152 protein-coding genes (2 of these 152 running past the window's edge) are annotated in these 104005 nt (G+C 70.4%); 134 read left to right on the top strand and 18 right to left on the bottom strand.

What is annotated here, in order from left to right:
• On the bottom strand, nucleotides 1-288 hold the start of the coding sequence (locus ACFP1K_RS08010) for a carboxylate-amine ligase (RefSeq protein WP_380748569.1). 867 nt of this gene lie to the left of the window's left edge; 288 of the gene's 1155 nt are visible here — the first part of the coding sequence; its start codon is at nucleotides 286-288; its stop codon lies beyond the left edge, outside the window.
• Between the two features lie 562 nt (nucleotides 289-850).
• Between ACFP1K_RS08010 and ACFP1K_RS08005 the strand changes: the two genes are divergently transcribed.
• Nucleotides 851-1555 carry a GAF and ANTAR domain-containing protein gene (locus ACFP1K_RS08005; protein WP_380748567.1) on the top strand — a complete coding sequence of 235 codons (705 nt, stop codon included), beginning with the start codon at nucleotides 851-853 and terminating at the stop codon, nucleotides 1553-1555.
• 28 nt (nucleotides 1556-1583) lie between these two features.
• Nucleotides 1584-2705 (top strand): quinone-dependent dihydroorotate dehydrogenase, encoded by a 1122-nt coding sequence (locus ACFP1K_RS08000; protein WP_380748565.1) that lies wholly within the window; start codon nucleotides 1584-1586, stop codon nucleotides 2703-2705.
• Here the strand turns inward: ACFP1K_RS08000 and ACFP1K_RS07995 are convergent.
• The 3 genes from ACFP1K_RS07995 to ACFP1K_RS07985 form a co-directional block, all read right to left on the bottom strand.
• The gene (locus ACFP1K_RS07995) at nucleotides 2690-3544 is read right to left on the bottom strand and encodes an N-acetylmuramoyl-L-alanine amidase (RefSeq protein ID WP_380748563.1); all 855 of its coding nucleotides are present in this window, start codon (nucleotides 3542-3544) and stop codon (nucleotides 2690-2692) included. The two genes, ACFP1K_RS08000 and ACFP1K_RS07995, sit on opposite strands and share 16 nt — an antisense overlap.
• A gap of 85 nt (nucleotides 3545-3629) precedes the next feature.
• Nucleotides 3630-3878, bottom strand: coding sequence for a hypothetical protein (locus ACFP1K_RS07990; RefSeq protein ID WP_380748561.1), 249 nt, complete (start codon nucleotides 3876-3878; stop codon nucleotides 3630-3632).
• A 66-nt stretch (nucleotides 3879-3944) separates the two neighbouring features.
• Nucleotides 3945-5033: a LacI family DNA-binding transcriptional regulator gene (locus tag ACFP1K_RS07985; RefSeq protein ID WP_380748559.1), complete on the bottom strand. Its 1089-nt coding sequence runs from the start codon at nucleotides 5031-5033 to the stop codon at nucleotides 3945-3947.
• A gap of 153 nt (nucleotides 5034-5186) precedes the next feature.
• Between ACFP1K_RS07985 and ACFP1K_RS07980 the strand changes: the two genes are divergently transcribed.
• Nucleotides 5187-5876 (top strand): TetR/AcrR family transcriptional regulator, encoded by a 690-nt coding sequence (locus ACFP1K_RS07980; protein WP_380748557.1) that lies wholly within the window; start codon nucleotides 5187-5189, stop codon nucleotides 5874-5876.
• A gap of 205 nt (nucleotides 5877-6081) precedes the next feature.
• Here the strand turns inward: ACFP1K_RS07980 and bldC are convergent, their stop codons facing one another.
• Both bldC and ACFP1K_RS07970 read right to left on the bottom strand, forming a co-directional pair.
• A complete protein-coding gene (gene bldC, locus ACFP1K_RS07975) occupies nucleotides 6082-6285 on the bottom strand; it encodes a developmental transcriptional regulator BldC (RefSeq protein ID WP_013133571.1) in 204 nt (67 codons plus the stop codon).
• A gap of 322 nt (nucleotides 6286-6607) precedes the next feature.
• Complete coding sequence (locus ACFP1K_RS07970) at nucleotides 6608-7486, bottom strand: hypothetical protein (protein WP_380748555.1); 879 nt, start codon at nucleotides 7484-7486, stop codon at nucleotides 6608-6610.
• 231 nt (nucleotides 7487-7717) lie between these two features.
• Here ACFP1K_RS07970 and ACFP1K_RS07965 point away from each other — a divergent pair, with 231 nt between their 5' ends.
• Nucleotides 7718-8824, top strand: a complete 1107-nt coding sequence (locus ACFP1K_RS07965) for a Leu/Phe/Val dehydrogenase (protein WP_380748553.1) — start codon at nucleotides 7718-7720, stop codon at nucleotides 8822-8824.
• Nucleotides 8825-8974: 150 nt separating this feature from the next.
• Nucleotides 8975-9202, top strand: coding sequence for a DUF3073 domain-containing protein (locus tag ACFP1K_RS07960; RefSeq protein WP_380748551.1), 228 nt, complete (start codon nucleotides 8975-8977; stop codon nucleotides 9200-9202).
• A gap of 184 nt (nucleotides 9203-9386) precedes the next feature.
• Here ACFP1K_RS07960 and purM read toward each other — a convergent pair whose 3' ends face one another.
• Both purM and purF read right to left on the bottom strand, forming a co-directional pair.
• Nucleotides 9387-10430: a phosphoribosylformylglycinamidine cyclo-ligase gene (gene purM / locus ACFP1K_RS07955; protein WP_380748549.1), complete on the bottom strand. Its 1044-nt coding sequence runs from the start codon at nucleotides 10428-10430 to the stop codon at nucleotides 9387-9389.
• Nucleotides 10427-11872 carry an amidophosphoribosyltransferase gene (purF, locus tag ACFP1K_RS07950; protein ID WP_380748547.1) on the bottom strand — a complete coding sequence of 482 codons (1446 nt, stop codon included), beginning with the start codon at nucleotides 11870-11872 and terminating at the stop codon, nucleotides 10427-10429. The genes purM and purF overlap by 4 nt, the downstream gene beginning before the upstream one ends.
• 181 nt (nucleotides 11873-12053) lie before the next feature.
• Between purF and ACFP1K_RS07945 the strand changes: the two genes are divergently transcribed.
• Nucleotides 12054-12587, top strand: coding sequence for a hypothetical protein (locus tag ACFP1K_RS07945; protein ID WP_380748545.1), 534 nt, complete (start codon nucleotides 12054-12056; stop codon nucleotides 12585-12587).
• Between the two features lie 46 nt (nucleotides 12588-12633).
• Here ACFP1K_RS07945 and ACFP1K_RS07940 read toward each other — a convergent pair whose 3' ends face one another.
• Nucleotides 12634-13086 (bottom strand): sterol carrier family protein, encoded by a 453-nt coding sequence (locus ACFP1K_RS07940; RefSeq protein WP_380748543.1) that lies wholly within the window; start codon nucleotides 13084-13086, stop codon nucleotides 12634-12636.
• Between the two features lie 197 nt (nucleotides 13087-13283).
• On the opposite strand from ACFP1K_RS07940, the gene ACFP1K_RS07935 reads away from it, so the two are divergent.
• Complete coding sequence (locus ACFP1K_RS07935) at nucleotides 13284-15290, top strand: PhoX family protein (protein WP_380748541.1); 2007 nt, start codon at nucleotides 13284-13286, stop codon at nucleotides 15288-15290.
• Nucleotides 15291-15702: 412 nt separating this feature from the next.
• On the opposite strand, the gene ACFP1K_RS07930 is transcribed toward ACFP1K_RS07935, so the two are convergent.
• Entirely contained in the window at nucleotides 15703-16176 is a 474-nt protein-coding gene (locus tag ACFP1K_RS07930) for a carboxymuconolactone decarboxylase family protein (protein ID WP_380748539.1), read from the bottom strand.
• Nucleotides 16177-16266: 90 nt separating this feature from the next.
• Nucleotides 16267-16680, bottom strand: coding sequence for an SRPBCC family protein (locus ACFP1K_RS07925; protein WP_380748537.1), 414 nt, complete (start codon nucleotides 16678-16680; stop codon nucleotides 16267-16269).
• 191 nt (nucleotides 16681-16871) lie between these two features.
• Between ACFP1K_RS07925 and ACFP1K_RS07920 the strand changes: the two genes are divergently transcribed.
• From ACFP1K_RS07920 to ACFP1K_RS07910, 3 genes are all read left to right on the top strand, one after another.
• Nucleotides 16872-17810, top strand: coding sequence for a sulfite exporter TauE/SafE family protein (locus ACFP1K_RS07920; protein WP_380748535.1), 939 nt, complete (start codon nucleotides 16872-16874; stop codon nucleotides 17808-17810).
• Between the two features lie 242 nt (nucleotides 17811-18052).
• A complete protein-coding gene (locus tag ACFP1K_RS07915; protein WP_380748533.1) occupies nucleotides 18053-18475 on the top strand; it encodes an RrF2 family transcriptional regulator in 423 nt (140 codons plus the stop codon).
• A gap of 262 nt (nucleotides 18476-18737) precedes the next feature.
• Complete coding sequence (locus ACFP1K_RS07910; RefSeq protein ID WP_380748531.1) at nucleotides 18738-19280, top strand: hypothetical protein; 543 nt, start codon at nucleotides 18738-18740, stop codon at nucleotides 19278-19280.
• Between the two features lie 57 nt (nucleotides 19281-19337).
• Here ACFP1K_RS07910 and ACFP1K_RS07905 read toward each other — a convergent pair whose 3' ends face one another.
• The 3 genes from ACFP1K_RS07905 to ACFP1K_RS07895 form a co-directional block, all read right to left on the bottom strand.
• Nucleotides 19338-20720: an MFS transporter gene (locus ACFP1K_RS07905; RefSeq protein WP_380748698.1), complete on the bottom strand. Its 1383-nt coding sequence runs from the start codon at nucleotides 20718-20720 to the stop codon at nucleotides 19338-19340.
• Between the two features lie 40 nt (nucleotides 20721-20760).
• A complete protein-coding gene (locus ACFP1K_RS07900) occupies nucleotides 20761-22299 on the bottom strand; it encodes a recombinase family protein (protein WP_380748529.1) in 1539 nt (512 codons plus the stop codon).
• Nucleotides 22300-22376: 77 nt separating this feature from the next.
• Nucleotides 22377-22772, bottom strand: a complete 396-nt coding sequence (locus ACFP1K_RS07895) for a hypothetical protein (protein WP_380748527.1) — start codon at nucleotides 22770-22772, stop codon at nucleotides 22377-22379.
• A 763-nt stretch (nucleotides 22773-23535) separates the two neighbouring features.
• Between ACFP1K_RS07895 and ACFP1K_RS07890 the strand changes: the two genes are divergently transcribed.
• The 50 genes from ACFP1K_RS07890 (at nucleotide 23536) to ACFP1K_RS07645 (ending at nucleotide 51622) form a co-directional block, all read left to right on the top strand.
• Nucleotides 23536-23820 (top strand): helix-turn-helix domain-containing protein, encoded by a 285-nt coding sequence (locus ACFP1K_RS07890; RefSeq protein ID WP_380748525.1) that lies wholly within the window; start codon nucleotides 23536-23538, stop codon nucleotides 23818-23820.
• A complete protein-coding gene (locus ACFP1K_RS07885) occupies nucleotides 23820-24062 on the top strand; it encodes a hypothetical protein (RefSeq protein ID WP_380748523.1) in 243 nt (80 codons plus the stop codon). Before ACFP1K_RS07890 ends, ACFP1K_RS07885 begins: the two co-directional genes overlap by 1 nt.
• A gap of 31 nt (nucleotides 24063-24093) precedes the next feature.
• Nucleotides 24094-24321 (top strand): hypothetical protein, encoded by a 228-nt coding sequence (locus ACFP1K_RS07880; RefSeq protein ID WP_380748521.1) that lies wholly within the window; start codon nucleotides 24094-24096, stop codon nucleotides 24319-24321.
• 89 nt (nucleotides 24322-24410) lie between these two features.
• The gene (locus ACFP1K_RS07875; RefSeq protein ID WP_380748519.1) at nucleotides 24411-24947 is read left to right on the top strand and encodes a hypothetical protein; all 537 of its coding nucleotides are present in this window, start codon (nucleotides 24411-24413) and stop codon (nucleotides 24945-24947) included.
• On the top strand, nucleotides 24944-25186 hold the full coding sequence (locus ACFP1K_RS07870) for a hypothetical protein (RefSeq protein ID WP_380748517.1): 243 nt from the start codon (nucleotides 24944-24946) through the stop codon (nucleotides 25184-25186). The genes ACFP1K_RS07875 and ACFP1K_RS07870 overlap by 4 nt, the downstream gene beginning before the upstream one ends.
• The gene (locus tag ACFP1K_RS07865; protein WP_380748515.1) at nucleotides 25186-25398 is read left to right on the top strand and encodes a hypothetical protein; all 213 of its coding nucleotides are present in this window, start codon (nucleotides 25186-25188) and stop codon (nucleotides 25396-25398) included. Before ACFP1K_RS07870 ends, ACFP1K_RS07865 begins: the two co-directional genes overlap by 1 nt.
• Nucleotides 25399-25412: 14 nt before the next feature.
• The gene (locus ACFP1K_RS07860; RefSeq protein WP_380748513.1) at nucleotides 25413-25676 is read left to right on the top strand and encodes a hypothetical protein; all 264 of its coding nucleotides are present in this window, start codon (nucleotides 25413-25415) and stop codon (nucleotides 25674-25676) included.
• Nucleotides 25673-26149: a hypothetical protein gene (locus ACFP1K_RS07855; RefSeq protein ID WP_380748511.1), complete on the top strand. Its 477-nt coding sequence runs from the start codon at nucleotides 25673-25675 to the stop codon at nucleotides 26147-26149. The genes ACFP1K_RS07860 and ACFP1K_RS07855 overlap by 4 nt, the downstream gene beginning before the upstream one ends.
• Complete coding sequence (locus tag ACFP1K_RS07850; RefSeq protein ID WP_380748509.1) at nucleotides 26146-26349, top strand: hypothetical protein; 204 nt, start codon at nucleotides 26146-26148, stop codon at nucleotides 26347-26349. The genes ACFP1K_RS07855 and ACFP1K_RS07850 overlap by 4 nt, the downstream gene beginning before the upstream one ends.
• A complete protein-coding gene (locus tag ACFP1K_RS07845; RefSeq protein WP_380748507.1) occupies nucleotides 26349-26768 on the top strand; it encodes a hypothetical protein in 420 nt (139 codons plus the stop codon). The genes ACFP1K_RS07850 and ACFP1K_RS07845 overlap by 1 nt, the downstream gene beginning before the upstream one ends.
• Entirely contained in the window at nucleotides 26765-27028 is a 264-nt protein-coding gene (locus ACFP1K_RS07840; protein ID WP_380748505.1) for a hypothetical protein, read from the top strand. Before ACFP1K_RS07845 ends, ACFP1K_RS07840 begins: the two co-directional genes overlap by 4 nt.
• Complete coding sequence (locus ACFP1K_RS07835; RefSeq protein WP_380748503.1) at nucleotides 27025-28026, top strand: hypothetical protein; 1002 nt, start codon at nucleotides 27025-27027, stop codon at nucleotides 28024-28026. The genes ACFP1K_RS07840 and ACFP1K_RS07835 overlap by 4 nt, the downstream gene beginning before the upstream one ends.
• Complete coding sequence (locus ACFP1K_RS07830) at nucleotides 28023-29225, top strand: recombination directionality factor (RefSeq protein ID WP_380748501.1); 1203 nt, start codon at nucleotides 28023-28025, stop codon at nucleotides 29223-29225. Before ACFP1K_RS07835 ends, ACFP1K_RS07830 begins: the two co-directional genes overlap by 4 nt.
• A gap of 9 nt (nucleotides 29226-29234) precedes the next feature.
• Nucleotides 29235-29663: a hypothetical protein gene (locus ACFP1K_RS07825; RefSeq protein ID WP_380748499.1), complete on the top strand. Its 429-nt coding sequence runs from the start codon at nucleotides 29235-29237 to the stop codon at nucleotides 29661-29663.
• Nucleotides 29663-30253, top strand: a complete 591-nt coding sequence (locus ACFP1K_RS07820) for a hypothetical protein (protein ID WP_380748497.1) — start codon at nucleotides 29663-29665, stop codon at nucleotides 30251-30253. The genes ACFP1K_RS07825 and ACFP1K_RS07820 overlap by 1 nt, the downstream gene beginning before the upstream one ends.
• On the top strand, nucleotides 30253-30996 hold the full coding sequence (locus ACFP1K_RS07815) for an exonuclease domain-containing protein (RefSeq protein ID WP_380748495.1): 744 nt from the start codon (nucleotides 30253-30255) through the stop codon (nucleotides 30994-30996). Before ACFP1K_RS07820 ends, ACFP1K_RS07815 begins: the two co-directional genes overlap by 1 nt.
• A 65-nt stretch (nucleotides 30997-31061) precedes the next feature.
• A complete protein-coding gene (locus ACFP1K_RS07810) occupies nucleotides 31062-31697 on the top strand; it encodes a hypothetical protein (RefSeq protein ID WP_380748493.1) in 636 nt (211 codons plus the stop codon).
• The gene (locus ACFP1K_RS07805) at nucleotides 31694-31900 is read left to right on the top strand and encodes a hypothetical protein (protein ID WP_380748491.1); all 207 of its coding nucleotides are present in this window, start codon (nucleotides 31694-31696) and stop codon (nucleotides 31898-31900) included. Before ACFP1K_RS07810 ends, ACFP1K_RS07805 begins: the two co-directional genes overlap by 4 nt.
• Nucleotides 31897-32217 carry a hypothetical protein gene (locus tag ACFP1K_RS07800; RefSeq protein WP_380748489.1) on the top strand — a complete coding sequence of 107 codons (321 nt, stop codon included), beginning with the start codon at nucleotides 31897-31899 and terminating at the stop codon, nucleotides 32215-32217. The genes ACFP1K_RS07805 and ACFP1K_RS07800 overlap by 4 nt, the downstream gene beginning before the upstream one ends.
• A complete protein-coding gene (locus ACFP1K_RS07795; protein WP_380748487.1) occupies nucleotides 32217-32384 on the top strand; it encodes a hypothetical protein in 168 nt (55 codons plus the stop codon). Before ACFP1K_RS07800 ends, ACFP1K_RS07795 begins: the two co-directional genes overlap by 1 nt.
• A complete protein-coding gene (locus ACFP1K_RS07790; RefSeq protein WP_380748485.1) occupies nucleotides 32384-33037 on the top strand; it encodes a hypothetical protein in 654 nt (217 codons plus the stop codon). Before ACFP1K_RS07795 ends, ACFP1K_RS07790 begins: the two co-directional genes overlap by 1 nt.
• Entirely contained in the window at nucleotides 33034-33531 is a 498-nt protein-coding gene (locus ACFP1K_RS07785) for a hypothetical protein (RefSeq protein WP_380748483.1), read from the top strand. Before ACFP1K_RS07790 ends, ACFP1K_RS07785 begins: the two co-directional genes overlap by 4 nt.
• Nucleotides 33528-34094 carry an HAD domain-containing protein gene (locus ACFP1K_RS07780; protein WP_380748481.1) on the top strand — a complete coding sequence of 189 codons (567 nt, stop codon included), beginning with the start codon at nucleotides 33528-33530 and terminating at the stop codon, nucleotides 34092-34094. The genes ACFP1K_RS07785 and ACFP1K_RS07780 overlap by 4 nt, the downstream gene beginning before the upstream one ends.
• Complete coding sequence (locus tag ACFP1K_RS07775; RefSeq protein ID WP_380748479.1) at nucleotides 34091-34375, top strand: hypothetical protein; 285 nt, start codon at nucleotides 34091-34093, stop codon at nucleotides 34373-34375. Before ACFP1K_RS07780 ends, ACFP1K_RS07775 begins: the two co-directional genes overlap by 4 nt.
• Entirely contained in the window at nucleotides 34372-34566 is a 195-nt protein-coding gene (locus ACFP1K_RS07770; RefSeq protein ID WP_380748477.1) for a hypothetical protein, read from the top strand. The genes ACFP1K_RS07775 and ACFP1K_RS07770 overlap by 4 nt, the downstream gene beginning before the upstream one ends.
• On the top strand, nucleotides 34566-34730 hold the full coding sequence (locus tag ACFP1K_RS07765) for a hypothetical protein (RefSeq protein ID WP_380748475.1): 165 nt from the start codon (nucleotides 34566-34568) through the stop codon (nucleotides 34728-34730). The genes ACFP1K_RS07770 and ACFP1K_RS07765 overlap by 1 nt, the downstream gene beginning before the upstream one ends.
• Nucleotides 34727-34906, top strand: a complete 180-nt coding sequence (locus tag ACFP1K_RS07760; RefSeq protein WP_380748473.1) for a hypothetical protein — start codon at nucleotides 34727-34729, stop codon at nucleotides 34904-34906. Before ACFP1K_RS07765 ends, ACFP1K_RS07760 begins: the two co-directional genes overlap by 4 nt.
• Nucleotides 34903-35439 carry a hypothetical protein gene (locus ACFP1K_RS07755; protein ID WP_380748471.1) on the top strand — a complete coding sequence of 179 codons (537 nt, stop codon included), beginning with the start codon at nucleotides 34903-34905 and terminating at the stop codon, nucleotides 35437-35439. Before ACFP1K_RS07760 ends, ACFP1K_RS07755 begins: the two co-directional genes overlap by 4 nt.
• A complete protein-coding gene (locus ACFP1K_RS07750; protein WP_380748469.1) occupies nucleotides 35439-35714 on the top strand; it encodes a hypothetical protein in 276 nt (91 codons plus the stop codon). Before ACFP1K_RS07755 ends, ACFP1K_RS07750 begins: the two co-directional genes overlap by 1 nt.
• Complete coding sequence (locus tag ACFP1K_RS07745; protein ID WP_380748467.1) at nucleotides 35711-36589, top strand: WhiB family transcriptional regulator; 879 nt, start codon at nucleotides 35711-35713, stop codon at nucleotides 36587-36589. Before ACFP1K_RS07750 ends, ACFP1K_RS07745 begins: the two co-directional genes overlap by 4 nt.
• Nucleotides 36586-37575, top strand: coding sequence for a DNA translocase FtsK (locus ACFP1K_RS07740; RefSeq protein WP_380748465.1), 990 nt, complete (start codon nucleotides 36586-36588; stop codon nucleotides 37573-37575). Before ACFP1K_RS07745 ends, ACFP1K_RS07740 begins: the two co-directional genes overlap by 4 nt.
• A complete protein-coding gene (locus ACFP1K_RS07735) occupies nucleotides 37572-38171 on the top strand; it encodes a hypothetical protein (protein WP_380748463.1) in 600 nt (199 codons plus the stop codon). Before ACFP1K_RS07740 ends, ACFP1K_RS07735 begins: the two co-directional genes overlap by 4 nt.
• A complete protein-coding gene (locus tag ACFP1K_RS07730) occupies nucleotides 38171-38389 on the top strand; it encodes a hypothetical protein (RefSeq protein WP_380748461.1) in 219 nt (72 codons plus the stop codon). The genes ACFP1K_RS07735 and ACFP1K_RS07730 overlap by 1 nt, the downstream gene beginning before the upstream one ends.
• A gap of 81 nt (nucleotides 38390-38470) precedes the next feature.
• Entirely contained in the window at nucleotides 38471-38710 is a 240-nt protein-coding gene (locus ACFP1K_RS07725) for a hypothetical protein (protein ID WP_380748459.1), read from the top strand.
• Complete coding sequence (locus ACFP1K_RS07720; protein WP_380748457.1) at nucleotides 38710-39684, top strand: hypothetical protein; 975 nt, start codon at nucleotides 38710-38712, stop codon at nucleotides 39682-39684. The genes ACFP1K_RS07725 and ACFP1K_RS07720 overlap by 1 nt, the downstream gene beginning before the upstream one ends.
• A gap of 75 nt (nucleotides 39685-39759) precedes the next feature.
• Nucleotides 39760-40038, top strand: coding sequence for a hypothetical protein (locus tag ACFP1K_RS07715; protein ID WP_380748455.1), 279 nt, complete (start codon nucleotides 39760-39762; stop codon nucleotides 40036-40038).
• Between the two features lie 40 nt (nucleotides 40039-40078).
• Nucleotides 40079-42385: a hypothetical protein gene (locus ACFP1K_RS07710; protein WP_380748453.1), complete on the top strand. Its 2307-nt coding sequence runs from the start codon at nucleotides 40079-40081 to the stop codon at nucleotides 42383-42385.
• The gene (locus ACFP1K_RS07705; protein WP_380748452.1) at nucleotides 42382-43284 is read left to right on the top strand and encodes a phosphatase domain-containing protein; all 903 of its coding nucleotides are present in this window, start codon (nucleotides 42382-42384) and stop codon (nucleotides 43282-43284) included. The genes ACFP1K_RS07710 and ACFP1K_RS07705 overlap by 4 nt, the downstream gene beginning before the upstream one ends.
• Complete coding sequence (locus tag ACFP1K_RS07700; RefSeq protein ID WP_380748450.1) at nucleotides 43284-43820, top strand: hypothetical protein; 537 nt, start codon at nucleotides 43284-43286, stop codon at nucleotides 43818-43820. Before ACFP1K_RS07705 ends, ACFP1K_RS07700 begins: the two co-directional genes overlap by 1 nt.
• Nucleotides 43817-44347, top strand: coding sequence for an RNA polymerase sigma factor (locus ACFP1K_RS07695; RefSeq protein ID WP_380748448.1), 531 nt, complete (start codon nucleotides 43817-43819; stop codon nucleotides 44345-44347). The genes ACFP1K_RS07700 and ACFP1K_RS07695 overlap by 4 nt, the downstream gene beginning before the upstream one ends.
• The gene (locus ACFP1K_RS07690) at nucleotides 44337-44768 is read left to right on the top strand and encodes a hypothetical protein (RefSeq protein WP_380748446.1); all 432 of its coding nucleotides are present in this window, start codon (nucleotides 44337-44339) and stop codon (nucleotides 44766-44768) included. The genes ACFP1K_RS07695 and ACFP1K_RS07690 overlap by 11 nt, the downstream gene beginning before the upstream one ends.
• Nucleotides 44765-45223: a hypothetical protein gene (locus tag ACFP1K_RS07685; RefSeq protein ID WP_380748444.1), complete on the top strand. Its 459-nt coding sequence runs from the start codon at nucleotides 44765-44767 to the stop codon at nucleotides 45221-45223. Before ACFP1K_RS07690 ends, ACFP1K_RS07685 begins: the two co-directional genes overlap by 4 nt.
• A complete protein-coding gene (locus ACFP1K_RS07680) occupies nucleotides 45220-45411 on the top strand; it encodes a BldC family transcriptional regulator (protein WP_380748443.1) in 192 nt (63 codons plus the stop codon). Before ACFP1K_RS07685 ends, ACFP1K_RS07680 begins: the two co-directional genes overlap by 4 nt.
• A gap of 258 nt (nucleotides 45412-45669) precedes the next feature.
• On the top strand, nucleotides 45670-46017 hold the full coding sequence (locus ACFP1K_RS07675; protein ID WP_380748442.1) for a hypothetical protein: 348 nt from the start codon (nucleotides 45670-45672) through the stop codon (nucleotides 46015-46017).
• Nucleotides 46014-46592, top strand: coding sequence for a hypothetical protein (locus ACFP1K_RS07670; RefSeq protein WP_380748441.1), 579 nt, complete (start codon nucleotides 46014-46016; stop codon nucleotides 46590-46592). The genes ACFP1K_RS07675 and ACFP1K_RS07670 overlap by 4 nt, the downstream gene beginning before the upstream one ends.
• Nucleotides 46589-47686, top strand: coding sequence for a hypothetical protein (locus ACFP1K_RS07665; protein WP_380748440.1), 1098 nt, complete (start codon nucleotides 46589-46591; stop codon nucleotides 47684-47686). The genes ACFP1K_RS07670 and ACFP1K_RS07665 overlap by 4 nt, the downstream gene beginning before the upstream one ends.
• Nucleotides 47683-47832 (top strand): hypothetical protein, encoded by a 150-nt coding sequence (locus ACFP1K_RS07660; RefSeq protein WP_380748439.1) that lies wholly within the window; start codon nucleotides 47683-47685, stop codon nucleotides 47830-47832. Before ACFP1K_RS07665 ends, ACFP1K_RS07660 begins: the two co-directional genes overlap by 4 nt.
• Nucleotides 47832-50756, top strand: coding sequence for a Helicase associated domain protein (locus ACFP1K_RS07655; RefSeq protein ID WP_380748438.1), 2925 nt, complete (start codon nucleotides 47832-47834; stop codon nucleotides 50754-50756). The genes ACFP1K_RS07660 and ACFP1K_RS07655 overlap by 1 nt, the downstream gene beginning before the upstream one ends.
• Nucleotides 50753-51022 (top strand): hypothetical protein, encoded by a 270-nt coding sequence (locus ACFP1K_RS07650; RefSeq protein ID WP_380748437.1) that lies wholly within the window; start codon nucleotides 50753-50755, stop codon nucleotides 51020-51022. Before ACFP1K_RS07655 ends, ACFP1K_RS07650 begins: the two co-directional genes overlap by 4 nt.
• Nucleotides 51023-51427: 405 nt before the next feature.
• The gene (locus tag ACFP1K_RS07645; RefSeq protein ID WP_380748436.1) at nucleotides 51428-51622 is read left to right on the top strand and encodes a hypothetical protein; all 195 of its coding nucleotides are present in this window, start codon (nucleotides 51428-51430) and stop codon (nucleotides 51620-51622) included.
• A gap of 11 nt (nucleotides 51623-51633) precedes the next feature.
• On the opposite strand, the gene ACFP1K_RS07640 is transcribed toward ACFP1K_RS07645, so the two are convergent.
• Nucleotides 51634-51897: a hypothetical protein gene (locus ACFP1K_RS07640; protein WP_380748435.1), complete on the bottom strand. Its 264-nt coding sequence runs from the start codon at nucleotides 51895-51897 to the stop codon at nucleotides 51634-51636.
• 171 nt (nucleotides 51898-52068) lie between these two features.
• Here ACFP1K_RS07640 and ACFP1K_RS07635 point away from each other — a divergent pair, with 171 nt between their 5' ends.
• The 57 genes from ACFP1K_RS07635 (at nucleotide 52069) to ACFP1K_RS07355 (ending at nucleotide 87810) form a co-directional block, all read left to right on the top strand.
• A complete protein-coding gene (locus ACFP1K_RS07635; protein ID WP_380748433.1) occupies nucleotides 52069-52704 on the top strand; it encodes a GIY-YIG nuclease family protein in 636 nt (211 codons plus the stop codon).
• Nucleotides 52705-52798: 94 nt separating this feature from the next.
• Complete coding sequence (locus ACFP1K_RS07630; RefSeq protein ID WP_380748431.1) at nucleotides 52799-53980, top strand: hypothetical protein; 1182 nt, start codon at nucleotides 52799-52801, stop codon at nucleotides 53978-53980.
• Entirely contained in the window at nucleotides 53977-54258 is a 282-nt protein-coding gene (locus ACFP1K_RS07625) for a hypothetical protein (RefSeq protein WP_380748429.1), read from the top strand. The genes ACFP1K_RS07630 and ACFP1K_RS07625 overlap by 4 nt, the downstream gene beginning before the upstream one ends.
• Complete coding sequence (locus tag ACFP1K_RS07620) at nucleotides 54255-54596, top strand: hypothetical protein (protein WP_380748427.1); 342 nt, start codon at nucleotides 54255-54257, stop codon at nucleotides 54594-54596. Before ACFP1K_RS07625 ends, ACFP1K_RS07620 begins: the two co-directional genes overlap by 4 nt.
• Nucleotides 54593-54835, top strand: coding sequence for a hypothetical protein (locus ACFP1K_RS07615; RefSeq protein WP_380748425.1), 243 nt, complete (start codon nucleotides 54593-54595; stop codon nucleotides 54833-54835). Before ACFP1K_RS07620 ends, ACFP1K_RS07615 begins: the two co-directional genes overlap by 4 nt.
• Nucleotides 54832-55416 (top strand): hypothetical protein, encoded by a 585-nt coding sequence (locus tag ACFP1K_RS07610; RefSeq protein ID WP_380748423.1) that lies wholly within the window; start codon nucleotides 54832-54834, stop codon nucleotides 55414-55416. The genes ACFP1K_RS07615 and ACFP1K_RS07610 overlap by 4 nt, the downstream gene beginning before the upstream one ends.
• Nucleotides 55413-55955: a hypothetical protein gene (locus tag ACFP1K_RS07605; protein WP_380748421.1), complete on the top strand. Its 543-nt coding sequence runs from the start codon at nucleotides 55413-55415 to the stop codon at nucleotides 55953-55955. Before ACFP1K_RS07610 ends, ACFP1K_RS07605 begins: the two co-directional genes overlap by 4 nt.
• Entirely contained in the window at nucleotides 55948-56388 is a 441-nt protein-coding gene (locus ACFP1K_RS07600) for a hypothetical protein (RefSeq protein ID WP_380748419.1), read from the top strand. The genes ACFP1K_RS07605 and ACFP1K_RS07600 overlap by 8 nt, the downstream gene beginning before the upstream one ends.
• Nucleotides 56385-56783 carry a hypothetical protein gene (locus ACFP1K_RS07595; protein ID WP_380748417.1) on the top strand — a complete coding sequence of 133 codons (399 nt, stop codon included), beginning with the start codon at nucleotides 56385-56387 and terminating at the stop codon, nucleotides 56781-56783. Before ACFP1K_RS07600 ends, ACFP1K_RS07595 begins: the two co-directional genes overlap by 4 nt.
• On the top strand, nucleotides 56783-56983 hold the full coding sequence (locus tag ACFP1K_RS07590; protein WP_380748415.1) for a hypothetical protein: 201 nt from the start codon (nucleotides 56783-56785) through the stop codon (nucleotides 56981-56983). Before ACFP1K_RS07595 ends, ACFP1K_RS07590 begins: the two co-directional genes overlap by 1 nt.
• Complete coding sequence (locus tag ACFP1K_RS07585; RefSeq protein ID WP_380748413.1) at nucleotides 56980-57375, top strand: hypothetical protein; 396 nt, start codon at nucleotides 56980-56982, stop codon at nucleotides 57373-57375. Before ACFP1K_RS07590 ends, ACFP1K_RS07585 begins: the two co-directional genes overlap by 4 nt.
• The gene (locus ACFP1K_RS07580) at nucleotides 57372-57776 is read left to right on the top strand and encodes a hypothetical protein (RefSeq protein WP_380748411.1); all 405 of its coding nucleotides are present in this window, start codon (nucleotides 57372-57374) and stop codon (nucleotides 57774-57776) included. The genes ACFP1K_RS07585 and ACFP1K_RS07580 overlap by 4 nt, the downstream gene beginning before the upstream one ends.
• Nucleotides 57773-61144: a hypothetical protein gene (locus ACFP1K_RS07575; RefSeq protein WP_380748409.1), complete on the top strand. Its 3372-nt coding sequence runs from the start codon at nucleotides 57773-57775 to the stop codon at nucleotides 61142-61144. Before ACFP1K_RS07580 ends, ACFP1K_RS07575 begins: the two co-directional genes overlap by 4 nt.
• Nucleotides 61141-61566 carry a hypothetical protein gene (locus ACFP1K_RS07570; protein WP_380748407.1) on the top strand — a complete coding sequence of 142 codons (426 nt, stop codon included), beginning with the start codon at nucleotides 61141-61143 and terminating at the stop codon, nucleotides 61564-61566. Before ACFP1K_RS07575 ends, ACFP1K_RS07570 begins: the two co-directional genes overlap by 4 nt.
• A gap of 70 nt (nucleotides 61567-61636) precedes the next feature.
• A complete protein-coding gene (locus tag ACFP1K_RS07565) occupies nucleotides 61637-62908 on the top strand; it encodes a DNA modification methylase (protein WP_380748405.1) in 1272 nt (423 codons plus the stop codon).
• A gap of 312 nt (nucleotides 62909-63220) precedes the next feature.
• Nucleotides 63221-63412, top strand: coding sequence for a hypothetical protein (locus ACFP1K_RS07560; protein WP_380748403.1), 192 nt, complete (start codon nucleotides 63221-63223; stop codon nucleotides 63410-63412).
• A gap of 114 nt (nucleotides 63413-63526) precedes the next feature.
• Nucleotides 63527-63850 (top strand): hypothetical protein, encoded by a 324-nt coding sequence (locus ACFP1K_RS07555; protein WP_380748401.1) that lies wholly within the window; start codon nucleotides 63527-63529, stop codon nucleotides 63848-63850.
• An 88-nt stretch (nucleotides 63851-63938) separates the two neighbouring features.
• Nucleotides 63939-64325, top strand: a complete 387-nt coding sequence (locus tag ACFP1K_RS07550) for a hypothetical protein (RefSeq protein ID WP_380748399.1) — start codon at nucleotides 63939-63941, stop codon at nucleotides 64323-64325.
• A gap of 33 nt (nucleotides 64326-64358) precedes the next feature.
• Nucleotides 64359-64685 carry a hypothetical protein gene (locus ACFP1K_RS07545; RefSeq protein WP_380748397.1) on the top strand — a complete coding sequence of 109 codons (327 nt, stop codon included), beginning with the start codon at nucleotides 64359-64361 and terminating at the stop codon, nucleotides 64683-64685.
• Between the two features lie 58 nt (nucleotides 64686-64743).
• Complete coding sequence (locus ACFP1K_RS07540) at nucleotides 64744-65721, top strand: hypothetical protein (RefSeq protein ID WP_380748395.1); 978 nt, start codon at nucleotides 64744-64746, stop codon at nucleotides 65719-65721.
• An 88-nt stretch (nucleotides 65722-65809) separates the two neighbouring features.
• Nucleotides 65810-66448, top strand: a complete 639-nt coding sequence (locus ACFP1K_RS07535) for a hypothetical protein (RefSeq protein ID WP_380748393.1) — start codon at nucleotides 65810-65812, stop codon at nucleotides 66446-66448.
• Between the two features lie 96 nt (nucleotides 66449-66544).
• Nucleotides 66545-68011, top strand: a complete 1467-nt coding sequence (locus tag ACFP1K_RS07530) for a DUF6884 domain-containing protein (protein WP_380748391.1) — start codon at nucleotides 66545-66547, stop codon at nucleotides 68009-68011.
• The gene (locus ACFP1K_RS07525) at nucleotides 68008-68469 is read left to right on the top strand and encodes a hypothetical protein (protein ID WP_380748389.1); all 462 of its coding nucleotides are present in this window, start codon (nucleotides 68008-68010) and stop codon (nucleotides 68467-68469) included. The genes ACFP1K_RS07530 and ACFP1K_RS07525 overlap by 4 nt, the downstream gene beginning before the upstream one ends.
• The gene (locus ACFP1K_RS07520) at nucleotides 68462-69496 is read left to right on the top strand and encodes a hypothetical protein (RefSeq protein ID WP_380748387.1); all 1035 of its coding nucleotides are present in this window, start codon (nucleotides 68462-68464) and stop codon (nucleotides 69494-69496) included. Before ACFP1K_RS07525 ends, ACFP1K_RS07520 begins: the two co-directional genes overlap by 8 nt.
• The gene (locus tag ACFP1K_RS07515; protein ID WP_380748385.1) at nucleotides 69490-69972 is read left to right on the top strand and encodes a hypothetical protein; all 483 of its coding nucleotides are present in this window, start codon (nucleotides 69490-69492) and stop codon (nucleotides 69970-69972) included. The genes ACFP1K_RS07520 and ACFP1K_RS07515 overlap by 7 nt, the downstream gene beginning before the upstream one ends.
• Nucleotides 69969-70616, top strand: a complete 648-nt coding sequence (locus ACFP1K_RS07510; protein ID WP_380748383.1) for a hypothetical protein — start codon at nucleotides 69969-69971, stop codon at nucleotides 70614-70616. Before ACFP1K_RS07515 ends, ACFP1K_RS07510 begins: the two co-directional genes overlap by 4 nt.
• A gap of 57 nt (nucleotides 70617-70673) precedes the next feature.
• Nucleotides 70674-71258, top strand: coding sequence for a hypothetical protein (locus tag ACFP1K_RS07505; protein WP_380748381.1), 585 nt, complete (start codon nucleotides 70674-70676; stop codon nucleotides 71256-71258).
• Between the two features lie 184 nt (nucleotides 71259-71442).
• Entirely contained in the window at nucleotides 71443-71568 is a 126-nt protein-coding gene (locus tag ACFP1K_RS07500) for a hypothetical protein (RefSeq protein WP_380748379.1), read from the top strand.
• Nucleotides 71561-71863 (top strand): hypothetical protein, encoded by a 303-nt coding sequence (locus ACFP1K_RS07495; RefSeq protein ID WP_380748377.1) that lies wholly within the window; start codon nucleotides 71561-71563, stop codon nucleotides 71861-71863. Before ACFP1K_RS07500 ends, ACFP1K_RS07495 begins: the two co-directional genes overlap by 8 nt.
• Nucleotides 71864-71876: 13 nt before the next feature.
• Nucleotides 71877-73688 (top strand): RNB domain-containing ribonuclease, encoded by a 1812-nt coding sequence (locus tag ACFP1K_RS07490; protein ID WP_380748375.1) that lies wholly within the window; start codon nucleotides 71877-71879, stop codon nucleotides 73686-73688.
• Complete coding sequence (locus ACFP1K_RS07485; RefSeq protein WP_380748373.1) at nucleotides 73681-74019, top strand: PadR family transcriptional regulator; 339 nt, start codon at nucleotides 73681-73683, stop codon at nucleotides 74017-74019. The genes ACFP1K_RS07490 and ACFP1K_RS07485 overlap by 8 nt, the downstream gene beginning before the upstream one ends.
• Nucleotides 74016-75425: a hypothetical protein gene (locus ACFP1K_RS07480; RefSeq protein WP_380748371.1), complete on the top strand. Its 1410-nt coding sequence runs from the start codon at nucleotides 74016-74018 to the stop codon at nucleotides 75423-75425. The genes ACFP1K_RS07485 and ACFP1K_RS07480 overlap by 4 nt, the downstream gene beginning before the upstream one ends.
• The gene (locus ACFP1K_RS07475; protein ID WP_380748369.1) at nucleotides 75418-75912 is read left to right on the top strand and encodes a hypothetical protein; all 495 of its coding nucleotides are present in this window, start codon (nucleotides 75418-75420) and stop codon (nucleotides 75910-75912) included. Before ACFP1K_RS07480 ends, ACFP1K_RS07475 begins: the two co-directional genes overlap by 8 nt.
• Nucleotides 75905-76141 (top strand): hypothetical protein, encoded by a 237-nt coding sequence (locus tag ACFP1K_RS07470; RefSeq protein ID WP_380748367.1) that lies wholly within the window; start codon nucleotides 75905-75907, stop codon nucleotides 76139-76141. The genes ACFP1K_RS07475 and ACFP1K_RS07470 overlap by 8 nt, the downstream gene beginning before the upstream one ends.
• Before the next feature lie 31 nt (nucleotides 76142-76172).
• Nucleotides 76173-76361, top strand: a complete 189-nt coding sequence (locus ACFP1K_RS07465) for a hypothetical protein (RefSeq protein ID WP_380748365.1) — start codon at nucleotides 76173-76175, stop codon at nucleotides 76359-76361.
• Nucleotides 76358-76594 carry a hypothetical protein gene (locus ACFP1K_RS07460; protein ID WP_380748363.1) on the top strand — a complete coding sequence of 79 codons (237 nt, stop codon included), beginning with the start codon at nucleotides 76358-76360 and terminating at the stop codon, nucleotides 76592-76594. The genes ACFP1K_RS07465 and ACFP1K_RS07460 overlap by 4 nt, the downstream gene beginning before the upstream one ends.
• Before the next feature lie 23 nt (nucleotides 76595-76617).
• Nucleotides 76618-76803: a hypothetical protein gene (locus tag ACFP1K_RS07455; protein WP_380748361.1), complete on the top strand. Its 186-nt coding sequence runs from the start codon at nucleotides 76618-76620 to the stop codon at nucleotides 76801-76803.
• On the top strand, nucleotides 76800-77315 hold the full coding sequence (locus ACFP1K_RS07450) for a hypothetical protein (protein WP_380748359.1): 516 nt from the start codon (nucleotides 76800-76802) through the stop codon (nucleotides 77313-77315). The genes ACFP1K_RS07455 and ACFP1K_RS07450 overlap by 4 nt, the downstream gene beginning before the upstream one ends.
• A complete protein-coding gene (locus tag ACFP1K_RS07445) occupies nucleotides 77312-78361 on the top strand; it encodes a hypothetical protein (protein ID WP_380748357.1) in 1050 nt (349 codons plus the stop codon). The genes ACFP1K_RS07450 and ACFP1K_RS07445 overlap by 4 nt, the downstream gene beginning before the upstream one ends.
• Complete coding sequence (locus tag ACFP1K_RS07440; protein WP_380748355.1) at nucleotides 78354-78881, top strand: hypothetical protein; 528 nt, start codon at nucleotides 78354-78356, stop codon at nucleotides 78879-78881. The genes ACFP1K_RS07445 and ACFP1K_RS07440 overlap by 8 nt, the downstream gene beginning before the upstream one ends.
• The gene (locus ACFP1K_RS07435; RefSeq protein ID WP_380748353.1) at nucleotides 78874-79452 is read left to right on the top strand and encodes a hypothetical protein; all 579 of its coding nucleotides are present in this window, start codon (nucleotides 78874-78876) and stop codon (nucleotides 79450-79452) included. Before ACFP1K_RS07440 ends, ACFP1K_RS07435 begins: the two co-directional genes overlap by 8 nt.
• Complete coding sequence (locus ACFP1K_RS07430; protein ID WP_380748351.1) at nucleotides 79445-79738, top strand: hypothetical protein; 294 nt, start codon at nucleotides 79445-79447, stop codon at nucleotides 79736-79738. Before ACFP1K_RS07435 ends, ACFP1K_RS07430 begins: the two co-directional genes overlap by 8 nt.
• Complete coding sequence (locus ACFP1K_RS07425; protein ID WP_380748349.1) at nucleotides 79731-80348, top strand: hypothetical protein; 618 nt, start codon at nucleotides 79731-79733, stop codon at nucleotides 80346-80348. Before ACFP1K_RS07430 ends, ACFP1K_RS07425 begins: the two co-directional genes overlap by 8 nt.
• Nucleotides 80345-80971: a hypothetical protein gene (locus ACFP1K_RS07420; RefSeq protein ID WP_380748347.1), complete on the top strand. Its 627-nt coding sequence runs from the start codon at nucleotides 80345-80347 to the stop codon at nucleotides 80969-80971. The genes ACFP1K_RS07425 and ACFP1K_RS07420 overlap by 4 nt, the downstream gene beginning before the upstream one ends.
• A gap of 59 nt (nucleotides 80972-81030) precedes the next feature.
• Nucleotides 81031-81579 carry a hypothetical protein gene (locus ACFP1K_RS07415; RefSeq protein ID WP_380748345.1) on the top strand — a complete coding sequence of 183 codons (549 nt, stop codon included), beginning with the start codon at nucleotides 81031-81033 and terminating at the stop codon, nucleotides 81577-81579.
• Nucleotides 81572-81895: a hypothetical protein gene (locus ACFP1K_RS07410; RefSeq protein WP_380748343.1), complete on the top strand. Its 324-nt coding sequence runs from the start codon at nucleotides 81572-81574 to the stop codon at nucleotides 81893-81895. Before ACFP1K_RS07415 ends, ACFP1K_RS07410 begins: the two co-directional genes overlap by 8 nt.
• Complete coding sequence (locus tag ACFP1K_RS07405) at nucleotides 81892-82338, top strand: hypothetical protein (protein ID WP_380748341.1); 447 nt, start codon at nucleotides 81892-81894, stop codon at nucleotides 82336-82338. The genes ACFP1K_RS07410 and ACFP1K_RS07405 overlap by 4 nt, the downstream gene beginning before the upstream one ends.
• Entirely contained in the window at nucleotides 82335-83108 is a 774-nt protein-coding gene (locus ACFP1K_RS07400; protein WP_380748339.1) for a hypothetical protein, read from the top strand. The genes ACFP1K_RS07405 and ACFP1K_RS07400 overlap by 4 nt, the downstream gene beginning before the upstream one ends.
• On the top strand, nucleotides 83098-83535 hold the full coding sequence (locus ACFP1K_RS07395) for a helix-turn-helix domain-containing protein (protein WP_380748337.1): 438 nt from the start codon (nucleotides 83098-83100) through the stop codon (nucleotides 83533-83535). The genes ACFP1K_RS07400 and ACFP1K_RS07395 overlap by 11 nt, the downstream gene beginning before the upstream one ends.
• The gene (locus ACFP1K_RS07390) at nucleotides 83522-84304 is read left to right on the top strand and encodes a hypothetical protein (RefSeq protein ID WP_380748335.1); all 783 of its coding nucleotides are present in this window, start codon (nucleotides 83522-83524) and stop codon (nucleotides 84302-84304) included. The genes ACFP1K_RS07395 and ACFP1K_RS07390 overlap by 14 nt, the downstream gene beginning before the upstream one ends.
• A 1-nt stretch (nucleotide 84305) precedes the next feature.
• Nucleotides 84306-84485 (top strand): hypothetical protein, encoded by a 180-nt coding sequence (locus tag ACFP1K_RS07385; RefSeq protein WP_380748333.1) that lies wholly within the window; start codon nucleotides 84306-84308, stop codon nucleotides 84483-84485.
• Nucleotides 84486-84555: 70 nt separating this feature from the next.
• Nucleotides 84556-84867, top strand: a complete 312-nt coding sequence (locus ACFP1K_RS07380; RefSeq protein ID WP_380748331.1) for a hypothetical protein — start codon at nucleotides 84556-84558, stop codon at nucleotides 84865-84867.
• Nucleotides 84860-85315 (top strand): hypothetical protein, encoded by a 456-nt coding sequence (locus ACFP1K_RS07375; RefSeq protein ID WP_380748329.1) that lies wholly within the window; start codon nucleotides 84860-84862, stop codon nucleotides 85313-85315. The genes ACFP1K_RS07380 and ACFP1K_RS07375 overlap by 8 nt, the downstream gene beginning before the upstream one ends.
• Nucleotides 85312-85557: a hypothetical protein gene (locus tag ACFP1K_RS07370; protein WP_380748327.1), complete on the top strand. Its 246-nt coding sequence runs from the start codon at nucleotides 85312-85314 to the stop codon at nucleotides 85555-85557. The genes ACFP1K_RS07375 and ACFP1K_RS07370 overlap by 4 nt, the downstream gene beginning before the upstream one ends.
• Nucleotides 85554-86057: a hypothetical protein gene (locus ACFP1K_RS07365; RefSeq protein WP_380748325.1), complete on the top strand. Its 504-nt coding sequence runs from the start codon at nucleotides 85554-85556 to the stop codon at nucleotides 86055-86057. The genes ACFP1K_RS07370 and ACFP1K_RS07365 overlap by 4 nt, the downstream gene beginning before the upstream one ends.
• Nucleotides 86054-86893 (top strand): tRNA(His) guanylyltransferase Thg1 family protein, encoded by an 840-nt coding sequence (locus tag ACFP1K_RS07360; RefSeq protein WP_380748323.1) that lies wholly within the window; start codon nucleotides 86054-86056, stop codon nucleotides 86891-86893. The genes ACFP1K_RS07365 and ACFP1K_RS07360 overlap by 4 nt, the downstream gene beginning before the upstream one ends.
• Nucleotides 86890-87810, top strand: a complete 921-nt coding sequence (locus tag ACFP1K_RS07355; protein ID WP_380748321.1) for a hypothetical protein — start codon at nucleotides 86890-86892, stop codon at nucleotides 87808-87810. Before ACFP1K_RS07360 ends, ACFP1K_RS07355 begins: the two co-directional genes overlap by 4 nt.
• 33 nt (nucleotides 87811-87843) lie before the next feature.
• On the opposite strand, the gene ACFP1K_RS07350 is transcribed toward ACFP1K_RS07355, so the two are convergent.
• The gene (locus ACFP1K_RS07350) at nucleotides 87844-89235 is read right to left on the bottom strand and encodes a hypothetical protein (RefSeq protein ID WP_380748319.1); all 1392 of its coding nucleotides are present in this window, start codon (nucleotides 89233-89235) and stop codon (nucleotides 87844-87846) included.
• Between the two features lie 175 nt (nucleotides 89236-89410).
• Between ACFP1K_RS07350 and ACFP1K_RS07345 the strand changes: the two genes are divergently transcribed.
• From ACFP1K_RS07345 to ACFP1K_RS07305, 9 genes are all read left to right on the top strand, one after another.
• Entirely contained in the window at nucleotides 89411-89887 is a 477-nt protein-coding gene (locus ACFP1K_RS07345) for a glycine-rich domain-containing protein (protein ID WP_380748317.1), read from the top strand.
• Nucleotides 89888-89909: 22 nt separating this feature from the next.
• On the top strand, nucleotides 89910-90824 hold the full coding sequence (locus ACFP1K_RS07340; RefSeq protein ID WP_380748315.1) for a hypothetical protein: 915 nt from the start codon (nucleotides 89910-89912) through the stop codon (nucleotides 90822-90824).
• 101 nt (nucleotides 90825-90925) lie between these two features.
• Complete coding sequence (locus ACFP1K_RS07335) at nucleotides 90926-91333, top strand: hypothetical protein (RefSeq protein WP_380748313.1); 408 nt, start codon at nucleotides 90926-90928, stop codon at nucleotides 91331-91333.
• Nucleotides 91330-91617, top strand: a complete 288-nt coding sequence (locus tag ACFP1K_RS07330) for a hypothetical protein (RefSeq protein ID WP_380748311.1) — start codon at nucleotides 91330-91332, stop codon at nucleotides 91615-91617. The genes ACFP1K_RS07335 and ACFP1K_RS07330 overlap by 4 nt, the downstream gene beginning before the upstream one ends.
• 160 nt (nucleotides 91618-91777) lie before the next feature.
• Entirely contained in the window at nucleotides 91778-92401 is a 624-nt protein-coding gene (locus tag ACFP1K_RS07325) for a DUF4145 domain-containing protein (RefSeq protein ID WP_380748309.1), read from the top strand.
• Nucleotides 92402-92731: 330 nt separating this feature from the next.
• Nucleotides 92732-93034, top strand: coding sequence for a hypothetical protein (locus tag ACFP1K_RS07320; protein WP_380748307.1), 303 nt, complete (start codon nucleotides 92732-92734; stop codon nucleotides 93032-93034).
• A complete protein-coding gene (locus ACFP1K_RS07315; RefSeq protein WP_380748305.1) occupies nucleotides 93024-93275 on the top strand; it encodes a hypothetical protein in 252 nt (83 codons plus the stop codon). The genes ACFP1K_RS07320 and ACFP1K_RS07315 overlap by 11 nt, the downstream gene beginning before the upstream one ends.
• Entirely contained in the window at nucleotides 93272-93577 is a 306-nt protein-coding gene (locus ACFP1K_RS07310; RefSeq protein ID WP_380748303.1) for a hypothetical protein, read from the top strand. The genes ACFP1K_RS07315 and ACFP1K_RS07310 overlap by 4 nt, the downstream gene beginning before the upstream one ends.
• 367 nt (nucleotides 93578-93944) lie before the next feature.
• Complete coding sequence (locus ACFP1K_RS07305) at nucleotides 93945-94640, top strand: DUF6221 family protein (RefSeq protein ID WP_380748301.1); 696 nt, start codon at nucleotides 93945-93947, stop codon at nucleotides 94638-94640.
• A 64-nt stretch (nucleotides 94641-94704) separates the two neighbouring features.
• Here the strand turns inward: ACFP1K_RS07305 and ACFP1K_RS07300 are convergent, their stop codons facing one another.
• A complete protein-coding gene (locus ACFP1K_RS07300) occupies nucleotides 94705-95832 on the bottom strand; it encodes a pentapeptide repeat-containing protein (protein WP_380748299.1) in 1128 nt (375 codons plus the stop codon).
• Nucleotides 95833-96083: 251 nt separating this feature from the next.
• Between ACFP1K_RS07300 and ACFP1K_RS07295 the strand changes: the two genes are divergently transcribed.
• From ACFP1K_RS07295 to ACFP1K_RS07280, 4 genes are all read left to right on the top strand, one after another.
• On the top strand, nucleotides 96084-96485 hold the full coding sequence (locus ACFP1K_RS07295) for a hypothetical protein (RefSeq protein ID WP_380748297.1): 402 nt from the start codon (nucleotides 96084-96086) through the stop codon (nucleotides 96483-96485).
• Between the two features lie 418 nt (nucleotides 96486-96903).
• Nucleotides 96904-98034 carry an AAA family ATPase gene (locus tag ACFP1K_RS07290; protein ID WP_380748295.1) on the top strand — a complete coding sequence of 377 codons (1131 nt, stop codon included), beginning with the start codon at nucleotides 96904-96906 and terminating at the stop codon, nucleotides 98032-98034.
• Between the two features lie 146 nt (nucleotides 98035-98180).
• The gene (locus tag ACFP1K_RS07285; protein WP_380748292.1) at nucleotides 98181-99911 is read left to right on the top strand and encodes a vWA domain-containing protein; all 1731 of its coding nucleotides are present in this window, start codon (nucleotides 98181-98183) and stop codon (nucleotides 99909-99911) included.
• 385 nt (nucleotides 99912-100296) lie between these two features.
• Nucleotides 100297-100908 carry a hypothetical protein gene (locus ACFP1K_RS07280; protein ID WP_380748290.1) on the top strand — a complete coding sequence of 204 codons (612 nt, stop codon included), beginning with the start codon at nucleotides 100297-100299 and terminating at the stop codon, nucleotides 100906-100908.
• A 29-nt stretch (nucleotides 100909-100937) separates the two neighbouring features.
• Here the strand turns inward: ACFP1K_RS07280 and ACFP1K_RS07275 are convergent, their stop codons facing one another.
• Nucleotides 100938-101567 carry a hypothetical protein gene (locus ACFP1K_RS07275; protein WP_380748288.1) on the bottom strand — a complete coding sequence of 210 codons (630 nt, stop codon included), beginning with the start codon at nucleotides 101565-101567 and terminating at the stop codon, nucleotides 100938-100940.
• A gap of 120 nt (nucleotides 101568-101687) precedes the next feature.
• Between ACFP1K_RS07275 and ACFP1K_RS07270 the strand changes: the two genes are divergently transcribed.
• The 4 genes from ACFP1K_RS07270 to ACFP1K_RS07255 form a co-directional block, all read left to right on the top strand.
• Nucleotides 101688-102068, top strand: coding sequence for a hypothetical protein (locus tag ACFP1K_RS07270; protein WP_380748286.1), 381 nt, complete (start codon nucleotides 101688-101690; stop codon nucleotides 102066-102068).
• Nucleotides 102069-102315: 247 nt separating this feature from the next.
• Entirely contained in the window at nucleotides 102316-102495 is a 180-nt protein-coding gene (locus ACFP1K_RS07265) for a hypothetical protein (protein ID WP_380748284.1), read from the top strand.
• A 176-nt stretch (nucleotides 102496-102671) separates the two neighbouring features.
• Nucleotides 102672-103583 carry a hypothetical protein gene (locus ACFP1K_RS07260; protein ID WP_380748282.1) on the top strand — a complete coding sequence of 304 codons (912 nt, stop codon included), beginning with the start codon at nucleotides 102672-102674 and terminating at the stop codon, nucleotides 103581-103583.
• Between the two features lie 78 nt (nucleotides 103584-103661).
• Nucleotides 103662-104005, top strand: partial view of an RtcB family protein gene (locus ACFP1K_RS07255; protein WP_380748280.1) — the 5' portion only. The gene runs 811 nt beyond the window's last position; 344 of the gene's 1155 nt are visible here — the first part of the coding sequence; the start codon lies at nucleotides 103662-103664; the stop codon falls past the right edge of the window.

Here is a 104005-nt window from a genome sequence, read left to right as displayed (position 1 = left end):
GCCCAGCTCGCGGGCCGAGGCCGCCACGGCGGTCCGCATGCGGCGCAGGTGGCGCTCCACCTCGGCGTTGGTGGTGCAGGGCGGTGTCTTGGCCTCCAGCTGGAACTTGGTGATCTCGGAGCACACGAGGTCGCCGAGCTCGGCGGAGGCACGGTCGATCAGCTCGGCCGCGCGCGGCGACACCGCTCGGCTCACCGGATCGACGATGAGATATTCCTCTTCCACCCCGAGCAGCGGACGCAGCGGCGCGAATGGCGCGGGGTGGGGTGACTCGATGGTCGCCGTCATAGCTCTCCCACTGGGACAGGAGCCGGTACAAGGGGGCCGCCCGGTGACCGTGCCGGGCCGACGACGCAACGGTATCCATCGGCGGGCTCTTTCGCGGGCCCCCGGGGGAATTCCGTGGACGGAGGTGAGGGGTACCCCAGAGGCGGCCTACGGGGAAGGGGGCGGACCATGCCGATTTCCTGGGGCTGAGCCTGGTGAACCACTTGGCCTTAATCGTCGCGCCGCACTACGCTTTGCCGCAGATCATTCCGCCCTGTGTCCGCGGAGCTCCCTCAGATGGAGGTGGCACCGCTATTGGCACGGGCGTCGACCTTGTCAAGCGCGCCGTGGCTTCACGGACCCCTGGCCGCGTTCGCCGATTCACCCCGTCGCACCGACGGCGTGTTCGGCATGACCATCGCGGTCCGGACGCCCTCGATGCCCAGTGCCGACCGGTCCATCGATCATCGCCGCATGGGGAAACGGGACTGTTGTGCCCGATTTCGGGCAGGTGCCAGTAAAAAAACTCCCTGCTTCCCCATTGGCCGCGCCGAATAGGCGAGGTTTGACAAGAGGATGGAAGATGACGCGCATAGATCCTGAGGCGCTGGTGGCGAGCCTGCGGGGCCTTCAGAAGACCACTGAGACGACCGGTGTCGTCCATCATCTGGAACGCATCGTGCGAGTGGTCGACCGATTGTTCGGTTACGCGGGCGCCGGATTGATGTTCGCCGACGAGGGCAAGCGGCTGCGCTACCTCGTGACGACCGACGAGGCCGGGCGCAGCCTTGAGCACGCCCAGGCGGCGATCGGCCGCGGCCCGTGCGTTTCCGCGTACTTCAGCAACGGCGCGGTGACGACCCGGGACGTGCACGAGGACGAGCGGTGGCCCGGCCTCGCCCCCCTGCTGCACCCGTCCGTGCGGGCGGTCGCCGGCGTGCCCGTACGCCTCGGCGACGGGCCGGTCGGCACCCTGAACGTCTACCAGGCCGAGCCGCAGGACTGGGAGGAGTCCGACACCCAGGCCCTCATGGCGTACGCGCACGTCATAGAGGAGGTGCTGGCGGCGGCCGTCAAGGCCGAGGAGAAGAGCGTGCTGGCCGACCAGCTGCAGTACGCCCTGGACTACCGGATAGTGATCGAGCGGGCCATCGGCTACCTGATGGGCAAGCACGACCTCACGGCGGCCGAGGCGTTCACCGGCCTGCGCAAGCGGGCCAGGGACAGCCGCCGCCGCGTGGCGGACCTGGCCGCGGAGATCCTCGGGGAGCAGGCGCCGCCCGCGTGAGCGCCGGCCCCCGCTACCCTGAACGGTGATGTATCGACTGCTCTTCGCCCAGGTGCTCAGCCGGATGGACGCCGAGGCCGTGCACCACGCGACCATCCGGGCCCTGCGTCTGCTCTCGGCCGCCCCGTTCCTGAAGCGCCGCCTGTACTCCCGGCTGGCGCCCCGGGACGAGGCGCTGCGCGTACGGGCGTTCGGGGTGCACTTCCCGAGCCCCTTCGGGCTCGCGGCGGGCTTCGACAAGGACGCCGGGTGCGTGGAGGCACTGGCGGCGTTCGGCTTCGGGTACGTCGAGGTGGGCACGATCACGGCGCACGCCCAGCCGGGCAACGCCCGGCCGAGGCTGTTCCGCCTCACCGCGGACCGCGCGATCGTCAACCGCATGGGCTTCAACAACGCGGGCGCGGCGCGGGCCGCCCGGCGGCTGCGCAGGCCGCGCGGCCTGCCGGTGGTGGTCGGGGTGAACATCGGCAAGACCAAGGTCATCCCCGAGGACCTCGCCCGGCGCGACTACGTGGCCAGCGCCCGCGGCCTGGCCCCGCTCGCCGACTACCTCGTGGTCAACGTCAGCTCGCCCAACACCCCCGGCCTGCGCGACCTCCAGGCGGTGGAGCTGCTGCGGCCGTTGCTCGCGGACGTGCGCGGCGCCGCGGGCCGCACCCCGGTGCTGGTGAAGATCGCGCCCGACCTGGCGGACGAGGACATCGACGCGGTCGCCGACCTCGCCGTCGAGCTCGGCCTCGCCGGGGTGATCGCCACCAACACCACCATCGCCCGGGACGGCCTGACCGACGCCGCGGCCCGGGAGACGGGCGGGTTGTCCGGCAGGCCGCTGAAGGCCCGTTCCCTCGAAGTACTGCGCAGGCTGCGCGCCCGGGTCGGCGACCGGCTCACGCTGGTGTCGGTGGGCGGCGTGGAGGACGTGGACGACGTCTGGGAGCGCCTGCTGGCCGGGGCCACCCTGGTGCAGGGATACACCGGCATGATCTACCAGGGGCCGTTGTGGGCCTGGCGGATCAACCGCGACCTGTCCCGCCGCCTGCGCCGCCACGGATACGCCACGGTCGGCGAGGTGGTCGGCCGGGTGAGCGGGCCGCCCACCCGGCGGATCGAGGAGATCGAGCAGCCCGGGAAGGCTCAGGGCGCCAGGTAGGAGCGCAGGCCCTTGGCCAGCGACTCGGCGATCCGCTGCCGGAACGCCGGGTCCTTCAGCCGGGCGGCGTCCGACGCGTTGCGCATGTTGCCGGTCTCGATGAAGATCTTCGGCACCGTGGACAGGTTGAGCCCGCCGAGGTCGCTGCGGTAGTCGAGGGCGTCCCTGCCGATGTAGGTCGAGTACGGCAGCCCGGTCCCGTCGCGGAACGCCTTCCGCACGGCGAGGCCGAGCCGCTTGGAGTCGCCCACCACGGGGTCCACCGGTCCGCGGATCTTCTTCGGCATGATCACGTGGAAGCCGCGGTCGGCGGCCCCGGCCCCGTCGGCGTGCACGGAGATCGCGGCGTCGGCGTGCGCGTCGTTGCCGATGGCGGCTCGCTGGGTGATGCACGGCCCCACGCTCGTGTTGTCCCTGCGGGTCAGCTTCACCGTGGCGCCCTCGGCCTTCAGCAGCTTGACCATGCGCTTGGCGACGTCCCAGGTGAAGGCCGCCTCGGAGTACCCGTCGTTGGTCGCGGTGCCGGTGGTGTCGCACGCCTTCCACTGCGTGAGGACGTTCACCTTCTTGTTGATGGCCGCGGGGTCGCGGTAGTTGCCGCCGTTGTGGCCGGGATCGATCACGATCACCTTGCCGCTCAGCGGCTTGACCTCGCTCTGCCCGGCCGCGGCGGGCGTGGCGGTCTGTGGCGCGGAGGACGCCGGCGCCGCGGCCGTCTTCGGCGCCCGGGCGGCGGGGGCGGTGGCGGCGTCGGCCTGGGGGCCGGCCGTCCCGCCGCAGGCGACGGCACCCAGCCCGGCCAGGGCCAGGCACGCGGCGGCGAGTGCTCGACTGGTCACGAATGATCCCTTCGCAGGCGACCTATCCGCATCCAACCTACGCGTACCGGCGCGATGACCAGGACGTTTCGCCCGATCAGGTCATTTACCAGGCGTGCTCGCCCAGTTCCTGCCGCTGGAGCAGCGCCGCGAGGTCGCGCGCCTCCTCGGCGTCCAGGCCGAGCACCACCCGTGGCCGTCCCCAGGGATGGTCGATGGAATGGGCGACGTAGCTCGCGACCGACTCGGTCGACCCGTCGCCGTCCTTGCCTCGCGCGGCCCGCCAGTGCGCCCAGGCGCGTTCGAGCTCGGCCGCCGCGCGCTGCGCGCAGGACACCAGTTCTGGATCACGCATGCCTACCCCCTACGCCCGTGACCTACGAGTCAACACCGGCGGGGGGCGTTCGACGTGGAGGTTGACCTACCCTTGGGGCTCGCTTGGCGCCGGGCCTGTGCTGTGCCGGACCACCAGGCGCGGCGTGACCTGGCGCAGACGGGCCGTTTTGCCGGGGTCGGTGATGCGGTCGCTCAGCAGCGTGGCGGCCGAGCGGCCCATGGCGCGCCGCGGTTGGTCCAGGCTGGTCAGCGAGATGTGGTGGATGGCCGCGAGGTGGGTGTTGTCGTACCCGACGACCGAAAGGTCCTCCGGCACCCGCAGCCCGAGCTCGCTGGCCGCGACCAGCACCCCGAGCGCGACGACGTCGTTGGCCGCGAAGATCGCGGTGGGCCGGGGGTCGCGCTCCAGCAGGGCGCGGGCGGCCCGCCGTCCGCCCTCCTCGGTGAAGTCGCCGTGCTCCACCATGATGTGCGGCGCCAGGCCGTGCCTGCGCATCGCGACGAGGTAACCCTCGCAGCGGAACCGGGCCGACGACGACGGCGTGCCCTCGATGTGCGCGATCCGCCGGTGCCCGAGCTCCACCAGGTGGTCCACGGCCAGGCGGGCGCCGAGCTCGTCGTCGTCCACCACGATGTCCACGCTGTCCAGCTCGACGTCGCGCTCGCCCACGACCACGGTCGGCGTGTACGCCGCCGCCTCGGCCAGCGTCTCGCTGGAGGGCGCCACGCCGAGCAGCACCAGGCCGTCCACCCGTAGCTCCAGGAACGCCTCGACGGCCTCCTCCTCGAACGCGGGGTCCCACCGGCCGCTGCCGATCAGCAGCCGCAGGCCGTCGCCGTGCAGGCTCTCCTGGAGCCCGTCGAGGAACTCGGCGTAGAAGGGGTTGTGGAGATCGGCGACGAGGGCGCCCACGAGGTGGGTGCGGCCCTCGACCAGGCTGCGGGCCACCGCGTTGGGGCGGTAGCCGAGCTCTCTGGCCGCCTGTAGCACCGCTTCCCGCCGGTGCTCGCTGACGTGTGGCGACCCCCGCAACACCAGGGAGACCAGCGACTTGGAGACGCCCGCCCGCTCTGCCACGTTACGGATCGTCGGCCGGGGACGCGGTCCGTGGGCGTCGCCGAGGGCCGGGGCGGCCGTGCCGAGATCCGTGCGGTAGCGGGAAGTCGTCTGCATGGACGGTCCTGACATGGTTCTCCCCACGCTGAGTGGATGTGCACCTGTCAGACCAAACGATCGAGTCGCGCCGAGGGTACGGGTGTGTTGCGCGCCGAGGTGACGGTCGTTCTGGACGCGTTCGCCCGGCACCCCTCGGTTAGGGTGCGCAGTGTGGGTGCGACATCACGAGCTCCGGACGCGCAGGACCATCCACCGGGCGGTCACCGGCCGGTGCGGCGCAGGCTCAGCGTGGACCGCCGGCGCGAGGAGCTGATGGCGGCGGCGCTGGAGTTGTTCAGCAAGCACGACGCGGAGGACGTCTCGGTCGACGACGTCGCCTCCGCCGCGGGGGCCTCCCGGGCCCTGGTCTACCACTACTTCGGCGGCAAGCAGGAGCTGTACGTGGCCGCGCTGCGCAGCGCGGCGGCGGAGCTCGCGGAGCGGCTGCGGCCGGTCGGCGGGGGCAGCGCCCTGGAGGAGATCGCCGACGGGCTCACGCGGTACTTCGACTTCGTGGAGGACCACGCCGCAGGGTTCGCGGCCCTGCTGCGCGGCGGCCCGGCCAACCGGGCCGGCGAGGTGGGCGAGATCGTCGAGAGCGTGCGGCGGCGCCTGCTGCGGATGATCACACACCGTATGCGGGTGGACGAGCCGGGGGCGGCGCTGCGGGTGACGCTCCGTTCGTGGATCGCGTCGGTCGAGATCGCGGGACTCGACTGGCTCGAGAACCGCGATTTGGACCGGGCGACGCTGGAAAGCCTGCTGGTGGACCAGATGACGGCGCTGCTGGACGTGGCCGCGCGGCACGACCACCAGGTGGGCGTGCTGCTGGCCGATCTGCGGCCCGTACGGGCCCAGTGAACCCCCATCGAATCCTGTGCCGAGCCCAGTGAGGCGGCGCCGGCGCGGACGGCGCCTCCACACCGGCCCGTAACCCTCCGTGCGCGGCGGGCCGGGGAACCGGCCTGTGCGGCTCAGGGTCACGGGTGTGCGGTGTTGTTGACGCGCTCACATACGGGACGCGAGCGCGCCGGTTCTCCCCCCTAGGTCCGTGACGGACCTCGCCTTACTCCGATCGCTGCTGCGGGATGCCCGCGAGCAGCGCCCGGACCTCGGTCTCCCGGTAACGCCGGTGACCGCCGAGGGTGCGGATGGACGTCAACTTGCCCGCCTTCGCCCACCGAGTAACGGTCTTGGGGTCGACGCGGAACATGGTGGCGACCTCCGCCGGGGTGAGCAGTGGCTCGGCCTCGGGTGTACGAGCTGACATTTGTGCGGCCTCTCCTCCGTGGACCGGCGACAGCGATCCTGCGACTTGTGTTGGCGCTTCGTCACGGATGTCCCACAATGATCCATTACGTGCGGATTTTTCTGGACCACATGCGGTATCACCCGATGTGACCATACAGCCACGTAGAGCGATTGGCGAGCCCTGAAAGTACAACGCCTTGTCCACGGGTTGATGTCACGCTCGGTGATTCTAGCGACACGTTTCGTGGTATCGCAGTGAAAACGGCAAACTACTCAGTTCGCAGAAGCGAGCTGGTGACTCCCGTTACCTACTTTTGCAGGTCACGTGCATGATTTGCGGTTCAGTTCGCTGATTCGAGGGCTTGTATTGACTTCCAGCGGACGATCACGCGCTGATACATGGCGAAGGCCAGCTCTTCTTGACCGGTGTCCAGGCCCGTGAGCGCCGCCGCGAGCTCGGCGGCGGACTGATCGGCCTGCAGCGTGGCGTCGTCCATGAGGTGGACCAGGCCGCCGTAGTCGAGCTCGACCAGCGAGTGGGGATGGAAGTCCTCCAGCCACCTGCCGACCTCTTCGACCTCGGTCAGCGTGCTCACCTCGCCCACGTGCCGCCTGATGACGACCAGGGCCCTAGCCACCCGCCTGCGGGCCTGCGCCATCGACGTGACGTACAGCAGGTTGCGGGCGGGGGCCGTGGTGGTGGCGGCCGACGGCTCGGGGGCGTTCTCCTCCTGGCGCCCGAGCACCAGCCAGCGCTCCGCCGAGTCGAACGGCACGAACCACGGCGTCGGCACGTGCCAGGTGCTGGTGCGGATGTGGGTGCGCAGCGCGGCCGAGCCGCCGTTCTGCTTGAAGCGGTCGAAGTCGTCCACGGTCTGCTCGGCGATGGCCCGGGGCACGAAACGGTCGGCCAGCCGGGGCGGCGTGCCGCCGCGGAAGCGGGCGAACGACAGCCAGGACCGCAGCCTGCTCTGCCACGGGCACACGTACAGCGTGTCCTCTATACGGCGCAGGTAGGCGTTGGTGCTCTCACCTCCCGGCGCGGGCATCGGCGAGACGCCGAGCAGCCGGCGCACCGCCTCGGCGTGCTCGGCCTCCAGGGCGAACGCGCGGCGCGGCCGGTCCTTGGAGTCCGCGTACGCCGCCCAGTAGGCGCGGTCGCGCTCGGTGAACGCGGACAACGGCTCGTAGACACGGAGATAGGCGGCGTAGGGCAGCACACCTCGAATGGTGCCACGGAGCGGTGAGCGGACGCGAGCGAGCACGGCGGGGCGCCGGGGGTACGGGCGGATGGTCGGGGTGCGCGGGATCGCCCAGGGGCGTTCTGGCGTGTCGCGGCGTGTCGCGTGAGCGGGAGCGATCATGGTCGGCGCGAGGGCGGCTGGATAGGGTGGTGTCCTGGATCCGCCGCGACGAGGCGGCGGACAGCAAGATGACTGGGAGTCACCACCGTGACCGATGTCTTCGGGTTGTCCCACAAGGACGCCGACCCCTCACCGAACGGACAAGCACGACACGAGCAGGTCGTCTTCTGCGCCGACGACCGCAGCGGCCTGCGGGCGATCATCGCCGTCTACAGCACCGCGCTCGGCCCCGGCCTCGGGGGCACGCGCTTCTACCCCTACGAGAGCGAGCAGGCCGCGCTGGCCGACGTCCTCAACCTCTCCCGGGCCATGGCGTACAAGAACGCGCTCGCCGGGCTGGACCTCGGCGGCGCGAAGGCCGTGATCATCGGCGATCCGGCGAAGGACAAGAGCGAGGCCCTGCTGCGGGCGTACGGCCGCTTCGTGCAGTCCCTCGGCGGCCGGTACTACACGGCCTGCGACGTGGGCACCTACAGCGAGGACATGGACATCGTCGCCCGGGAGTGCTCGTTCGTGACCGGGCGCACCGTGGAGCACGGCGGCGCGGGCGACTCCTCCATCCTCACCGCCTACGGCGTGTTCCAGGGGATGCGGGCCGCCGCCCAGTACGCCTACGGCTCGCCCACCCTGCGCGGCCGGCGGGTCGGCGTCGAAGGGGTCGGCAAGGTCGGCCACCGGCTCGTGGACCTCCTGCTGGAGGACGGCGCCGAGGCCGTGGTCTGCGACGTCAGCGAGCAGGCCGTCGAGCGGGTCCGCGCCCGCCACCCCCAGGTGGACGTCGTCGCGGACGCCGCGGCGCTGCGGGCCGCCGACATCGACGTCTACTCCCCCTGCGCGCTCGGCGGCGCCCTGGACGACGACACCGTCGCCGGGCTGCGCGCCACCATCGTGTGCGGCGGCGCCAACAACCAGTTGGCCCACACCGGCGTGGAGAAGCAGCTCGCCGAGCGTGGTGTCCTCTACGCTCCCGACTACGTGGTCAACTCCGGCGGCGTGATCCAGGTCGCGGACGAGATCGAGGGCTTCGACATGGATCGAGCCAGGGCAAAGGCAACGCAGATCTTCGACACGACATTGAAGATCTTTTCGATGGCGGAGGAAGAAGGGGTTCCCCCGGCGGTGGCTGCCGATAGGCTAGCCGAGCGCAGAATGTCGGAAGTCGGACGGCTTAGGGCCATTTGGCTCGGCCGCTGACCACGGACGCCCATACGGCGTACCGACTGGCGCGCAAAACAGGTACGGTTGTAGTCGAACGAGAGCTGACGCCGGAAGTCAGGCGGCGTCAGCGCGTGGTGCGTTAGCGACGAGGGGTCGGGCACGACCCCGCATGAGGGGGTCGAGCCGATGGGGCGCGGCCGAGCCAAGGCCAAGCAGGTGAAGGTTGCCCGCCAGCTCAAGTACAACAGCGGCGGCACCGATCTTGACCGTCTTCGCGAGGAGCTCGGAGTCAACCACGACTCCAACCAGAACGATGACGATGTCGTCGACGATGAGCTGGCCGATCGGTACGCCGATTACGCCGACGATTTCGATGATGACAATGATGAGGACCCCAGGTCCCGGCGCCAATAGGCGAATTTCGGGTTGAACGTTGGCAGGGCACCCGGCGGGCATCGCTCGCCGAGTGCCCGCTCCGTGCCGCCTGAGAGCTCCTTGCCAGCTTCTGGCAAGGAGCTCTTCGTCGTGTTCTCACCCTGTGCGCCGGTCAGTAGCACTATGGCCGGTCGCCACGAGGGGCCGTGACGACCGGCGATGCTCAGGACGCGAAGCGGGCCTCGCCCGTGCCGGGGACGATCTCGCCGAGCACCCAGGCGCGCTGGCCGCGCCCGGCCAGTGTGTGAATCGCCACATCGGCCGTGCCCGCCGGCACGATCGCGCACATGCCGACGCCCAGGTTGAAGGTGCGGTCCATCTCCTCACTCGGCACGCCGCCGTACCCCGCGAGCACCTCGAAGATCGGCTGAGGCGTCCAGGACGAGCGGTCCAGCACGGCGTCCACCGCGGCGGGCAGCGACCGCGCCAGGTTGGCCGCCAGGCCGCCCCCCGTGATGTGCGCGAACGCGTGCACCTCGACGGTCCTGGTCAGCTCCAGGCAGGGCAGCGAATAGATGCGGGTGGGCTCCAGCAGCTCCTCGCCGAGCGTGCGGCCGAGCTCGGGCGGCGTCTCGTCCAGGGCGAGGCCCGCGGTGCGCAGCACGTGCCGCACCAGCGAGTACCCGTTGGAGTGCACGCCCGACGAGGCCATGCCGAGCACCACGTCACCGGCCCGCACGCGGTCCGGGCCGAGCAGCCCGTCGGCCTCCACGACGCCGGTGCCCGCCCCGGCGAGGTCGTACTCGTCCGGGCCCATGGCGCCGGGATGCTCGGCGGTCTCGCCGCCCACCAGAGCGCACCCGGCCAGGCGGCACCCCTCGGCGACCCCGCCGACGATCTCGGCGATCCGCTCGGGCACCACCTTGCCGCAGGCGATGTAGTCGGTCATGAACAGCGGCTCGGCCCCGCACACCACCAGGTCGTCGACCACCATGCCGACCAGGTCGATCCCGATGGTGTCGTGCTTGCCGAGCGCCTGCGCCAGCATGACCTTGGTGCCCACGCCGTCGGTGGACGTGGCCAGCAGGGGCCGCTTGAACCGCAGCAGCGCCGAGGCGTCGAACAGGCCCGCGAAGCCGCTGGCGTCGTCGATCACCTCCGGGCGCCGCGACCTGGCGACCTTGGCCTTCATCAGCTCGACCGCGCGCTCGCCGGCCTCGATGTCGACGCCCGCCGCCGCGTAGGACGCCGTGCCCTCAGGGCTCATGCCCGCGCCTCCAGCACGAACTTGCCCACGTTGTCCTGGTCGATGGGGATGGGGTAGTCGCCGTTGAAGCACGCTCGGCACAGCCGTTCAGCCGGGATCGTGGTCGCCTCGGTCAGGCCCTCCAGCGAGATGTAGCCGAGGGAGTCGGCGCCGATGGAGGAACGGATCTCCTCCACGGTCTTGGTGCCCGCGATCAGCTCGAGCTTGGTGGCGAAGTCGATGCCGTAGAAGCACGGCCAGCTCACCGGGGGTGACGAGATGCGCACGTGCACCTCGACGGCGCCCGCCTCGCGCAGCATCTTGACGATCGCCCGCTGGGTGTTGCCCCGCACGATCGAGTCGTCCACCACCACCAGGCGCTTGCCCTGGATCACCTCGCGCAGCGGATTCAGCTTGAGGCGGATGCCGAGCTGGCGGATGGTCTGCGACGGCTGGATGAAGGTGCGGCCGACGTAGGAGTTCTTCACCAGCCCCTGGCCGTAGGGGATACCGCTGCGCTCGGCGTAGCCGATCGCGGCCGGGGTGCCGGACTCCGGGGTCGGGATGACCAGGTCGGCCTCCACCGGATGCTCGTCGGCCAGCCTGCGGCCCACCTCGACCCGGGTGGCCTGCACGCCGCGGCCGGCGATGGTGGTGTCCGGGCGGGCGAGGTAGACGTACTCGAACAGGCAGCCCTTGGGCTCGGCCAGCGCGAACCGGCGCGACCGCACGCCCCGGTCGTCGATCGCCAGCAGCTCGCCCGGCTCGATCTCGCGGATGAACGTGGCGCCGACGATGTCCAGCGCCGCGGTCTCCGAGGCCACCACCCATCCCCGCTCCAGGCGGCCGATCACCAGCGGGCGGATGCCCTGCGGGTCGCGGGCCGCGTACAGCGTCTTCTCGTCCATGAAGACCAGGGAGTACGCCCCCTTGACCTGCGGCAGCAGGTCGGCGGCGGCGTCCTCGATGGAACGGCTGCGGTCCTGCGCCAGTAGCGACGTCAGGACCTCGGTGTCGGTGGTGGCGCGGATGGTGCTCCCGGTCAGGCGCCCGGCGAGCTGGGGTGTGTTGATGAGGTTGCCGTTGTGCGCGAGGGCCAGGCCGCCCCCCTCGGTGGAGCTGAGGGTCGGCTGGGCGTTCTCCCACACGCTGGATCCTGTTGTCGAGTAGCGGCAGTGGCCGATCGCCAGATGGCCACGCAGCGTCCCGAGGACCGACTCGTCGAAGACCTGGGCCACCAGGCCCATGTCCTTGTAGACGAGGATCCGGCTGCCTTCGCTCACTGCGATGCCCGCGGACTCCTGCCCGCGATGCTGCAGCGCGTACAGCCCGTAGTAGGTGAGTTTGGAGACTTCCTCGCCCGGGGCCCAGACGCCGAAGACGCCGCAGGCGTCCTGGGGTGCGCGATCACCGGGGTCAAGGTCATGGCCGAGTTGGCCGTCGCCCTTTAGCACGTGCTTCATTCTAAGTTGGGCGTCTCGACCGGCGGTAACCCGGGTCCTGACCAGGAGGCGGAGGGCAGCTGTTTTCTGCTGCCTTGGGGGAAAGATCCCCGCCTTTTGCCGTTTCTGCTTCCTTGGTGGCGGCGTGGCGGGAGATAGTAGGTGTTCCTCGCCGCCCGCGACCGCCGAAAGAGCTGACCACGTGACGACACCTGGCGATCCGCACGACCCTCAGCCCCGTCCGGGCGGCCAGTCCCCCCAGGGGGAGCCGCCCGGGGGCACGCCGTCGCCGTACGGTGACCAGCCGCCGCCCTACGGCGGGCCGTACGGCGGTGAGGCGCCTCGGCAGTCCTACGGCGAGCCGCCCTACTACGGCGGCCCCCCGCCGTACGGGCAGTACCAGCCGGGCGGGCAGGGAGGCCGGTCCGGAGGCGGGCTCGGGACGGCGACCCTGGTGCTCGGCATCCTCAGCGTCGTCCTGCTGCTGGTGTGCGGCATCGGCCTGCTGACCGCCATCGCGGGGCTCGTGACGGGCTTCATCGCGCTGGCCCGGCGGTCCAACAAGGGCCGCGCCATCGTCGGCCTGGTGCTGAGCGGGCTCACCATCCTGCTGGGCGTGCTCGCCTTCGTATGGTTCGTCAACACCTTCCAGGAGTGCTTCGACCAGCCCACCCAGGCCGACGCCCAGATCTGCGTGGAACGCAAGCTCGGCGTGCAGCAGCCGGTCGGTCCGTAGATCTTTCCCGGCCGGGGCTCGGCCGCTCGCGTCCTTGGTCCTGTCCCTAAGGGGCCGCCCGGCCGAGCGGCAGGTGATCGGACAGGTCCGCGCGCCGGCCGCTCGCGCTGATCTTTCCGGCGTCCATGGCCTCGGCCCAGGTCGTCCGCCCCATGGCGAGCTCCAGCCAGGTGCGGGGGTCGGTCTCCACGACGTTCGGCGGCGTCCCCCGGGTGTGCCGGGGGCCCGCCACGCACTGCACTGCCGCGTACGGCGGGACGCGTACCTCCACCGTCCGGCCGGGGGCCTCGGCGGCCAGGCGGTCCAGCAGGTGGCGCACCGCGAACCGCGCGGCGTCCCGCAGGGGGCGCAGTCCCTTCTCGTACACACCGAGGACGACGTGCGCGGCGGCGTCGGCCACGTCGTCGGGCGGGCCGTCGTACGGCGGTTCGCCCAACTCGGCGAGCTGCGCGTCGAGTGCGCTGCGTACCTTTTCCCGGTCAAGTTTTCTGGCGGCCACGTTTCCCCATCTTGCCTGCCCTCACACGGAACGGTTCACTCAGTGGGCGGCCGTCGTTCATCTCGCGTTACGTTCGCGGCCGTACGGTCCCGACGACGCGACTCTCCGACGATATTGGAGGACCTGTGGCGAACCCTTTATCCCGCAGGCTGCCGATTCTTTCCCTCCTGACCCCCGCCAGCGGGGGACGCGATGCCATGACCTGCCGGTTCCGGTGTGGCGACGCCTGTGCCCACGAAGTAGCCAACACCAGTGACAACCCCTATTTCCACGACATTCTGACCAGCGCGATCTCCCGGCGCGGCGCGCTGCGCGCGGGCGCCCTCGGCACGCTGGTCGCCACCGCGGGGGTCGCGGCGGCCGTGCCCGCGGCGGCCGACCCCGGCCTCGCCTCCTCCGGTGGTCACGGGCACGGGGGGCACGGCTCACGCGGGCTGGGATTCACCTCCGTCGCGCCGAACTCCCTGGACGCGCTCACCGTCGCGGACGGCTACCGCTCGGCCGTCGTGGTGCGCTGGGGCGACCCGGTGCTGCCCGGCGCGCCGGCCTTCGACTTCGAGAACCAGACCGCCGCCGCTCAGGCCAAGCAGTTCGGGTACAACTGCGACTTCGTCACCTTCTTCCCGATCGGCGACGACCGCGGGCTGCTGTGGGTCAACCACGAGTACACCGACGAGAACCTCATGTTCCGCGGCTGGACCAGCGGCGACACCGTCCCGCTGGAGCAGGTCGCCATCGGCATGGCCGCGCACGGCGGGTCGATCGTCGAGTTGGAACGTGCCGGGCGCACCGGGCAGTGGAAGCTCGTCACCCGGGGCCGCCGCCGCTACAACCGCCGCGTCACCGTGCAGACCCGGATGCGCTTCACCGGCCCCGCCGCCGGGTCCGCGCTGCTGAAGACCGCGGCCGACCCGCGCGGCACCACCGTGTACGGCATGCTCAACAACTGCGCGGGCGGCACCACCCCGTGGAAGACCGTGCTCAGCGGCGAGGAGAACTGGAACCAGTACTTCGTCGGCGGCAACGGCGTCCCCGAGGCGCAGAAGCCGTTCCTGACGCGGTACGGCGTCAACACCACGACGGCCGTCCCCAGCGGCAACCGGCGCTTCGACCGGGTGGAGGAGCGGTTCGACCTCGCCAGGCACCCGAATGAGATCAACCGGTTCGGGTGGATCGTCGAGATCGACCCCTTCGACCCCGACAGCGCCCCGATCAAGCGCACCGCCCTCGGCCGCCTCGCGCACGAGGGCGCCACCACCACGCTCGCCAAGGACGGCCGCGTCGTGGCGTACATGGGGGACGACAGCCGGTTCGAGTACATCTACAAGTTCGTGTCCAAGGAGCGCTTCATCCCCGGCTTCGACCGGCACAACCGGTCCCTGCTGGACGAGGGCACCCTGTACGTCGCCACGTTCACCGGTGACAGCCCCGGCCAGATCGACGGCACCGGCACCCTGCCCGCCGACGGCGGCTTCGACGGCACCGGCACCTGGATCCCGCTGGTGAGCGGCGACCGGTCGTTCGTCGAGGGCATGACGGCCGCCGAGGTACTCGTCTACACCCGCCTGGCCGCCGACAAGGTGGGCGCCACCAAGATGGACCGCCCCGAGGACATGGAGCGCAACCCCGTCAACGGGGCCGTGTACGTCGCGCTCACCAACAACACCGCCCGCACCGCCGCCCAGGCCGACGAGGCCAACCCCCGGGCGAGCAACCGCCACGGCCAGATCCTGGAGATCGTCGAACGCCGCGACGACGCCGCCGCGACCACCTTCACCTGGTCCCTCCCCCTGGTCTGCGGCGACCCCGCCGACCCGTCGACGTACTTCGCCGGCTTCGACAAGACCAAGGTCTCCCCGATCTCCTGCCCCGACAACGTCACCTTCGACGCCGACGGCAACCTCTGGATCTCCACCGACGGCAACGCCCTAGGCAAGAACGACGGCCTGTTCGCCATGCCGTTGTCCGGCCCCGACCGAGGCCACGTCCGCCAGTTCCTGACGGTCCCCTACGGCGCCGAAACCTGCGGCCCCTTGATCACCGAAGACCAGAAGAGCGTCTTCGTAGCCGTCCAGCACCCCGGCGAGATAACCGGCGCCACCCCCGACGCCCCCGCCAGCCACTGGCCCGACGGCGGCACCACCCAACCCCGCCCCTCCGTAGCCGTGGCCTGGCACCCCCAAGGCAAAAAGATCGGCTCCTGACCACCGCCCACTGAGGGCCCTCACCCTCACCGAGGGCCCTCACCGGCCAACTCCGTCGAGCCCCCTCGCCGCAGAATGGTCCTCCCCTCCGCGCGCAGAGCGCGCTCCGGCTCGGGCTGTGTTTTCCCAGGGAGGCTTCGCCCCCCTTCGACCCCCCATCGAAGGGCTTCGCCCCTCGAGCTCCCCGAACCTCCGCCCCGTCGCGGTGGGCTTCCGGTCACGTAGAGCAGGCCGGGTGCGCCCGGCTTCCCCACCGGACGCACGGACACGAGCTCCGGGCCGCAGGTCTCTCCCGCGGTCCGCCCCAGTGATCCACCCGAAACCGCCCCTGCCCGTCTCGCCTGGATCCGCCGGGCACCCGGACCCCGGCGGGCGGGGCCCAGGGCGTGTGCTTCGGGCCGGATGCCCCTAGTTACGCGAAGTGGCCCGGCTGGTAGTCGCCGGCGGGCTGCTGGACGATGACGTTCACGCGGTTGAAGGCGTTGATGAGGGCGATGAGGGTCACCAGGGCCGCGAGTTGGTCCTCGTCGTAGTGCTTGGCGGCGTTGGACCAGACGTCGTCCGGGACGCCGCCGGCGGCGTCGGCGATCCGGGTGCCCTGTTCCGTCAGTTCCAGGGCGGCGCGCTCGGCGTCGGTGAAGACCGTCGCCTCACGCCATGCGGCGACCAGGTTGAGGCGCACCGGGGTCTCGCCGGCGTGGACGGCTTCCTTGTAGTGCATGTCGGTGCAGAAACCGCAGCCGTTGATCTGACTGGCACGCAGCTTCACCAACTCCTGTGTCGCGGCCGGCAACGCCGAGTCCACGACCGCCTTGCTCGCCGAGACGATGTGCTTGAGGGCCTTGGCTCCGACCGGGGAACCGAGAATGTTCAAGCGAGCATCCATGACGCACTCCTTGTTGTCGCTGGTGGATACACCTCTCTGACAGATCAGCCCGCCAAGGTGTGACACGGACAAATGTGATGTACGTCTCCCTCAGGAGTCGAGCGTCTGTTTCAGGGCGTTGAGGCCGTTGGTGAAGATGCTGTTGACGAGGGCGACGGCGTCGTCGTCGGCTTCGGTGGGGGTGAAGGTGGCGGACCATTCCACTTGGGACTTCTGGGGGTCGGGGGTTTCGTGGACGGTGAGGGTGGCGTGGTAGTTCGTCACCGGAAAGGGGGACTGGAGGAACGTGTAGGTGTAGGTGCGGGAATCTTCGTCGAAGGATTCCAGGCGTTCGGAGATCTGGTCGCCGGTGGTGGTGGTGAGGTGGCGGATCCGGCCTCCCTCGGTGACGGTGCTGGTCCGGATGAAGGGGAGCCAGTCGGGGAGGGAGTCGAAGCCGCCTATCAGCCGCCAGACGTGGTCGGGTGGGGCGGTCAGGTCGATGGATGCGGTGGTGAAGGCCATGGTGGGCTCCTGGGGCCGGTCTTTGTCTCTGGCGTATCCCGGTAGAGGGCCGCGATGCGGGTTTTGCCAGATGAGCGGCGACATTTGACGGCGCGGAGGGGGGCATGGGCGAGGTGAGCGCTTGACCTTGAAGCCCCGGCAATCCATGATATTCCTATGCATTAAGTAGGAAAAGTGGAGTAGGGGATCTTGTGCGATCACTCATCCTGCTCGGGCTGGTCGGCCTCGCCGCCCAGCTCGTTGACGGAAGTCTGGGGATGGCCTACGGAGTCACCTCGACCACCCTTCTACTGGCCATCGGGACGAACGCGGCCGCGGCCTCGGCGACGGTGCATCTGGCCGAGATCGGGACGACGCTGGCCTCGGGGCTGTCGCATTGGCGGTTCGGGAACATCGACTGGAAGGTCGTCGGGAAGATCGGAGTGCCGGGCGCCGTCGGGGCGTTCGCGGGCGCGACCTTCCTGTCGAACCTGTCGACCGAGTTCGCGGCGCCGATCATGTCGATCATCCTGCTGACGCTGGGGCTGTACATCCTGGTCCGCTTCACCGCCTTCGGGCTGCCGCGCGGCAACCTCGGCAAGCCGCTGCGCAAGCGGTTCCTGGCGCCGCTCGGGCTGGTGGGCGGGTTCGTGGACGCCACCGGCGGGGGCGGCTGGGGGCCGGTGGGGACGCCGGCCATCCTGGCGAGCGGGCGGATCCCGCCGCGCAAGGTGATCGGGTCGATCGACGCCAGCGAGTTCCTGGTCGCCATCGCCGCGAGCATCGGCTTCCTGGTGGGCATCGGTTCGGAGAACATCAACTTCGCCTGGGTCGGGGTGCTGCTGCTGGGCGGCATGATCGCCGCGCCGGTCGCCGCCTGGCTGGTGCGTCACGTGCCGCCGCGCATCCTGGGCTCGGCCGTCGGCGGGGTCATCGTGCTGACCAACGTGCGCACCCTGCTGCGCAGCGACTGGGTCGACGCCCCGGGCGGCGTCCAGGCGTCGGCATACATCGCCATCGCCGTCCTCTGGGCCGCGGCGGTGGCCTACTCGGTGCGCGAGTACCGCCGCGACCAGGAGAACGAGTCGGTGGAGGCCCTGGAGCAGGAGGCGCGCCGTCGCGAGGCGGTGGAGGAGGCGAGTACCGCCTGACCCTTCGACGCGTGCCGTTCCTCCGGCCCGGTTCCCGCATGGGAGCCGGGCCGAGGCGTTCGGCGGCTTCCGGGCCGAAGCATGATCGGATATTGCCGGAGCCCGGGTGCCGAAATAGGATAAACCTACTAAACCAGTCTAGAATTGGGGGTAGACGTGGGGTGGTGTCACTGCCTGTCACCGCACCGGCCGGGACGTGTGTACGCGGCGCCTGCCACCGCCGTCCGCCCGTGGGACTTCTGATGCGGATCTCCGCGCGCACGCAGTACGCGCTGCGCGCCATGGTGGCGCTGGCGGCGGCCGGTGGGCCGCTCAACGCCGAGCGGATCGCGGCCGAGCAGGACATACCACGGCGGTTCTGCGACAACATCCTGCTGCACCTACGGCGGGCGGGGCTCATCCACAGCCAGCGCGGCCCCGACGGAGGGTACTGGCTGGCGCAGCCGCCGGAGAAGATCTCGCTGGCGGACGTGATCCGGGTGACGGAGGGAATCGAGCCCGCGGCCACCCACTTCCCGGGGGCGGCGGCGCCGCTGGCGGAGATCTGGGCGCGGTTGCACGACCACGAGCACACGCTGCTCAGTGAGATCACTCTCGCCGACATCCTCAGCGACGAGGTCTCCAGCGCCGGCGGGGAAATCTCCAGCGCCGGCGGGGAGAACTGACTGACCACGGCCGGGCCGGTGGGTGACGCTGAGCGATCTCCCCGTGGCGTCCGGCGAGGTCGCCGCGTGGCAGAGGCCCGCCCATATCGATGAAATTTCACGTATCCGGGGAGAGGAAGTGAGATGACCGGTATCGCCCGACCGGCCAGGTGGGACGGGTGGTGAAGAAAGACGGGGGACGTTGACGGGTGACCTGATGGGCCATTAGGCGCCGGCCGATTCACGGCCGACGGGCCTTTTCATGGACAACGCCCGGGTTCCGGTGGTTTCTGAAGGGGAACTCGGCGCCATGTACGTCGCCGTCAGGCTGAAGGAGGACGCGATGCTGTCCAGCGTCAGGCGTCATCGCACCATACGATCCCTCTCCCTTGCTCTGGTGGCGTTCGCCGCCTTACTCCTGCCGGTGACCCCGGCACACGCGACCTACGGCGCGCCGTTCACCGTGTGGGCGGAGATCTACGGCAACGGCGGGTCCACCCAGCTGGCCAGGCTCGACGGCACGCTGCAGTTCGACGACGGCAACACGAAGATCTACTACAACCTGGAGCTGTGCCGCCGGTCGAGCTTCACCGGCCCGCAGGTCAAGGTGTACGTCAACAACACCTTCGTGACCTCCCTCTACTGGAGCGGCGGCTACTCGACGGCGGTGTGCCCCAGCTTCTACACCGCGACACCGCTCTCCGCCGAGCTGACCTACGGCGGCACCATCTACAACGTGAGCCTGATCCTCGTGGGCTCGGAGTTCCCCAACAACGTCTACACCGAGCGCACCAAGCGCCGGGACTACGACAACCCCTTCAACTGAGCCGATGAACGGAGAAGCCCTCGCCGGAGCGGATCCGGCGAGGGCTTCTCCACGCGGTCAGGCGACGGGTTCGAGGATCCTGGGCTCGGGAGCGGCGGGGGCCGGGGGGCGGCGGCGCATGGTCAGCAGGCTCAGGGGCACGCCGAGGGCGATGATGGCGGCGGCGATGACCAGGGCGAGCTGGTAGCCGTCCAGGAAGGCGTTCAGCGGGGTGGCCCCGCCCTCCAGGGACGTGTTCTGCCGGGCGTTGAGCACGGCGCCGAGGATGGTGATGCCGAGGAGGCCGAAGATCTCGCGGGAGACGTTGAGTGTGCCGGACGCCACGCCCGTGCGGCCTGGGGGGAGGGTGTCGAGGATGGCGTTGGTCAGCGGCACGAGCAGGCCGGCGCCGAGGCCGTACACCAGGAACCAGGGGAGCAGCTCGGTGTAGGCGCTGCCCGCGCCGGTGAAGGACAGGGCGAGGACCGAGGCGGACATCAGGCCCAGGCCGGTGGCGACGGTGCGGGCGGTGCCGAAGCGGGCCGCGATCCTCGGAGCGGTGGTGGCCATGGCGGCCATGAGCAGGGCCATGGGGATGAACGCGGCGCCCGCCTCGGTGGGGGAGAAGCCGAGGACGTTCTGCAGCCACAGCGCGGTGAAGAAGTAGATGCCGAAGACGCCGAACGACCACAGGCCCATGGAGAGCAGGCCGCCGCTGAACACGCGCTCGCGGAACAGCGTCAGGTCGATCATCGGCTGGGTGCCGCGCCGCTCGATCACCACGAAGAGCACGGCCGCGGCGGCGGCGAGCGCGAACGCGCCGAGGGTGACGGCGGAGGTCCAGCCGCGGTCCTCGCCCTCGATGAGGGCGTAGGTCAGGGCGAACAGGGCGGTGGACGAGGTCAGCAGGCCGGGGACGTCCAGGCGGCGGCGCGTGCGGACGCCGTCCGCCGCCGAGAGGCGCGGGAGCGCCCAGACGCCGAGGGAGAGGGTCAGGACCCCGATCGGCACGTTGATCAGGTAGATCCAGCCCCAGTGCCAGTTCTCGCTGATGAAGCCGCCGGTGAGCGGGCCGAGCGCCAGCGCCAGGGCCCCGGAGGCGCTCCACAGGCCGACCGCGGTGTTGCGTTCCCGGGTGTCGGGGAAGATCTGCGGGATCAGGCTGAGCGCGGTGGGCGTGAGCAGCGCGGCGCCGATGCCCTGCACCCCCCGGCTGAGGATCAAGGTGGCGCCGTCGGCGGACAGGCCCGCGGCCGTGGACGCCAGGGTGAACACCGTCAGCCCGATCATGAAGATGCGCCGCTGGCCGAACACGTCGGCGAGCCGGCCGCCCGCGAGCAGCAGCCCGGCGAACACCAGGATGTAGCAGCTGACGATCCACTCAAGGCCGGAGATCGTCAGGCCGAGGTCACGCTGGATGGTCGGCAGCGCCACGTTGACCACGTTGTTATCCAGAAAGATCTACAAAACGCAAGTCAGAAGGAGTGGGACTACCCGCAGCTCAGCGAGGCAGGACCGCTCTCCGCTCGCCTCCCCACGCCGGGCGCAGCACCACCCAGGCAAAGGTGCGCGACTCCCGGTGCACCTCAACCACCGGCAGGACATCCGCGGTCAGTTCACGCCGCGCCAACGCCGGGAGCGTCGTCCACTCGTCCACCAGGTTCCTGATCACCGCCACGTACTCGTGCCGGCTCAACGGCACTGGCACGTCAAGCTTGTCCAGGGCCTCCGCGACCTCGGCACGCTCGAGAAGCAGAATGTCCCGCGACCGCCCGTACGCCTCATCGGGGATGATCCCGCGGGCCAGCTTGACCGTCAGTTGCGCGAGCGCCTCGTCCAGCGCGGCGAGTTGCTTGTCCAGCTGGCCACGGTCGGACCTGGGGTCGGCCGCGGCTGGTGCAGGCGCCACGGGTGACTCCCGTTCAATGTCGTCGGCCCACTGGGCGAGCTCGCGCAGCACGACCGCCTCGACGACGTGTCGCCGCACGCTGCGAGCTTTGCATTCGCGGCGGCGCAGGTAGGCGCTGCAGTGGTACCAGACCCCTGGTTGGCGGTCGTCCGCGGTCGGAGTCATGCGTGACTTGCAGTGTCCGCATCGCAGGGTCAGGGGGTAGACCGATGCGCGCGCCCGGGGAGGTGTCGCCGCGACGCGTAGCCGGCGGCGCCGGAAAGCCTGCCATTCGATCTCGGCGATCACGCCCTCATGCGCGCCCGGGATCAGCACCATGTTCTTGCACTTCGCACGCGTCTTGCAGTCGCAGTTGGGGTCGTGGATGTTCAGGAGGCCGGCGCCGAAGCCGCGGTCGAGCATCCGCAGGATGGTGGAGTCGGACCAGGGCACCCCGCGTGCGGTGAAGTACCGGGAGTGGTTGAGCCAGGCGGCCAGTTCGCGGCCGCCGCTGCCGTTGATGTAGCGGCGGTATACCTGGGCAAGGACCGGCCCGGTGATGGGGTCAATCTCGTATCGCTCGGGCCCGTCGTCGGGTTTGCGGACGGTGCGGTGCGGCTGGAGTGCGTCGGGGACGCGGCCCCGGAGGGTGTAGCCGAAGCGGGGGCGGCCGTTGGCGGGCAGGCCGTTGGCGACGCGGTATGCGTGGGCTTCGGCCCATTGCTCGCCGATGCGGTCGGATTCGAAGCTGGCGATCTCCATGAGCACGCCGCGGGTGAGGCGTCCGACGGCGGTGCGGGCGTCGACTTCCTCGGTTGCGGATTGCAGCTCTCCGCCGGCGAGGTTGATGCGGCCGAGGTTGACGGCGTTGCCGGTGCGGGTGCGGCCGAAGCGGGAGAACTTCCAGACGGCGATTTCGCGGGCCTTGCCGGCTTCGATGGCTTCGATCGCCCGCATGATCTTGCGGCGGAAGTCACGGCCGGAGGCGTCGAGGTCTTCGATCCAGTCGACGATGCGGCGGCCGGAGCGGCGGGCCCACTCGCTGATGGAGGCGCGCTGGAGCTCAGGGGAGATCTGCTCTTCGAGGAGCATGCTGACTCGGATGTAGCCGATCGCGGGAATGAGTTCGCGAACGGCGGGTTGTGGGGGCATGTGGCTCTCGTCCGGGGTCGGGGTCCCGGGCTGCCCGTGGCAGGGACACGAGCGAGCCAAACGGGTTGTTGTCTGGGCTACGTCGGATATTGGGTGCTCAGGACGTCAAGCTGCCCCTGGAGATAGCTCGTCCGGAACAGTTCTCTAAGCGTCACGTCGGACAGATTTGTGGCGAGTGTGTCGATCTTTTCGGCGACTAGCTTGCTGCCCTCTGTGTACCTTTGGGCGGATTCCCGCTGAGCCGCGGCGATCAGTTCGGCGGATTCCTTCTGGTTTGTTGTGATCAGTTCTATTGCGTTCACGATGCGGCCGATTGCCCAGACCGTGGTGAGGGCGATGGCGCCGCATGTGATGGCGCGCAAGGGAGCGCTCCAATTGTCGGGATCGGCGAGTTCAATGGAGATCGCAGTGGCGTTGAGGCCTACAAGACCCCAGAGGGCTACGGCTGCATAACCGAAAACTTTTTGTTGCATGCGGCTACCTCAGGTTAGGAGCGTTTCTTTAGGCGCCCTGGTGAGATATGGACGCTCCATCACCCGATAAGGGTTACGTGTTTTGGACGATTTTTTAGAGGCTTTGCCGTGTATCTGCTCCGCGCGGTGGTCGGGCCAGTAGCTTCGCATATGTCAGATTTCGCTCCAGTATGCGGCGTTCGTGGTTTGCCTCCTCCTCTTGTATGACTTGTTCGAAGAGAGCGCGTTCGGGGGGGGACATTGCTGCAAGGCGTTGATTGAGCTCGGCTCTCATGGCGGCGATGTCGGGGGGCGACTCGGGAGTCGCCGCAGTCGCCTTCGCCTCGACTGCGACCTGGGGTGTGGTGGCTGGGGAGTGTAAGTCGACGGGATCTTGGCCGGCCAAGATTCGGTCGATGGATCCTGGGGCCCACCGCAGGGCTGCCTCAAAGTCGGCTTTGACAGTGTCGCTGACGCCAGATTGACCTCGGCGGAACCTGCGTAGGTGGGCAGTGGAGACGTTTACCTGGTCTGCGATCTCCTCCCACGAGAGGCGGAGTTCCTTGCGGCGCTGGTTCGTCAGGCGATCGAGACGCGTGGTGCTCTCTTCGCTGACGCTCATCGTGACAGCCCTTCCAGCAATCGTGTTGCGGCTGTGCGCACTGTATCGCACCGTACCGCACATTCCCAGGTGGACCCCCGAAACTGGTCGCTACTGGCATGTCAGGTGCGCACCTGTTTCGCACTGTTGCGCACGTTCGCACATGTGCGCTACGGTGCGCACATGGCACCACCGAGACGCCTGAGCCTCCCCTTCAACGGTGTGCGAGCACGGCACGAACGCGAACAGCGGGGACTGACCGCCGAGCAGCTCGCTCAGCGGTGCGAGGAGGTCGGCGGGCCGCGTTTCGCCCACACCACCATCCTTCGCTGGGAGGCCGGAGTCATTTGCCCCACCGCGCCTAACGCCAAGGTCCTGGCCGACGCACTAGGCGTGACGGTCAGACATCTCTGCACCCCGCCGGACGAGCCGCCCTCCACCGGCACCGCCGACGGACGGAGGGACTGATGTCGGCCTACCGTGACGCGCTCCCGCCCGAACAGCGCCCTCTCTACGACGAGGCCATGACGCGGGCTGGGCTCATCCTGTCCGCGGCCCGGGCCCGGCGTGACTCGCTCCCCGCCGACGAAGCAGCCCGCGAGGCGTACGTCCCGGGTGGCCCGTCGGTCGAGGAGATCACCGCCCTGATCGAAAAGCACCGCGCCGAGGCCCGCGCCAACCTCGCGGCCCGCAGCACCAACGCCGCCTGACCAAGCCCATTCACTCTACGAGGAGTCCCCCATGTTGAACGCCGAGCAGCGCACCGACCGCTACCACAGGCAGAACGGCGCCGAGCGGCTCACCTCGCGCCAGCGCCGCCGCCGGGACCACAAGATCGGCCACCACACGCTCGCCGCCAAGGCGGGCCGCCAGGCCAAGTCCGCGGACCGCGCCGTCACCCGCCGGGCCCGCAAGAACAACTACGCCCCGCAGACCGTCCGGGCCCGCTCCGCCGCGAAGGCCCGCTGACCCCGGACAGCAAACGGGCCCTGACCGGTGGCACCCGGCCGAGCCCGACCCCCGCTCAAGACCCTGACACGAGACAGGAGAGCAGAGGCATGACCAAGCCTAAGACCCTCAACGGTCACGAGTACGCCATCGACATCAAGGGCGGCGGCATGTCCGCCCGCACCGAGCCCATCACCGACCAGGCGGCCGCCAAGGCCCTGCTGACCGACCTGCAGCACTCGTACCCGGACTCGGTCCTGCTGCACCGCCCGGACAGCGGCGTCCACCAGTCCACGTGGACCCCGATCACCGACGACCAGCTCGACCGGATCGCGGTTCAGGCCGCCCTGACCGTGGCCGCCGAGTTCTCCACGGACCTGCCGCTAGTCGACTGGGACGTGAGTAGTCGCCCCTACCGGGTCGGGGCCCTGGAGGCGAGCCCCCACGGTTCCGACGAGGAGAAGCGGGCCGCCTTGGACGCCTTCGCTGAGCGGCTCGGTGTCCCGGTGTCCGAGAGCGTGCTCAAGCACGGGACGAGGCTCGAGGTGCGGGCGACCTACCGGGGTGTTCCGGTGGAGGTCTCGGCGTACGTCGACCGGGTGGAGGCGCCCGAGCAGCCCCAGGTGGTTCCGGCGGTGGCGGCGTGACGTCCCTGCGCGTGATCAAGACGGCCGCCGACCTCCAGCTCGGGGACATCCTGACGATTGGCGGTCGTGACGTGGTCGTCGACGGTCTGGTCCCGGAGACCCGTGAGGCGGCGATCGACTACGGGTCCCGTGAGGTGCGGTCCGGTTCGTGGTGGGACACGTTTCCCGCGAACCAGCCGGTGACCGCCGCCCCGGGGAGCCATCACGAGCAGCCCGCCTGCGTCATGGGTGATGTGTGATGGCGCTGACCATGATCACCCCGCCGGTCTACTCCCTGACCTGCGACGGCGAGGGGTGCTCCGCGGCACTCCGAGACGACTGCGACTGGACGATGCGCACGAAGGCGAAGGCGGCCGGATGGACCGTGCGCCCGAGACGTGGCAAGGGATCGCGAAGCGCGCCGGACCTCTGCTCCACGCACTCCAACACCGGATCGGGGGCCGCCGGATGAGCCGGATGAGCCGGATGAGTGGCCTCCTACACCGCCTCCCCCTCATGGACGAGAAGACCGGCCTGCGGCACGGCCCCATCCGCTGGCCCGACGGCAAACCGCCGCCTATCAGCGGCTGCCGCTGGTGTGGCGCCACCCCCGGCGACATCCCCCCGGACGGCGTCGAATGCCAGGCATACGAGCCGCCGACGGAAACCCAGCGCATCGCCCGCACCAAGGCGCACGCCCGGGCCGGCCTGCTCGACTACACCCGCCGCGAGCTGGGAGTCGCCACGTGAGCGAGACCCAGCACCGCGACCATGCGCGCACGCAGCCCGAGATCGTCGCCCGCATCGAGTCCATCTCGGACGAGGTCGACCCTCTGTGGTTCCGCCGGCGGACCCTGCTCGGCGCCCTGGATCTCGAGCACGCCCGGCCGTTCATCCCCGGCGCCGTGATCCCTGACTGGGAGCCGGTCAGCGACCTCCGCGGCGTCGCGAAGGACCTCTACCTCAAGGCGCTCGGGCACCTCCTGGGTCACCGCGCCGACCTGGCGAGCCTCGTCCCCGAGAGGCTTGGGGAGTACGCCTGGCTGATCGGCGGGGACGACGCGTTCAGGGCGATGGACGAGGCGCCGTACACGCGGTACGGCGCGCCGAAGGTCCGGGCGTTCGCCACCGGGGTGGGCCTGATCTGGCCCCACGACCCCGCGCTGGAGCGCCTGGCGGCGGGGGAGCCGTGCCACCCGAAGTGCAGCAGGTGCCTGTCATGACCGGCCTGATCGGGCGGATCCGCGCCCACCGCGAGGCCCGCGCCGAGGCCCCGACCAACCGTGAGATCGACGACTACCTCACCGCCGCCCGCGGCGGCCCGCTGTCGCCCCGGCCCCCATACAGCCCCGACGCGGCCACACAGCAGGCCGCCTGGCGTGCGCAAATGGCCGAGGCTCTCGCCCCGGAGGTGACCCACTGATGTCCGAACGGGCTGCGTACATCCGGGGTCTGTGGATTCTCGCGAAGCTCTATGCCGACTACCCCACGCTGCCGCCGGGCTGGCCCGCCCAGGAGATCAACCTGCACCAGTACGGACGCACGGCACTACCCCTGGCCGAGCAGATGTACCTGGCCGTGGCCGTCATCGAACGGATGGACGCGCCCGCGATCAGCCTCCACCTCAACCGTGGCGCTCCCACCGCGTGGCTGTTCGTGCGTGGGGACCTGGCCGGCCTGCCCGTGCGGATCAAGATGTGGGCCGATGACGTGTGCGAACGGCGGCCGCAGGAGCGGTTGAAGCGCGACCGGTGGGTGTGGCCGCCAGCGGTGGTGAATGCCGTGAAGGCCCGTACCGTCGCGGCCGCGAATGCCCGTACCGCCCCGGATGGTGGCCTGTGACCCGCTGCTGGTGTGCGGACCCTAACCGCACCGAGGCCGAGATGTTCCAGTGCCCCGCTGGCGAAGCGGGCGAGGACTGCCTCGCGCATGACTACCTCGCCACCGGTGGAGCCCTGGGCCAGGTCGGTGACTGGCCGGGCAACCCAATGCCCGTGCCGGATCTGACGGACCTGCAGGACGCCATTCAGGCCGCTCGACGCGGGCGCTCCCCGGCCCGGCCCGCCGCGCTCGCCACCAACACCACGGTCGGCCGCCCGTGACCGACCAGATGCCCAAGCGCGCCGCCTGCCCGACCTGCCTAGAGCCGAAGGTGCAGGTCAACCAGGACGGCCGCTTGCGCAAGCACAAGCCGATCGGCGCTGTCCTGCCCTGCCTGGGCAGTGGCACGCCGATCGGCACCGCCCGCATCCCGCGCCGCTCCAAGTCCGGGTTCTACAAGGACTGGGAGACCGGCGAACTGCTCCGCTCGGTCACCACGATTCTCAACCAGGGCTCCCCCAAGGAAGCCCTCATCCACTGGGCCGGGAACCTCGTCGCCGAGACCGCGATGGAACACCTTCCCGAGCTGGTGCGCGCGTCCCGTGACCCGGACAGCGAGAAGGAGATGTACGACTGGCTCCGCCGCGCCCACACCCGTAAACGGGACGAGCGCGCCGACCTCGGTACCGCGGTACACCAGATCATCGAGGCCAAGGTGCTGGGCACCCCGATCCCCGATGACGTGCTCGACAACCCCGAGATGCAGCCCTACATCGTGCACTTCGAGGAGTTCGTCTCCGACTGGCAGATCACGTTCACCGCCTCGGAGATGGTGGTCGCCGACTACGAGCACAAGTACGCCGGCACCCTGGACTACCTGCTGACCTCCCCGCTGCTCGCCGCCGCCCTGGGCTGCCCGGCCGACATGGACATCGCGGGGGATACCAAGACCGGCGGCGAGCTCGACGAGCGGACCTCCGACGGCAACATCCACGGGGTCTACCCCGAGGCCGGTGTCCAGATGTCGGCGTACCGCAAGGCGCGGTACGGCTGGCTCCGCGACGGGACCCGGGAGGAGTTGCCGCGCCGGCACGACGTAGGCGTGGTGCTGCACCTGCGGCCGCAGGGCTACCGGCTCTATCCAGTGCGCTGCGGCGATGACGTGTTCGCCGCGTTCCTTCACATCCGCCAGGTGGCGGAGTTCCAGACCGGCCCGGCGAAGAACATCGTCGGCGCCGCCCTCAAGCCCCCGTCCACCTCGGCGCGAAAGGCCGCATGATGCCCGGACGCATCCTCACCCTCCAGCGGCAGGCCCGCGAACTCGGCCGACTCCGTACCGGCTACACCGACACCAGCGGCCCCAAGGCCCGCCCGGTCCGCTCCCAGACGTGGATCGTGACCAGCCACGCCGAGCATTACGTCCAGGCGGCCGCCGAGGTGTGGGGCGGCACGGTGGAGAAGTGGCAGCCGCTCGGCAACGGCGCGGAACAGTACCGCGCGATCACTGAAGCCGTTCACCTCGACGCGATCCTTCCGCCCGGTGACCCGCTGTCGCAGGCCTACGAGATGTGGTCCAAGGGCGGGGCGCAGCGGCGCTGCGACGGGATGACCGAGAGCCTGGCCGATCGGCCGTGCCTGTGTCGGCAGCAGTTCGGTGACGCCTTCTGGGAGACCGCGCCGAAGGACGGCGCGTGCAAGGTGACCACCCGGCTGAACGTGATTCTGCCGGAGATGCCGGACATCGGCGCGTGGCGGGTCGAGACCCACTCGTACTACTCGGCGAACGAGATGGCGGCCGCCGTCGACGTGCTCAAGGGATCGATCGGGGAGGCCGCGCTGATCCCGGTGCGGCTGCGGATCGAGCAGCGCACCCGGGTGGCGAAGGGGAGGACCAAGCAGTTCCCGGTGGTCGCGGTCGAGCTGCGTGGCGGGACGGCGGGCCAGGTTCTGGCGGGGTCGGTCTCCACGGTAGCGGTCGGTTCCGGTCAGCGTGCCGAGCTCGGGGCGACGGCGGGGCAGGTGGCGATCGAGGGGCCGCAGCCTGCCCCAGCCCAGGTCACCCCGGAGGCCGTCCTCGCGGCCGCGCGGAAGGCGACCACGGTCAAGCAATGGCGGGAGATCTGGCAGATCGCCGCGGACGCCAAGCTGACGCTCGGCGAGGAGCGCAGGGCCGAGCTGGTGGCGATCGGCGTACGGCTGAAGGCCGCCGAACAGGACACATCCACCCCCGCACCCGTCGCCACCGGATCGGATGGCGAGCCCCTGGACGCGGACCTGCTGTGGCAGCAGATCGTCGCGCTGGCGCCGTGGCAGATGTCGGAGCTGCGCACGCAATTCGCGCAGGCGATGGGCGGGGTGCCGCACGACAAGGCCACCGAAGAAGAGCTGGAGATGTTCCTGCGCCGCCTGAAGGCCGGCGATTTCACCAAGCCCAGCCCGGCCGACGATTCGGCCGAGACCGACGAGCCCCCCTTCTAGGACATCGCCATGACCTCCACCGCAATCGCGACCCGGCACGTCGTTTGGTTCGGCCCATCGCGCAACCGTGTCGAGGTGGTGCTTACGGAGCCGCCGCCGAAGGACACCCTCGACCCCCGCTACGCCGCGTGCATCACGCACCGGACAGCCTGTGACTGCCGCGAGGCCGGGCTCGCCGAGGACATCGCCGAGTACCGCGGCGAACTCACCCACATCAAGAGTGCTTTCGAGGAGGTCCTGCTCGGACACGCCACCTGGGTCCATGGCGCCGACGAGGCGACCGGGCGGCAGCTGCAGTGCAAGTGCTCCGGCTGCGTCCTCGCCCGGCGCCTGGGCTTCGGCTTATCGAACACCGTCGAGCTCGACCGGCCCGCCCCGCGCCCCGCGCGTCCCATCCTGCCGTTCCTGCGCAAGGACAAGAGCGAGGTGCCGTTCTGATGGTGTACGAGTTCGACCGCCGCCAGTTCCTCGGCATGCCCCTCGCCTGGTACCGGTACCTGTCCCAGGACACCACCTGGGTGCCCAAGGGTCGGCCGCCGGCGCCGATCGCGGAGATGGATGCGGCATGGCGCTACAACGCCGCGAACTGGCTGCTCAGGCAGGCTAAGCGGCTCGCGGGCTACTACGAGCTCGGCGAGATCGCGCACATCTTCACCAGCACGGCGCCCACGGTGGTCGCCGACAAGAACGGGCATCCGGTCCCGAGACCCGAAGTCCTCTATCTCGCTCCGAGGGGTGAGATGGCGCAGGACGCGTTCGAGCGGGAGTGGGCGACGGCCGCCGAGCAGCGGAAAGCGGACCCGGATGCATGGCTCAGGTCGACGCCGCTCTACCGGGCGCTCGTCGCCGACTTGCCCGCCGACGTGGCCGAGGCCGCACGGCACTGGTCGACCTGCGCGGCCCGTGTCGGCAAGGACGCATGCGACTGCTGGAAACGGCACATCACCGAGTGCACCATCCACCGGCTCCGTGACATCAGCGCGCCGTGCCACTGCAACGACCTCTCCCCGGTGTGGACGGACGACTGATGGCGGCCAAGCAGCGCTGGTACCTGGGGCCCCTGCTGCCCTGGGATACGGAATCAACGGGCGTCGACGTCGAGACCGATCGGATCGTCACCGCCGCGCTGGTGTGGATCCGACCGGACGAGAAGACCATGATCAAGCACCACCTGATCGACCCCGGCGTCCCGATCCCGGCGGAAGCCATCGCTATCCACGGCATTACCAACGAGCGTGTCGCCGCCGAAGGCCGCCAGCCCGAGGGGGCACTGGAGGAGATCGCTGACGATCTAGTCGACGCGCTCAACGCCGGATGGCCGCTGGTCGGGATGAACTGTGTCTACGACCTCACTCTCCTAGATCGCGAGCTGCGCCGTCACGGTCTGCGCACCCTGGAGGAGCGCCGCGGGGGTGAGCCGATCGCCCCTGTGATCGACGCCATGGTGCTCGACAAGCTCGTCGATCCCCCCCTCCGGGGGAAGGGTCGCCGGCGGCTCACCGCGCTGTGCGAGATCTGGGGGGTCCGGCTGGATGGCGCGCACGATGCGCACTTCGACGCGCTCGCCGCGGCACGGGTGGTGTGGAAGATCGCGCGCACGCACCCGGAGATCGGCGAGATGTCGCTGCCTGACTTGCACGCGCTGCAGGTGAAGGCCCGGGCGCAGCAGTGCGCCGAGCTGCGGGCGTACTTCGACTCGGTCGGCAAGCCCCACGACGGTGTCCCGGGCGAGTGGCCGATGCTGCCCTACCGCGAACGAGCGGCCGTATGAGCCGCAGACGAGCCCCGCGCCGCCGCAATAGGCGCGGGGCCCACCCGATCACTACGGAGCACAACATGATCGATCGTAACGGCGTGCACAGGCCGCCCTACCCCAACTCCCCGTTCTTCGACTCCGGCAGCCCGGCCGAGACCTCCACGATCGAGGCCGCCACTATGCCGTCGGCGCCGATCGAGCACGACGACTCCTGGCCCGGTGACAAGGCGCGGGACATCGTCGTGCAGGCCAACCGGGAAGCTGCCGAGCAGCATCTTCGCAACTCCGAGCAGCACCGTGCGGAGGCGGAACGGTTGAGTGCTCAGCTCAGCGCGCTGTCCCCCGACTACGAGGCCAAGCGCGTTGCGTTCGAAGAGGTGAGTCGGCAGGTCAACGACCTGGCCGAACAGCAGCGGCAGGCGGCGGGGCTGGCAGATCTGGAGAAACGGGCCAGTGAGGCGCTGTCGGCGGCCGCTGTCGCGTTGCGGATCGTGCCGCTGACGGCGCCCCGGGGGGACGTGATGGTGGCGGCTGTGACGACCGAGGGCCCTACGCTCGGCCGACATCTTTGCCCGCCGCCGTGCCGGCAGCCGATGCGGTGGACCGAGGAGAACGGCTACATCCACGACACGCCGAGCGGCGAGGTGCAGGCGGGCCAGCTGTGTCAGCTGCGCAGCGTCGCGCAGGACGCGCAGGCGGGGGTGGTGCGGTCGTGAGGGACTTGATCAGCGTCGTTGGTCTGCTGGCGGCCGTAGCCGGCGTCGCACTTGCGTACCGGCCGCTGCTGCGGCGCCGGGTGCTGGACGCGCTGACGCGGTACGCCGTGGTGGTGCTGTGGGTAGCGGCCGCGGTGAAGCGGAGCCTGCGGCCTCAGCGTCGCCTTCCACGGAACGCCGTCCGTAGAGAGCGGCCCGCATGAGCGTTCAGTCTCCGCCCAGGGCGCCGGCTATCGGTGAGCTGCTTCAGCTGCGCGCCAAGGTTCAGCAGCTGCTGACGACTCAGACCGCCCTGGTCGAGCTGATCGACCACGTCGCGGTCCCGTCGCTGGCGTATGTCGAGGCCCGGCATGACTACGACGACGCCGCCCGGCTGAACCTCCGGGCCGGTGTTACCGAGGCGCTGTGCCTGGGGCTGCCGGACGCCGAGGCCGAGGCGGTGCGGGCTCAGCGCGAGCTCGCTCCGTTCCGGCCCCAGCTCGACGACGCCACATGGGGCGCGACGGGCGGTGACGTGTGATGCGGCCTGGGCTGTCCGCGCTGGTGGCGCTCACCGTGGCGGCCGCGGCGCTCGTGTTCGCGCTGCTGCAGGGCTCCTCGCCGTGCCCGCCGGGCCGGCCGACGCCCCGCCCTGCGCCCGCCCCGACTGTGATCCAGGCCGCGACCGTGAACGGAGGCTCCGACTGATGACCTTCACGAACGAGGAATCCCAGTCCGTTTTCGATCTGCTCGGTTACGTGCTGGGTGAGCCCAATCTGGCTGGGCCGATCCCGTCTGCGGTGGCGCGCGACGCAGCGGTGCTCCTGGGTGGCAAGGCGTACAACAAGATGTCGGCGGGGATCCCCGAGGACCGGATCCGCGGGCTATGGCCCGGCCTGGAGCGCGCCCTGGGTGACCCCGACGTCACCAGGTGCCGGATCTGCGGGTGTACCGAGAACGCCGCGTGTGAGGGTTCCTGCTCCTGGGTGCCTGACCCGCTGGTGAAGGGCGACCTGTGCTCGGCGTGCGTCGACCGGGCGTGGGAGCTCGTCGGCGCGATGGGCGGCCTGATTCGTCCCGAGCATCATCCGGTGCTGCAGGCGCTGTACAACCTCTACGCCGCCTGGCGGGAAAGGCTGCACGCCGACCACCCGCAGGCGATGGACCAGGTCGCCCGCGCGACCGAAACCGTCCTGGGCACCCTGCCCGGTGACCTGCTCGCCAGCCTGCAGGAGGGGTGGGAACACGCCGAGGCTGTCGCGACCACCGACGAACCCACCGAGGAGCGCGGCACGCAGCCGCCGTGCTGGTGCTCCGAGCACGGCCAGTGCCCCACCCACGCCGCGGCGGTCACGCCATGACCGTCATCGGCCAGGCGCAGGGGATCGAGCACGGGACCCCGAGGGGCTACCGACAGCACCGCTACCGCAAGGTCCTGATGTGCGACGACTGCTTGGAGGCGAACCGTAAAGCGGTCGAGGCGGAGCGCGCCGCCAAGCCGCGGTTCGCCTCGCCGGAGCAGGCCGCCTGGTACGGCGGGCGGTTCACGTCCAGCCCCGACGCCGCAAGCAAGCCGCGTGACGTCCGCCGCGCCGCGGGCGACTCGGTGCCGGCGGGCATGATCCTCGGCCGTGACCTAGCGGTCGGCGACGTCATCGACTTCTTCGGCCGGACCTACCCCATCGACCGATTCGAGCCGTACTTCGGCTCTCTGCTCCCCGCGCTCGGCACGGGCACCCGCATCGCAAGGAGCGGCGACTGGGGCATCACCGCGGGCCCCGACGCCGCGATCCCCGTCCTGCCGCGCCCGCGCGCGACCACTACCACCACGATCAAGAAAGCCCCCGCACCGTGAGCACCACCACCCTCGCATGTCTCTCCCCGGCTGACGTCGACCAGGACGACCGCCCTCTGCTGCTGCTTGACGTCGACGGCGTCGTGAACCCCCAACTCCCACGCTCGAAGGCGTGGAGAAGGTACCGCTGCGTCGTCGACAACGAGCGGTACAACGTGCGGCTCAATCCAGAGCACGGCGAGCAGCTGCTCCGGCTATCCGAGCGGGCCGGGGGGCAGCTGGTGTGGGCGACGTCCTGGGATCACCACGCCAACGTGCACATCGGACCCCGGCTCGGGCTGCCGCGGCTGCCGGTCATCACGATGGACCACGCGTCGCAGTGGAGAACCTGGCACGACCCGCTCGTGATGTACAAAACCCCGAAGGTCGCCAGGTACGTCGCCGGGCGGCCGTTCGTGTGGTTCGACGACGACTTCCGCGCCGGCGACCAGCTGCACCTGGAGGAGCACCCGGACGTTGGGGAGTTCCTGCTGATCCATGTGGATCCCCGACGTGGGCTTACCACGGAGCACCTGGCCGAGGCCGCCGACTGGCTGGCCGAGCGGACGGGCGGCGACCAGTGAGCCCCGAGGAACTCGGCCAGGTGTGGCACTACCTGCAGACCCACCCGGCCGACACAGGGATCATCCTGCTTCTGCTGCTGATCCCCGTGCTCATCATCGCGGCGCTCGCCGCGTACGCGTGGAGCACCGCGCGGCGGCGCCGGCGCACGGACCGGCTGTACGTGGGCAACATTCCCTGGCACCCGGAGTCGCTGGTCCGCGACCTGGGTCCCGCGGAGGAAGCGGCCTTTGAGGCGCTCGTCGCCCAGCTGCCCAAGCTCGACCGGCGGTGGGTGCGATGACCCTTCCGCAGTGGCTCGTCATCGTCGGCGGTGTGTTCGCGTTCTTCGGTGTGGTCTTCGTGGTGTTCCTCGTCGCGCTCGGCGTAGGCACGATCCGAGGAGATCGTGCCGCCGCACGCACCCGTCTCGCCGCACCTGCGCCTCGGTGGCCTGTCCGAGTCGTCGACAGCGCGCGAGAGGACTCCCTCTGATGCAGCAGCTGTTCGGCATCTCCGGCGTGATCGGCCTGGTGGTCGCCGGCCTCCTTCTCTTCGTGCTCTTCCGGCGGGGCCACCTGGACGACGTGCGTCTTCCTGCCTGGGCAGGGGCGCGGCTCGACAGGTGGCTGGCGCGCGGGAAACGAGGCCGCCGATGATCTTCCTGGTCGTCGCCTGCTTCTTCGTCGCGCTCATGATGCTCGCCGAGCGCGCGAGAACCGGGCGGATGAAGGTCGGCGACATCGAGGGCTCCCGGAGGGCAGCCACCTGGGCGAAGGTCACCGGCGTGTGCGGGATCTGCGCCGCGCTACTGGCACTGGTGGTGCTGCAATGACGCCACGTGTGGTCGGCCTCGACATCAGCCTGACTGCCAGCGGTATCGCCAGCAGCACCGGCTGGGCCGAGACGGTCGGCGCCGGCGGCATCACCAAGCTTCCGGTCTGGGACCGACGCGACGCTCTGGTTGGTCTGGCCGGCGAGATTTGCGCACTGGTCAAGCAGCCAGACTTGGCTGTCCTGGAGGCCAACGCCGCCGCGGCCGCCTATGGCGGCGCCTCTGAGCGGGCGGGTCTGTGGTGGCTGGTCGTGGACCGGCTGCGCATGGCGGGTGTCCCGGTCGCCGCGGTGACCCCTGGGCAGTTGAAGCTGTACGCGCTCGGCAAGGGCTCGGGTACGAAGGGCGCCGTCATCGAGGCGGTGACGCGCCGCTGGCCCGAGTTCCGGACCGGCGGCGACGACGACCTCTGCGACGCCGTCGTGCTCTGCGCCATGGGACTCGACCACCTGGGCGCGCCGCTCGCCCCCATGCCCAGGCCGCACCGGGCCGCGCTCGACAAGGTCGCCTGGCCCGAGGCGGTGACCACCTGATGGGCATCACTCAGACACGCGCTGCCCTCTCGGCTGACACCGATCAGCAGGTCCGCCAGCACCTCCAGCGCCACCCCACGGCCAGGATGACCGCCAACGAGATCTCCCGCGCTCTCGGCCGCGGCGCTGGCGGCAGGAACGGTGTCGTCGCCGCACTTCGCCGCCTGGCCGACGCCCGTCAGGTGATCTGCACTGAGGTTCCCAGCCCGTACGGCTCGCGCGCCATGCAGCTCTGGCAGGTAGACGTGATCGCGGCCAGGAGCGAGGCCCCATGAGGAGAAGGACGCCACCCCCCATCGTCACGTGCGTCTGCTGCGGCGAGGAAGGCCCGCACGGTGCCCGGAACCTGCGGAAGACCTGCTACGACCACCACAAGGCGAAGTTCGCCCTCCACAAGTTTCCGCCGAGCCGTCAACCTGCAGAGCCTTGGGCCCCGAGCAGCCAGAGCGCGCTCTCCAAGGTGCAGGACTACGACCGCCTGGTCGCTGACGGGGTGACGGATCCCGAGATCCTGGCCAGCCGCATCGGCTGCTCTGTACGTCACGTCACGCGCCTCGCCAGCGCATCCAAGGCCCCTCAAGCAGCGCGCGAAAGAGGCGACCTCCCGGAAGTCGGCAAAAGCGTGCTCAGACCCTTGAGTGTCGCACCACCGCACCCCAGCGATCTCGACGACGACACTCCGGCCTGCCGTGGCACCGACCTTGCGATGTGGTTCCCAGGGAAGGGCGGGGGCAGCCAGGACGCCAAGAACACCTGTATGTCCTGTCCCCTGCGTGGTCCCTGCCTCGACTACGCCCTGCGTTACGCCGTCGACGGCATCTGGGCTGGCACGAGCCGCAAGCAGCGCAACGAGGAGCGCAAGAAGCTGGGCATCACGGCGAGCCCTGTCATGCCCAGCCGCGTGGTCCCGGCCGCCCGGAAGCACCGCCCCCGGCCGGCGAACGTGGCGTTCCCTGGGCTCGCGCACGGCCCGTTCTCTGTGACGGTCCGCCGGATCCCGCCCCGGCCCGCCCCCGCGAAGACCCCCAATCCGCTGTCCGGGCCCAGCCCGTACTGGCCCGCCCGGTCCCCACGCGCCGCCGCGGCCGCCGACACCGCCGAGCGCACCACCGCACGCCTCGCCCGCCCTGAGAGGACCACCGCCGAGTGACCCGAATCGACCTCAGCACCACGGACCTGCACGAGCTTCTCGTGCCGGTCCTCCCGCACGCCTCCACCGGCAAGGACGACCCCCACTACAACATCGTCCGCCTGCAGGTCACCGACCGCGTGCTGTACGCCGTCGCGACCGACCGGTACACCCTCGGCGCCACCCGCCACCACCTCGGCGACGCGGACCCCGCCAAGATCGCCATCAGCGTCGTCGACGCCCGGAACATCCTGCGGACCTTCAAGCACGCCAAGGACTATGACCCGCGGCTCACCCTGATCATCGACCAGCTGCAGCTGCCCTCCACCGACAACGCGACACCCACAGGCCTCAGCCTGCGCGTCGACTCCGAAGACGGGCCCCGGCTCACCGTCCAGGCCAGCGCCGCGCCCCACATCGCCTGGCAGCCCATCGTCGCGAAGGCGTTGCACCGGTCGCGGACACCGGTGTCGCCCGCCGTGCTCCTCACCCCCCAGTACATGTCGCGCTGGGCCCGAGCCGCCCACAAGTGGGACCACCTCACCGTCCTCGGCGGCCGCGCCCGTGACCCGCTCGTCGTGCTCGTCGCGCACCGCTTCATCGGGCTGTGGATGCCCGTCAGCGGGACCGACGACTTCGACCCCGAGCGCGCCCTGGACGGTAACCCCTGGCTCGAGGAACTCGCCGGCGGCGACGGCGAGGTTGAGGAGCTCCTCTTCCCAGCCGCAGCGCCGGACGCCGGGACCGACCTCGACACCGACCTCCTGGTGCAGGCGGCCGAGCTGATCGTCACCACGCAGTTCGGGTCCACCTCCATGCTCCAGCGCAAACTGCGCGTCGGGTTCTTCATGGCCCGGCGCCTCATGGACCTCCTCGAGGAGCACGACATCGTCGGCCCCGCCGACGGCACCAGCGCCCGGGAAGTCCTGATCGACGGACTCGGGCTCGACGACGCCGTCGAACGGATCCGCGCCGGCGAGGTCGAGACGGCGGGGGAGGACGTATGACCCCGGCCCAGCTCTACAGCCTCGCCCGTGCCGTGTCCGGCACCGGCCCGGCGACCCTCACCTTCGTCACCCACGACGATGGGAAGCACCACTACGCCGCCTGGCCCTACGGCTGCGTCCACGTGCCCACCCCGATATACGCAAGGCTCGGTCACCCCCGCGATGGCACCCACCAGATCCTTGCCCGCGGCGCACTGCAGCCCGTCGAGATCCCGCGGTACGACCCGGACTTCGTCCGTCGGGTGATGCTTCCGCACCTGGATCAGGCTGACCGGGTCCCGGTCGCCGAGTCGGTGTGGGTGCGGCAGCTCAGCGCCACCGTGTATCACCGGCTGATCCGCCGGCTCGACGGCCACTACTTCGAGGTCGATGAGAAGTTGTTCCAGGCCTGGTCGCAGGTAGCCTCCGGGCCGCTGTGGCAACTCGCCGGCGGAGTCCGCAAGCCGCTGGTCTGGGCGTCCAGCGAGGTCGCTGCCCAGCGGGAGCGCGCCACCGCGCTGCTCATGCCGATCCACACCCTGGAAGAACCCAAGCCGCCGTCCCTCGACGAGATCGGGCCTGAGCCTGAGCCCGCCGAGCGTAGGGCGGTGACCTGATGGGTGGCGTGTTCGCCAAGGTCATCGTCGTGCTGGGCGTGTGTGTCGGCGCCGTCGTCCTCATCGCGCAGCTGTGGCGGGTGGGGGACCGGCCCTACCAGCCGCCCGGCGGAGAACTGGTTCGCGGCCGCCGACTCGAAGCCCGTCTCCTCGCGGGACTCGTCGCCGTGGTGGCCGCCGGCGTGGTCACCGCTCTCCTCACATGGCCAACAGGGTGACGCCGTGCAGCGCAACCCGCCCCTGACCCTCGCGCTCCTGCTGTTCGCCCTGACCCTTCTCCTTCTGTTCTGGAGCTGACCATGTGGAAAGCCATCGCCCCCATCGGGGTGGCCGCCGCGCTCGTGATCGGCGTGATCGTGACCGTCTGGCTCGTCACCCGTCGCGAACGCGCCCGCCAAGACCGCCTGCAGCGCCAGCGCGACAAGCGGTTCCTCAACGACCTGCTCACCCGGCAGCGGGAAATCGCCGCCGCCACCGCCGATCCCGAAGCCATCGCGCTCGTCGGCGAAATCACCACCCATCTCAACAAGGAGAACTGATGTTCCGCCGTCTCAAGATCGCCTTCCTGATCGCGTTAGGGGCGATTGTCCTCATAAGCGCCACCGGGTGCTCCGGTGCGTCCGTCAACACCGAGCCGGACGAGGTGTCCATCGTCTACTCCGCGGCCCGCGGCTCCGCCACGACGTTCTCCAAGTGCGTCGGCGCGTCCTCGCGGGCTGGGGTCAGCACCAGCGACAACTCGTGGACCTACCCCGCCGGGCAGCGGACGTTTGATTTCTCTGGCGGAGACGGCGCTGAGTCCAAGCCGCTGACCGTGGTGTCGAAGGACAACGTCCAGCTCACCGTGCCCGGTTTCTCGACGTTCGCTCTCAACACCACGTGCAGCGTGCTGAAGCAGTTCCACGAGCGGATCGGCCTGAAGTACGGCGCCTTCTTCTACGGCACAGAGACCGACACCGCGGACTCCGACCACCCGGACGAGACCGGGTGGGTGCGGATGCTGAACGTGTACTTCAAGCAGCCGCTCGACCGTGCGATGGACGCCGCGTCCCAGGAATTCGAGTGGAAGAAACTGTTCAACGACCCGGCGACCAAGCAGCAGTGGGAGCAGCGGGTCGGGCAGCTCGCCGGCCAGTTCATCACCGAAGCCGGCGGCGGGCAGTTCTTCTGCGCACCGAACTTCATCCCTGCGGGCCCGCAGACGGCGGAGGAGATGAAGGCCTCGAAGGCCCCGGAGAAGCCGCAGGACTGCGGGCAGATCGGGATCACCCTTCAAAAGCCCGTACCGCCGCAGGTCCTGGTAGACGCGATGGCCACCGAGCAGGCCGCGAAGCTGCAAAACGCCGCCCAGCAGCAGATCAACACCAAGGTCGACACCGAACTCCAGTCGATGGAGAAGCTCGTCAAGCTCCTCGGCGCACAGGCGTATGTCCTGCGCGAGGCCATCAAGGACGGCCGCGTCCAGGTGGTCATCACCGACGGTGGCGCCGTCAACGTCACGCCGAAGAACTGATCTACCCCTGCTGATCTCCGCCGGGCCCTCGCTGATCGGGCGGGGCCCGGCGCCCCCACATCCACCGGAGCCGACGTGCCCACCTCCACCCCCACCCCAGTCAAGGCGGCGCCCAAGGGCCCGGCCCGCCGCCGCTGCGGCGCACCCGGCTGCACCACCAAGATTCCAGCCGGTCACATCATGTGCGGCCCCGACTGGGCCCTGCTCCCCGCCCTGCTCCGCCGCAATGTCCACTACGCCCACAAAGGCCGCGAGCTGGACCGCGACTCCTACCGCGCCGCGCTCCGCCAGGCCCGCCGAGCCGTACAAGCCGCCAAGAACCGCATCACCACCCCGGAGACCGCCCGTGCCTGAATCGCCCCTTGTCGACCCCTCACCGATCAGGGGCCTCAACATGACCACCCAAGACAACGCCGCCCCCTTGATGTTCGATCCGCAGCCGCACCTGCACATCGGGGACCTGCTCGACCTGGACCACCTCGTCGAGACCCTCCGCCAAGGCCTGATCAGCGAGAAGCGCCACCCCACCGAGCCACTGCGGATCTACAACTACACCGAACAGGCCATCTACCGGCAGGCCTGGACCGCCGTCACCAGGCTGTGCCGTGGCCTGGTCGTCGACGACCACGGGATCATCGTGGCCCGCCCCTACCAGAAGTTCTTCAACCACTTCGAGTCGCACGCCGGCACGCTCGACCTGAGCGCACCGGCCGAGGTCATCGACAAACTCGACGGGTGCTTCCCGCGCGGGACCACGCTCAATCTGTGGGGCGGCGGGACGATCACGATCGAGGAGGTCGTGAACAAACGACTGCCGGTCACGCTGGTCGGGATGGACGAGCAAGGCGACCTCGTCCCCGCCACGGTGACCGATTGGCACAAGAACGGCCGCAAGGATCACTGGCTCGATATCGAGGTAGCTTGCCGGGTCTCCCGTGCGTCCGGCGCCGCTGGCCACGCCAACCGGCTACGCGTCACGGTCAACCACCACGTCATGGTCAACGGCGAGTACCGGCCGGCGTGCGAGATCAAGCCGGGGGACACGGTCATCACGCAGACGTGGCGGCCAAGTGACGAGGTACTTCGGTTGGCCCGCGCGTCGCTCCTCGGCGACGGCTGCCTCATGCCTTCAGCTTCGAAGCCCGGGCAGGCCAGGTATCAGGAGGTGCACAGCGAGAAGCAGGCCGAGTATGTCGAATCGCTGCGCAAATCTCTGGGTGACTGTGGCGCCCGCCGTTCCGACACCCGATCGGGCCACGGAAGTCGCCTGCTCTGGGCGGGCTCGCGCGAGTACGAGGGGCTGGGGGATCTGTGGCGCGAGTGGTACCCAGACGGCGTCAAGCGCGTCCCGGCCGATCTGTCATGGATGGACGATCACGCGGTCGCAAAGTGGCTGATGGACGACGGCCACCGCCAGCAATTCAAGGCGCAAGCCGACCGCATCTCCTTCGCCACGCACTCCTTCCAGGAGGAGGACGTGCGCCGTCTCGGCGAGCGCCTGTGCGAGATGTACGGCATCAGCTACCACCTCATACGAGATCGGGGTTGGTCCCTCGTCATCAACTCCGGACGCCGTCAGCAGATCCGGGCCATGTGGCAGGCCATCGCCCCGCATGTCCATCCGTCGATGCGCTACAAACTCCCCGAGCGGTACCGAGAACTGCCGTACATCGAGCCCACCCCCGGCCACGAGATCGTCGTGCCGAAGGAGGCCCGGGTTGTCACGGTCTCGCCGGTCGAGCCGACTGAGCGGAACTTCCCCAGCGGCCGGACCGGCTATGACATCACAACCACGACGCACAACTACTTGGCGCGCGGTGTGCTCGTCCACAACAGCCTCGGGATTCTCTACCCGACGTCGGACGGCTACGCGGTCGCCACCCGCAGCTCGTTCACCTCCGAGCAGGCCATCCACGCCACCACGGTGCTCCGGGAACGGTACGGCGACTTCGAGCCCCCAGACGGGATGACGGTCCTCGTCGAGATCATTTATCCGGAGAACCGAATCGTCTGCGACTACGGCGGCGCCGACGACCTCTTCCTGCTCGGCGCTGTCGACATCGCCACCGGCACCGTCGTAGGGCCCGACTGGGTGTCGGGCTGGCCAGGGCCGCAGGCATCAGTGTTCAACGTGCGCAGCCTGGCGGACGCGCTCGCGATGCCTCCACGCCCCGGCGCCGAGGGCCTGGTGGTCCGCATGCTCGACACCGGCCACATGGTCAAGATCAAACAGGAGGACTACCTCCATCTGCACGCGGTCCTCGGCCGGCTCACCGCGCGTGCACTGTGGGAGTTCTGCGCGGTCAACGCCTGCAAGGACTTCATCACCACCCCCAAGAGGTGGAACTCCTACCTCGACATGGACCCGGCGACCGGCGCCCGGGTGCTGCAGATAGGCCCCGACTGGCTGCGCACGCTCCTGGAGGACCTCCCCGACGAGTTCCATGCCTGGGTGGTGGCCAAGGTCGACGGCTTCCACCAGGAAGCGGCCAGGCTCACCGCCGAACTCCGCGACCTCGCCGAGCTGGCGCGTTTCGTCTACGGCGACGACCGCAAAGGCATGGTCGCCGAACTGCGCGACCACCCGCACTACGGCGCGCTGTTCCTGCTCTACGCCGGCAAGGACATCACCACCCACGTCTGGAAGGCCCTGTACCCCGGCGTGGAGACCCCATGGGCCCGGCCGGAGGCCGCCGTATGAGCACCTTCATCATCTGCCGCGGCCTGCCCGCCAGCGGGAAGACCACCTGGGCCCGTGCCTGGGTCGCCGACGCCCCCGGCGCACGCGCCCGGGTCAACCGCGACGACATCCGCGCCGCCATCCACAACGGCGCCCACATCGACGGCGTCACCGAACCCCGGGTCAGAGCCGTCCGCGACGCCCAGATCCTCGCCCTGCTCACGGCGGGCAGCGATGTCGTGCTGGATGACACCAATCTGTCCGACGACACCGTGCGACACCTCGCCGACCTCGCCCGCTCGGCAGGCGCAGGCGTCCACCTTCAGGACTTCACCAACGTCCCCCTGCAGGTCTGCATCGACCGCGACGCCGCCCGGGATCCCCGGGTCGGCGAGGACGTCATCCGCGGCATGCACACCCGCTACCTGCATGGCCGGGACCTCCCGCTCCCCATGCCCGAGGGCCTGGTCGCGACCGCGCTGCGCCCTTACGAACCCGAGCCCGATGCGCCACGCGCGGTGCTCGTCGACATCGACGGCACCCTCGCCCTGCGCGACGACCGCGGCCCATACGACTGGGACCGCGTCGGCGAGGACCTCCCCAACCGCGCCGTCATCGCCGTCGTCTGCGCGCTGGCGGCCGCCGGGCACCGGATCCTGTTCGTCTCCAGCCGCCCCGAGGGCTGCCGCGACGCCACCCTTCGGTGGCTCCACCAGCACGTCGCCGTGCGAATCTCGGGCCTGCACCTGCGCAGACCCGGCGATCAGCGCCCCGACTACCAGGTCAAGGCCGACCTGTTCGACGCCCACGTCCGCGACCACTACGACATCGTGTGCGCCCTGGAAGACCGGCGCCGCGTCGTGGCTATGTGGCGGGCGCTCGGCCTCACCGTCCTGCAGGTCGCGGACGGTGACTTCTGATGGCCTCCAGCCCGGTCGACACCATCGCGATCGACTTCGACTGCATCGCCTCCGTCACCAGCGACGGCAACCTCGGCGCACCCGCCCCCGGCGCCCTCGACGGCCTGCGCGCCCTGCAGCAGCGCTACGCGGTGTACATCCTCACCAGCCGCGACCCCGAACAGGCCCGCGAATGGTTCACCGACCTCGGCGCGAACGTCACCCTCGACGAGACCTGCGACACCTGCGAAGGCAGGATCACCCCCACCCCATGCGCGGAATGCGGCGGCCACGGGCTCTGCCACGCCTGGCGCGACCAGCGACGCATCCTCATCACCAACCACAAGCTCCCTGCGGACGCCTACCTCGACGCCCACGCCATCAGGTTCATCAGCTGGACTCAAGCCCTGCGCGACCTCCTGCCCGACCAAGCCCGCGAGGCTCAGCACAACCGCATCGTCGACGCCTGGATTCGGGCGTGGCCTGACCTGGACCCGGCGCACCTCGGGAAGTTCGCCACCCTCGCCCTCGACGCCATCGACGGGCGGGTGTCATGACCGACCTCGACCAGCTCGCCCTCGACCCCACCAACCCGGCCGCCGTCGAGCAGCTGCTCCGCCATGCCCGGGCCCACGCCACCACGATTATCCGCAGCCGCCTCCGCCGGCACCCCTACCTCGTCGAGGACGTCGTCCAGGACACCGTCATCGCGACCTGGACGTGCCTGCCCCGCTGGCGCCCGGACCGCCCGTTCCTCGCCCTGGTCACCCGCATCGCGGTCAACATGAGCGTCAACGCCCTGAGAGCGCTCCGCCCCACCGTCCCCCTGGAATCGGTGGACTTCGGGCTGCTCGCCGACGACGCCCCAGACCTCGCAGACATCGCCGCGGTGAGCGACATGTACGCCCGGGCGCAGGTCGCCATGCAAACCCAGCTGTCCGATGTCGACCACCGACTGCTGCGGCTCCGCTTCCTCCACGCCCTGTCGAGCGTCGAAGCCGCCCACGTCCTAGGCCTCACCCACGGCGCGGCCCGCCTGAGGCAACACCGCGCGCTGAAGAAAGTCGCCGCCCATGTCCACTGAACCCACCCTCGATGACCGGGTATACGCCGCCGTCGAACGCGCCATCGCCGAGAACTACCACGGCACCCCGGTCAACCCCAGCGCGATCGCCACCCTCACCACGCTCGCCACCCGGGCCGCCCTCGACGAGGTCGCCGACGGCCAGGCCCGCAGCGACCTCGGCGGCTACACGGTCGTCGATGTGCCCGGCGTCGGCGAGACCCGGGCACAGGGCCATCCTGACGCTCGCGGCCGCCAGGCCCACAGCGAGATCATCCGGGCCGCGCAGCGCAAGGCCAGCGCCGAGCTCAAGGCCGCCGGGCTCCGCGAGTTCGCCGGCTACCTCGACGCCCACCCGCTGCCCATCCCGGTCCGATCCAGCGTGTACGCCCAGCTCGCACGTGAAAAGGCCGAAGCCCTCGAAGCCGGTGAGGCCCTGTGATCCGCCGACCACGCCTCGACGGCACCACCCGGCACCTCGACGTTCTGCTCCTCGTACTGCTCGCCGGCACCACCGTCGACGTGGCCACCCTCCAGCGCCTCATCCAGGTGAAGCTCCGCCGCATCCGCCGCTGGCTCACCCACCTCCACAACAGCGAGTGGCTCACTACCACCCAGCAACCCCCGGCCCGGCCCGGTGACCCCTCGCGCACGCTGTACCGCCTGACCACCTACGGCCGCGGCGAAGCCCTCACGGTCCTCGGTCTCCAGGCCAGCCCCGACGAGATACCGACCGAGGTCCTCCCGATCCCCGGCGCGCCATGCGGCCCCCGCCGCTGCCCCGAACGCGACCGCGCCACCGAATACCACGACCGCCTGCTCTACCTGCAGGGCCTGAACATGGCCGCCGACTGGCCCCGATCCCGACGCCCCCGCGCAGAAAGCACCCCCCGATGAACCAGACCGATGAACGTCTCCTCACCTCCGGCGAGGTCGCCACGCTGTTCCGCGTCGACCCCAAAACCGTCACGCGCTGGGCCGCCGCCGGCCGCATCACATCTCTTCGCACCCCCGGCGGACACCGCCGGTACCGCGAGAGCAGCGTCCAAGCCCTCCTACGCGGAGAGCCGGAGCCGGGTGCCTGACCGCACCCCCACCGCGCCCCCCAGCCTGGCCGCCCCGAGCGGCCGGGTCTGTCGGCATTTCAACGGCGACAAGGTCTGCGGCGCAACCGGCAACGTCCGCCTCTACATCAACGGCCTCCGGTGCCCAGCCCACACCCCCTCCGCGATCGCCGGGAAACCTGAAGCCACCGGCCAGTACTGCGGGGGACGCCACTACTGCGTCGCCGACAACCCATGCCCAGACGCCCCCAAACCCCTTGAACCTCCGGCGGCCACCTGATGCCCCAGGACGCACTCTTCGGCGCACCCGACCCGATCTCGGCCGACACCGAGTCCGTCGCCGTGCGTCGCACCCGGCGACAGGCCGATCTCCTCGCCGCCGGAATCCACCCGCTGACCCTCGTGCTCACCCGGCCCCTGCGCCTCCACTCCGAGGCCGCGCCCGCCGACGACCGCAAGGCCAACGGGCGCCGGTGCGGCGACTGCCACTGGCGCCAAGTCGACGCCTGGGACTTCCCCAAGTGCACCCTCGCCCCCACCCGGATCAGCCGCGGCGCGGCCACCGACTGCCGCGCCTGGTGGCCAGGGTGCGTCGACCACCGGCCGGCACCTGGGGGGAGAGCATGAACTGGGACCCGCGCGCCGAACTGCTGAAGAAGGCCGACGCCCTCGACCACATGCAGCGCGAACTCCCCGAACGAGGAGCATCCCTGCTGGCCACGGTGGCTAGCCACCTCCGCGCGGCCGCCGACATCTACGCCACCGACCCGACACTGATCAACTGCCCCGCCGGCCGCGAACGCGACCTCAACCTCCTGGCCGAGCTCGCACGCCAGATCGCTGCGCTCGTCCGCACCGCAGCCACTGGCCGCAGCCCAGAACGCTGGCCGATCGAAAACCGCTGGGCCGAAGCCGAGGCCGCCGCCGCGCGGCTCCCCGTGATCCTCGAACGCGCCCGCGCCGCGGCCCGCCCCGACCACGCCACCCCCGAAGGCTCCCACGCGATCTCCCTGCTGCGCCTCAACGCCGCCACGGGCCGCATCCACCGCCTCGCCGACGACCTGCGCGCCGCGCTCGGCGCCGCCCTGGCCCTCCCGCACCCCACCCCCGAGGCCATCGAACTCGCCGAGCTCGCCGACCGCATCACCACCCACATCACCGCCCTGCAGGACCGCTGCACGCAGAGCGAGGCCCCCGCGTGAACAACCCCGTCGACGACGCCATCTTCACCCGTACCCTCGTTCGGGCCCTCCGCGGGCACGTCGACGACTTCGCTGCCTCCATGGCCGGGCCCCGCCCCGCCCACGGCCGCCTCGACGAAGTCCGCCCGGCCGCAACCGCGTGGGTCTACTACTCGGTGCTGGTCGCCTGGGCCGAGGACCACCAACTGCTGACCATCCCATGGCTCCGCAACATCACCCCCGAACTCCGCCACCAAGTCCTCGACCGCGACGACGGCCCCCGCGGATGGCTCGCCGCCGCCATCAACTCCCTCGCCGCCCACCCCGCCACACGCTGCCTCCTCGACCCCCGCTACAGCGCCCTGTACGACCACACCCCAACCGACGCCGCCTGCCGCGACCTCATCGAATGGTGGGGCGGCGACGCCCCGTCCCTGGAATATGACACCGACCAGGGCCCACGGTCCATCACCGGCTGGCTCCCTGGCGACATCCTGCAGTACCTCCGCGACACCCGGCCCGGCGGCGGAGGCGGCGGCAACGCCCAGACACCCTGGTGGGTCGCCGACGGCATCCTCGACCTCACCCTCGTGCGCGCCGCCGGCACCTTCCGCGGCGAGCTACTACGCACCATCGACCCGGCCTGCGGCACCGGCCACTTCCTCACCCGCACCATCGACTACCTCTGGGAGTGGTACACCACCGGGACGCTCCAGCCGCGGCAGATGAAGACCACCGGCGCCACCGGCGGCCCCACCTTCACACCCCGCGAAGCCACCCGCCGCATCATCGCCGGTGTCGACGGCTGCGAACTCGACCCCCTCACCGCCGCCGTCGCCCGCCTCCGCACCGTCATCACCATCGGCGACCTCATGCACCGCGCCGGACTCCTGCCCGTCCTACGCCTCGACCGGATCCCGCCGTTCCACCCGCGGATCGCCGTCGGCGACTCCCTCCTGGCCGGCGTCCTCAGCAAGGACGAGTACGCCAGGCTCCACCCCCGGCTCGCCGCGATCGCCAACCTCGGGTACGACGACCAGCCCGCGGCCGCGGACCCACCGCCCCTCGTCATCACCGCGTCCCAGCAACTCGACCTGTTCGGGGCCGCGTCATGAAGACCCGTCTCGCGGCCGCCGGCCGCCTCACCCTCTGGTTCGAACCCCGCGACTGGTGGGTCGGCGGCTACAGCGCCGATGACGCCATCTACATCTGCATCGTGCCGTTCCTCGCCCTCCGCTGGGCCCGAAAGGGGGAGTGGTGATGACGCTGCTGCAGCCTCTACCGCATCAGCTCGCCGCGCTGGAAGCGCTGGACAAGACCTGGACGACCCACGATCGCGCGCAGCTGGTCATGGCATGTGGCACTGGGAAGACCCTCACCTGCCGATGGCATGCCACGCGAACCGGAGCAGCCTGCACCCTCGTGCTGCTCCCCTCGCTGCTGCTTGTGGCCCAGACACTGCAGGAATGGCGCCGCACCGGCCCGCCCTTCCAAGCCATCGTGGTGTGCTCCGATCCCGCCACCGCCACTGGCAAGGCCGAACGCGGCGAGGAGGAAACCCGGGGCGAGGACCTGGCGGCGTTCTGGGCCCGTTCCCGCGCCGAGGTGACCACCTCCCCCGCCCGAGTCGCCCGGTTCCTCACAGACCGGCACCCAGACCGGCCGCAGGTGGTGTTCTCCACCTACCACTCCAGCCCAGTGGTCGAACGGGCCCAGCAGCTGGCCGGCGCCGACCCGTTCGACCTGATGATCGGCGACGAGGCACACCGTCTCGCGGGTCTGCCCGCCGCCGCGTTCCAGGTCCCAACCAACGGGCAACGCATCCGCGCTCGCCGCCGGCTGTTCACCACGGCGACACCGCAAATCGTGACCGGCGCCGACGACGTCCTGTCGATGGACGACGAGGCGGTGTTCGGCCCCGTTGCCCACACCTTCACCTTCGGCGAAGCGATCGACGCCCGTCTGCTCTGCGACTACCGAGTCGTCGTCGTAGGGCACCGGCCCGGGACCGGCCGAGTCGGTGAGACCTTGCCCGCGGTTCTGGTGAACGCGCTGAACCAGTTCGGCATCCGCCGCCTGATCACCTTCCACGGCCGCGTCGCTAAGGCAAAAGCTTTCGCCGACCTCATGGACGGGGCCCAGCTCGCCGACGGGCGACGCCTCGCAGCCCGCCACGTCTCCGGCTACATGGCCGCCGACGACCGCCGACACGCACTGACCTGGCTCGGCCAAGACACCCCGCAGCCACGGCTGCTGACCAACGCCCGCTGTCTCGCCGAGGGAGTGAACGTGCCGGCCGTCGATGGCATCATCTTCGCCGACCCGCACGACTCCCCGATCGCCATCACCCAGGCGATCGGCAGGGTGCTGCGCACGGCCCCAGGCAAGACCATGGGCACCATCATCCTGCCGGTCGCCGTCGACCCCGATGACGACGACGACAGCGCACTCGCCAGCTCTGGATTCGCCCACGTCTGGGCCGTGCTGCGGGCACTACGCGCCCACGACCAACGATTCGTCCGCGAGCTCGACACCGCTGCCCGGGAGATCACCCCCCGCGGGCCGAGCGCCCCGCTGGACCGGATCCACTTCCTGATGCCCGAAGGGATCGACTCTGCCGCGCTGCGGGTTCGCCTGGTCCGCGACTCCGGGCTCGCCTGGGAGCGCTACTTCGCGCTGCTGCAGGACTTCGCGGCCGCTACCGGCGGGGCCCGCTACGTCTCCGCCGACCTGGTCTGGAAGGGCGAACGCCTCGGCAAATGGGCTTACCAGCAACGTATCGCTCACAGCAAGGGCGTGCTGGACCCCGACCGAGGCCGTCGGCTGGAAGCCGTCCCCGGCTGGGCCTGGGACTACTCCTCAGCCCACTGGAACCGCGCCTTCACAGCCCTCTCCGAGCTGGCCGCAGCCCGCGGCGGCTTGAACCAACCGGCCGACGCCCCCTCGATCTACGCTGGCGCCTGGGCCGCTCCGAACAAGCCCCTGGGCATCTGGGTCGCCACCCAATGCCAGCTCTACCGCGACGGCACACTCGACCCGAGACTGGCCACACGGCTCGAGGCCCTGCCCGGGTGGAGCTGGGACCGCGGGCTGCCCGCGGGCGACGTCGCGCTGATCCAGGCGCTAAGACAGTTCTGCGAGTTCGAAAAGCACGCAGACGTCCCCGAAGACCACCGCGAGGACGACCTGCCGCTCGGCCGGTGGGTCCTTTCGGTACTACGCCGCAACATCACCGGCCACCTGCATCCAGCCCTGCCCGACGAGATCGCCGCCGCGACACCTCGGGGCCGCAAAGGCGCGCCGGTGTTCCAGTGGCGGATCGCCGAGACCCGCTGGCGCCTGGCGTTCTCCGCGCTGCGCCGATACACCGACAGGGAAGGGCACGCCGCACCTCCTGGCTCCCACGAGGAAGCCCTGCCCGACATCGTCATCAAGCTCGGCCAGTGGGTGGCCAGGCAACGCTACCTGCACCGCAGGCAGCAGCTGACCCCAGAACACGTGCGCCGCTTGAAGGCCCTGCCCGGCTGGACATGGACGGGCACGGGCGTGAAAAAAGACTTCGGCGAACCCCTCGACCTGGGTGGCCACCCGCACGGCACAGCGAAAGGCATCGTCGCCGGATGCCCGTGCGCCGAGTGCCTCCAGGCGCGCCGCGCCGCCGATCGCGAACGCCTGGCCGAGCGGCGCCGCATCACCGACCCGGTGCCCTCCGGAGCGGCCCGCCTGCACCTGGAAGCGCTACACCGGGCAGGCGTCAAGAGCACGTGGATCGCCGTCGCGTCGGGGGTGCCGGTCGGCGTCATCAAGCAAATCGCCGGCGGCCAGGCGACCATCGCCCGGCCGCACGAGACCGCACTCCTGGCCACCACCGCAGACGCCTGCACCCGCAATCTCAAGATGGGGAGCCGTGGCCGGCTCATCCACGCCGACAACGAGACCATCGACGCCGGCCCCACCTGGGAGATCATCAACCGCCTGATCGCGCGCGGATTCGGCGTCGGCTGGATAGGCCGAGAACTCGGCTACGCGAACCAATTCCAGTTCGACAAGGACATGATCACGCGCCGGAACGCCAGAGCGATCGCTGGCCTCGCCGAACGCGTCGGCGACCTCACCGCGCCCGACCAGCGGCCCGTGCCACCTCTCGCGGAACTCCTCACGTCCTTGCGGAAGGCAGGCCGATGACGATGACGACCGGACCGACCTACCGCCAGGTGGACCACTGGATTCGCCAGGGTTGGCTGCAGCCCCACACCCGCGGCGGCAGCGGCCACCCCCGGGTATGGCCCCTCACCGAGGCACGCATCCGCGACCTCATGGGCCGCCTCGTCACCGCCGGCCTCACCCCGGCGGCCGCCGCCGACGCCGCACGCCTCCACATCACCCTCGGCGGTCCCGTGCGGCTGGCCGGCGGCCTGGTCCTCCACATCGACACCAAGGAGGACCGATGATCAGCACCGCCACCTTGGCCATGCCGACTGTACAGAACGCCCTTGGATTCTGGACTATCCCGCTGACCTGCAACGATTCTTGCCAATACGGCAGGCCCTTCGAATCGGGACGTCTCCCTGCAGCGCATCAGCACAGGTCAGACGACCATAGAACATCCAAGGGGATACACGATTATCGCCTGACCTGCGCAAACGCCGGTCATCGGTGTGACACAGCACCGACGCGCGCCTTGACGTTCCGCCGCATTGTAGGGAAATCACGGAAAGCCGTGACGACCAGCGGAAATCCGCTGCCCACATCCCTCCGGCCGCACCCGAACACGCCCACCGCCGAGCAACGTTGCAGGTCAGCGCTTTCCCCCATTTTCCCTACAAATCACGGAAACACCATGGTCAGGGGGAAGAGTGTGGGTCTCCTACTGCTCAACGTGCCCGCGGCCGGCCACCCTCATCATCTCCGGCCGCGTCCCGCGCAAGACCTACTACGCCGCCCTCACCTGCAACCACTGTGCCAACCGGCACCGGCAGCACGCGTACGAAACCGGCGGGCCGATCGTCGAGGAGCCGCTCAGGGACACAGCGCAGCCTGGGCTGTTCTGACCTGGCCGGCATCACGACTTGCCGGCGGCCTCTTGCTCGGCGGCCTTCTTCGCAGCAGCCTTCTTCGCGTCTTCGTCTCGCCGGAGGCGCGCACGGCGGATCCACTCGCGGTCGAACCCGATCTCGCGGGCGACCTCGCCCACCGGTTCCTTGTCGGTTTCCACGGCGGTGAGCACTTCGGCCGCCAGCTCGGCGCGGGCCTTCTCCTCAGCCTCCATCGCCGCGCGGTAGATGCGGCCGAGCCGTCGCAGCCGTCTCCGGCGCTCGTCGTCCATGGCCTCATCGTGGCACACAGCATGTGGCAATACCTGCTGGCCAACGTCCATGTCTCCCAGTGTGCCACACCCTATTGCAACATGTCATGCCTCGCACTGCGCCACAGGGTGTGGCATGCTCTGGGGCACGTGGCACACGAGAAAGGGGAGGCTATGGCCCGTCTATCAGGTATGCCCGAAAACGCTGGCGACGATGAAGGAGACCTCAGCCCCTACGAGGCAACGCTCGACCACATCGCGATGCTGATCCGAAGAATCGACCGGATCATCACCACCCAGATCGAGGCCGAGGAACAGCTGCTGCATCGCGCGGGCACCGACTACCGGGCTGGCCGGCTTACCGTCGAAAGCCTCAGTGCGCTCTATCAGCGGTACCGCGGCATCGTGTGGCGCGAGCACCCGGGCGGACCCGGCTACTACTACCGGCCGCCCTTCACGTGGGTGTGGACCTGCCAGATCGGGCTACATCCCACAGGCCTCGCCAAGCTGGTCAGGCGATCCCAGGGCAACCCCTGCTGGAAGCCCAACGGGCCGAACGGCTCCTGGTGCGGCGAGTACCCGATCCGCAATGGTCACCGGCCGCCGGACGGCCAGAGCGTCGTCTACGTGCTCTTCGACGCCGAGAACGTCCCCTGCTACGTCGGCAGCACCCACAAGATCAAGACCCGCCTGCAGGACCACGCCCGCACCAAGCAGTTCGTCCGCTGGGCCGCGTACCCCTGCGCTGACCGCGAGGCCGCCTACGTGCTCGAGGAGCGGCTTCTCGCCGAGCACAAGCCCTACCTGAATCGGAGGACCACCCGCTGATGCTCACCGCCCCGCACTCCTTACCCCGAAAACAGCGCCGAACCCGACGGGAGTGACCCCCGACCCCCTCCGAACCCCCCGAGAGCGAGAGCGAATGGCACGCGGCGAGATCTATATAGAGCTCGCGGTCAACCACAGCGAGGACCCCAAGGTCCGCGCTCTGTTCCGGTATGGCCGCGACGCCCGCGCCTGCCGGGACTTGTTCGTCCAGATGATCTGCTACGCCAAGCGCAATCTCACCGACGGCTTCGTCCCCGACGAAGAGCTGCCGATCCTGGTCTACCCCGACCCTCCGAAGCACGGAAAACGGGACGCCGATCGGCTTGTCGACGCTCAGCTCCTTCAGCGGGTCGAGGGCGGATACGTCATCCCTGCCTACATCAAGCGGAACAAGTCCAAGGCGCAGGTGATGCAGGCCGTCGAGGACAAGCAGTCGGGTGGCTCCCTGGGGAACCATCGGCGCTGGCATGTGCGTGAGGGGATCTTCAAGGACGGGTGCCGTTTCTGTCGCGCCGCGGCTGCTGAGGGAACCGCGGATTGGGTCACGGATGGATCACGGCCGCCGAAAAACGCATCACGCAAAGGTAACGACGCCAAGGCGGAGTCAACCCCCGGCGCTTCAACGCCGCGCGAAGAGGCCGACGTTGCCTCACCAGACCCTCACGGCGAAACAGACAAATCCCACACCGAAAACGCATCGCCGCAGTTCAACGGGTTTGACGCCGATCGCTCCACCGATCGCCCCACTGATCGGGGTGCGAATCGGTCTGCGAGTCGGGAGCGATCGCCAGAGACAGAGACAGAGACAGAGACACCTCCCCCTACCCCCCGACGCGATCGACCGGAACCGCCCGGCAACGGCACCGCCCACGAGGAGGAGGGGGAGGACGATCACCCCCACGACCACCGGGACTGCGTCACCGCACTCGTAGCCGAGGTCCGCGCCATCCGACCGGAGTGGTCCAGCAAATCGATCGCCCGCGCCCTGACCGCCCCAGCCGTCGCCGAACGCCCATGGCCAGCGATCCGCACCGCGATCCTCGCCGTCGCCAACGACCCCAACACCCAGGCCCCCGGCCGGGTCAAACACGACGGCCCCTGGTGGCACCAGCCCCGCCGAACCCACGCGTCATCCAGCGCCAACAGCCGCCCGGTGACGGAAGTCATCGGCGGCACGCTTCCGCCACTCGGCGAACGCGAGAACCCCGCCAACGCCCGCGGGGCCGCCATCGCCCGCGCCGCCATCACCAAGCCGCCGACGGAGCCCACACCATGACCTCCTCCGCCCAGACGGCCCGCGACGCCGCCGACCGCGACCTGCGCGCGGCTCGGGCCACCCTCGACAGCACCGCATCGGCCTACGACGTCGCCCGGCGCACCCCCGGCGGCCTGCACTACGAGAAGGCCCGCGCCGCCTGGACCCTCGCGCTCCTGGATTGGACCCACACCCTCATTCGGCAATCGGGCCTGGTCGACGCAGTGACCGCCGAGCGGCGGTCCACCGACCGCGACGCCGCCGACGCGCTGCTACTCCCCACCCGGAGGACGCCGTGAAGTGCATCGGCTTCGACGTCACAAGCGGAACCGCCTGCACCCGCACCGCGGCCCGTGCCGTCACCGCGGGATGCCCCCACGAGCACGTCGCCACCCGCGACCTGTGCCTCGCCCACACCGCCGACCTCGCCGAAGGCCGCATGCAATGCGGCAACTGCCTGCAGGCCGACCACTCCTGCACCCTCACCGCGCACGACCCGGCTGCCGTCATCGTCTCGCGCCGCGACCTCGTCAACGAGATCACCGCGCCGCTGGTGCTCACCGACGACGAACGCACGCAGCTGCTGAGCGTGCTGCTCGACGACCCCGACACGTCCCCCACCCGGAGGCCCCGATGAGCTCCGACCCCGACATCACCCAGGCGTTCCGCGACCTCCGCGAAGGCCTGCGCCGCGACCTCCAGCCCTACGTCGCCGAGGTCTCGCTGAACGACCTGGTGCTGCGGATCATCGCCGACCGGATCTCCAAGCCCGGGTGGCGGCCGCCGCTGCGCCGCGACCCCGACGTCATCGCCGACCGCCGCGCCGCCAACGCCCGCCAGGTCCTCGCCGTCGACCCCGAAGGCGGCTCCGCATGAGCCGCCGCGCCGCCGCGGTCGTCGACGGCCAGGACGCCCTGTTCGGCGTTCCCGGCGACGAGCCCGACCCCACCCCGCCGGTGCTGCCCGAACCGCGGACCGTGCAGCGCGCCCCGCGGCCGCGGACTCACCCGTCCCGTCCCCGCCGGTCGAAGGAATCCCAGGCCGAGGACTGCGAACCCGCGTGCCTGATCTGCAAGCACCCCGAAGGCCGGGGCCTGTGCCAGCCCCGGTGCGCCGTGGTGTGCAGCCACACCGCGAACCCCGACGTCGTCGAGGTCTGCATCATCGCCCGGCGCGTCACCGCCCGCCTCGTCATCGGCACCCCAGGGTCGCGCCCCGGGCGTCGCCTCGCCGTCGTCACCTGCCCCTGGTGCGAGCGGGTCCACTGGCACGCCGCCGAGTTCGGGATCCGGTACCGCAGCGGCCGCTGCGGCTGGCCCTACCTCGTCCACCTCCCGCGACCGGCCGACGACCCCACCGTGGCGGCGGCCGCCGAGCACACCGAGGACCACCAGCATGCCGCCGCCCGCGGCGCCGCGGCCGCACGCGCCGCGCTGATCCCCAAGGACACCCCGTGAAGATCTGGTACGACACCGAGTTCCACGAGAACGGTTACACGATCATGCCGATTTCCATCGGCCTGGTCGCCGCTGACGACCGTGAGTACTACGCCATCCACGACCGGATGAACCTGCGGAAGCTGGCCGGCCACCCCTGGGTCATGGCGAACGTCGTCCCGCACCTGCCCCTGCGTGTCGACGGCGACCGCAACCTCCGCTGGGACCTCGACCACCCCGACTACCACGCCGTGAAGCCGCTATCCGTCATCGCCCACGAGGTCCGGGACTTCATCGTGGCGACCCCCGACGTCGAGCTGTGGGCGTGGTACGGCGCGTTCGCTCACGTGATGCTCGCCTGGCTGTACGGCCCCATGAGCGACCTGCCGGACGGCATCCCGATGTGGACCAACGACCTGCGGCAGGAAGCCCACCGCCTCGGTAACCCCCGACTGCCCGCTCAGGGCGACGGTGAGCACAACGCCCTGGCCGACGCCCGGCACAACCGTGTCGTCGGCCAGCACCTCGCCCAGGTCGCCGAAAGGACCACCCGTGCTTAACGACCTGCTCAACGAGCTGCCGTCCGAGGACCGGGACACCCTGGTCGCGTGCGCTGACCTCGTCGGCCGCACCGGCGCCCGCGACTTCGAGATCGGCTACCTCCACGACAACGTCCCCATGGAGCAGGCCGGCTGGTACGCCCACGCCCGGTACCAGGGCACCCGGGTCGGCGTGGAGAACCACCCCGGCCCGGCCGCAGCCGCGCAGGCCCTCGCCGAGCGGGTCCTGACCGGCGCGAAGTGCGGCTGCGGCCGCCTGGTCGCGCTGTCCGACGAAGGTGCCATCGCGTTCAACGGCACCATCGTGGCCGACGGCTCCCGGTGGACGGTCGAGCAGGCGGTCGCCGCCGGGCAGTGCCGGTGGCGCCGCGTGGGCCCGCGGTGGGAGCAGGGCTGTGCCACGGACGGTCAGCGGGGCGGTGCGCCCGCATGATCCGCGATCCCCGGTTCCTGATCTCCCAGCGGCCCTACGCCGTCGACCTCACCAGCCTCCGCTTCACCCTCAGGGAGGCCATGCCCGGTTCCGGCCGGGTCTTCTATGACTGCCGCATCGACGCCGTGTGGTTCCGCCGCCGCAAGGGCACCACCGTCGCCTGCATCGGCACCCTCTGGGACCTGCAGGACGACCGCCCCGCCGACGCCGTGCAGTTCCTCGAGCGCCACGCGGACGGCCGGTACGGCGGCGACTGCGACGGCCGCTGGGACGGCCAGAGGTACTGGGGCGCCCAGGAGCCCGACGTCATCGAGCGGCACCTCGCGCTGCTGCGCCCCATGCTCGACGGCTACCCGGCCATCCCCGACGGCTACGACGGGTGGTGGCGGTTCTGATGCCTGCTCCTCCCGTCACCGACCTGGTCACCGAACACGCCAGCCCCGAGGGGATCCGCGCAGACCTGGCCAAGGCCCGCAGCGAGCGCGCCAGCTGGGACCGCCGGATCACCCGCCTCACCGCGCTGCTCGAGCAGCGCCTCGCCCAGATCGAGGCCGGCACCTGGCCCCCCACTCCCACCGCCGAGGAGCGTCCGTGACCCCCCAACCGCGAAACGACGCCCGGCTCTGGGCGGGCTTCATCAGCATGCTGCGCGCCGCCCACGCCCCCGCCCCAGAGGTCGAGGCCATCGCCCGCCGCCTCGTCGCCGCCGTCCGCGCCGACCGCGACCCCGACCTCCGCACGTGGGCGCCCGGCAAGGACATCCCTACGAGCGTCACGGCCGTGTACGACCTCGACGGCGACATCTGGGAGCGGCCCTCCACCGGCCCGGAGGACCTGCGCCGCTGGCGGATGCGGAACCACGACCCCGAGCAGCACGAGACCGCGGCCGGCGGCGCCCACACGACCACGGCCCTGCTCTCGGAGTACGGCCCCCTCACCGAGCTGACGTCCCAGGCCCAGCCCGCCACCACGAAGGACCGCCCGTGAGCGACGGATACCACCGCGGCCGCACCTTCAGCGGCCACACCATCGAGGACCGGTGCCCCTGCCAGCAGGAGTCCTGCGGCCTCGTCGCCTTCGAGCGAGCCGACCCCGACTGCGACCAGCACGGCCGCAACCACATGCCCCGCAGCATGCGCCAAGGCCACGTCCCAGACGACTGCCCCGGCGGCACCGACCTCGAGACCGTGCTCCGTCTCGCCCAGGAGGCGCTCCGCGGCGCTAGCGGTCGCTGCCCCACGCACGACCTCGCCCCGCCCGAAGCCGGCGAGTGCCGCGACTGCATCCAGGCGCACCGCATCCGCAAGGCGGTCTTCGCCTTCGGTGTCGCCGCCGACCAGTTGAACACCGAGCACCCGACGCCCACGGCGCGAGAGGCCTACCTGTGATCCCCAACCACCACGGAAGCGTCGACGCCACCGGCCACCGCACCGAGAACCGCTGCCCCTGCCCCCAGGAGGCGTGCGGCCTGGTCGACCCGGCCAACGCCGACCCCGACTGCGTCCACCACGGCAGTAACCACCCGCCCCAGGCAACCGCCCACGGGCACCACCGCGACGAGTGCCCCGGTGTGCCCGACCCCGCTGCCGTCCTCGCCGCGGCGCTGCGCAACGTCAAGCTGGGCGACCTCGAAGGCGTGGGCGAGGCGTTCGGCCGGCGGGCCGGGTGGCCCCTCGTCGAGGCGCTGCGCGAGGAGGGGTACCGGCTGGTGCACCGCACCGTCCGCACCGTGAACCTCTACAGCGCCGACCCGCTCACCACCGAAACCGGGGCGGAGCGATCATCCCAGGAGGGCCCCACGCGCGCCCCCAAGGCCCCGCAGGCGCCCGTGGCCCCACCCGCCGGTATCCCAGGATCCCCCGAGGCCGCAGAAACGATCACAGCGCCGCGCAACGATCATCGGGAAATCCCGCTCCGCGTACTCGCCGCCGCGCCCGACTTGAGCGAAGGAAAGCACGCGATCGTGGTCCTCACCCCCGAGGGCGACCGCAACACCGGCATCATCTACGACCACCTCGACGACGCCTACTCCAGGGCTGACCACCTCCGAAACCTCCACGGTGACCAGGCCAGCGTCTGGGTCGTCACCCGCAACGCCGCCGGGCACACGCTGTCCCGCACATCCTCCCGGGGGATCACCACCCTGATCCACAAGGTCCGCAAGCCCACCTTGGACATCAGCGAGCTCGCGGCCGCCGTCTGGGTCGCCCTCGCCGACGCCGGCGCCACCGCCGCCATCGACTCACCCACAGGTGACGGCTACCAGCTCAGTCGCGAGCCCGGCGCCGTCCTGGTCACCCTCGCCCGCGGCACCGCCCTCGCCGACGCCCCCTGGGCCGCGACCCAACGCCAGACCCTTGAACCCTGGGCCGAGACGCTCACCGCCGACGGCTTCGACGTCGAAACCGTCCGCAACCCCGACGCACCCGTCGCACTCCGCATCACCCCACGCGCCGCCGCGCGCACCCCTGAGGCCCCGCAGGAGCCGGAACCCTTGGCCCCGGGTATCCCAGGCACCCCCCAGATCCCAGAAACGATCACAGCGGCGCACGGCGATCACGACCGCGCCAACACGCTGCGCCCCCTCCACCGCCACATCGAAACCGTCCTCGGCATCGCCCCCACCGATAAGCCGACCCCGCCCCCAGCCGACGCCACCCACCTCGTCAAGGTTCGGGCCGCGCTCACCGCCGCCGGGTACAACGCCCACATCCCAGACGGCATATGGCCGATCGACCCCCCACCCGGGGCCGTCCTGGTAATCCCTGGCGAAGGCTCCTCGCTCGTCACCTTCAGCCCCGGCACCTATCGCGACCCGAAGACCCTGCAGAACTGGGCCGCGACCCTCAACGCCGCCGGGTTCGAAACCGAGGTGACCGGCACCCCCGACAGCGGCGTGGCCCTGTGCGTCTGGGCCGAGGACCCCTCCGACGCCAGTAGCACCACCTCGCCCAGCACCTCGGACATCGGCCTCAACGACTTCCACGACGGCGACCACGACCCCGAGGATCCCCCCGAGCTGCTCGACTTCGACGAGGTCCAGGAACTGCTCGACCAGGCCTTCAACGCGAAGCTCGTCGATGACCAGCGTGGGGCCGAGCGGCGCCTGCACGACGCCCTGCCCGAGCTCTTCACCCGCCTGCGCTGGGCCGAGAGAGAGCTCGCCCGCTACCACGCCGCGCCGGCCACCTGCGAGTACGCCATCACCGACGGCGAGCCCCCGACCCCTGACACCCCGCGCGTCACCGAGGAGGAGGCGTACAGCGAACTCCACGGGACCCAGCCTGGGGTCCTGTGGATGCAGGCCCACATGACCCTGCCGTGGGAACAGCTCCCGCGGTACCCGCTCGACGCAGCCACCGAATCATCCGACGACACACACCTCCAGGCCGCCCGCCAACTCCTCACGACCATGCGCGACGCCCCGCCGCACGGCCGCCCGAAGACCTACACCGGCGAACCGCAAGCCACCCCGCCCGTCGTCGAACCACCGAACTGCGACCCGAGAGACCTCCCCTCCTACAAGTGGTCGGCTCAAGACTCCGTCAACACCGACCTGGCGGCCGCCGCCTGGACCGCCCTCGCCCGCGCCGGCTACCGCGCGGTCCTCCGGCACACCCCCGTGGGCACCACCTGGCTCGAAGCTTTCGGCACCGCCGTGATCCACCCCCTCCCCGGCAAGGCCCTCATCGAGTTCGCCCCCGGCACCCCCCACCTGCCCGACGGTCTGCAGGACTGGGTCGCCCCGCTCACCGCCGCAGGCCTCCACGCAGAGTGGGCCAGCGACGTCGACCTCGGCACCGTCATCCGCGTCACCCGGCCCGCCGCGCCACCCACGGCCACCGGCGACGCCGACCAGTACGTCCCACCCCGGGACTACTCCCTCCCAGACGCCGGCGCCGTCATCGAGAGCCTTAAGCGCAACTACGCGATCATCCCCAAGGCCGCCCTTCCCAGCGCCGCCGCGCTCGGCCTCCTCGCTGACTGGCTCGACCGTCACGACACCGAGGCCGACGGCTGCCCTCCTGCCCCAGCGAGACAGGAGGAGCTCCGCCGCTGGGCCACCGCCATCCGAGACTCCCGCAATTCGGCCGACGCGCGTATCGCCGAGCCCGACCACACCTACGTCCTCGGCCTCCTGCACGGCCACCTCGGCGTGACTCCTGACGACGTGCCTGAGATGCTCCGCCCGTTCGCCGCCGGACCCACGACGACACCCTCAACTGCCTCGATCGGCACCAACGTCGAGCTCGGCCACCGAATCCTGGCCGCCGCACCCCCACTGCGGATCGGGCAGCACGCGATCGTCACCCTCGGGCCCACCGGCGACCGCAACACCGGCCACCGATTCGAGAGCATCTCCCACGCCCGGGACGTCGCCGATCACACCCAGAAACGTGAACCCGACGCCAGCGTCTACCTGGTCTCACGGCACGACAGCGGGACAACCGCCGCAGCCCACCGCAGCAACAAGATCACCTTCCACTTGCCCAGCGAGCCGTCCGCGGACGAGCTGCACGTAGCCGCCGCCAAGCTCCGTAGGTTCGCCGCCTCCACCGAGCCCGTCGCGATCTGCAACGACTGCGGCGTCCGCGGCGAACCCGAACCCGAACTCGAAGCCCTGCTCGCCGCCCGCGAACCCCTCGCCGAGTGGCTGAAGTACGCCACCAGGTGGGCCGGCCAGGCCGGCGTAGGCAACCGGTACTCCCTCCGCGTTGCCCGCGCCATCAACGGCACCGGCGGTGAGCACCGATGATCACCATCCACGTCGCCGGCGAACCCCAGATGGGTGGCCTCTACCAACAGTGCGCCCGCTGCGGCCACGTCCTCCAGGACTTCACCGGCAGCCAGCCCATGGTCCCTGAAGGGCAGGACAGCGCCATCCCGTACTGGACTCCCGGCCGACCGGTCGCGGTCGACGGCAACCGCACCTGGCTCGTCGCCGATCGCGACCGCGGGCCCCTCGGCGGCGAGGCCGAGTGCGAGCCCGACAAGGCCGCCATCCCCGGGTGGGAAGGCGCCGCCGGCCCGTTCCCCAGCCAGTACAGGCGGCCGCACGTGTACGCCCGCGACATCCACAGCGGCGCCGGGAACTGCGTCTGCCACCGCCCCCTGGGTGACGCGCGGCACGTCCAGGCCGCGCCCGGTGTGCCGATCCCCGACGACATGCGGCCCTGACAGGGCTGCGGTCCACTGCCTCGCCACCCCCCTGAAACAGCCCTCTTACCGCACCAAGGAGGCCCCCCCGATGGAACAGGACATGCAGGACACGCGACGAGACGCGACACGGCACGGCGTGCCGGAGACCCTTCATCACCTGCTGGTACCTCTTGATCAACTTCGGCACTACCCGGGCAACGCCCGCACCCACGACGACGACATGCTCCGCGACAGCCTCGAGCGCAACGGGCAGTACCGGCCCGTTGTCGTCAACGAGCGCAACGGCGAGATCCTCGCCGGGAACGGCACCGTCGGCGCCGCCCGGGACCTCGGCTGGACGCACATCGCGGTGACGTACGTCGACGTTGACGAGTCCGCGGCCCGGCGCATCGTGCTCATCGACAACCGGGCCAACGACGTCGCCGGGTACAACCTCGACGCCCTCGCTGACCTGCTCAAGCAGGCGCAGCCCGACCTTTCTGGGACCGGGTACGACCAGGCGTACTTCGACCAGCTGATCGCCGCGCTGTACGTGCCCGAGCAGCGGACCGACCCCGACGACGCGCCCCCCAAGCCTGAGCAGCCGTTGTCGGTCGAAGGTGACGTGTGGCTGCTGGGTCCGCACCGGCTGGTGTGCGGGGACTCCACCAAGCCCGAGGTGGTCGAGGCGGTCATGGCCGGCGAGCTGGCGGACTGCATGTGGACCGACCCGCCGTACGGCGTGGAGTACGTGGGGAAGACCAAGGACGCCCTGACGATCAAGAACGACGGGGCGCAGGGGCTGCCTGCGCTGCTCGCCGGTGCGTTCGCCGGCGCGAGCTCGGCGCTGCGGCCGGGGTCGCCGGTGTACGTCGCGCACCCCGACATCTTCCGCGGGGTATTCGAGCAGGCGATGCTCGGCGCGGGGTGGAGGGTCCGGCAGAACCTGATCTGGGACAAGGGCCAGATGGTGCTGGGCCGGGCGGATTACCAGTACCGGCATGAGCCGATCTTGTACGGGTTCACCGCCGGCGGGAAGGGGCGCCTCGGCCGGGGTGGTGACGGCTGGTACGGCGGGAACGCGCAGACCACGGTGTTCGAGGTCCCGAAGCCGCAGCGGTCTGCGGATCATCCGACGATGAAGCCGACGGCGTTGATCGTGCGGCAGATCAACAACTCGTGCAGGCCCGGGGGGCGGCTGTACGAGCCGTTCGGGGGTTCGGGGTCGACGTTGGTGGCGGCGCACCTGACGGGCCGCAGCGCCAACGTCGTGGAGCTCGATCCGGGCTACGTCGACGTGATCGTCCAGCGGTGGGTGGAGCTCACGGGGCAGGACGCGACGCGGCAGGACGGGGTGTCGTGGCGGGAGCTGGTGTCGTGATGGGCCGGTGGCCGGCCGCCCTGGTGGACGAGGACGCGTCCCGGGTGGGGGCGCGTGGGGCGGGGGTGGCGCTATCGGACAGTTCATTGTCTCGATTTATCGACAACGTTAGCGCCAGAAGTCGACGTTGTCCACGTCGCGGGACAAGGTTCAGCTCGGTCAATGAACTTCCTGGATATCACGATCGAACCGGCCCTGCGCCTCGGCGGATTCCTCCTGAAACATTGTCGCGATGACTGGACAATATGAAGGTGCCACGGTAACGTTGTCCATAGATAGAGACAACGAAAACGGAAGGGCCGGGACCACTCCATGGACACGATCAAGATGCGGTTCGACATGACCATCGGCCACGGCGAATTCCGCAAAACCGAGATCGTCGACACCGGCATCCCAACCCCCAAATGGGACGCCATGACCGAGGCCGAACAGGAGCGCACCGCCGACGCCGAGTACGGCGCCTGGCGCGACAACGTCATCACCAGCACCTGGGAACTCGCCTAACCGCACCCACCGACCACAACTCAACAGCGGACAGCCCACACCGACACGGAGCCTCCCGGACCGGCACACCGCCGGAGCCACCGAGAGAACCACCCCCACCCACGGAGGCTCCCCATGTCGATCACCTTCTTCACCACCCACCCCCAGGGCCCCCAGGTCAACATGGCCAACGGCAACGCCGCCGCCGTGCTCGACCTCCTCGGCTACCCCGGCGAGGAAAACCTGTACGGCGAGAGTGCGGCCGAGGACTTCCTCGGCCGGGTCCTCACCGCCCAGGCGCTCCTCGCCACCGCCACGGAGGACGACACCCCCGACGTCACCGACGGCCGATGGACCTCGTGCGGACGCGCCCCCGGCTACCTCGCCGGACGGCTCGCCGAACTCCACGAGCTCACCACCTGGGCCCACCACCACCAATCACCGGTGCTCTGGGGGTAACCCCCGCCCGGCCGGGCGGCCCGCCCACCAGCGGGCCGCCCCCACCCGCCCAGCCCACCCCACCGCCTCGCCGCAGGAGGAGGACCACATGCTCACCACCGTCACCTTCGACGCCGTCCACATCGCCACGTTCACCCTCCTCCGCGGACTCCACGCGCTCTACAACTTCAACGCCGCAGGCAAGATCCACGCCCAGCCCGCCTACCTCGGCCAGCCCGGCCTGCACGCGGTCACCATCACCCTCGGCACCCCGCCCCTCGACCACAGCGGCTACCACCTCACCGGCCTCCAGGTCGGCACCCACGTGCTCACCGGCGTCGTGATGTGCACCGGCCCCGCCCTGACCCCCGGCCAGCACCCCCACTACGCCGACCGCTGCCCCCTCACCGGCCTCCCCGACGACACCCGCACCCCGGCCGCCGTCCTGCTCGCCCACATCGCCCAGCACTTCCACAGCGTCGTCGCCCCCCACTGACCACCCGGCGGCCCACCGAAAGGGGACAAGCCCATGAACATTCCCAGCACCGAGTACATGCTCACGCCCGCCGCGCAGGCGGCATGGCAGGACACCTGCGCGGTCGGTGACCAGGTCTGGTGGGCCGACGCCGACGACTACGGTCCCGGCGTGATCGCGGAACTGGACCACGATCCGCAGGACGACCACACCCTGGTCCGGCTCCTGGCCTGGGACCACGAGGCGGGCGCCCCGGCCGAGGTCCACGTCAACCTCGTCGGCCTGCACCCCATCGCCGCCCACCACGGCGTCGACGCCGAAACGCAGACCCACCTCGACGACATGCAGGCGACGATCCGCGCCGCCGCCTCCACCAACTGACCACCGGCGGCCCGCCCCGCGCGGGCCGCCACCCCAGCCCCATCCTCGAAGGACACCCATGACCACCCCGGCCACCCCGCCGATCATCGACATCCACCCGGCTCCCACCGACGTCGTTGTCGTGCACCTGCCCGAAGGGGCCACCGCGCGCGTCCACCACCCCATCAAGCCGTACGTCTACCCCACCCAGGCCCCGCCCCCCGGCCCGCTGTTCCTCGTGATCCCCGGAGACCACGACGCTCTCGACTGGGGGGTGTCTCACAGCGTCTACACGTCCGCTGCCGCGATCACCGCCCCCGATTCCTACACCGGCCCACGCGGCTGCCGCGAGCAGTGGGCCCTGGCTATCGCGCAGCTTCCCCTCGGCGGCGCGGTCTTGATCCACCACGAAGAGCACGTGCCTTTCGTCGAGTGGATCCGGTGGGTTGTCACCGGCCACGACGTCGTGCCGCCCGCCGAGGCGCCGAAGCCCGTCGCCCCGCCCGAGACGCTGTTCGCCGACTACGCCACCGGGCTGCTGGCCCTCCACACCACCTGGGACAACTTCCACGAACTCCGCACCCTGACCTGGGACGGCACCGGCATCGGCACCAACGTCCTTCACGCCATCCACCCCAGTGTCCCGCCCGAGTTCTACCCCGACTACATCCGCCGGGTCGCGGACAAGGAGATCAGCGAGCAGCTGGCCTCCGGCCAGCAGACCCTCTACGGCTTCTCCCTGCAGTACGAGGGGTACATGGCGACGCCGTTCGCGGACCTCGCACCCGACGAGCAGGAGCGTCTCGCTGAGGACTTCCGCAACCACACCGTCCGCCACCGATCCGACGCCATCGAGGTCGCCCTGATCTACCTGGTGGACATCCACGACCGGGTGTGGATCGCGGTCAAGCAACGCAAGAGCGGCCTCACCGAGTACCGCCACTACACCGACCCGGCCACCAAACTCCACCCGTTCATCGGCGCGATGCGCAGGGCGGCCCTCGACGTCGCCCAGCAGATCCACGGCCACCGCACCAACATCAACCTCCCGTTCTGACTCCAACCGGCGGCCTACCCGGTGCAGGCCGCCGGTCGCCACCTACCAGCCACACCGCCTCCTCGCCCTCGCTCCAAGAAGGACCCCCATGATCACCCCGCCCCCGCCCCCGGCCCTCCCCCTGGTCGGCATCGTCGTCGTATTCGAATGGGCCCTCGAACTCTGGCCCGACCACAACGAAGCGACCGTGCTCATTGGCCGAGACCTCCCCCAGGCGCGCCTCCTGGCCGCCGCGCACCTGCACCGCATCAGCATCGACGCGCACGCCCTCTCCGCGACCTACGCCCGGTTCCTCCGCGAGCACCCCTACGACCCGGGCACGGCGACCGCCGACCAGGCCGCCGAGTGGATCGACGCGTACCAAGAGCCCTCTGGCCCCGGCGAGCCCCGGGTCAGCTTCCACCGGCTCAGCGCGCCAACCCTCCTCGGCGACGCCGACGAGCCGATCACCTACACCGAGTACGCCTTCCACGGCACCGCCCTCCGCGACGACACGCCCACGCTGGTCACCGAGGTCGCGGCAGGTTGCGAGACCGACCGCGAAAAGACGCAGAACGTCGTGAACGGCGTCCGTGACCGCCAGCCCGAACTCGGCGTGCCCGTCGACGCCCAGCTGTACTCGCGCACCTGGCACACCACCGGATGGGGCCCCGCGCCCGACCCCACCGATCCACAGCCCGAAGACCAGCCCCACGCGACGCCCGACCGTACCGACGTCGGCGGCTGACCGCCCGTTCTCCGCCCCGGCCCCCGGGGGCGCGGCCCGCACCGGCCCGCCCCCGTGGCCGCCCCACCGATCCCCCGTTGAAAGGGCCCCCGCACGTTGAGCACCATCCCCATCCCCGCCCACGTCGCCGACGCCCCGGACGACGCGTTCCAAGCCGAAGTGCAGGCCATCATCGACGCCGAGACGCATCGCGAGCGCGCCACCCGACTGCACTGGTCCGCCGCGCAGGCCTCCGCCATGCAGTGGGCCGCCACCGGCGACCTGCGTCAGGACGCGCGCGGCTACTACCGCACCGGCGTCAACGGCGGCCGCGGCCGCGCGGTCGCCCGGGCCCGCGTCGCGACGCTGATCCGCGCCGGCCTGCTCACCGAGGACCTCAACCCCACCGCCGACGGCCGCGCCGCACTCACCGCCTGGAACGCCGCCGGCGCCACCCCCGTGGCCGTCGAGTTCACCGAACTCCCGCCGCTGCACCGCGGCGAGGAAGCCACCCGCCGGTACAAGGTGTGGCACGAGCGCTCCGGCCAATGGGCGGCCGACTCCCACGCCCGCCTGGAAGCCGCACTCGCCCTCGTCGAGGACACCGACACCGAGCGGCCGCGCCACGCCGACCGCCCCTACGCCAGCGTGTACGACGCCATCCACGCCGAGGACGACTGGACCGGGTACGCCGAGAACATCGGCAACGTCGAGACCATCACCGGCCGCGACCTGGACGACGAGCACGCGGTGCTCACCGAGGCGGCCGAGGTCGTCGACACCGCGGCGGCCGGGATGGTCGTGGTGGTGCCGTGCGGCGGCCGCAAGGTCGCGACGGACGTGCCCGTGCCCGCGGGGGAGCTGTACACCGGGTCCTACCACCGGGCGGCGCGGCGCGCGGCTGCGGTCCTCGCCGGGCCCCGGGGGCGAGTGCTGATCCTGTCGGCCCTGCACGGCCTCGTCGCCCCGGACGAGCCGCTCATGCCGTACGAACTGCGGGCCGGCCAGCCCGGCACCGTGACCGGCGAGACGCTGCGCACCCAGGCGGCCGAGCTCGGCGCCACCAACGCCACGGTGATCGTGCTCGGCGGCCGCGCGTACGTCGACCTCGCCCGTCAGGTGTGGCCACACGCGGCCGCGCCCCTGCAGGGCACCCGCGGCATCGGCGAGCAGCTCGCGCGCCTCGCCGCGATCTACAACCCCGTCCCGCCCGCGCATGGCCCTGGCCAGGTCGCCGCCCGCCGGGCCGACCGTGACGCCCGCCGCCGAGCCAGGTACGTCACCACCGGCCCCCTGCACCTCGCCGGCGGCCGCGCCCAGACCCGCATCACCTTCCCCGCGGCCACGAGCAAGAGCAGCGCCCGCCTCGCCGCCGCCGCCCAGTTCGCCGTGCCCTACGGCGTGGCTGTCGAGGAACACCAGGGCGAACTCACCGCCCACGGCGCCGCCGAGCAGGTCGCCCGGTACATCTCCGCGGCCCGCAGTGAGGCCCGTGAGGCCGGTTGGGACGTGCCACTGATCCGCGGCAAGGGCTCGCGCTCGGACGTCGACTACTGCCCCGAGCACGCCGGAGGTCCCCGATGACCAAGCCCTACGTATACGAGGACGCCTGGCTCCACGAGCTCACCATCACGCCCACCGAAGGAGAAGTGCCCGTCGTATCCATCCGGACGGACGGCCTCTGCGTGGAGCTGCCTCCCGAGGAGCTCCCCGCCGTGGTAGCCGCGCTGTACCTGGCCACCGGACAGGACGTACCGCTGATCCTGCCCCGGCCGGGCATCCGGGTAGAGGAGGCCGCCCACGAGTGGGTCAAGGGCGGCCGGATCACCGCGCCGTGCCACGACGCCACGTACATGACTTCGGCGCAGGCTCGTGCCCGCGCCGCGGCGTACGCAGTGGTCGCTGAGCTTGCCGACACGCTGGAAGTCGACGCGCTCGCCGAACTGCTCGGCGGTATCCCCCAAGGCCCCGACCACGTCGAGCGTGTCGCCCAGGCGCTCGTCCGCGCCGGGTGGCGCCGAGAGGCGGCCCCCGATGCGTAGCACTGCCCCCCTGCGTCGTCTCCGCGGCTGGTTCCGGTCCCGCGCTCAGCTGCTTTGCGACCTGAACGGCTCCCTGTCCCGGATCGAAATTCTCCAGCGCCGCCTGACGGTAGCCAACGACGACCTCGCCCTCCTGGAGGAGAAACTCGCGTCCCGGGGGAGCAGCCACGCCGAGCCCGCCAAGGTCGTCGAGAAGGTCATCGAGGTCGTCTTCGCCGCGTCCGACCCGGTGTGGGGGCCGGCTGCTTCGCGGGATGACGTCCTGCGCGAGCGTGCCCGCGCCGACGCCCTCGCCGAGCGCGTGGATCTCCTCCAGCAGGCCAACATGGGGGCCGGCACGCAGCAGGGGATGACGACCCTCCAGGCCCTCGCCGTCAACCACGTACTGGGCCACGTCCTCGGCCTTTCCTTGGTGGCCGGCATCACCGCTGAGACCGCCCGCATGGCGGCCCGCGACCTGGCCTGCGACGCCCACGCGACCCTACGGCGTGGCCTCAGCGGCGAGCTGGTGGCCGAGCAGTGGCCCGGCTCCCGGGGGGCCATGGGGGCCGCGGCCGAGCCGGCAGACGACACCGCACCGATGTACGCCCACGCCGGGATCCCGCTCAACCCCCCGTCGCCGGCGGGCGGCAGCGACCCGCAGGACACCCACCCTGGAATTTCAGCTATGGCCGAGCCGTACGCGTTCGTCGACCCCGAAGGCGACTCCCTGGTGATCAAACCCTCCGGCCGGTACGGCGGCAGCGTCCTCCTCGGCCCGGCCGCGGTGTGCGTCTACGTCCCCCGGGCGGAGTTGCCCTGGGTGGTGGCCGCGCTGTACCGGGCCGCCGGGCAGCGCCCGCCGATCATCCTCGACCGGCCCGCTGACGATCAGGTCCAGCGCTGGGTCAAGGACGGCATGGTGGCGGTGCTCGGCGCTGGGATGCACGTCCAGCCCGACGATGCCCGCGAGCGTGCCGCCCAGATGGCCGCGGCTGCCGACCTCGCCGAGAGGGTGGCCACGGGCGGAGGCGAGGCGCTGTGCTGAGCATCGTCGACGAGCAGACCGGTCTGCGGCACGGCCCCGTGGACCCCGGCACCCAGCTCTGGCACGGCGGCTACCCAGGCCTCAAGCCCGGCGACCTGCTGCTGCCCCCCGACCAGACCGGCATCCTGACCACCGCCCAGATCCTCACCGACCGAGGTGTGGACCCCCACGCCCTCGGTATGGAGCCCGACCGGATGCGCCGGGACCGCGTCTACCTCACCACCGGCCGCGAACTCGCCCGCGCGTACGCCGCCTGCTGGACCATCGAGTCTGACGCCGGTGTCCGCGAGGGCCCGCCGGGTGCGCTGTACCTCGCGCGGCCGATCGGCGAGAGCTGGCCCGACCCCGACATGCCGCCCGGCGTCGGCATCGAATGCGAACGCGCCGAGGTCGTGGCCGTCGTCAAGCCCGCCGTCCGGCTCACGCTGGCCGCGATCGACCGGCGAATGGCCCCGTTCATGCGAGTCGCGCCATGACGACGCTCCATCTGCCCATACTGTCCACCGCCGGACCGTACCGGGCTTACCTGCCCTGGCTGGAAGGCGGTGACCGACGGCTCGTCGCAACCGATGGATCATGGGATCTCGACTCGATCGGCGCCTGGGCGGTCGTCCGCGGTGACGGCCGCGCCCGCTACGGCTGGTACATCGCCGAGCGCACCACCAACCACTGCGCGGAGATCGAGGCGATCCGACGCGCCTTGGGCATGGCCTGTCATGAGCCACGTGATCAACCCCTCCGCCTGGTCACCGACTCGCTATCAGCCGCCGGAATCGTCGCCAAGCTACAGGCGGGTGTTGCTATCGAGGACTTGCCCACTCCCAAGATCCACCTGACGACCCTCGAAGCTCTTGCCGAGCATGTGCGCGACCGGCCGATAGAGATCCACCTCGGACACGCGCCGGCGGTTTCCGCAAAGTACTCACCCGCAGGTCTCGGTGGCATCGCTGACCGGCTGGCGTGGACCGCGCTGCAACTCGCGGTCCACGACATCTTCGTGAACGACCCGGACGTGCAGCGCTGGCTGATCTCGGACGCCATGCAACACCGAAAGCGGCGTGAGCGCCTGCGCAAATCCTGGCTCGCCCGCGGCCCTGGGCGGCACCTCGCTCTCGCCTGACACCGCCTCAGGCGACCAGCACCCCAGACGCATCGACCCACCAGGAGCACGCCACCCATGGTCCGCAACCGCAACCAGCGTTTTATCCCCACCCCCGAGACGATCGAGCGTGAACGCAGGGCGCTCGAACTGCGCCGCGCAGGCGTGACTCTGGAGCTCATCGCCGAGCAGCTCGGCTACGCCAATCGGTCGGTCGCCCATAAAGCCATCAAGCGGGCCCTGATCCGGACCCTGCAGCAGCCGGCCGACGAGCTGCGCGCCCTGGAGGCCGACCGGCTCGATCGGCTGCAGACCGCGTATTGGGCGGCGGCGCTGCGCGGCGACATCAAGGCTGGCGGCGTCGTGCTGCAGATCATGAGGCAACGCGCTGAGCTGATCGGACTGAACCACAGCCATGGGATCGCCGAACGGTTGATGCGGCTGACCGACCAGCAGGCGGCACTGACGCTCGACGCGATCAGCCGCGTGATGGACGGCCTGAACCTCACGCCCGAGCAGCATGCGCTCCTCGGCCACCTCGTACCCGAGGCACTACGGGCGGTCGCGGCGATCGAGGCCGCCGACGAAGGGGTGTACGACGCCGACGTGGTGGAGGACTCCGAAGCCGAGGAGCCCGAGGAGGCGCCGCCCACCAACCCCTGAACCCGCTTCGCCCCCCAACATCTCTGGCCTGGAGAAGGATCATGATCATCCCCGTTCGCGTCCCTGCGACGTTCGAGCCGCACATCATCCGCGACGACTATGCCATCCCCCCGACCATCCGCTGTACGGCCAGGGGTGCCCCGTCTGTGGCGGCCTGATCGGCAACCGAGCCGACGGCACCGTGGTGCCGGTCGCGCTCGTCGCCGTCGGCGTCGACCCCGACGACCGCAAGCCCGCCGGGTGGACCACCGGCGGAGCCGTCGCCGTACACACCGCCTGCGCCCGCGCCCCGAAGCCCGGCCATGCGTGATCCCCGCCAGGCAGTCAACAAGATCCGCGACGCCGCTGACGACGCCGACTTCAGCACCGTGACCTACGAGGGCGACCACCGAGTCGCCCTGGAGCTCGAGCGCGGCGACGTGAAGATCACCGTGGACTTCGTCGTCCGCAACCTCGCCACCAGCTACGCCTGCTTCCACCACGCCGAGATCCACCGCGCCCAAGAGTCCGAGCCCGGCACGACCTGGGCCATGCGCGACCTGCTCACCCTCATCGCCGCCGAGGCCAGACCCCAGCTGAACCGCCTCGCCGATCCACGCCCGTAACCAGGAAGAACCGATGAACGCCCCACTCATGATCGACCGCGAAGGCACGGTCGACCGCGACGACGCCATCCACGTCCAGCCCAGCAGCGACGGCGGATGGCACCTCACCGTGCACATCACCAACGTCGCTGCCGCCCTCCAAGCCGGCAGCACCTGGGACGTTCAGGCCCGGCAGCGCGGCCACACGGTCTACGGCCCGGACTGGACCCGCAGCATGCTCCCCAAGACCCTCGAGCGCCAGCTCACTCTGAGCGAGCACCAGACCAACGTCACCCTCGCCATCCACCTGACCATCAGCGGTGACGGCACCGTCGAACAGACCCGGATCACACGCGACATGCTGCACTACGCCGCCGCCATGTCGTACGACCTCGTTCCCGCCGCCCTGATCGACTCAACCCACCCCCACCACACGATGCTCCGCCACGCGGCAAGCCTGGCCACCACGCTGCTGGAGCGGCGCCGCTCCGCCGGCGCGCTCGCCGTCTACGACCTGATCCGCGGCTGGGCCACCAACGACGACGGCCAACTCGTCAAGCTCGATGCCCTCGAACGGAACAGCGGCTACCTCATCGTCCAGGAGACCATGATCGCTGCCAACGCCGCGCTCGCCACCTGGGCCATCGAGCACGACGTCCCGATCCTGTTCCGCAACCACACCGCCGCGGCCGCCGCACCGGCCGCCTGGGACCTGGCCGAGGACCTCGTCGTGGCACTCGCCGCAGACCCCGGCGTCCTGAAGGCCACCCGCGACCGGCTCGCCCTCATCGTGCGACCCGCCACCTACGAGGCCACCGCGCGCGGCCACTACGCGCTCACCCTCCCCGCCTACACCCACGCCACCTCGCCCCTGCGCCGCTACGCCGACCTGGTCACCCAACGGCAGATCTTCGCCGCCCTCGACGGCCGCACCCCGCCGTACACCGTCGCCGAACTCGACCAGGTCGCCGGCGAACTCAACACCGCGGCCCGCGAACGCCGGGAGCAACGCGGCCAAGCACTGAAGACCCGCGCGCACACCGCTGCCCGCCAGGCCGCGGCCGCCAGCGGCCTCGCCGACCTCACCCCTGCCGAGTTCACGCGCGTCCTCAAGCGCGCGTGCAAGGAGGGCACATACACCGACGCCCTCGCCGCCGAGGCCATCCGCCGCACACACGCCGGCCAGCTCGCGCTGGTCGACCAGCACATGGTGCTGTCGGTCGCCGCCGACCTGCGGTGGGTCGCCGCCCGGCGCACGATCCTCACCCGCGTCGCCGACGAACCACACCTCGCCGTCAGCCTCCTGGCCATGCACTCCCAGCACCACGGCGTCGCCCCCGCGACGTTCACCAGCACGGTCGAAGGCCAGTCCCCGCAGGAGGTCTTCACCGTGCTGGCGACCATGGCCCTGGACAACGGCAGCGCCTGGGGCTCCAGCCGCCGCGCCCCGGTCAAGAAACTCGCCGAGCAACTCGCCGCGGTGAGCCTCCTCGCGGTGCTCGCCGGCGTCGACGACCCCAGCGCCGATGTACTCGCCCCGGCCGTGCCGACGCCCGCCGCGGCCGCCCCGCCCCCGCTGCCCGGGCAGAACCCTGTGAGCGTGCTGAACGAGTACGGGCAGAAGGGGCACGCGTCCGGCGTCCGCTGGGACTTCAAGCGGACCGGCCCCGCCCACGCCTCGAAATTCACCGCCTGGGTCACCGCGACGATCCACGGCCACGGCGAACTGACCGCGTCGGGAGAAGCCGGATCGAAGGCCGGTGCCCGCGAACGCGCGGCCGCCGCGCTGCTCGAACAGATCCACCCCGCCGCCCGGGCTCTGCAGACGGAGGCCGGACGTGGCTGAGACAACCCCAACGCGCAGCACCACCCCGGCCAGGGTGGTGTCCACCCACTCCACCCGCGCAGTGCTCGCCGCGTTCCTCGTCGAGCCCGACCGCGAGCTGTACGGCCTGCAGCTGCTGGCCCACACAGGCCTGCACAGCGGCACCCTCTACCCGATCCTTCGCCGCCTGCACGGCCGCGGCTGGCTCACCTCCCGCCCGGAGGACGTCGACCCGCGGCAGGAAAGCCGCCCACGACGCCGCTACTACCGCCTCACCGCCGCCGGCGCCGACCACGCCCGCACCTACCTCGCCGCCCACCATGCCTACGTCACCCGGGAAGGAACCCGATGAACCCGCCTTCCGAGCCCCCCGCGTCCACGCGCCGGGCACCGGTGAAACTCCTCACCTCGCCGCTCCCGCTGCAGGTGCCCTGCCGCGCGTGCGAGGTCTGCGCCGGCCGGATCGTCGGCGACGCCGAGTGCGTCAACACCGACCCGGCCCGCCACCACGAAGCCGCCCAGGTCGCCATCGCCAACGTCGAACACCTCGCCCAGGCATGGCACGACGACGCCACCCAGCGCGCGGCCGCGGCCACCGACCCCGCCGAGCAGATTGCCTGGCACACCCTCGCGCAGCACTGCGGGAACATCCTCGCCGCGTTCGCAACCCCCGGCACCGCCGCGGCGGCCGAGTGCCCGCACTGTCCCGACGGCCACGCCCGGCCGCTCAGCCGCTCCTGGGGCGTCTACGTCGCCGCCACCCGCGACGGCGACGGCCAGCCCACCACCATCCACGTCGCTCGCTCCGACGGCTCCCACGTCGCCGAATCGGACGCCGCGTGGATCCGCCAGCTCATCGACGGCGACCAGACCTCCGCCTCCCAGATCGTCGGCGAACTCCTCGGACCGCTGAACGCCCAGATCGCCGTCGCCGAGTACGAGCAGGGCGAGGCCCGGCAACAGGCCAACGACGCCCTGGCCGCTCTCGCTCAGGTGAGGCTCGTCCGGCGCCGCATCAACGCCGTGCTCATCGCCCTCGCCGATCGCCTCGACAGGCCCTACCCCGATGATCCTGGCCAGACGCCCTGGACGCGGTTCGTCAAGCCCGCCATGCACGCCCTCACCGCCGCCGTGGACGCTGCGGGCCTGCCGCCTGAGAGCGACGCGGAGGCCGCCGTCGGCCGGGTCCTGGACTGGGCCGAGACCCTGCGCAGCCAGAGCCCGAAGGGCCTAGGCGGGCACCTCCACGCTACCGTGCTCGACCTGGTGTACCCCGGCGGGAACGCGGCCGCGGAGACGAAGCGCCGCGGCGACGCGGAGGCCCAGGCCCTCGCCGACGAGACCGGTCTGCGTAGCCTCACCGTCAAGGGCGGCGCGCTCAACATCAGCCTGGCCCCGCCCCGCGAGCTCGCAGCCCTGTGGGTGCGCTGCGCCCGCGGCATGCTCGGCGACGCACCGAACTACACCGAGACCCGGGTCGACGTCCCCACGGCGTCGATGGAGGTCGGGCAGGCCGGATCGGCGGAACGTTACCTGCTGACCGTGCAGCGGGTCGGGAACGTCACCCCGCACGAGGCGCGCCAGCGCGCCGAGGCCACCGTCGCCCGCGTCCGGGCTGCTCTCGCCAAGCCCGTGATGTGCGGACCCAACGCCGTCCCCTCCGTACCTGTGGCCGCGATCGAGCGCGCCCTGGACGTGCCCGCCGACAGCGAACAGCCCGCGACCACCGCCACCACCGAGGAGGCACCCCGTGGCTGACCTTCCGAGCTGCGAAGAGTTGGACGAGCTGGTGGACACTGACCCGATCCGGCTACGGGACGCGGCGTTCGAGATGCGTCATCGGGCCGAGCAGGCCGAGGCCGAAGTGGCGCGGCTCCGCGCTGGCGAATCCGAGGACCCGCCAACGGAGGGCGTGCGGCTGACACCGGCCGAGTGGATCCGCATGTGGAACGACGCCACCCCCGAACGGCGACTGCACTTGGCGGCCCTCATCGACCAGGCCTCCGCGACTCAGTCGCTCTGCGTCCTTGCCGACCACGAGGGGGCCCTGCGCCAGCTGCGCGACGTTGAGGAGACTCTGGCCCGGGTCCGCCGCCTGGAGGAGTCGTACACCCAGGCGCTCGCGAGGGACATGGATCCGGTAGTCAAGGTGGGCGTCAGCACGTTCCGCGACCACCTGCGCGATGCCCTCGACGGCCCCGCCCTCCTCCGCCAGCCCGCCACCGAGGAGACCGACCGTGGCTGACATCTCCCAGGCCGTGGACGAGTGGAACGCCGCCGTGCCCCTAGGAACCTTGGTCCGCTACTGGACCGGCCGCCGGGAGGGCGAAGGCCAGACCGGCCGCACCCGGACCGAGGCCCGGCTTCTCGGCGGACACACGCCCGTTGTCTGGGTGACCGGCGAGTCGTCGTGCATAGCGCTCACCCACGTCCAGCCCGCCACCGGCGAGCAGGCCGGAGGCGGTGATGCCTGAGCTTCCCCTATGCGACAAGAGGGACCCGCGCGTGCCGGTCGTACTCGACATTCTGCGCAAGTCGCAGTTCATGGGCGGAAACTTCACGCTCGACGCCCGTCGGATCATCGCGGCCCTCGACAAGGCGTTCCCTCCCGCCACCGAGCCTCCCCAGTCGACGGCCGGTGTGACCGGGGCCGAGCTGGGTGCGGCCGAGCACACCAAGGAGTCACGATCATGATCTTCCGATCTCACCAGCGGCCGGGTCCGTTCCGGATCCTCGCTGTGACGTTCACTCTGCTGGGGCTGCTGTTCGCCGGGACGGTCGTCTTATGGGCGGTCGACGTCGGCGCGTACCAGGCGTACGCCGATTCCCCGTTCGGTGTGGTGCTTTTCCTCCTAGCGCTGGCTGTGGGGTATCCCGTGGACCGGTGGCGGGCTCGGCGCCGCATTCGACGGGGGGTCGGGTCCTGATGGGCCGCCTCATCGTCGCCCTAGTGGCTTACGTCGCGCTCGTGTTCGCGTGGCTGGGGTTCGCGTACCTGATGCGCGACACGCCGCTCGTCACCGGCATCCTCGGATGGGGCCTCTTCGCGATGATCGTGATCGGGGCCGGCCTGCTCGATGTGATCACAGCAGAACCCGCCACAGGCCACCAACCCGAAGACGGCGACCAGCGGTGATCCGGCCCTACACACCGGAGGAAGCCGCCGCCGCCCACCGCCTCTGGGCCGCCGGCCGCTGCCCCTGCTGCGGCGCCCACGAGTTCGACAACTGGATCGACGACGGCACCGAGCCCATCGAGATCGCCCCCGGGATCCGCATCTGCGCCTGGTGCGTCCACCGCGAGCACGACGCCGACGACGTCGCCCCGGTCCTCCTGCAAATGATCACGCAAGGCGCCCCCAAGAACCCCGAGGAGCCGCCAATGCCCTGGGTACGGCACACCGAACCCACCGCCATCCACCGATGCCCCACCCCCCGCTCCAGCTCGTACGGCACCCCCACCGGTGAGTACGGCGACCTATGGCGCTGCGACGAATGCCAGACCCTGTGGCGGATCGGCCACGCCTGCGAACTCTGCGAAGTGTACGGGGCCGCCCGGCCCCACCTCGGCGGGCACGCCATGGGCTTCGAATGGAGGCCCGCACGGTGGTGGCAGCGGCTTCGCCACTGGCGGAAGGGACGCCGATGATCCCCCACACCGCATGCGACAACTGCGACGGCATCGACCCCGCCACCTGCCTCAACGCCCCGCCTGCAGAACGGGCCGAGGAGTCCGACGACGAGTTCCGCGCACGCCTCGCAACGGCCCTGTCTCACTCCTTCGGGCCCACCCGGGGCATGGCCGACCACCTCGACGCCGTACTTGCCGTCGTCCGTCCCGAGCTCGACCGGCTCCGCGAAGAGCGCGACCAGGCCATCGCCCACGACCGGCAGCCCTACCCCACCCAATGGGCCTACGACCAGGCCTGCGCCGCGCTCTGGCGGCATCGCGGTCGTGCCGACCGCGCCCAGGCCGTATGCGACCTGCTCTCCGACATCATCGCCGGACTCAACGAGCACGCCGCCCGCATCCTCGGCAAGTTCGAGCGGAGCCTCCGCAACGCACTGGCAGACCCGCCCGCGGCCCACGCCGAGCACGGCCCCTGCGACGGTGACCCCATCGAATGCACGGCCGAGGCCACGCAAGGCCAGGCCGAGGAGGTCGCCCGGCAACAGCTGATCAAGCAGCTCGAGGAGACCCGCCGAGAGCGTGACCTCCTTCGCGGCGCGCTCGTCCGCGTCGTCACCCTCGCGAAGACCATGCGCACCTGGGCCTCCCCGTACGGCATGGCCCTGGACTACTCCGACTACGTGGCCGAAGCGGTCCTCGGCTCTCCCGACCCACACCGCGCCGGCGAGGCCCTCGCCAAGTTCGAAGGCGAACTCGCGGCCGCGCTCCAGGCCGTCGACGACCAGTGGCGCCAGGCCGCTGGCGACTACTCCGACCGGCTCGTCCGCGCCTACCAGCTGCTCGCCGAGATCCTCCGCGAGTTCACACACAAGGGCCACCCCGGATACGCCGCGCTGCAGACCGGCTGGATCGAGGCCGACCGCTTCGACACCTGGCGTGCCACGCACCGGGCGCTTCTCACCAACCCCGCCACCGAGGTCGCGCCCACCGACGGAATGCGCTGTGTTAGTCCCGGCCCCACCTCCGACACCACCGCCACGAAGGACCCCGACCGCCGTGACTGATCTACCCCCGCCGTACGTCTACACCGATCACGGCGGTGACACGCTCACCGCCAGACGCTTCATCCACCGCACCCTCGGGCCCGCCCTCGAGATCCAAACTCCAGGCGATCTCGTTGAGGTCCCCACCCGCGACGTTGAGCAGCTCGTCCGCGACCTCATCAACGTCGCCGGCACCGGGCACCTCATCCTGCCCAGCGCCGAATGGGAAGAAGACCAGACCGGGAGCTACCACAAGGCGACCGATATCCGCGTCGCCGCCCGCCATGAGGCCGTATTCGTCGACGACCACGCCATGTCCTGGGAGGACGCCCTCTCCCTCGCTGCGCACATCGCGCAGGCCGCTCTCACCTCCAAGGCGCTCGCCGACGCGCTCGACCCCGCCGAGGTGGAGCAGATCGCCGGGATCATCGCCACGGCCGAGCCCGACCTGCGCAACTCATACGCCAACGACACCCCCGAGATCATCGCCCGCGCGCTCATCGCCGCAGGTTGCCGCATGCCGGAGCCGCACGATGGATGAGGCCACCCACAAGTGCGCTCGCCGCCGGTGCGCGACGCAGATCCGCATGGGCTTGCTCATGTGCCCGCCGGACTGGGCACTGGTGCCCCAGCACATCCAGCGCGCCGTGTACCGCGCATACCGCGCCCGGCCGCGGGACTGGGCCGCGTACGCCGCCGCCGTCCGCGACGCGCAGAACGCCGTCGACGCGACCGAGTACCCCGCCACGCTCCAACACGCGGCCACGATCCTCCGCGCCCGGGCCCAGGCCGCCGGCGGCGAGCAGTGGGAAGCCCACGATTTCACCGAGGGCACCATCGTCCGCCCCCGCAGCATCTTTCGCCTGCCCCCCAGCATCAGCTCCCAGTTGCATGGCCCTGATCCTTGGCGGTGCGGACCACCCTGCGTCACACCGGAGGACGGCGTCTTCATCGCCACCATGAACCCCCAGCTGGCCGCCCTGTTCGCAGACCTCCTCGAGGAAGCCTCCGCGATCGCCACCGCCAACCTGAAGAACCCGCGCCAGGCCCCACGCGACATCACCAAGGCCCTGGCTGTAGCCCACGAGATCCTCGGAAGCGACCGTGCGTAGACGCACCCTGTACGGCATCAAGTCGACGCGGGCCATGCGCCGCGTTCTGCTGGTCCTTCTCACCGACGCCGCCAACATCGGTGGTCACACGATCATCGAGGCCGTCGGCGTGGGTTCGCGTGCCGCCAACATTTGCCTCGCCCAACTGGTCAGTCGCGCCTGGGTGACCGGCGAGTTCACCGACGGCTCGCCCCCGCAGCGCCGGTTCTACCGGCTCACCCCCGACGGCTGGAGCTACGCCCACCAGCTCCTCGGCCTCACCCCCCCGGAAGGCCGACGTGGCTGACCAGACCCCAGCCCGCGAGCTGCGCGCCGCCGCGGCGCGTCTCCGCCACGAACCCGTCCCTTCGTTCACCATGAACATGCACGAGCCCATGGCCAAGTGGCTCGACGCCGAGGCCTGTCGCTGGCGCCCGGCACCGGCGGCGCTCGTCGTCGCCCGCAGCGTCAACGGCACACGCCAGCCCTGCGGATGCCACACCCCCCGTCCGGGACAATGGCTCCTCCTCGGCCTGGCCGTCGTCGTGCTGATCATCTCCGGGTCGATCGCGGCCTGGGCGCTCCGCGGCGGGCAACTCCCCGCGCTGCTCATCGCCGGAGCGGGAGGCGCGCTCGCCGCCGGCCTCGCCGTCGCTGCCACCGACCGCCCAAGGACCCCGCGACCGGCGCACTCGTCTGGTCTGCAGGCCGACGACGTCGAGGGCTTCGTGGCTGTGATCATCCAGCAGTGCGAGCAGGACGCCCTCGCGCTTCGCGAACCCGCCGCCGCCCTGGGCGCCGCGTGCCACGCGCTCAACGACGCGCAGCGCGACCAGCTACGCGCCGACCACCCAGACCTGCATGCGGCGATGGAACAGCTCGCCACCCACTTCCCGCCGCAGAGGAGCAAGCGTTGACCCAGAACGACAGGTTCGACGAGCCCTTCCCGCGCCCCGCGCCGAACCCCGCCGTAAGCGCCGCCATAGACCAGGTCCTGGAGATCCTCACCGCAGCCGGCCACGACCCCGAAGGCGCAGGGCTCTGCTACCGGGCGGATCACGAACCCCTGCTCCTCAAGATGATTTACAAGATGCCCAGCGACAAAGCCCACGACCACCTCACCCACTACGCCGCCGCCCTCACCGCCGCAGGTCTTGGCGTGGCCACCATCGGGCGCGACGGTCAGATCGAACGGCTCATCGTGGCCGCCGACCAGACGACCGCCGACCAGCACGTACCCAGCGTCATGGCCTACCTGGACGGCCAACCGATCCTCGGGCGGACGACCGCGACCAGCCAACTCCGCCCTGAGGACATCCCCAGGGACCTGATCGACGCCGTCTACCCCGTCGCCCTCGCCCACGGCATCCCCTGGCACGACGACGCCGTGCGGGTCCTCGCCGCCGCGGTACTCACCGAGGCCCGGCAACGCATCGCCGCGGCGATCGAGGTCGAGTGCATCGACCCGGACGACACGCTGTCGGTGAACGGTGCGACCGCGGCCGGGATCGTCCGCAACTGGCCGGAGGCGATCCTGTGATACGCCGCCACCCGGTATCCAAGCTCGCCGCGTTCGCGAAGCTCCTGACGAACCCTGCGATGGAACGCCGCTGCTACTGGCGAATCCTCGCCGGCCGCGACGCCTGGGCGCTCATCCTTCTCACACGCGGCCGCCCCGGTGAGCCACCCGAGCCTCAGCCCAACCGTGCGCCGCGGCTCAGCCCCTCGTGGCTCCGCTCCACCGGCGCCGACCTCACACCCGAGCAGTTGCTCCACGAACGCATCGGCCAGCACCTGTGCGCCGAAGCCCAGCACGCCAGTCAGCTCGGCGTCGAGACCGCCGCGTCGATCGCCACGACGGCGGCCGTGGCCACGCTCGCCGAGCTTGGCATCGACCTCGACCTGCCCCGCGACGCGGGCGCCTTGCCAACCAGCGCGCGTGAGGGGCGCACGATCGCCCACTACAGGCGACAGGGCCGGGAGGACGCCGCTCAGGAGATCGCTGACTTGATCGAAGACCTCGTCGGCGGCCACCCCGACCCTGCGATACCTCGCCCGACAAACGAGCACGGCGAGCCCCTCACCGACGCGCAGTGGGCCGCCCAGCTCGCCCGCGCCGCGTTCCCGAAGGGAGAAGAGAGTGTCTGACCCCACCCCGGCACCCGCGCCCGAGCGGACCTTCCAGTCCCGCGAGATCGAGCGCGCCCCCGAAAGCTTCGTCGGCCTGCACGTCACCATGGCCGGCAAGGGCGGCATCAATTGGGAGCGCACCACCATCACCCGCTACGACCCCAGCACCGACAAGCTGCACCTGGCCGGCGGGGAGGAGGTCACCCGAATCTTCTCGGAGCCGATCCGCGAGCCCATCACCGAGGGCTGGACGTACCCGTGGGAAGTCGCCCGCGGCATCGTCCACCAGGCGCCCACGGAGGCCCCCGCCATCACGGAAGGACAGGACCGGTGACCGTCCCCCATGCCATCCTCGCCTACGGCTACGACCTCGGTGGCGGCGGGGAATGGAAGATCACCCAGAAGGACGAGTACGGCACCCCGGCCGTGCCCTGGTACGACTCAGACCGAGACGACTTCATCGACCAGGCCACCACCGTCCTCCTGGCGGACGCTGGCCTGGCAGACCCCAGCCCCTGGAACCAAGGCGAGGACCTCAAGTACCACCTCGGCGTCAAGTTCGAACGCTACGCCGAGTGGGACAACCCGGTTTACGTGCTCGCCGCACACGTAATCAACCGGGACTGGGAGGACACCGAGCTACTCGACATGCAGGCCCTGACCCAGCAGGTCCGCGACCAGGGCTGGGACGACAAACTTCGCCACGCGGTGGAGACGCTCGGAATCACCCCTGAGCAGACAGGGCCTGGGTGGATCCTGGGGGCTTACCAGTCATGAGCACCGAACCCACCCCGCCGGCCGAGGACATTCCCTTCGAAGCCCGCCTGGCCGGCGTCCGCCCGGGACAGGTTTGGGCCGACGCAGACCCCCGCAACGCCGGCCGCACCGTGCGCATCGACAGCGTCGACTCCCGGCACGCCTTCTACACCGTGCTCACCAACTCCACCAAGGCGCAGGACGACATCGACCGCGGCGGCGGCCACTTCACCGACACCCGCGGCCGCAAGTCCCGGATCCTGCTCCACCGGATGAAGCCGACCTCCCGCGGATTCCGGCTCATCCAGGACGCCCCGGAAGCGCAGCGCGACCTCTTGGCCAAGCTCCGGATCCCGGTCACCACCGCGAACCCCGACGACGCCTACGTGGTCGCGTTCCACGGCGCCGAGCCGGGCGCCTCGCCCACCTGGCCGACCGACGACGAGGCCTACATGATCGCCTCACACCTGGAGTTCCTCCTCACCCAAAGGGACCCATGCTTCATCCCCATCGAACGGGCCCAGCCCCCAGGGCGCCCCTACGACCTGGACCGGGCACGCGGCACCGTCGTGCTGCACAAGTACGGGCCAGACGACTGGGCGTACCGCCGATCCGGGTGGGCCCACGGCCACCTGTACCTCCCGCCCAGCAACCGGCAAACCCCGCAGCTTCTGGTCACCGTGCTCGACCGGACCCTCAAGGACATCGGCGAGCCGTGGCCGGCCTGGCAGGAATGGAAGACGGCCCACCCCGAAGTGTTCGCGGCCCCGGAGGCGCCCGATGCCAGCTGAAGCCAGAGACCAGACGGTCAGCGACGTCATCGCCGCGCAAGTACGACTACGGCGCCGCCGCGCCGACCTCACTCGCGACCAACTCGCCGAGGCCTGCGCCCGCCACGGAGCCCCAGAGCTGACCTTCGGCGCGATCACCAACATCGAGACCGGCCGGCCTGACCCCGAGACCGGCCGCCGCCGTCGCCACGTCACCGTCGACGAGCTCATCGTCCTCGCCCAGGCCCTCAACGTCGCCCCCCTCGACCTCATCTACCCCGGCGACCACCAGGCCGCGGCGTGGTTCACCGGCCTCCGCGGCCAAACAGAGTCCACCGACGTCGACCAGCTCGCTGCGGCGCTCGCATCTGCAGCACGCACCGAGGCAACCGCCCGCGCCCACGACCAATGCAAGCCACCCACGGAGACGCCCGATGTCCAGCAGTAACCGCGTCCCTGGCCACACGCTCGTTGCGGAAGGCGCCGCGTTCCTCCCCGACCCGAATACCGGCGGCACGATGCTCAACCGCACCGGCTGGCACGGCTGCGGCCTCTGCTCCTGCGGCGAAACCTCGGACACCCTGAGCAGCAACAACCAGCGCAAGCGCTGGCACCGCGAGCACAAGGACACGATCAGAGGGAAACTCAGCAGCACCATCCCACCCCTGGCCTACGCGGCGGCCGAGAAAGCAATCCGCGCCGGCGTACGCATCCGACCGGGGGAGCACGCCGCTGCCGAGCTCGCTGCCGGGAAACAGATCATCCTGTCCGGCACGGAGGCCGAATACGCCGCGCGCCTCGGGGTCGGGGCCGCCGCCCCCATCATCGCCGCGCACGCCCTGGACACCGCCACCCGCGAGCACGTCGGCGAAGCCGTCGAACGCCTCGTACGCGAAGCTGCAGCCGACCTCCGGCCGGAACTGGAGGAGAAGAGCGGCAACGTCGCCGCCGAGGTTCTCCAGGCTCACAGCAAGAAGCTGTACAGCCAGTTCCGCGCGGACGTCGCCGCCGAGCTGCCCGCCGCGCTCGCCGCCGAGGGCCGCGTCATCGTCGCCGTGCGCGACCTGGAAGCGATCCGCGTCGAGCTCGCACCCGACGGGCGCATCGGCCGGACCCTGCTGTCCGGCAGCCACCCCACTGCGGCGAACGTCGCCCGCCAGGAGCTCCTCGACCTCCTGCGCGCCGCGCTTGCTGGTCTACTCCCGGAAGGATCATGACGTGGAAGCCCTCTTGATCCTCGTGTCCGGCCTCGCAGGCATCGCCCTCGGCGTCCTGATCAGCATGCGCGCCCGGCGCCGCGAGCAGCCACGGAACGCCAAGCGCACCTTCCGGAGGCCGGGGAACGTCGGGCGCGCGATGCGGCTCCCCACGCCGTGGTGGAAGCGGTGGCTCCCGTGACCATCCTCGCCGTGAGCCGGGCGGTCGCCACGTGGATCAACGAACCCACCCCACGAGAGGACCCCCGACGTTGACCCGCAGAAACTCTCCGGTCAGGCGCGTCACCGTGATCGTCGAGCAGAACGGCGACGTGCAGGCGTGGCAGACCGGCTACCTCGAGAACGAAGGCGTGACGGTGAGCTGGGACCTGAAGCTTCCGGAACCACGCTGGCCAGGCTGGCCGGAACTCGTCTCCGAGAAGAACGCCCGCCACCGATTCGCCGTCGAGGTCAACCGAGGCAACGGCAAGATCAAGGAAGCCAAAGGCGCCGAGCAGGTCACACGAACCCTCGCCAAGCTTCTCCGCCGCATCACCGCCGCCACCGAGGAGCGCCGTGCCTGACCAGCCGCCACGGTTCCGACTCATCCCGTACCTTCCGAACCCTGACGCCCTCACCCGCGCCGACCTCGAAAGCCCTGATGCCGTCGAACTCGGCGCCTTCGAAGACCGCACAGACCTCGCACACCCCGACACCCCTGAGTACGTGACCTACTACCAGGACCGCCCCGGCCTTCGCGTCTTCGACATGCTCAACGAACCGATGTCGATGATCATCCGTTGCGACATCGGCCCCTTCGTCGGCACCATCCAACGTGTGAGGGATCAGGTGCTGCGGTTCACCGTCTCCTGGGAGGACACCCGCGAGCGGCACCGAGAGGACTACGGCGACCAGTACACCCGGCACCGGCGCCGCTGCTACGCCTGCAACCCCGCCGGCAACCCCCTGCCGCTCACCATCGACGGCCACGAGTACGCGCGCCGGCGCCGCGCACGAGCGAGGAGACGATGACCACGTCTGCCACTGAACTGCCACCGTTCTCCGGCGACAACCCGACCTGCCCCAAGTGCGGCAACGCGGGAGCCCACACCCGCTACCTAACCGAACGCCAGTACATGCCCTACCCCAGCCGCGCCCGACCCTACATCGAGCACCTCAGACGCGAGTGCACCCGCTGCGGCCACACCTGGCCCGAGGCCACGATCGAGCAACGGCCGCCGACGGCCCCGGAGACCACGGAACTCCGGGGATGACCGGCACCGAGACCCCGGACGTGCAGGCCAACATCCTGCACTTGTGGCGGAAGCTCGAAGCCTCCAAGCGCACCATCGCCTGTTCCCCTGCCTACGCGACCCGTGTGCGCGCGGCCGTCGAAGCGGCCGGAGCGGGACACACCATCCAGGTCATCGCGAGCCGGATCGTGCCCGATGGGCAGGCCTACGTCTTCGCCGGGCAGACCATCGAGCCGGGCCCGCTCCCCGCAGCCCACAGGCCTGAGCGTGGCCCCTCGAAGGACCTCCCCGAGTGGCTCGGCGATAGCCTCGCCGGCTGGTGGATCGACGAGGTCTTCGGCGACCCTCGCGGCGCTTCGGCCACGCCGCCTGCCGATCCGTCGACGCCGAACGTGCGGCATCTCCTCGCCCCGGCCGCCGGCATCCTGACCGAGCTGCACCGACAGCGCGCCCGACCCGCTACGCCCCGGTGCTACACCTGCCACCCGATCCCCGACGCCCTACCCGCGAGGCCCCGATGAGCACCGACAAGACCGCCCTGGGCGACCGGATGAAGGCGTACGAAGCGGTGACCCGGACCGTCCTCCCACGCCGCTCCTACGCCCTGATCCGCGTGGACATCCGCGCAGCACACACCTACCTCCGCGGCGCCGACAAGCCATTCGACACCGACTTCATGGACGCCATGGACACCACAGCACGAGCCCTGTGCGAGGAGATCGCCGGCGCGGTGTTCGCCTACACCCAGTCCGACGAGATCAGCGTCCTGTTCACCGACCTTGAATCCATCCACACACAGCCCTGGTTCGGAGGCGTCGCCGCCAAGATGGTGTCCATCTCCGCCGCCGCGGCGACCGCCGCGTTCAACGCGGCCGAAGGTGGGCGGAACGGCGCCCTGGCGCTGTTCGACTCCCGGGTGTTCACGCTCCCCAACGCGGTCGAGGTGGCCAACTACGTCGTCTGGCGCCAGCGCGACGCCGTCCGCAACTCCATCTCCATGGCCGCCCAAGCACGGTTCACCCCCAGTGAGCTGCACGGCAAACCCGGCAGGGAGATGCAGGAGATGCTCTGGCAGCACCACGGCATCAACTGGAACGACTACCCGGCCGGCGTGAAACGGGGACGTGTCTGTACCCGCAAGACCGGGGAACGCGAAGTGGCCTTCGTTGACCAGCGCACCGCCCACCGGGCCACGATCACGGCGCTGCGGTCGTGGTGGGAGATCGAAGCCGCGCCGCACTTCGCCGCGGACGCGGACGGGTGGCTCGCCCAAACCATCCCACCTCTGCCTTCGCTGGAAGTCCCGGCGCAGGGCCCGCTGTCCGTGATCGACTCCGCCGCCGCGGAGCGACCGTGAGCCGCGTCTACTTCCACTCGCCCAGCGGCGAGGCCGAACTCCTCGGCGCCGAACGCGCCCACGCTGGCGCCCTCGCCTACGACCTGGCAGCCCAGCACATCGTCCCCGTGCTCGACCCTCTGGCCGAACTCACCGCCCCCGGCCGACTCGCCAGCGCCCCCCGCGCCGAGCTCGCCAACCGCTTCGTCCTCTACGCGCGCACCGGCGGCGCCCCGAACCTGCTGACCTGGCGCGGCCGCGACCTCCGCGCGTCCGCGCTGATGCTCAACACCGCCCTCCAAGTGGGCGACGATCATGTCAAGCTCATGGCTCGACTGAACTCGCAGTGCGAAATCCACGCCTACGTCGAGGGCCCGAACCGCGGCTGGCTCGCCAACATCGTCGAACGCGGCCTGGCAGCCGGCGCACTCCGGCGAGGCATGGGCTGGGAAGGCAAACCCGACCACCCCCACGGCAAGGGGCGCGGTGTGATCCCGCTGATGCGCGCCCGCGACGACGAACCCGTGGTCATGTCGTCCTCGTTCTGCGACGGCTTCCCCAACCCCGCAGGCTGGGGCTGGGAGCCGCCCGCGGAGTGGCGGCCGCGGAACTGGACCGCCGAAGAATGGGCCGAGCTCGACGAAGACGACCAGGAGGACTACCGTGCAGGCGCCGTCGACGAGGCCTTCGGAGCCCTCCCCTCCGACGAGCAGTGGCGCATCGCGATGGGCGCGCTCCGCGCCCGTTCGAAGGTCGGCCTTCTGGAGCTGACTCCGGACAGATGGGACGACTTCCGCTTCGGCCACCAGCTGTCGCTGCTGGACCTGCAGGCGACCGACTGGCGGGACCGCGTCGCACGAGCCGTGGACGCGCAGGCCTCCGTCGAGGCGCTCTGGGCGGCCCGCACCGACACCGCGGCCTGGGCGGCACAGCAGTGAGCCCGAACGCGTCCTCAGGGAGCTCGCCATGTCCTACAAGACCGTGGCAAGCTCCTGAACACCGGAGATTCGTGGATGCCGGGTGGTAAGAGCGACGGCGATCCGCCGGTAGGTGGGCCGGTCCCGTACTTCACCAGGCGCCTCGCGGTACGCGCACAGCAGCGCGTGTGCGGTCTCTTCAGGCTTACCCCACATCCACCACGCCCGGGCCATGTCGGTGTGCAACCTCGCCCGCCGTTCCGGAGTCGGGTACATCTCCGGTCGCAGGTCCCGCGCGGCGTGCACGGCCGAACCGGCATCACCCAACGCGAAGTGGATGTTCGCCCTGTACAGCCGCACGAACGGCAACGCCATGACCGGCCCACCGAGACTGAGCCGGGTGACAGCATCCTCGGCCTCGCCGATCCGTTCCAGCGCCCGATCTCGGTCGCCCGACCAACTCGCGGTATACGCGCCGGCGCACAGCAGTCGCACGTACATCGCCGCCTGGGCCGGGTGCCGGAGCCCGGTCGCCTCCAACCGGCCAGCTGCCCTGGCGACGACCGCCGCGGCCGGAGCGAAGCGTTGCTCCTTGCGGAGCATCATCCCAAGCGGGCGCGCGGACGCCGCAATCGCCACGGCGTCCCCGGACCGTTCGGCGAACAGCATCGCCCGGTCTGCCGTGAGCCGGGCAGAAGAGGGTGCATCGACCTTGTTCAGCGTGTCGGTCGTGAGGTTGTAGCACGCCGAGAGCAGGGCCCACCCCGCAGGCGTGTCGATCCGCTCGGCCGTGTCCTTTGCCGCGGCGAGCATCGCGGGGAGTCCGGCGACCAGCGAGGCCAACGCGCTGATGTCGTACTGCCGGCGCGCATCTCGTAGCCGCTGCCTGATCTGCGGCAGCCCTTCAGGGGAGCCGGGGTCCGGTGGGGCCGCGAGGGCGTCATCCAGGCGTTGCAGCAAGCCCAGCGGGATACTCGCTCCTGCCGCCAGCAGTGTGCGTCGCCGCATCGGATCGGTCTCCTCTGGGTCGCCCTGGCCCACTGTAGGCCGCCGCGTGGGGCAGCTCGCGGGTGTACACGCCGCCGGTTCCCACCCGCCATACGGCAGCCCCAGTCGAGCGGCCGGCGCTTTGTACAGCTTGGACAGCATCCGGGCGTAGGCGTAGGTGACCTGCACGGTGCCGTGCTCCCAGCGGCACAGCATCGCGGTATTGACCCCGGGCTCGGCCAGCCCCTCATCGCGGTACAGGCCGAGTAGCCCGTCGAGTGCCTGCTGCCGCGACCAGCCGTAGGCCAGGCGCCACGCCTCCAGCGGCGACACCTCAGGCAGTTCGCCATGGATCGCCTCGGCGGTCTGCTCCACGCCCAGCCCGCGGCGCTGGCAGGCGCGGCGGATCTCCTGGGCTCGGCGTTGCAACTCGGCGCGTCGTGCTCGGCTCATGGCCATGTCGGACCTCCGGCGCGAACATCTTGAGCCGAGAGTAACGCCACACGAACAGCGCGCACATTGCCGCCCGAGGCAATGTCCCAGTCAGACGCGACATTGATCTGCTCACCCCCCGAAGCGGACCGTGACGGCTACCAGAGACACCGCGGGACACCCCCGCCGGGAAGGGAGAGCCATGACCACCATGACCAGCACCAAGACCGTCACCGACGTTCGAGCGCTCGTCCCCGCCGATCTGTTCACCCGCCTGGTCAACCGGATCGTCACCGAGGAACTCGTCACCGCCGAGTACGCCGAGCGCGTCATGACCCAGGCCCTCGCCTTCCTCCAGGCGTGCGCCCTCAACCCCGGCGCCGCCCTCGCCCCGTCCAAACAGGTCGACGTCGGCTGGCACACCTTCATCCTCTACACCCGCGACTACGCCGCCTTCTGCGACACGGTGGCCGGCCGGTTCATCCACCACCGCCCGACCGACGACCAGGATGGCGCGTCCACCGGACACACCTCGACCATCGGCGCTACCGTCGACGCCATGACCAAGGCGGGTCTCCCCGTAGACGCCGACCTGTGGTCCAAGGCCGCCGACTGTGACGGCAAGTGCAAGCCCGACCCATGCTCCCAGTGCCATCAGGGCTGCACCGACAGCAACTGATCAACGGCGAAGGAGCGGCCACGTGGCGACCACACCCCAGTGGGACAACATCCCCGCGGCGGTACGCGCCGACATCGAAACCCACGTCGGCGCCATCCACCACGTCACCGCCATCCCGGCGGGACTCACCGCGGGAACCGCAGCACGACTCGACACCCCCACCGGCCCCGTGTTCGTCAAGGCGCTCCCCGCCGACTCTCCGTCAGCGCGGCTCTACGCCCGCGAGCAGCACGTCAACGCCGCACTACCCACAACCGTGCCCGCCCCGCGCATGCAGTGGGGCGGGCACGACCACGGCTGGGTCACCCTGGTCTTTGACCACATCACCGCCCACCACACCGTGAGTCTCGCCCCAGACTCCGAAGACCTGGACGGCCTGCTCGGCCTGGTGGCCACCCTCGGCGAGACCCTCACCCCCAACCCGGCCCCCGGCGTCCCCCCCGTCGCGGACAACATCGCCTTCCTGCTCAGCCGGGCCGACACCCTGCTCGCCCACCCCCCGCAGGACCTGCAAAGCCTCGCCGCCTACCAAGCCGCCCGCGCCGGCTTCCACCTCGACCACCTCGCTGGGGACACCCTTCTCCACGCCGACATCCACCACGCCAACCTCATCGCCACGGCCGGCCAACTGCACATCATTGACTGGGGCCTCGCCTGCCAGGGTGCCGCCTGGGTCGAGACGGCGCTGCTGATCCCACGTCTCATCGCCGCCGGCCACACCCCGCAACAAGCCGAGAACCTCGCCGAGCAAATCCCTGCATGGAAGACCGCCCCCGAAGCAGCCGTGACCGGCCTGGCCGCGGTATGGACCCTGTTCCGCGAGTTCGTGGCCCGCAACGGTCCCGAACGGATCCGCGAGTCCCGTGCCCGCGCCGCCGCGGCGGGCAGAGCGTGGGTGGAATTCCGCATCCATCGCGCCACGGACCTCCGCTCCTAGGCAGGCACTCAGGAAGGCGGGAAGTGTGTGGCTCATCACCGCTTACCAGGCTATGTGGGCCCTATGAATCCGGGAGAATCAAGGGTGGACAGAGGAACGATATGAGCGAGCACGAGCCGGCAGCGAAGCTCCGTGAGGCGATGGGCGCGGCGTTCGACAGGTTTGAGCGCGATCACCGCGCGGCCGTCGCTGCCGCCAGCAGCGTCGCCCGGGACATCCTCGGCTACATCCATGCCCACCTCGACGCCGACGAACAGGCCGCAACCACCGACCAGGAGCGCGGCCGCGTCGGGGCCATCCGCGACGCGCTCAAGGACATGGAGTGGATCGCGTGCCGCGAAACCCAGCACCCCGATGCCCGTGACCACGCGCGCGGCGCCATCCGCGCCATCGCCGGCATGTGGGGCACCGTCGAGGAGCTCGAGCAGATCCCCGACCCAGACAACTGGCCCGGCGGATTTCACCGCGCGAAGATCGAGCAACTCCGGGAAGAAGGGACCCTGTCGTGATCAGCGACGCCATGCGGATCGAGCATCGCATCCACGATGAGGTCCACGACTGCATCGTCCCGGGCTGCGGCGTCCGGGCCCGGGTCGCGTTCATCGCTGCCGAGGACGGCCGCATCGCAGGCCGAGACGTACGCAGGGGCGATGTCATCGACCTGTGCGCCCCACACGGCGACGACGTTTACCGGGCGCAAGGACAGCGGTACGACGAACTGCCCGAGTGGCTCAAGGCCGACGCCAAGACCGATCCGCTGGATGGTGTGTTCGATCTCCTGCAGGGCCTGTGACGGCCGAGCACCAGCAGCCCAACAATCCTCTCGACGCCTACATCGACGCGATGGTAGAGCTGTGGGACGCCCAGGGCGTAGACCGACGGCAGATTCCCCCGGAACTCCGGCCGGATGGGAGACTCGTCGACCACAAGGAATCAGACTTTGGGAGACAAACATGGGGGACCCCGTCGGCCACGCGGGTGTGAAGCACTTCACGATAGAAAATCGGACAGACAGCGAAGCGTACGCCGAGATGATCTGCGGGAACTGTGGACGCGTAGTGGTTGCGGCCGTGATCGCCAAAGCTCCCGTTACGTACAGCGTTGAGATTCCTCATGTCCAGTGGCTGCGATGCCCAACATGTCATCTCGGAACGATCATCAACGGTCAGGTTGCATGGCCATCTGCGGCGTCAGGTAGCGTGGTCGACGGCCTCCCACAGGAGGTACATGCCGCCTATGAAGAGGCTCGGCGAACTGCTGGCATCAGCGCATTCACATCCTCTGAGTTGATGTGTCGCAAGATTCTCATGCACGTCGCAGTGGACAAAGGCGAACCGGCTGGCAAGGCGTTCGCGCACTACTTGTCCGCCCTGGAAACCATGGGATACATAACGCCCGCCATGAAGACCTGGGTGGACATGATCCGCCAACATGGCAACATCGCGACACACGAGATCCCGGCCGCTGACCAGGACAGAGCTCTCATGACGTTGGAGTTCACCGAGCAGATGCTGCGGATCATCTACGAGATGGAGCATCGCGCCAAGAAGTTTCAGGTCAATTCCTCGGCTCCGTGACATCATGAAAGATCACCAGCACACGACGGATCCGGGATGGGGCTCAGACTCGTCCCTCCACACCTGCAACTCCTGCGGCGCTATGTGGTGCTGCATGTGCTATACCGATGTGGAGATCCACGACGAGATTTCCTCGATGCCGCTATGTGTAGATTGTGGCGGTGGTGACTGGCCCGTCGGCCGTACACGTCTTCGCCTGGTGTAGCGCTCCCAGCGTCGAGGACCTGCTGATGTCGTAGACTGATCATGCCGGGCAGGGGAACCTCCGGGGCGAGGCATCCCGCCCCTCCCGGCTCCGCAACCCTCCGCTGAGGTAAGGGAACGGCGACTGTGAGCCCTACAGCCGAGCAGGTCCTGCAGCTCCTCAACGGGGGAGAGCCGCTCGACCTGAGCACCCTTCGATTCCTCGTGATCACCGAATCAGAAGCCCCAGATCTACCCGTCGGCATGATCCTCATCATGGACAAGACCACCGGCCGGACCCTGTTCGACGGCGTCAAGCCGTCCAAGTGCGGCGCCGCCGGCGTGGACACCGACGACTGGGACGAAGCGCAGGCCGTCTCCGCGCAGGCCCAGAGCGAAGCGCGGACGCTGCAAGGCCCGGATGAAGGATCAACACCACGTGAGCCCTGACCCCGATCTACGGGCCGACTTCGGCGAGTTCGCGCTGCTCGACCCACTGCTCGTTTTGAAGGAGCGTCTGGAGAAGGCGCACGTGCCCGACAATCTGCACCTGATGTGGATCCTGCCTTCCGGCGTGCTGGCGGGCGCCGGCAACGCCTACGGCATGACAGTCGTGCGCGCCGACGTCCCGGCGCCGATGCTCGCCTTCCGCCCGCCCGGGGAGCACGAAGTTCTCGAGGCACGGCCATGAGCACCACGAGCAACGCTCTCCCGGAGCCGTACACCGGATGCGCCGTGCTTGTCCAACACGACCAGGAGTTTCCGGTTCACGTCGAGATAGTCATCGACTACATCCGGTGGACGTGGGAGGGCAGAGCTGCTGGATACGCTCAGAAGCGTGCTCCGATCATGCGGGACATGTTCACGGTCCGCTTGCCCGATGGCAGAGAAGCTGAGGCCCAGATGGTGAGCAAGTACACCGACTCCGACACTCGGCGATGGGATGGCCGCTTCGTCGGAGTCGACGATCCGCCCACCCACGCGCGACCATGAACGACCCTCTGCCCTCTGAGGCCCTGCTTCTGCTCGGCGGCGCCGGCCTCGTCTTCGTGTCGCTTTGGAAGAGGTGGCGCCCTCGCGGCGGCCCGCCGTTCCTCGCAGGCCTACGCCCGGGGTGTCTGGTGAAGGATGTGAACTGGAGCGTCGACACCGACCCATACGGAGGGTGGGGGATCCGGCTCACTGCTCGCGTCCGCAAGCGGACTCCGGCTTTTGTGGTTCGGTGGCGGGCACGCGCCTACCTGGTGCGCTGCGGCCCAGGCGCCTCGGCCAGTCGTCTGCCGCTCGCCGTAGTCACGTTGGAGCACGGCCCCGACGGGCATGATCTCTGGCGCCTGGAGTATCGCAAGGAGGCGCCCCGGTGGGTGTTCTACCGACGTGGCTGACCCAGCCGCCTGCGGCGCCGTGGCGGGCGGATTACCTCACAGAGCACGGCGTGCTCCTGCGCCAGGTTCTCCGCAGCGACACCCCTGCAGAAAGCCTCGAGGGGGTGAGAGCCGAGTGGCAGAAAATCCGCTGGCGGTGCTCGCCCGATACCAACATCGTGGTCCGCATCATCGTGGAGAGCCACGTCCTGGAGCACTCTGATGTTGTGGCCGCGTTCGAGCAGCTTCACCAGCAGCGGTGGGAGCCGGCGCAGTTCGGCCTCAGCGCGATCACGAGGACTGATCTGGCCGGCTGGCTCCGGGAGGCGATCCTCGCCTGCAAGGTGATCGCCGAGAGGGCGGCCTGCGACGCGGGGGAGGGCGGCTGGTACACGATGGACGATCTGACGGATTACGACTACGTCGACCTTGGGGATTCCGCTGCCGCTTACATCGCCGCGAACCCGCCGCACGAGGCGGTCGCTCGCTGCGAGTCTGACCTTGCCATCCTTGACGCTCACGCGCACGTGAAGCGTCCTGTCCCTGGGCCGAACAACCGAGTCGTCCGCATTACTGTCTGCGCGGTGTGCGGCAACCGGTACGGCGTGCCCTGTTCCACCGTCCTCAACGTCGCGGCTGGCTACCGCCAGGTCCCCGGGTACGCCGAGGCCACGGCGGAGGCGGGTAACTGATCACCCACCTCCGCGACACACAGCGCGGAGCGATCTTCAGTACTACCGCAGGAGGGCGCTTTGTTCAGAACCTCGTTGTGTGGTCGGTGCGGGCTACACGCCGTATGTGAGCCGGCGTCAGGCCCGTCACCTGCCCTAGATCCGCGCCTCTCAGGTCCGCCCCAGCCAGGCTCGCGCCGTACAAGTTCGCGCCGTACAGGTTCGCGTCATACAGGTTCGCGCTCGTCAGGTCCGCCCTGCTCAGGTCTGCGCCGCTTAGGGACGCCTGTATCAGGCTTGCGCTGTCCAGGTTCGCGGCGTGCAGGTTTGCGGCGGACAGGTCCGCGCTGCCTAGGTTTGCACGCTGCAGTTCCGCGTCGGACATGTTGGCTCTGAGCAGGTTCGCGTCGGTCAGGTTCGCGCCGAACAGGTACGCGTCGGTCAGGTTCGCGTCGATCAAATTCGCGCCGATCAGGTTCGCGTCGAGCAGGTCCGCGCCACGGATACGGAGATTCGACAGATCGGGACCGCCCCCTCTGCCGAAACCGAAGACTTTTGTCGCGCTGCCGCGGCTGCGGATTAGCTTTAGAGGGCCATATCTTCTGGCCTCAAGTGTGGTATCGCGTCGGCCGATGACCGTGAGTGCGGCTTGGATGTCGGTGGTGGGTGTGTCTGGCATGGTGGCTTTGGGTTTGGGGTCGTGTTCGCGGGTGAAGGCGGCGAGGACGTCGTAGATGGTCTGGTGGTCGCGGGGGGAGTCTTGGGCGAGGCGTTCCAGGGCGTAGATGCCGCCGAGGCGGATGTCTAGGGTGCGGGAGCCGAGTTGTTCGACGGCTTTGGTGTAGCGGTCGGTGATTTGTCCTTGTTCGGCGGTGCGCTGGGCTTGGCGGGAGGCGTCCAGGCTCTGGGCGGTGTACCACAGGCCTTGGGCGGTGAACACGACGCCGGCGATAATGACTAGACCGGTGGCGGCCTGGATCAGGGTATGCCGGGCAGCGTTGACCGCCTCGACGCGTTCAGTCGCGGTCATCTGGCGGCGTTCAGCCGCGGTCAGCGGCCGGTGCTCACCAGCCAGACGACGAGCAGCAGGCCCGATCAGCCACGCGATGCCCAGACTGGAAATCACGGCCAGAGCGATGCCGGCCAAGGTCCAACGAGCCCAGTCCGGAACCGCCAGGGCCACCGCCGCCCAGGCCGTGGCCGCGATCACCACGAGGGTGGGAATCAACCGGATCAGCCGGCGTAATCGCTGCCGGCCACCGGCTGGCTGAGGCGCGGCAGGACCAGGCGGGGGCAATGTCTGGGCGGCTCGGCGGGCCTTGGCCGCCGCTGCCGACGCGATGACCGTACGTGCGGGCAAACGGGGGGATCTGCTGCTCATCCCCCCATTTCATCGCTGCAGCAGGGGCTAGACACCGCAGATCAGGAAACGGGCAAAGACCGGAACAGCCGTACTCTGGCCCCGTGATACCTGGGAATGGTCATCGCCGTGACACCGAGCTGCGCGAGGCGATCACCAGCGCCTCCGAAGGGCCCGCCACGCTCGAAGCGGCCGCCCAGGAGGAGCTGATGCGTCTCTGGGGGGACCTCCACGCGGCCGTGCGGGACGCGCGCGACGGGTGCTGGTCGGTTGGGTGCGAGAACGCGGCGTACCGCGTCGCCATGCTCACCCGGTCGCTCGGTCGCCCGACCCCCTGGCAGCAGATCCCGTTCGAGCTGCTGGAGAGCGGCCTGTACCAGAGGTTCCACGAGCTGATCGGCATGACCGTCGAACCGCCGGCCCCGGAGTGGATGGCCGAGGAGCGTGGGCGGCGGGAGGCCATGGAGCGGGAGTTCGGTGCGGGGCGAGGTGGCCGGGCCGGGTGAGGTGCGAACGCCCCCGGCCGGTTGGTGGGGGCGTTGACGCGGGTCCCGGGAGACCTTGACCGGTCGTGTGGCCGGTGAGCGGCGTGCGCGTCCTGCTCGCACGTGGACTCTACAGCCGGTATATAGCTTGCGGGAATAGACATTCTCAGGAGCTATGTCGTGGATGCGCAGGTGGATGCGGAGATGCGCGGGTCATCCCGTGCCGTCCGGGGATGTCGAGGGATGCTGTCCAGGGGCGACGTTGGATGGCGCCGGGGCGCCGGCGTTTGATGTTTGGCCTGGTGGGCGCGGTTCCGGAGGGGGTTCCGGTGGACTTCGGGGCCGGAAAACGTTGTCCATAAACTGGACTTCGTTTATGGCCAGAGCTAACGTTGTCCATAGACAAGGACAATGTTTCCCGCGAAGGAGCACGACCGCAATGACCACCCCCGCCACCCTCGCCACCCGGCTCAACAGCGGCGAGCTGCGCCGCCAGGTCGCCGCCTACCTCGCGGACAACCCCACCACCGACCACACCTCCACCGCCGTCGCCCGCCACCTCGGCCGCTCCTCGGGCGCCGTCGGCAACGCCCTCAAGACCCTGAGAGACCGGGGTCAGGCCGCCGAGACCGCCACCAGCCCCCTGCGGTACCGCGCCACCGCCACCACCAAGGCCGCCGCCGCAGGAGCCCCCGCCCCCGTACCTGCGCCCGCCCCCGTCTCGGCGCCCGCCGCCCCGCCCCGCCCGGCCGCCCTCGCCTCGGCCACCCCGGTCACCGGCCCCCTCGCCCGGCCCAACGGCCTGCTCTACCACCCCCGCACCCTGTCGGGCATCCCCGATGTCACCGCGCTGCGCAAGCTGCGCGAGAGCGGCGTCGCGGCCCTGATGTACGGCCCGCCCGGTACCGGCAAGACCTCGGTGGTGGAGGCGGCCTTCGGCGACGTGATCACGGTCCAGGGCGACGGTGACACCACGGTGGCCGACCTGGTCGGCGAGTACACCCAGACCCCCGACGGCCGCTTCGTGTTCGTCCACGGCCCCGTGGTCCGCGCCATGCGCGAGGGCAAGGTGCTCTTCGTGGACGACGCCACGCTGATCCCGCCGACGGTGCTCGCGGTCCTGTACCCCGCGATGGACGGCCGCCGCCAGATCATCATCAAGGCCAACGGCGGCGAGGCCATCGACGCGGCCGAGGGGTTCTACACGGTCGCCGGTCACAACCCCGGGGTGCACGGCGCGGTCCTGTCGGACGCCCTGGCCTCCCGGTTCGCCGCGCACATCAAGGTGACCAGCGACTACGACCTCGCGGCCCAGATGGGGATCGACCGGCGCGCGGTGAAGATCGCACGGAACCTGCACACCCGGATGGAGGAGGGGAAGGTGGGGTGGGCGCCCCAGTTGCGGGAGCTGATCGCCTTCGCCAAGATCGCCGAGGCGCTGGGGGAGGACGCGGCGGCGGGCAACCTGATCAGCATCGCGCCGGACGAGGACCGGCCGGTGGTGGAGGCGGTGGTGCGGGAGGTGTTCGGCAAGCCGGTGGAGCCGCTGGCGCTCGGTGGCCGTATCTGACCCGCGCGGCCCCGCCTGCAGGTGGGCGGGGCCGCGCCTGGGGTGGCGTCACCCACGACAATCTTCTTTGTCCATATCACTGGACAGTGTTTTCCCTGGTCGGTAACGTTGTCTATAGATAGGGACAACGTTTCGGAAGGCCTCTGATGACCGCGCACACCGCCCCCGCCCCCACCCCCACGACTCCCGCGACCGACCCCGCCTGGCTCGCACTCTCCGCCGCAATGACCTGGGAAGTCCCCGTCATCGCCGACCGCGACGACCTCATCGTCACCATCGCCCCCGGCGTAGGCCACGGCGCCCCGGCCTGCTTCATCCCCTCCGAAGCCATGATCGAGATCGACGGCACCCACCTCGCCCCGGTCGACCCCGCCACCGCCACCCCCCACCGCACCGCCGACCGCACCCGCTACGCCGCCACCTGGGGCCTGCTCACCCACGAATGCGCCCACGCCGCCCACTCCACCTGGGAAGTCCCGCCCGGCACCCCCGCCGATGTCGCCGCCGCCGCGCTCCTCCTCGAAGAGCCCCGCATCGAAGCCGCCCAGATCAACCGCCGCCCCGACGACCGCCACTGGCTCCGCTCTTCCGCCCGCGAGATCATCCTGAACGACACCAAGGCCGACGACCCCGCCCACGGCCCCGCCATGACGCCCCACGCCGCCGCCCACACCGCCGCACTCATCCTCGGCCGCGCCGACGGCGGCATCCTCAACCGCCGCGAAACCGCCCCCGTCGGCCGCGCCGTACGCGACATCCTCGGCGTCGGCACCCTGCGCAAGCTCCGCAACATCTGGCGCAAGGCCCTCACCGTGCCCGACGGCGACGCCGCCGCAATGATCGCCCTCGGCCGCCGCTGGGTAGACATCATCGGCCCCGACCCCACCACCCCGCCCACCGGCGCTCCCGGCGCCCCCGGTGGCGCACCGGCCGGGCCCACCCCCCTCGCCGACGCCATCAACACCACCCTCGCCAAGGTCAGCCGCTCCGTCGCCCGCGAGACGCCCCCCACCGACCCCACCCCCAGCGCGCCCCCCGCCGACCCCGCCACCGAGGCCGCCGCCCGCGCCGCAGCCACCGTGTTCGGCGACGGCGCCACCACCAGCGGCACCCGGACCACCGGCACAACCACCCCCGACGCCACCCGCCCCCCGACGCCCGCCGAAACCACCGCCGCCCGCGCCCTGGCCCGCGCCCTCAGCACCGCCGGACACCGCGACCGCGTCGCCACCAAGACCACCTCCACCACCCCGCCCGGACGGCTCCGGATGCGCGGCGCCCTCGCCCGCCAGGCCCAGCTCGCCGCCGGGCGCATCCCCACCGCCGAACCCTTCACCCGCACCACCCGCAAAGTCGTCCCCACGCCGCCACTGCGCATCGCCATCGCCTGCGACGTCTCCGGCTCCATGTCCGCCTTCGCCGCGCCGGTCGCCTCGGCCGCCTGGATCCTCGCGCACGCCGCCCGTCACACCACGGTTCCCGCCGAGTCCGCCACGGTCCTCTTCGGCGACCGCGTGCGGGCCATCACCCACCCCGGGACCGCCCCCGCGAAGGTCACCGAGTTCACCGCCACCGGCAGCTACGAGGCCATCGACGAGGCCATCGACGCCCTGGACGGCGCCCTCGGCCTGGCCCGCCCCGGCGCCGCCCGGCTCCTGGTCATCGTGTCCGACGGCCACTACAACCCCACCCCCCGCGCGGCCGCACAGAAGAAGCTCGACCGGCTGCGCGCCGCCGGGTGCGCGGTGCTCTGGATCGGCACCGGACGAAACGACAAACCGCTGAACGGCGCCACGCTGCACGTCCTGGCCGACCCCACCGCCACCGCCACCGCGATCGGACAGGCGGCCACGGCCGCGCTCCGCGCGGCACGGTGAACGGATGGGCGCCCCGGCCCTCGCCAACAGGCAGGGCCGGGTAGCTCCCCTACGCTCGTGAACGGCTTGAGCCACAGGTGACTACCGTAAGATCACCTCAGGACTCCCGCACAGGGACGACGCTCAGGGATGGGTAGACCAGCCCCGGCCCGTGGCCGCAGCGCTGGCCGGTCGCCACAACCGCCAAGTGGCACCCTGTCGTCCCGCCCACAGAGGAAAGACCCCGGCGCCGAACCACGGCTGGGCGCCGGACCTACCAGCACCTGCTGATGTTCCCGAACACGCCCCTGCGGACGGCGAAGTAGCTACACTCGCCGTAACGCACGTCCGGAGGGGCTACCTACCCATATAGCGGTCGCGAGCCGATGGTAGGTAGCCCCTCCGCTTGCGCCCCGTCGACCTGAGGCTGGCCATGGCGACGCCGTGCTTCTTACCCTGCCATCCCGAGACCGGGTGCCCCGCCTGCCACCCTCACTCGCCCGCTCCCGCGCCGCCTCGGCCGTCCCGCGCCCGCCACCGGCGCCCCGCCCGCAACAGGATCGGCGACCGCGACAACTGGACCTGTGGCTACTGCCACACCCACGTCGACCGCGACCTGCGCTGGCCACACCCGCTCTCGCCCAGCGTCGGGCACATCCGGTGGGTCGGCTTCGGCGCCGGCGGCACAGACAACCCCGTGAACCTGCGCATAGAGCACCTGGCGTGCAACATGCAGAACATCCCCCACCTGCTGCTGGACACGCTCAGCCCGGGCGCTCGCGCCGACCGAGAGCAGGCCGGCCTGCCGCCGTACACCGAGCAGGAGCGCCGCGCCATCATCGACCAGGCGCTCGACGACCCGCCGCCCGCACGGCCCCGCAGTGAGGCAGTACGACGCTACTGGCGCCCCGGCAGGCAGTCCTGGCGCCGCTGGCACACCGAGAACCCCGGCTCCTGCACCTGCGCGCCCGGCGCGCCGAGCTCGTTCTGTCTGCCAGCCTCCGAACCGACCTCGTAGCGGGCGGCCGGTTGAGAGGGCGCGGCGCCTCACTCACGCGGGTCGTGCAGCAGCTGGAACCCGTCGGCGTCGTCCTGGTCCAGGCGCTCGACCGTGAACCACTTGCCCGGCAGCTCGTTCGCGGGGAGCCCGGCCTGCTCGGCGATGCGCGCCGCCGGCACTACCAGCGGGGCGTTGCGGGGGTGCGACGCGGTGACGAGGTGGGCGTCGTCGCCGACGGTCAGCAGCACCAGGGCCTGCCCGGGCGGCACGGCGGCGCGCGTCCGCGGCCGGCCCTGGCGCCGATCCCACCGCTGGCCGAAGCCGACGATGTCGGCTCTGGTCCAGATGCGGGCGCCGGCGAGTTCGTACCGGGAGGTGGGGAAGTCGGGGCGCTGGGCGAGCTGGTTGACGCGGGTCCGGCTGAGGGGGCCGCCGGGGCCGCCGAGGATCTCGCCGGCCTCGAGGGCGCCGACGAGGTCGCGGCGGCCGGGGTCGCGGCGGGTGAGCTCGGCGAGGGCGATGAGCAGCAGGTCGGCGGTGGGCCAGTCGGCGCGGCCGTCGAGCTCAAGCACGTGGGCGAGGTCGGTGACCTCGGTGTGGGTGTAGCCGAGGGCGACGGCGATGTGGTTGGCGGCTGTGACGAGGTCGCGGCCGCTCGGGGTGTTCGTGGTTTCCATGCATCAAAGCATCTCAAAATCCTTGTAAATCTACAAGGGTTTTGCCATACTGGATCTACGCGGCAAGGGGGTCGGACCCCGAACCCGCAGGCAGGTTGACAAATCCAGAGAGGAAAAACGGTGGAAGATCACCAGGGCGAAGAGCCGATCGCGCAGCTCGCAAGACTGCTCATCGAGGCCTACCTCAAGATCGGCAAGCTGCTCATGCGGCTGCCCATCACGATCGGGCTCCCCCCGGTCGAGGGCAAGGACGGAATCGACGGCCAGGTCGCCGCCGACGCCATCCAGCGGGCCAGGGAAGTCCTCGACGACATGCCGATGGACGATATGGCCTCCAGCATGATCGACAAACTCCTGCTGCACTGGCTCATCGCACAGGACCTCGGCGCGCTCATCCTGATCATGGGCGAAGAGGAATGGCGGCTGGAAGCCATGGGCTACAGCCTCCTCCAGGTCAGCGTCCTGCTGCAGATGGCGGAACTCCGGCTCAGCCAGGAGTGAGTCACCCGCCGCCCCGGGCACCCAGCCCGGGGCGGCACCCCACCGCAACACCTCTCACCCGTCAACACTGCCCGGCAACCAACAAGGACCGGCGAGGCGGCACCCCCATCCGACACGGGGGCGCTGATTCGGAACCTCGCCGGTCCCCAGGTTGAACCCTCCAGACGGAGGACCCTCAGCATAATCCCCGCACCGCGCCCCGCACCGGGCGCCGGGCCAACAGCACCTCTGCGACAATGATCACGCGATGAATCCCCCCGCCGAAACCGTGCCCGGCCTGCCCGAGGTCACCCTGATGCGCTGCCCACGCACCGGCGACCACTACCTCATCGCCATCGCCGCCCGCTGCACCCCCACCGCCCTCATAGACCTCGGCGAGCACCTCGCCGCGACCGGCCGCCGCGAACTCGCGCAAACCCCCGCCTGACCGGCACAATTGCATGCAAGGGGGCACGTGAGAGGGGGCAAAACGTGAGGCGACATCCAGTGACCTGACCTGGAAACGGCTGCGGCTCCCCGCCGTCACACAGGGAGCCGCCCCAGCCGATCCGCCGACCCCGCAAGATCACGGTCTTCCCGCATGCTACCTGGGGGGAGACCGATATGCCCTATGACGTGCACAGCGACCCACACGCCGACGACGGCCACTGGCGCGACGCCCACCACGAATGCGCCCGAGGCGACCGCTGCACCGACCCCCGCCTCATTCCCCTCCCCAACGGCACCATGCACCGGGCGCCCGCGCTCACCCCCCGGGCGTTCTGCGCCGCCGACGAACTCGCCGTCGGCCGCACCCTGACCGCGCTGCCCGCCCGCTGGCACGACATCCACGACGAGCTCGGCGTCAAAGGCCAAGCCGCCGGCCCCCGGGTCAACGTCACCAAGTCCGCCCCCATCCCGGTGTCCGAGGCCGCCGACGCGCTGCTCCGCGAAATCGTCACCACCCTCACCGCCTGGGAGGAACGCGTCGCCCGGGTCGCCCGCCTCAGCCTGGACACCGAGACCGCGCGGTGGCGCCGCCCCCACGTCGCCGTCGCCGCCGCGGCCCGCACACTGGCCACACACCTCACCGTGCTCCTGGCGCTCCCGGCCGAACCCATGCTGCGTGCCGTGTCCCTGGCCCACGCAGCGACCCTGCCACGCGGCACCCGCGGCCTGGTCCACCTCACCGCCGGATACGCCGACGTCATCCTCGACCAGGGCGGCGCCGACGCAGGCCTTGAGATCCTCGCCCTGCATCACCGCTGCCGCCGCCACCTCGGCGACACCCCGGCCCCCGCGCGGCACCTCAACGGCGTCGCGTGCGGTGAGTGCGGCTACGCCGAACTACGCGAACTGCTGTACGACGACGGCGACTTCGCCGGCGCCCACTGCTACGAGTGCGGCACCGAATACACCGCCGACACCTACCACGACCTGGTCAAGCAACAGGAACAGGACGCCACCCAGGCGGGCTACCGGCGCCGCTCCACCCCTCGGGCGCCCAGCGACGACGACTCCGCACGCCGCGCCTGACCGCGAAAACCAGTGCCGCCTGCGCGGCCACCCCCCATACCCTGCCCGTGACCGCGGGCACCACCGAAGGAGACCACGATGCCCAACCAGCCCGCCCCCAACCTGCTGTCCTGGGCCAGTGATATCGAGCCCGGCACCATCGAGCAGGCCGCCCGTACCGCCCGGCTGCCTTTCCTTGGCGGCCACGTCGCGCTCATGCCGGACGCTCACGTCGGGAAGGGCGCCACCGTTGGCTCGGTCATCCCCACCAAGGGCGCCATCATCCCGGCCGCCGTTGGCGTGGATATCGGGTGCGGAATGCTGGCGACCGCAACCACCCTCACCGCCGCCGACCTGCCCGACGACCTCGGCGCGCTCATGCCGCTTGTCGAGCGGCGTATCCCCGCCGGCGTGGGCCAGGGCCACGAGGACCCGGCCGTGGA

It is taken from the genome of Sphaerisporangium aureirubrum (assembly GCF_042658925.1).
In the GTDB taxonomy this organism is placed as follows: Bacteria; Actinomycetota; Actinomycetes; order Streptosporangiales; family Streptosporangiaceae; genus Sphaerisporangium; species Sphaerisporangium aureirubrum.
This window is presented reverse-complemented; position numbering and strand designations above follow the sequence as displayed.

What these genes read in the sequence shown, in the direction of transcription:
- ACFP1K_RS08005 (WP_380748567.1), top strand. Translation starts at nt 851, where the DNA reads ATGACGCGCATAGATCCTGAGGCGCTGGTGGCGAGCCTGCGGGGCCTT.
- ACFP1K_RS08000 (WP_380748565.1), top strand. Translation starts at nt 1,584, where the DNA reads ATGTATCGACTGCTCTTCGCCCAGGTGCTCAGCCGGATGGACGCCGAG.
- ACFP1K_RS07990 (WP_380748561.1), bottom strand. Translation starts at nt 3,878, where the DNA reads ATGCGTGATCCAGAACTGGTGTCCTGCGCGCAGCGCGCGGCGGCCGAG.
- ACFP1K_RS07985 (WP_380748559.1), bottom strand. Translation starts at nt 5,033, where the DNA reads ATGCAGACGACTTCCCGCTACCGCACGGATCTCGGCACGGCCGCCCCG.
- bldC (WP_013133571.1), bottom strand. Translation starts at nt 6,285, where the DNA reads ATGTCAGCTCGTACACCCGAGGCCGAGCCACTGCTCACCCCGGCGGAG.
- ACFP1K_RS07960 (WP_380748551.1), top strand. Translation starts at nt 8,975, where the DNA reads ATGGGGCGCGGCCGAGCCAAGGCCAAGCAGGTGAAGGTTGCCCGCCAG.
- purM (WP_380748549.1), bottom strand. Translation starts at nt 10,430, where the DNA reads ATGAGCCCTGAGGGCACGGCGTCCTACGCGGCGGCGGGCGTCGACATC.
- purF (WP_380748547.1), bottom strand. Translation starts at nt 11,872, where the DNA reads ATGAAGCACGTGCTAAAGGGCGACGGCCAACTCGGCCATGACCTTGAC.
- ACFP1K_RS07935 (WP_380748541.1), top strand. Translation starts at nt 13,284, where the DNA reads ATGACCTGCCGGTTCCGGTGTGGCGACGCCTGTGCCCACGAAGTAGCC.
- ACFP1K_RS07930 (WP_380748539.1), bottom strand. Translation starts at nt 16,176, where the DNA reads ATGGATGCTCGCTTGAACATTCTCGGTTCCCCGGTCGGAGCCAAGGCC.
- ACFP1K_RS07925 (WP_380748537.1), bottom strand. Translation starts at nt 16,680, where the DNA reads ATGGCCTTCACCACCGCATCCATCGACCTGACCGCCCCACCCGACCAC.
- ACFP1K_RS07915 (WP_380748533.1), top strand. Translation starts at nt 18,053, where the DNA reads ATGCGGATCTCCGCGCGCACGCAGTACGCGCTGCGCGCCATGGTGGCG.
- ACFP1K_RS07900 (WP_380748529.1), bottom strand. Translation starts at nt 22,299, where the DNA reads ATGCCCCCACAACCCGCCGTTCGCGAACTCATTCCCGCGATCGGCTAC.
- ACFP1K_RS07895 (WP_380748527.1), bottom strand. Translation starts at nt 22,772, where the DNA reads ATGCAACAAAAAGTTTTCGGTTATGCAGCCGTAGCCCTCTGGGGTCTT.
- ACFP1K_RS07890 (WP_380748525.1), top strand. Translation starts at nt 23,536, where the DNA reads ATGGCACCACCGAGACGCCTGAGCCTCCCCTTCAACGGTGTGCGAGCA.
- ACFP1K_RS07885 (WP_380748523.1), top strand. Translation starts at nt 23,820, where the DNA reads ATGTCGGCCTACCGTGACGCGCTCCCGCCCGAACAGCGCCCTCTCTAC.
- ACFP1K_RS07880 (WP_380748521.1), top strand. Translation starts at nt 24,094, where the DNA reads ATGTTGAACGCCGAGCAGCGCACCGACCGCTACCACAGGCAGAACGGC.
- ACFP1K_RS07875 (WP_380748519.1), top strand. Translation starts at nt 24,411, where the DNA reads ATGACCAAGCCTAAGACCCTCAACGGTCACGAGTACGCCATCGACATC.
- ACFP1K_RS07865 (WP_380748515.1), top strand. Translation starts at nt 25,186, where the DNA reads ATGGCGCTGACCATGATCACCCCGCCGGTCTACTCCCTGACCTGCGAC.
- ACFP1K_RS07860 (WP_380748513.1), top strand. Translation starts at nt 25,413, where the DNA reads ATGAGTGGCCTCCTACACCGCCTCCCCCTCATGGACGAGAAGACCGGC.
- ACFP1K_RS07850 (WP_380748509.1), top strand. Translation starts at nt 26,146, where the DNA reads ATGACCGGCCTGATCGGGCGGATCCGCGCCCACCGCGAGGCCCGCGCC.
- ACFP1K_RS07845 (WP_380748507.1), top strand. Translation starts at nt 26,349, where the DNA reads ATGTCCGAACGGGCTGCGTACATCCGGGGTCTGTGGATTCTCGCGAAG.
- ACFP1K_RS07830 (WP_380748501.1), top strand. Translation starts at nt 28,023, where the DNA reads ATGATGCCCGGACGCATCCTCACCCTCCAGCGGCAGGCCCGCGAACTC.
- ACFP1K_RS07825 (WP_380748499.1), top strand. Translation starts at nt 29,235, where the DNA reads ATGACCTCCACCGCAATCGCGACCCGGCACGTCGTTTGGTTCGGCCCA.
- ACFP1K_RS07820 (WP_380748497.1), top strand. Translation starts at nt 29,663, where the DNA reads ATGGTGTACGAGTTCGACCGCCGCCAGTTCCTCGGCATGCCCCTCGCC.
- ACFP1K_RS07815 (WP_380748495.1), top strand. Translation starts at nt 30,253, where the DNA reads ATGGCGGCCAAGCAGCGCTGGTACCTGGGGCCCCTGCTGCCCTGGGAT.
- ACFP1K_RS07810 (WP_380748493.1), top strand. Translation starts at nt 31,062, where the DNA reads ATGATCGATCGTAACGGCGTGCACAGGCCGCCCTACCCCAACTCCCCG.
- ACFP1K_RS07800 (WP_380748489.1), top strand. Translation starts at nt 31,897, where the DNA reads ATGAGCGTTCAGTCTCCGCCCAGGGCGCCGGCTATCGGTGAGCTGCTT.
- ACFP1K_RS07795 (WP_380748487.1), top strand. Translation starts at nt 32,217, where the DNA reads ATGCGGCCTGGGCTGTCCGCGCTGGTGGCGCTCACCGTGGCGGCCGCG.
- ACFP1K_RS07790 (WP_380748485.1), top strand. Translation starts at nt 32,384, where the DNA reads ATGACCTTCACGAACGAGGAATCCCAGTCCGTTTTCGATCTGCTCGGT.
- ACFP1K_RS07785 (WP_380748483.1), top strand. Translation starts at nt 33,034, where the DNA reads ATGACCGTCATCGGCCAGGCGCAGGGGATCGAGCACGGGACCCCGAGG.
- ACFP1K_RS07770 (WP_380748477.1), top strand. Translation starts at nt 34,372, where the DNA reads ATGACCCTTCCGCAGTGGCTCGTCATCGTCGGCGGTGTGTTCGCGTTC.
- ACFP1K_RS07765 (WP_380748475.1), top strand. Translation starts at nt 34,566, where the DNA reads ATGCAGCAGCTGTTCGGCATCTCCGGCGTGATCGGCCTGGTGGTCGCC.
- ACFP1K_RS07760 (WP_380748473.1), top strand. Translation starts at nt 34,727, where the DNA reads ATGATCTTCCTGGTCGTCGCCTGCTTCTTCGTCGCGCTCATGATGCTC.
- ACFP1K_RS07755 (WP_380748471.1), top strand. Translation starts at nt 34,903, where the DNA reads ATGACGCCACGTGTGGTCGGCCTCGACATCAGCCTGACTGCCAGCGGT.
- ACFP1K_RS07750 (WP_380748469.1), top strand. Translation starts at nt 35,439, where the DNA reads ATGGGCATCACTCAGACACGCGCTGCCCTCTCGGCTGACACCGATCAG.
- ACFP1K_RS07745 (WP_380748467.1), top strand. Translation starts at nt 35,711, where the DNA reads ATGAGGAGAAGGACGCCACCCCCCATCGTCACGTGCGTCTGCTGCGGC.
- ACFP1K_RS07735 (WP_380748463.1), top strand. Translation starts at nt 37,572, where the DNA reads ATGACCCCGGCCCAGCTCTACAGCCTCGCCCGTGCCGTGTCCGGCACC.
- ACFP1K_RS07730 (WP_380748461.1), top strand. Translation starts at nt 38,171, where the DNA reads ATGGGTGGCGTGTTCGCCAAGGTCATCGTCGTGCTGGGCGTGTGTGTC.
- ACFP1K_RS07725 (WP_380748459.1), top strand. Translation starts at nt 38,471, where the DNA reads ATGTGGAAAGCCATCGCCCCCATCGGGGTGGCCGCCGCGCTCGTGATC.
- ACFP1K_RS07720 (WP_380748457.1), top strand. Translation starts at nt 38,710, where the DNA reads ATGTTCCGCCGTCTCAAGATCGCCTTCCTGATCGCGTTAGGGGCGATT.
- ACFP1K_RS07710 (WP_380748453.1), top strand. Translation starts at nt 40,079, where the DNA reads ATGACCACCCAAGACAACGCCGCCCCCTTGATGTTCGATCCGCAGCCG.
- ACFP1K_RS07705 (WP_380748452.1), top strand. Translation starts at nt 42,382, where the DNA reads ATGAGCACCTTCATCATCTGCCGCGGCCTGCCCGCCAGCGGGAAGACC.
- ACFP1K_RS07700 (WP_380748450.1), top strand. Translation starts at nt 43,284, where the DNA reads ATGGCCTCCAGCCCGGTCGACACCATCGCGATCGACTTCGACTGCATC.
- ACFP1K_RS07695 (WP_380748448.1), top strand. Translation starts at nt 43,817, where the DNA reads ATGACCGACCTCGACCAGCTCGCCCTCGACCCCACCAACCCGGCCGCC.
- ACFP1K_RS07690 (WP_380748446.1), top strand. Translation starts at nt 44,337, where the DNA reads ATGTCCACTGAACCCACCCTCGATGACCGGGTATACGCCGCCGTCGAA.
- ACFP1K_RS07680 (WP_380748443.1), top strand. Translation starts at nt 45,220, where the DNA reads ATGAACCAGACCGATGAACGTCTCCTCACCTCCGGCGAGGTCGCCACG.
- ACFP1K_RS07675 (WP_380748442.1), top strand. Translation starts at nt 45,670, where the DNA reads ATGCCCCAGGACGCACTCTTCGGCGCACCCGACCCGATCTCGGCCGAC.
- ACFP1K_RS07670 (WP_380748441.1), top strand. Translation starts at nt 46,014, where the DNA reads ATGAACTGGGACCCGCGCGCCGAACTGCTGAAGAAGGCCGACGCCCTC.
- ACFP1K_RS07660 (WP_380748439.1), top strand. Translation starts at nt 47,683, where the DNA reads ATGAAGACCCGTCTCGCGGCCGCCGGCCGCCTCACCCTCTGGTTCGAA.
- ACFP1K_RS07655 (WP_380748438.1), top strand. Translation starts at nt 47,832, where the DNA reads ATGACGCTGCTGCAGCCTCTACCGCATCAGCTCGCCGCGCTGGAAGCG.
- ACFP1K_RS07650 (WP_380748437.1), top strand. Translation starts at nt 50,753, where the DNA reads ATGACGATGACGACCGGACCGACCTACCGCCAGGTGGACCACTGGATT.
- ACFP1K_RS07640 (WP_380748435.1), bottom strand. Translation starts at nt 51,897, where the DNA reads ATGGACGACGAGCGCCGGAGACGGCTGCGACGGCTCGGCCGCATCTAC.
- ACFP1K_RS07635 (WP_380748433.1), top strand. Translation starts at nt 52,069, where the DNA reads ATGCCCGAAAACGCTGGCGACGATGAAGGAGACCTCAGCCCCTACGAG.
- ACFP1K_RS07630 (WP_380748431.1), top strand. Translation starts at nt 52,799, where the DNA reads ATGGCACGCGGCGAGATCTATATAGAGCTCGCGGTCAACCACAGCGAG.
- ACFP1K_RS07625 (WP_380748429.1), top strand. Translation starts at nt 53,977, where the DNA reads ATGACCTCCTCCGCCCAGACGGCCCGCGACGCCGCCGACCGCGACCTG.
- ACFP1K_RS07615 (WP_380748425.1), top strand. Translation starts at nt 54,593, where the DNA reads ATGAGCTCCGACCCCGACATCACCCAGGCGTTCCGCGACCTCCGCGAA.
- ACFP1K_RS07610 (WP_380748423.1), top strand. Translation starts at nt 54,832, where the DNA reads ATGAGCCGCCGCGCCGCCGCGGTCGTCGACGGCCAGGACGCCCTGTTC.
- ACFP1K_RS07595 (WP_380748417.1), top strand. Translation starts at nt 56,385, where the DNA reads ATGATCCGCGATCCCCGGTTCCTGATCTCCCAGCGGCCCTACGCCGTC.
- ACFP1K_RS07590 (WP_380748415.1), top strand. Translation starts at nt 56,783, where the DNA reads ATGCCTGCTCCTCCCGTCACCGACCTGGTCACCGAACACGCCAGCCCC.
- ACFP1K_RS07570 (WP_380748407.1), top strand. Translation starts at nt 61,141, where the DNA reads ATGATCACCATCCACGTCGCCGGCGAACCCCAGATGGGTGGCCTCTAC.
- ACFP1K_RS07565 (WP_380748405.1), top strand. Translation starts at nt 61,637, where the DNA reads ATGGAACAGGACATGCAGGACACGCGACGAGACGCGACACGGCACGGC.
- ACFP1K_RS07560 (WP_380748403.1), top strand. Translation starts at nt 63,221, where the DNA reads ATGGACACGATCAAGATGCGGTTCGACATGACCATCGGCCACGGCGAA.
- ACFP1K_RS07555 (WP_380748401.1), top strand. Translation starts at nt 63,527, where the DNA reads ATGTCGATCACCTTCTTCACCACCCACCCCCAGGGCCCCCAGGTCAAC.
- ACFP1K_RS07550 (WP_380748399.1), top strand. Translation starts at nt 63,939, where the DNA reads ATGCTCACCACCGTCACCTTCGACGCCGTCCACATCGCCACGTTCACC.
- ACFP1K_RS07545 (WP_380748397.1), top strand. Translation starts at nt 64,359, where the DNA reads ATGAACATTCCCAGCACCGAGTACATGCTCACGCCCGCCGCGCAGGCG.
- ACFP1K_RS07540 (WP_380748395.1), top strand. Translation starts at nt 64,744, where the DNA reads ATGACCACCCCGGCCACCCCGCCGATCATCGACATCCACCCGGCTCCC.
- ACFP1K_RS07535 (WP_380748393.1), top strand. Translation starts at nt 65,810, where the DNA reads ATGATCACCCCGCCCCCGCCCCCGGCCCTCCCCCTGGTCGGCATCGTC.
- ACFP1K_RS07525 (WP_380748389.1), top strand. Translation starts at nt 68,008, where the DNA reads ATGACCAAGCCCTACGTATACGAGGACGCCTGGCTCCACGAGCTCACC.
- ACFP1K_RS07520 (WP_380748387.1), top strand. Translation starts at nt 68,462, where the DNA reads ATGCGTAGCACTGCCCCCCTGCGTCGTCTCCGCGGCTGGTTCCGGTCC.
- ACFP1K_RS07510 (WP_380748383.1), top strand. Translation starts at nt 69,969, where the DNA reads ATGACGACGCTCCATCTGCCCATACTGTCCACCGCCGGACCGTACCGG.
- ACFP1K_RS07505 (WP_380748381.1), top strand. Translation starts at nt 70,674, where the DNA reads ATGGTCCGCAACCGCAACCAGCGTTTTATCCCCACCCCCGAGACGATC.
- ACFP1K_RS07495 (WP_380748377.1), top strand. Translation starts at nt 71,561, where the DNA reads ATGCGTGATCCCCGCCAGGCAGTCAACAAGATCCGCGACGCCGCTGAC.
- ACFP1K_RS07490 (WP_380748375.1), top strand. Translation starts at nt 71,877, where the DNA reads ATGAACGCCCCACTCATGATCGACCGCGAAGGCACGGTCGACCGCGAC.
- ACFP1K_RS07480 (WP_380748371.1), top strand. Translation starts at nt 74,016, where the DNA reads ATGAACCCGCCTTCCGAGCCCCCCGCGTCCACGCGCCGGGCACCGGTG.
- ACFP1K_RS07460 (WP_380748363.1), top strand. Translation starts at nt 76,358, where the DNA reads ATGATCTTCCGATCTCACCAGCGGCCGGGTCCGTTCCGGATCCTCGCT.
- ACFP1K_RS07445 (WP_380748357.1), top strand. Translation starts at nt 77,312, where the DNA reads ATGATCCCCCACACCGCATGCGACAACTGCGACGGCATCGACCCCGCC.
- ACFP1K_RS07435 (WP_380748353.1), top strand. Translation starts at nt 78,874, where the DNA reads ATGGATGAGGCCACCCACAAGTGCGCTCGCCGCCGGTGCGCGACGCAG.
- ACFP1K_RS07415 (WP_380748345.1), top strand. Translation starts at nt 81,031, where the DNA reads ATGGAACGCCGCTGCTACTGGCGAATCCTCGCCGGCCGCGACGCCTGG.
- ACFP1K_RS07400 (WP_380748339.1), top strand. Translation starts at nt 82,335, where the DNA reads ATGAGCACCGAACCCACCCCGCCGGCCGAGGACATTCCCTTCGAAGCC.
- ACFP1K_RS07395 (WP_380748337.1), top strand. Translation starts at nt 83,098, where the DNA reads ATGCCAGCTGAAGCCAGAGACCAGACGGTCAGCGACGTCATCGCCGCG.
- ACFP1K_RS07390 (WP_380748335.1), top strand. Translation starts at nt 83,522, where the DNA reads ATGTCCAGCAGTAACCGCGTCCCTGGCCACACGCTCGTTGCGGAAGGC.
- ACFP1K_RS07370 (WP_380748327.1), top strand. Translation starts at nt 85,312, where the DNA reads ATGACCACGTCTGCCACTGAACTGCCACCGTTCTCCGGCGACAACCCG.
- ACFP1K_RS07365 (WP_380748325.1), top strand. Translation starts at nt 85,554, where the DNA reads ATGACCGGCACCGAGACCCCGGACGTGCAGGCCAACATCCTGCACTTG.
- ACFP1K_RS07360 (WP_380748323.1), top strand. Translation starts at nt 86,054, where the DNA reads ATGAGCACCGACAAGACCGCCCTGGGCGACCGGATGAAGGCGTACGAA.
- ACFP1K_RS07350 (WP_380748319.1), bottom strand. Translation starts at nt 89,235, where the DNA reads ATGGCCATGAGCCGAGCACGACGCGCCGAGTTGCAACGCCGAGCCCAG.
- ACFP1K_RS07345 (WP_380748317.1), top strand. Translation starts at nt 89,411, where the DNA reads ATGACCACCATGACCAGCACCAAGACCGTCACCGACGTTCGAGCGCTC.
- ACFP1K_RS07335 (WP_380748313.1), top strand. Translation starts at nt 90,926, where the DNA reads ATGAGCGAGCACGAGCCGGCAGCGAAGCTCCGTGAGGCGATGGGCGCG.
- ACFP1K_RS07325 (WP_380748309.1), top strand. Translation starts at nt 91,778, where the DNA reads ATGGGGGACCCCGTCGGCCACGCGGGTGTGAAGCACTTCACGATAGAA.
- ACFP1K_RS07310 (WP_380748303.1), top strand. Translation starts at nt 93,272, where the DNA reads ATGAGCACCACGAGCAACGCTCTCCCGGAGCCGTACACCGGATGCGCC.
- ACFP1K_RS07290 (WP_380748295.1), top strand. Translation starts at nt 96,904, where the DNA reads ATGACCACCCCCGCCACCCTCGCCACCCGGCTCAACAGCGGCGAGCTG.
- ACFP1K_RS07285 (WP_380748292.1), top strand. Translation starts at nt 98,181, where the DNA reads ATGACCGCGCACACCGCCCCCGCCCCCACCCCCACGACTCCCGCGACC.
- ACFP1K_RS07275 (WP_380748288.1), bottom strand. Translation starts at nt 101,567, where the DNA reads ATGGAAACCACGAACACCCCGAGCGGCCGCGACCTCGTCACAGCCGCC.
- ACFP1K_RS07265 (WP_380748284.1), top strand. Translation starts at nt 102,316, where the DNA reads ATGAATCCCCCCGCCGAAACCGTGCCCGGCCTGCCCGAGGTCACCCTG.
- ACFP1K_RS07260 (WP_380748282.1), top strand. Translation starts at nt 102,672, where the DNA reads ATGCCCTATGACGTGCACAGCGACCCACACGCCGACGACGGCCACTGG.